This window comes from Vibrio tapetis subsp. quintayensis (genome assembly GCF_030409945.1).
Taxonomy (GTDB): domain Bacteria; phylum Pseudomonadota; class Gammaproteobacteria; order Enterobacterales; family Vibrionaceae; genus Vibrio; species Vibrio quintayensis.
The window spans coordinates 173,014-288,356 of sequence record NZ_JAUFQV010000028.1 but is presented as its reverse complement, the minus strand read 5'-3'; the positions used below and the strand labels follow the sequence as shown (position 1 = coordinate 288,356).

The following is a 115,343-nucleotide window of genomic DNA, read 5'->3' as shown; positions in this document are numbered from 1 at the left end:
GCCAACTAGTTCGCCACTGGTATTGACTAACGCGCCACCGGAATTACCTTGGTTTATGGCCGCATCGGTTTGAATGAACGCTTGACGACCATCGGCACTAATAGAAGATCGGCCTGTCGCGGAAATGATACCAAAAGTGGTGGTTTGGCCTAAATTATAAGGGTTACCAATAGCGAGAACGATGTCGCCGACTTTTGCTTTATAGTCTGAATTTAACGGGATGACCGGGAGGTTATCAATGGCCACTTTTAATATTGCGATGTCCGTTCTACGATCTTTGCCGATCAGTGTCGCGGCAGAATAGCGACCATCTTGTAGGGCCACGATAATTTGATCCGATTGAGCAATAACGTGGTAATTAGTAATAATGTAACCTTTATCGCTGACAATGACTCCTGAGCCTAAGCCTTGAGTTTTAAGTTGCAGCTTATCTTCTTCAACGTATTGTCGGCTATAGATGTTAACTACCGCAGGCCCAGCTCGTCTTACAGCATGGCTAAAGGACAGTTGCAGGTCACCAATGGTCTCTTCGATCAAAGGTTTAGGTAGATTGATAACGGAACTACGAAGTGACGGTACAGCAATCAGTAGTATGATGGCTGTGGCCAAGCCCATTAATACTGAGCGTAGAATTGCTTTTCCCATAGTACCCTCTCATCGATACTGCATAAGAACATCAGTTCGACTCGAATCATTATTAAAAATTGAAGCGATTACAAACATGTAGACTGAGAGGATAGCACTGCTTTTAGATGAAAGAAAAGGGAACTTGCAACCAAGCTCCCTTTATCAAGACGTATTATTGTTTATGTTCGTTGCTTATTTGACAACTAAGTAGAGGGTGCGCTCTCCACGTTGGATATTGAGGGCCAATACGCTTGGTTTGCTTTCTAGTAAGCTCCGCAGTTCCGCTAGGTTTTTCACTCGCGTGCGGTTTACAGCAAGAATTATGTCACCAGCTTGTAATTGGTAGGCTTCCGCTGGAGACCCTTTAGCTACCTGGGTAACTTTAACCCCTTTTTCGGAATCGCTGGCATCCGTGTTAATAAGCTCCGCTCCAGTTAGCCCCTCGTGAAGTTTATCGGCCTTGGTTTTCGCGTCGCTGGCTTCTTGTAACGTCACATCGAATGACTTGGGTTTACCATCTCGAATGACGCCCAATGTCACCGTTTTACCAGCGCCTAGGGAAGCTATTTTGGCTCTTAATTCCCCAAAGGTGGCAATTTTTTTGTCGTTGATGGATACGATGATGTCTCCAGCCTCAATGCCCGCTTTATCTGCCGCACTGTCTTGCAATACTTGGCTGACAAAAGCGCCTTTGCTGGAGTCGTAACCTAACGCCTCGGCGAGCTCTGAGGTGATCTCTCCGCCTTGAACGCCTAGCATGCCACGTTTAACTTGGCCAAACTCCAATACTTGATCAGTGATGTTTTTCATCATATTGGTAGGAATGGCGAACCCAATGCCCACATTGCCCCCATTAGGCCCGAGAATGGCTGTGTTGATGCCGATCAGTTCACCGTTCAGGTTGACCAGGGCACCGCCGGAGTTACCGCTGTTAATAGCGGCATCGGTTTGAATGAAGTTTTCAAAGTTTTCTAAGTTAAGGCCACTGCGGCCAAGGGCGGATACAATACCAGAAGTCACGGTTTGCCCGAGCCCAAATGGGTTGCCAATTGCAACGGTGAAGTCACCGACACGAAGCTTATCTGAGTCGGCCAATTTAATTTGAGTCAGGTTGCTGGCTTTTTCACTGAGCTTTAATAGCGCGATATCTGACATTTCATCGCCACCGATAAGCTCGGCGTCATATTCTCTGCCGTCATTAAGTTTAACGCGTATTTCATCGGCGCCTTTAATCACGTGATAATTCGTGACGATTTGGCCTTGCTTCGCATCAACGATGACACCAGAGCCTAACCCGCGGAAAGGCCGCTCTTGAAGTTGTTCTGTTGGAAATTCGGGGCCAAAGAAAAATTGGAATGCTTCTGGGATGTGCTGGTTAGATACTTGTTTGCCTTCAACGGCAATGCTTACAACCGCCGGGGTAACAAGCTCTAGCATAGGTGCTAGGCTTGGCAGTTGTTCGCCACTGACCACAACGGGTAACGCTGCACTAGCAGGCAGTGGCGTGATGATTGAACTTAAGCTTAAAGTTAAAGCCGATAAAACAAGCATAGGTTTTTTCATCATAAGACTCCTCTCTAATAGGTGAGAATTATGACCTAGCTGGTTAAATAAAGTTCAATCAATGTTGTTTATGCAGACTTTTTCTCTTCAACGGTTGGCGGTGTTTCGATGATTTCTTTCTCATCATCTTTTAACAGCCCTGTTGCGCCATTAGCGTAATCCTTTGGTTGAGAGTTTGAGTCTTCGTGTGCTTCCGTCTCAATTTGTGGCTCTGGGTTCTGTTGAGTTATTTTTTTCACAAACGGATTATCTTGCTCAGGAACATTCGGCAGTAATTCGCTCGATGTCTTTGCCATGTGCTGATATAGCTTAGTGTAATCTTTACCAAGGATATCCAACATTTCAGCGGTTTGAGAGAAATGGTCGGTGAGTTCTTGACGTTGTTGTTCCAACTCAAATTTAGCGCCATCAAGTTCTTTTTGGACCAGTTTTTGTTTATTGTATTCCGGTGTCATAAAGCGAGAAATTGCAAAACCAATGATAAGACCGATAACCAGTCCGATTAAGGCGTACATCCAAGGCATAATTGCTCCTTTGTCGTTGTTGTCACTTTTAGGGTGGGAAGCATGAGTCAATATTTGGTGCGTTAAGCGGTGACACTATTGGTTATTATTTTTGCCAGATACCGACCATGGAATGTTACTACACTGTTACATGTTAGCCCGATCATGGTACTATGAGTCGATACTCTGATAAAGAAAAAAGCACATTAGAATAGTAATAAGATGTGCCAATAAATTTTGACTGACTGAAACTAATTTCTCTGTATTTGACTTCGCGGTGGCTATCTTTACCTAGCAACCAGTGAGTCAAGATAGACGGCCTTAAGGTATAGCTCTCCGCCATGACCCCGAAACAAAAATATATGCAAGATATTGAACTTAATGGATTTAGTGTCGATGCTGCGCAGACGCAAGCGGTTGATTGTTTAGAACAGCTATATCATGATTTTTTAGGGTACCAACAGGCACCCGAGCCTCAGCAAGGCCGTTTAGCCCGCTGGTTGGGTAAGAAGCCTCAAGCAAAAGAACAACCACAAGGTCTGTATTTTTGGGGCGGCGTTGGGCGGGGTAAAACCTACCTGATGGATACCTTTTATGATGCCGTACCAAGTTCAAGAAAAATGAGAGTTCACTTTCATCGCTTTATGTATCGTGTGCACGATGAGCTAAAGGAATTGCAAGATGTAAGTGATCCTTTAGAGAAAGTAGCGGATAGCTTTAAAGCCGAAGCGGATATTATTTGTTTTGATGAATTTTACGTATCAGACATAACTGACGCGATGATTTTAGCCACTCTGCTGCAAGCTTTGTTTGCACGAAATATGGTATTGGTAGCGACGTCTAATATTCCACCTGAAGATCTGTATAAAAATGGCCTGCAAAGAGCTCGTTTTATGCCTGCCATCGAACTTATCCAAAAAAACTGCAAAATACTCAATGTTGATAGCGGCGTTGATTACCGACTGCGAACCCTAGAGCAGGCTGAAATCTACCATTACCCGTTAGATGAAGCGGCCAACCGAAATTTGAACCTCTATTACCAACAACTGGTTGGTAACGGACACAGTTCGGTTACCAATATAGAGGTGAATCATCGCCAGCTGGACGTCATTAATAGCCATGACGATGTTCTATTTGCTAGCTTTGAGCAGCTTTGCGAAACCATGCGCAGTCAAAATGACTATATTGAGCTGTCTCGTGTTTACCACACGGTTTTGCTTGCTGACGTGAAAATAATGCAAAGAGAAAGCGATGATGCAGCTAGGCGTTTTATCGCCTTGGTTGATGAGTTTTATGAACGCAATGTCAAACTGATCATTTCTGCCGAAGTTGCCTTGGAACTACTGTATTCCGGTGGCCACTTAGAGTTTGAATTTAAACGTTGTCAGTCGCGGCTTATTGAAATGCAGAGCCATGAATACTTAGCCAGAGAGCACCTAGCTTAGCGCAAATGTTACCTTTCCTTGATTGCTCACCAAAATACGGATGAAAAAATTGACTTTTTTACTCGAAAAGAGGTGATTTTTTCCTCACTCTTCTCTATAATCCTGCGACCTACCGTTACTGCCGGCCTCTAATTGCGAAATTATTGCGGTTATGCCAAGAGTTTCCAACACTCGAAGGGGTGATAATGGTGCTCTTAGACAGTGGGAACAAATACTTGTTCCTTAAGTGTAAATTTTTTAAATAGGTAATTATTAGCATGAAAACTTTCGTTGCTAAACCAGAAACTGTAAAACGCGACTGGTATGTAGTAGATGCTGAAGGCAAAACTCTTGGCCGTCTAGCAAGTGAAATCGCTTCTCGCCTTCGTGGCAAGCATAAAGCAGAATACACTCCTCACGTAGACACTGGTGATTACATCATCGTTGTAAACGCTGAGAAAGTTGCTGTAACAGGTAACAAGGCGAAGGGTAAGGTTTACTACCGTCACTCTGAATTCCCTGGTGGCCTTAAGACAATCACTTTTGAAAAATTGATTGTTAAGAAGCCAGAGATGGTTCTTGAACTAGCTGTTAAAGGTATGTTACCACGTGGTCCTCTAGGCCGTGCTATGTACCGTAAGCTAAAAGTTTACGCTGGCGCTGAGCACAACCATGTTGCTCAACAACCACAAGTACTAGACATCTAATCGGGGATTATGAAAATGGCAGAGAATCAATACTACGGCACTGGTCGTCGCAAGAGCTCAGCAGCTCGTGTTTTCATCAAACCAGGTAGCGGTGACATCGTAATCAACAAGCGTAGCCTTGATGTTTACTTCGGTCGCGAAACTTCTCGTATGGTTGTTCGTCAACCACTTGAGCTAGTTGAACTAACTGACAAACTTGACCTATACATCACTGTTTCTGGTGGTGGTATTTCTGGTCAAGCTGGCGCAATCCGCCACGGCATCACTCGTGCTCTTATGGAATACGATGAGTCTTTCCGTCCTGCTCTACGTGCAGCTGGCTACGTTACTCGTGACGCTCGTTGCGTTGAGCGTAAGAAAGTTGGTCTACGTAAAGCACGTCGTAAACCACAATTCTCTAAGCGTTAATCTTTTTTCGAAAAGATACACGCTTCAGCTTATGGCTGGAAATGTGGAATCAAAAGCTCGGCTTATGCCGGGCTTTTTTGTTTTTTGATGTTCTAAAACTGTAATTAACTCCTAGACCTACTTCCTTTAGTTTTCCTTTCTCTCCTTTTGTGACGGAACGGGCGATTCGCCTCACAAATGTTACAAAAAAGTAGCTTTATCTTGTCAAAAAGTAGGGTTTTCTTTATCATTTCCCATCAAAATAAATACAAATAATCTGTAGATTTGTTAGCCGTGCTCTTAATAGGAAATTAAAACAAGCCAAAGGGAGCAAATGGGAGAATGTTGGATGAGCAATGCGCCTTTAAATAACGGACGTCGGCGTTTCCTTACCGCGACTACGGCAGTGGTTGGTGGGTTAGGAACAGTCGCTGTGGCCGTGCCTTTTATTAAATCATGGAACCCGAGCGCCAAAGCGAAAGCGGCTGGCGCCCCGGTTGAAGTGGATATCGGAAAAATCGATGAAGGGGGGCTACTCCGTGTTGAGTGGCGTGGTAAACCTGTTTGGATCGTTCGTCGTGGTCAATCTGCGCTAGACGACTTAAAAAAGGTTGAAGACCAACTTCGAGATCCTAGCTCTCAGGAAGAGCAACAACCTGAGTACGCTCAAAACGAATATCGCTCCATAAAGCCTGAATACTTCATTGCCGTTGGTATATGTACTCACTTAGGCTGCTCACCGACACACTTGCCTGATACGTTTGGTGAGCAGGTGAAAGGGGTTAAATCTGGATTCTTCTGTCCGTGTCATGGTTCGAAGTTTGATCTGGCAGGCCGAGTTTTCCAAGGGGTCCCAGCACCACTAAACTTAGTGATCCCACCACACACTTATTTAAGTGACACCAAAGTGATTATTGGTGTTGATGACGGAGGGGATGCCTAATGCAAGCATTATTGGACTGGGTAGAAAAACGCATACCCGCAATGAATGCGTACAAAAAACATCTGTCTGAATACCCAATGCCGAAAACATTTAACTTTTGGTATTTTTTTGGTTCACTAGCCATGTTAGTGCTAGTAAACCAGATCTTGACGGGCATTTGGCTAACCATGAATTACGTACCGACTGGAGAGGGCGCTTTTGCCTCCGTTGAGTACATCATGCGTGATGTTGAGTATGGCTGGCTATTACGATATATGCACTCCACTGGAGCCTCCGCATTCTTCGTCGTGATTTATCTGCATATGTTCCGTGGCCTTATCTACGGTTCTTACCAAAAACCACGTGAGCTTCTGTGGTTATTTGGCATGCTGATTTTCTTAGTCTTGATGGCTGAAGCCTTTATGGGCTACTTGCTACCTTGGGGACAAATGTCTTTCTGGGGCGCGCAGGTAATCATATCCTTGTTTGGGGCCATACCCGTAATTGGTGATGACCTAACACTATGGATACGTGGTGACTACGTTATCTCTGGCGCGACGCTAAACCGTTTCTTTGCTTTACATGTTATAGCGCTGCCCATCGTTCTATTGTTACTCGTTGTTCTTCATATTATCGCTTTGCATGAAGTGGGCTCGAACAACCCTGATGGTATTGAAACCAAATTACCAAAAGGCACAATGGGCGATGACTACCAGTCACAATTTAAATTCCACAAAGATTACACTAAGAAATACGACATCATTGATTCTATTCCATTCCACCCATATGGAACGGTAAAAGACTTTGTTGGTATCGCAGGTTTCTTATTCTTCTTCTGTTATGTGCTGTTCTTTAACCCAGAAATGGGTGGGTTCTTCCTTGAGCCGCCTAACTTTGAAGCCGCTAACCCACTGAAAACTCCAGAGCACATTGCTCCGGTTTGGTACTTCACGCCGTTTTACGCGATTTTACGTGCTGTTCCAGACAAGCTATTGGGTGTTATCGCAATGGGTGCTTCAATTGTCGTGTTGTTCTTACTGCCATGGTTTGACCGATGCAAAGTACGTTCGTACCGTTACCGTAGCAAACTACATTTGGTGAACATCATTCAGTTTACGATTAGCTTCATTGCTCTTGGTATTCTGGGTGCGTTACCTGCTACAGAGCTGTACACCATGTTTGCGCGTATCTTTAGCTTGGGTTACTTCATGTTCTTCGTATTGCTGTTCTTCTACAGTAAAAACGAAGCAACGAAACCATTACCAGAGAGGTTAACATTATAATGAAAAAGTGGATTGTTATACTTTTTGCGTTGTTGCCATCTTTGGCAATGGCGGCAGGAGCCACTGTACCTTTAGATAAGGCAAACAATGATCTAACGGATAAGGCTTCCTTACAAAATGGCGCCAAATTATTCATGAATTACTGTATGGGTTGTCACTCAACGCAATATCAACGATATGAGCGAGTAGCAACGGACATCGGTATTCCACTGGATTTGATGAAAGAGAACTTGATCTTTGATCCTAATGTGAAAATTGGTTCATTGATGCAGAATGCCATCCCTGAGAAACAAGCAGGTCAATGGTTTGGTGCTCCGCCACCAGATTTGACACTGGTATCTCGTGTTCGTGGTGCAGACTGGTTATACACTTATTTGCGTTCTTTCTATGCTGACCCGTCACGCCCATTTGGAGTGAACAACCTTGTTTTCCCAAGTGTTGGTATGCCGCATGTATTAGAAGAACTGCAAGGTATTCCAGAGCCTATATTTGAAACACACATGGTTGATGGCAAAGAAGTGACAGTCGTGGTAGGTACTCAATCGAACGGTCGTGGCGAAATGAGCGCGACTGAATACGATAATGCCATGCGTGACTTAGTTAACTTCCTCGATTATTCCGGTGACCCAGTTAAGCTAGAGCGTCATGCGATAGGTTGGTGGGCAATGGCGTTCTTGGTTATCTTCACGATCATCGTGGTGTTGCTCAAGAAAGAGTATTGGCGTGATGTTCACTAATCGTGCTATAATGCTTCGCTAATTTGTATACAATGGGGGCAGTCGCCTCCATTGTTTTTTTAATTTTAAGTGTGCTGGAGGGCTCAATGGCTGTAGCTGCCAATAAACGTTCTGTGATGACTCTATTCTCAAGTGCCTCTGATATGTACAGCCATCAGGTGCGTATTGTTCTAGCCGAAAAAGGTGTGAGTGTTGAAGTTGAGTTGGTTGAAGAGAACAATCTTCCAAATGAACTTATCGAACTAAACCCTTATAAGACCGTACCTACTTTGATTGATCGTGAGCTTGCTTTGTACAACTCAAAGATCATCATGGAATATCTTGATGAGCGTTTTCCTCATCCACCTCTAATGCCGGTATATCCTGTAGCGCGTGGTAACAGCCGCTTAATGATGTTCCGCATTGAGAATAATTGGTACTCTCTAGCGGAAAAAATCGTTAAAGGCAATGTAGAAGAAGCGGAAGCAGCACGTATTAAACTGCGTACTGATCTACTGACTCTTGGCCCTATCTTTGCTGAATACGAGTACTTCATGAGCGAAGAATTTAGCTTGATCGATTGCTACCTTTCTCCACTACTTTGGCGTTTGCCAGAGCTAGGTATTGAGTTAGTTGGTCCTGGTTCTAAAGAGCTAAAAATCTACATGAACCGCGTATTCGAACGTGATTCTTTCCTAGCTTCTTTAACGGAAGCTGAACGTGAGATGCGTCTGGCTCGTTAATGGATATTGAAAACATGACAGCGCGCCGACCTTACCTGGTCCGCGCGTTTTATGAATGGTTAGCGGATAATGACCTAACACCACATTTAGTTGTTGATGCAACTTTACCGGGTGTTCGTGTTCCTGAAGAGTTTATTCAAGATGGTCAAATTATTTTGAATATTGCTCCTCGTGCTGTTGGTAACTTAGAGTTGGGTAATGAAGCCATTACGTTCAATGCTCGATTCAGCGGTCGCCCTCATTCAGTGATTGTTCCTATTTACGCTGTTCACGCCATTTATGCGCGTGAAAATGGTGCAGGAACAATGTTTGAACCTGAAGAAGCATACGCAGACGACATGACGATCGAAGATGTAGATGTATCATTTGAAGAAGAGAGCAGTCTAGGCGTTGTTGAGGTTGAAGAATCTCTAGCGACAACGACTGAAGAAACTTCTGACGATGAAGCGCCTGTACGTCCTAAAGGCCGTCCAAGTTTACGTGTGGTGAAATAGCAGCCATTGATGCCATAGGCCGATAACCTTGCTGTTATCTACCGTTGTGTTATCAAGCATCAGATAAATAAAAAGCAGCGAATTCGCTGCTTTTTTTGTGCTTGTTAATTTATGTCTAAACGATTTTTCTTCAGTGATAATGTTGATTCAGTCACTTAGGTATCTAGGGCTCTACGGTTTCAACTTGAGCACTGTGGTTAATCTCGAATGCTTTGATGACTTGTTTAACACCAGAGATGTTCCTTGTGATTTCAACCGCCGTGTCTGCCTGATCTGGCGTTACGTAACCTAATAGAAACACTTCGCCATCTTCGGTGATGACTTTTATTTTCACACCGTTAAGGGATGACTCGGTCAATAGTGACGACTTCACCTTGGTGGTCACCCAACTGTCTTGACTAATGGTCGATAGCTCGAGTAAGGGTTTAACGCGAAGTTGGTTTGATACCGATGACACACCTTCGATCTCTTCAACTTTGTTTGAAAATTGTTGGCGGATATCTTCCGTAACCGCTTGGCCGATCAAAATTACCTTGCCGTTAAAGACGGTCGCAGTGGCTTTCAAGTTACCAGGGTAAGGGCTCTTATTGCTGATACCGGCCACTTCAAACTCTAATTGACTGTCTTTCCAAATTTGTTCTGCTGAACGAGTGTCAGTTACGATAGCCGCAGTGGTTGCGGCGCCCGCGACAAATAAACCAGCACATCCAGATAAACTCATCACGCAAGCGGATACTAGTAGCCATCTTTTTAACATCGAATGTCTCTCCTTTGCTTACTTTCGTTACAGATTCTGCAGGCAGGTTTATTCTTCGTGAGAAGGGAAAAGAACCTGATCAATCAAATCACATAAGCAGTGAAGTGTAAGCATATGAACTTCATGAATACGAGCAGTACGTTGCGAAGGAATACGCACTTCAACGTCTGACTCGCCAAGTAACCCAGCCATTTCGCCACCATCTTTACCTGTTAAGGCTATGATGGTCATGTCGCGAGTTACTGCCGCTTCCATCGCTTTGATTACATTTTTGCTGTTACCACTGGTGGATACCGCCAGCAGTATGTCACCGGGTTGGCCGAATGCGCGCACTTGCTTTGAGAAGATCTCTTGATAGTGGTAGTCATTTGCGACGGCTGTTAGCGTTGTGTTGTCTGCCGTTAGCGCCATAGCAGGTAGGCTTGGGCGCTCTGTTTCAAAGTGATTCAGTAAGCAAGATACAAACTGCTGTGCATTCGATGCTGAACCGCCATTACCACAACACAAGATTTTGTTGCCATTAAGCAGGCTGTTTACCATAGCATGGGCTGCTAGGGTGATGTGGTCTGGCAGGGCTTCGGCCGCTGCGATTTGAATCTGAATGCTTTCTGTGAAGCTTTCTCTAATGCTATCGAGCATCGGTTATCCTTGAGTTATTGCGTTTTTTATCCAATTGATGTCCTCACCTTTTTGGTGAATGGCAATGACATCAAAGCGAAATTCAGTATCGTAAGGGGAAAGTTTTTGGTTTCTGAGCCACCATTGCGCGGTTTTGATCAGCTTTTGTTGTTTCCTATAAGTGACCATTTCGGCGGCGTTACCGAAGTTTTTTTGATTTCTATATTTAACTTCGACAAACACAATGGCGTTGCGTTCCCTCATTATAAGGTCAAGTTCACCGCATTTGCAGTTGAAATTGGCTTCAATGAAACTAAGCCCATGGCGAATTAGGTATTGTTTCGCCATGGTCTCATATTGCTGGCCGAGTTTTCGTTTATCTGCGCGTTGGTTGTTTAAACTCATGCTGCACTATAGGTTCTATTTATCATAGTTTACCATGCTCAGACCAGCCGATTTCTCGCTGAACAACGCATTGCTCGTCTATCGACAGAATGCCTGTTTGACCGGTTACCTGATAGCCAGGAACCACTTTCATTTGTGGTAATTCAACAATCAAACGATAAGCATCCATACCAAGCGCGTGTAAACGTTTTTCTGAGTTGCTGCTTTTCGGCCATAGGGTATCAATTTTGTTATTGAGCGAAGAGTTTTGATCCAATAGTAGCGGTATATCGCTGTAAGCAACGCCGGTTAAGTCTTCATATTGACGCTTGCTGCCGTTATTGCTTCGCGAATTGGAGAACAATTTTGGTGGTGTGCTGTCAGGGTTAATAGCAACTTCGATAAACGGTTTAATCAAGGTCAGTTCGTCATTTTTAGCCACAATATAAACAGAGTCGATGTCACGACGGCTACGAGCTTGAGACTCAGTTTCCATGTTAATCAGTTTGTTTAATTGGGCAATACGAGCTTGGCTGCTATTAAGGCCAAAGACGGAATTTATGTTGTTTTGCAATTGTGCTTTGTTGCCGAAGTAACTGACAGCCGCCTCATTCTTGCTGTATTTCTGCCATTCTTTCTCGAATGCTGCTGCAACACGTTCACCAAGGCGACCTTTTGGAGCCAGAATTAGCGGGTATTGGTAGCCATTGCTAAACAAGTGCTTCGCGGCTTGCGCAACTTCTTGTTCAGGCGAAAGCGTTAGGTAGCAAAAGCGATTATCGGCAAGCGGTTGGTCGGGAATGTTGAGTGCAAGCATAGGCAGTTGCGTTGTATTTTGCAGTTGCTCAACTTCGTTTTTCTGCAGTGGCCCAACGATAAAGTCGACATTACGTTCTGCCAATTCTTTTTGTAGTTGCTCCATAGACAGAGCTTCGGAGTCCAATACCGTTAGCGTTGCGTCAGCATCGCGATTGAAGTCATCTAACATGGCATGGATAAAGCCATCACGAACTAATTGCCCCTGTGACGCGTATTTTCCACTCAGAGGTAGCAATAGTGCCGTATTTTGAGGTTTGATGATTTCAAGATCTAGAATTGCTTGAATATCAACCGGTGTATATAAGCTAGCAGGGTGCGAGTTATTTTCGGCTAACCATTTTTCGAGCGTATTTTTAAGTTGGGCTGGGTTGTTAGCCAGAGTTTTCATGTAAATCGCTAGTTGCAACCAGCCATCTAATACGTCTTCGTCTTGCTCTGCGACCTGAGCGGTCAATTCGTATTCAGAGTAAAGGTGTAAGCTTGCCCATACTTTATTAGCAATGGCTTCTTGTTCATCGTCCGTTAGGTAGTTGCTCAATAAGATGTATTCACGGCTTACGTTGAAATGATCTTGCAGCTGCTCAAACAGCTCAGCTCTGCGCTGATGGTAACTGATCCACTGAGAATTACTTAATGGCCACCAAGGCTGAAAGTTAAGTTGTTTTAGCGCTTGTTGTGGAGAGTGTTCATGCGTTAGGATCAGCGCCCGCGCTAACTGCCACTCTGCCATTTGAACAGGGCTGAGGGATTGTTTTGCTAAACGTTTAGACAGAAGATTGGCTTGATTCCATTCTTGGTTTTGGGTCGCGGCCTTAAGCGCCATGATCAGCAAGTCGTTTTGAATGTTGCCTTGTAGGCTATCCGCTTGCATGACGTAAGATTGTGCACTTTGTGTCGGTGCTGCGGTTATATCAACTGCGGTTGGCGCTTGCGGGCTGGAAGAACACGCAGCTAAAGTAATTGCCAATGCAATGGGTGTAAGAAGGCGTGGTACACTGATTCTTTTTTTGTTCTTCATAGCTGTGAGTTCTTGTTTAACAAAATACAAAAGTTATCTCTATATTAATCGTTGAAGTGATGGTAAACAAATGACAGACATAAAAACTTCCCCGTCAGAGATCCCAACTCTCTACATTGTGCCAACCCCTATTGGGAATTTAGGCGACATCACCCAACGATCGCTGGATGTGCTTCATAGCGTTGATTTGATTGCAGCTGAAGACACGCGCCATACAGGCCGTTTATTGTCTCATTTCAGCATCAAAACCAAAACCTTTGCCTTACATGATCACAATGAGCAGCAAAAAGCGCAAGTGTTAGTCGAAAAATTACAGCAAGGACTTTCAATTGCACTGGTTTCTGATGCGGGAACGCCGCTTATCAGTGACCCAGGTTATCATTTGGTGACTCAATGTCGTCAAGCCGGTGTCAGGGTTGTGCCATTACCTGGTGCGTGTGCGGTTATCACAGCACTTAGTGCATCGGGTTTGCCTTCTGACCGTTTCAGCTTTGAAGGCTTCTTACCTGCCAAAAGTAAAGGCCGCAAAGATAAGTTCTTAGAAATCGCCAAAGCAGAGCGTACGTGTATTTTCTATGAATCGCCACACCGTATAATGGATTCATTAGCGGATATGCTTGAAATCTTAGGACCAGATCGCGAAGTTGTGATGGCTCGTGAGTTAACTAAGACTTTTGAAACGATTCAAGGCATGCCTCTGGGGGACTTGATTCCATGGATCGAAGAAGACGATAACCGTAAGCGCGGCGAGATGGTACTGCTGATTCATGGTCACCGTGAAGAAGTCTCAGAAGAGCTACCTGACGAAGCAACACGAACTCTGGCTATTTTGACAAAAGAGTTGCCCCTTAAGAAAGCGGCCGCATTGACGGCTGAAATCTACAATCTTAAGAAAAATGCGCTGTATAAGTGGGGATTGGAGCATTTGAGTGCTAAAGGTTAAGTACTAAAAGCTAAGTACTAAAAGCGAAGTACGAAAGGCTAAGTGCTAAGTGCTAAAAGCGGAGTGTTAGGAGTCAAGGGGTTGGTGGGGTAGGTTAAAGGTGGGCTGCATTTGCTTATAATCTCGCCAGTCGGTTGTGATATTGGCTGAAAGCTTTCTCTTTGCTAGACACGTTACTTCTTTCTCTATACAATCCGCCATCGGAGTTGACTGGGTAATCGCTGCTTCATTGATGTCCTTCGGGAGACTGATGGAGGGGAGGAACGTCCGGGCTCCATAGAGCAGGGTGCCAGGTAACGCCTGGGGAGCGCGAGCTCACGACAAGTGCAGCAGAGAGAAAACCGCCGATGGCTTAATCTTCTTTTATTCTTCGGAGTAGGGAAGTAAGCACAGGTAAGGGTGAAAGGGTGCGGTAAGAGCGCACCGTGCGTCTGGCAACAGTGCGTAGCAAGGTAAACTCCACCCGGAGCAAGATCAAATAGGCCCTCACATTGCGTTGCTCGCGTATGGGGGCGGGTAGATTGCTTGAGCCTGTGAGCGATTGCAGGCCTAGACGAATGGTTACCGCCGCGCAAGCGGAGACAGAACCCGGCGTATGTGTCAACTCCACCTATACGAGACCCATCACCGCTTAACCGCGGTGATGGGTTTTTTGCGTTATATTGACGCAGTTAATTATTAATCCCGTAAACTTGGCACTAAATCACCCGATTCCTTGTTTAGGGAGTGGCGAGACGATCTTAAATCAGTACACTAGAGTTTCGTCTTTTAAAGCTAAGTACATCTAACGAGAACACCATGACCGAATCTTTTAAACACATTTCAGTTTTGCTTAACGAATCTATTGATGGCTTAGCAATTAAACCTGACGGCACTTACATTGACGGTACGTTTGGCCGTGGCGGTCATAGCCGCACGATTCTCTCTAAGTTGGGTGAAAATGGTCGCTTATTCAGTATTGACCGAGATCCAACGGCGATCGCTGAAGCTCAAAAAATTGACGACCCTCGTTTTACCATTGTTCATGGTCCTTTTTCAGGCATGGCTGAATACGCAGAACGTTATGATTTAGTCGGTCAAGTGGACGGTGTATTACTGGATTTAGGTGTTTCTTCTCCACAGCTTGATGACGCTGAACGTGGATTTAGTTTCATGAAAGATGGGCCGCTGGATATGCGTATGGATCCAACGTCAGGTATGCCGGTTTCTCAGTGGCTGCAAGAAGCAGATTTAGATGATATCACTTGGGTTATTCGCGAGTTTGGCGAAGATAAGCACGCAAGACGAATAGCAAAGGCGATTGTCGCGTATCGTGAAAACGAGGAAAACGAACCTCTGACACGTACTGGCCAGTTAGCTAAGCTCATCTCTGAAGCAGCACCAAAAAGTTTCAAAGAGAAAAAACACCCAGCGACACGTAGCTTCCAAGCATTTCGTATTTACATTAACAGTGAGCTAGATGAGATCGATACCGCGCTAAAGGGTGCATTATCTATTTTGGCTCCAGAAGGCCGTTTATCGGTGATCAGCTTCCACTCTCTTGAAGATCGTATGGTTAAGCACTTCATGCGTAAAGAAAGTCGTGGTCCGCAAGTGCCTCATGGCCTGCCATTAACAGAAGCGCAAATTGCTGAGTTAGGCAGCGCGGCAATGAAAACCGTCGGCAAAGCCATCAAGCCAAGTGATGCTGAGGTGGATGAAAATACACGCTCACGCAGCTCAGTACTTCGTATTGGCGAAAAACTATAGTAGCTAAATGTCATGAGTGATAAAACACCAAGTATCAATCTCGCAAAGCACATTGGTCAAGACTTACTAACCGTAGGGCGTTGGCCTTTGCTTATGATGATGTGTGCGTTTGGTTCCGCTATGTGGATCGTTCATACCACTCATGACGCACGACAAGCCATTCATCAGCGAGACAACGCACTAACAGAGCGTGATCGATTAGATAATGAGTGGCGTAACCTCATCCTAGAAGAGAATGCTTTGTCTGAGCACACCAGAGTTCAGCAATTGGCCGCCACTGAACTTGATATGAGGCGACCAGATGCAGACAAAGAAGTGATAGTGTCCTTAAAATGACGACCAAACCTCGCCCGAAGAAAAGTAACAACCAAAGCGCAAAGGAATCGCCAGTGGTCGGCTTGAGCCCTTGGCGTTTTCGTACATTACTGTTTTTTGTTTTTGTAGCACTCGCCGCATTGATTTCCAGACTTGCCTACATTCAAATTATCGAGCCAGACAACCTGATTCGCCAAGGTGACATGCGTTCGGTTCGTGTCAAAGCGCTTCCCTCCGCTCGCGGTATCATCTCTGAAAGAAATAACGAAGCTTTAGCGGTCAGTGTGCCTGTTGATGCAGTATGGGCCGATCCGAAAACCATTTTTAAAGAAGGTGGACTTAACCCCATTGAACCTTGGCATGCATTAGCCGATGTATTGGGTGTCGACCGGGAAAAATTGCTTAATCGAATTAAGAAAAACAGTACTCGTCGCTTTATTTATTTACAGCGACAAGTGAGCCCAGCGATGGCTAACTACATTCGGGAATTAAAACTCGCAGGGGTAGGCCTAAAGCAAGAGTCTCGCCGTTATTACCCGTCGGGTGAGGTCAGCGCACACTTAATAGGTGTGACCGGAATTGATGGCCACGGACTTGAAGGCGTAGAGCGTACTTACGATCAATGGTTAACTGGCGAAGCGGGTAAGAAAACGATACGTAAAGATCGATTTGGTCGCGTGGTTGAAAATATTTCATTAGAAGAGCGTGAACAGGGCGAACCTCTACAGTTGACCGTCGATCAACGAATTCAAGCTATTGCCTACCGTGCGGTCAAACAGGCGGTTGCGGATTATAATGCAACCTCAGCTTCGATCGTCATGCTCGATGTAAAGACAGGCGAAGTGTTGAGTATGGTGAATGCCCCATCATATAACCCAAACAATCGCTCCCAACTACAGAACTATCGAATGCGTAACCGTGCGATTACCGACGCTTTTGAACCTGGCTCCACAGTGAAACCATTTGTCGTGTTAGCCGCGTTAGAAAACGGCACAGCGGATAAAGACACAGTGATAGACACGGGCAATGGCATCATGCAATTGGGGGGCAGCCGAGTCAGGGATGTTTCTAAAGTCGGTAAGGCTGACCTAACCACTATCCTAAAAAAATCCAGCAATATTGGCGTGGCAAAGCTAGCTCTAGATATGCCGCTTGAGGCTTTGTTGGGTATGTACAGTTCGGTTGGATTTGGTGAAACCAGTGGCCTTAATTTGGTGGGAGAAACTTCCGGAATTTTCCCGAGCCGTCGCCGTTGGTCTAAGTTTGAAATCGCCACATTATCATTTGGTTATGGCCTTGCTGTTTCTCCTATTCAGTTAGCGCATGCCTATGCAACTCTCGGCAATTATGGGGTCTATCGTCCGCTTCATATCGTAAAAGACAATGGGCAAGATATATCAACTCCAGTGGTCGACAGAAATAACGCTAAAATGGTGCTCGAAATGATGGAGCAGGTTACCCAAAAAGGCGGCTCTGCAACCCGAGCAGCTGTTCCGGGTTATCGCATTGCGGCGAAAACGGGAACATCACGAAAAGCGACGGCCGGTGGCTACAGCGACGAATATTTTGCTTACACGGCAGGCATTGCGCCAGTAAGTAACCCAAGAGTGGCATTGGTGGTGGTCATCAATGAACCTCAAGGTGACCAGTATTATGGTGGTGCAGTTGCGGCTCCAGTCTTTGCGGAAGTGATGAAAGGAGCGCTACAAATTTTGAATGTCGCGCCAGACGAAAATCAGTTTAATTCTAGCAACAGAGGTTAATTACGTGCATCAGCTTACGTTATTACTAAAACCATGGGTTTCTTTATCCTTAACCGATTCACAAGATGTAATGGTGAATCAACTGCGTCTTGATAGCCGTAAAGTGGAAAGTGGGGATACGTTTGTTGCTATAAAAGGCCATGCTGTTGATGGTCGAAAGTACATTGAAAAAGCTTTAACGTTAGGAGCTAACGCGGTATTGGCACAAGCTTGTGATGAAAAAATACATGGCCTTGTTGAGTCTGTAGGTTCAGTCCCTGTGATTTATATTCAGGATTTAGATGCGGTTTTGTCTGCATTAGCCGTACGTTTTTATGGTCAGTCTGAAATGGGGCTAATTGGTGTTACTGGTACTAATGGCAAAACGACCATTACCCAGCTCATCGCGCAGTGGTTAGACTTGGTCGGTGAAAAGTCAGCAGTAATGGGCACAACCGGAAACGGGTTCCTTTCTGATCTTCAAGCGGCAGCAAACACCACGGGCAATGCCATTGAAATTGCTGATACGCTAGCGAGTTTGGCTCAGCAAGGAGCTAAGTACACAGCATTAGAAGTGTCCTCTCACGGATTGGTTCAAGGCCGAGTCAGAGATTTGTCTTTCAAAGTGGGCATTTTTACTAACCTGAGCCGTGATCATCTTGATTATCATGGCACGATGGAAGAGTACGCCAATGCAAAATTGTCTCTGTTTCGAGACCATCAATGCCAACACGCTGTGCTTAACATAGATGATGAAGTAGGAGCCAGTTGGTTACAAATACTGCCAAACAATGTGGCAGTTTCGCTTAATCACAAGTCTGCCGATTTAGCTCAAGCGCCTAATCAAAGCCTGTTTGCGACGCATGTTGATTATTCGGAAACAGGTATTGATATCAAATTTGATGGCTCTTGGGGCAAAGGTACATTGCAGGCGCCTTTGATTGGTGCTTTTAATGCCAGTAACTTGATGTTGGCCTTGGCCAGTTTGTTAACTCTAGGCGTCGATAAACAACAATTGCTAAATACGGCGCCAAAATTACTGCCAGTCATTGGTCGTATGGAATTGTTTCAAACAGCGGGTAAAGCAAAAGTTGTCGTTGATTACGCGCATACACCCGACGCATTAGAAAAAGCACTGTCAGCATTGCGTGTTCATTGCCAAGGAAAGCTTTGGGCTGTTATCGGTTGCGGTGGTGATCGAGATACAGGTAAAAGACCTATGATGGCCGACATTGCTGAACGTCTTGGTGATCATTGTATTTTGACCGATGATAATCCTCGCGGAGAAGATCCTGCCATTATCGTCAAAGATATGTTGGCTGGAATGGCTGAACCTGACAAAGCAATTGTTGAGCATGACCGTTATCAAGCGTGCTTACATGCACTTAGCCATGCGGATGAAAACGACATTATTTTACTGGCGGGCAAAGGCCATGAAGATTACCAAGTTATGGCTGAATCGACCATCCATTACTCAGATCGTGAAACTGCGATGGAATTACTGGAGCTGACCAAATGATCAACTTTTCATTGCAGCAAATGGCGTCTGAATTACAAGCTAAATTAATTGGCATTGATGCTGATATTTCTGCTGTTTCGACGGACACCAGAACCATAGATAAAGGTTCGTTGTTCATTGCTTTGGTGGGTGAGCGTTTTGATGGCCACCAGTTTTGTGAACAAGCCATGTTAAATGGAGCAAGCGGAATTGTTGTTGAAAGGCCGTTGCCATTAGATATCCCCCAACTTGTTGTGAATAATACCAAACAAGCCTTGGGTGATATTGCGGCTTGGGTTCACCAACAATCGCCATGTAAGACGATGGCCTTAACTGGAAGTTGTGGCAAAACCACCGTAAAAGAAATGCTGGCGGCGATATTACAGCAACGCGGCAGCGTGCTTGCGACGGCGGGTAACTTTAATAATGATATTGGTGTTCCGTTAACTCTGCTCCGTCGTGATGCTAAACAAGATTATGCGGTGATAGAATTAGGTGCCAATCACCTCAATGAAATCGCCTATACCACGCAATTGGCAAAACCAAGCATCGCTCTGGTGAATAACGTTGCTGCGGCTCACCTTGAAGGTTTCGGTACCATCGATGGTGTAAAGCGAGCTAAAGGCGAAATATATCAAGGGCTGAATTCAGGCGATATCGCCGTCGTGAATATGGACAGTAACGGTCTAAAATTTTGGCATGACGTGTTAGCGGATAAAAAAGTGGTTACTTTTTCTCAGCAAAATCGCCAAGCCGATTTTTACGCTTCTGACATTGAATTGGATGAGCAGGGTCTTGCGACGTTTTGCTTACATACTCCATTGGGTGATATCTCGGTAACGCTAACGTTAGTAGGTGCTCACAATGTATCAAATGCGGTAGCAACGGCGGCGATCGCACAGAATGCTGGCGCTAGCTTGACAGAAATCAAACATGGCTTGGCTAACATGACTAATGTATCAGGTCGAGTCGAAGTCATGGAACTGAAGAAAGATGTTCGCTTAATTGATGATAGCTACAACGCCAGCGTGCCAGCGATGAAAGCGGCCGTGGATTTACTGGCAAATTATCAGGGGCAACGCTGGCTTATTTTGGGCTTTATGGCTGAATTAGGGCAGGAAAGTCTTGAACTTCATCGACAAGTCGGACAACATGCTGCCCCATTTGATTTTGAACATGTTCTTACCTTTGGCGAGGACACAAAAGTAATCAGCGACATTTGTCATGGCACGCACTTTGAGAGTCACGAAGCGATGATTACTTATATTGAGCAGCATTTGAATAATAACAGCAACTCAACCCACACTTTATTAGTGAAAGGTGCGAATAGCGCAGGGATGAGCAAGATCGTTGCTGCTTTGAAGGAGATTTTATAATGTTTATCTGGCTTGCAGACTTACTTCAGCCATATTTTTCTTTTTTCCGTTTGATTGACTACTTGTCGTTTCGAGCGATTTTAAGTGTATTAACAGCATTAGGCCTGTCTTTGTGGATGGGACCACGCTTAATTGAGCGTTTGCAAATGCTGCAAATCGGCCAAGTTGTGCGTAATGACGGCCCTGAGTCTCACTTTAGTAAGCGCGGTACGCCTACTATGGGTGGCTTGATGATTTTAGCTGCAATTGCGATCACAGTATTTTTGTGGGCTGACCTATCTAATCCGTACATTTGGGCGGTAATGTTTGTCACGCTTGGTTATGGTGTGGTCGGGTTTGTGGATGATTATCGTAAAGTCGTACGTAAGAACACCGATGGTCTTATTGCTCGTTGGAAGTATTTCTGGCAGTCAGCCATCGCCTTTGTGGTTGCGTTTGCGTTATATGCTTACGGTAAAGACACCGCAGCAACGCAACTCGTTGTGCCATTTTTCAAAGACATCATGCCGCAGTTGGGTATTCTCTACATATTACTGACGTACTTTGTCATTGTAGGAACCAGTAATGCCGTTAACTTAACTGATGGCTTAGACGGTTTAGCAATTATGCCGACTGTTTTGGTTGCTGCAGGCTTTGCCGTGATTGCATGGGCAACGGGTAACGTTAACTATGCGAGCTACTTGCACATTCCATATCTTCCTCACGCTGGTGAGTTAGTGGTAATCTGTACGGCAATTGTTGGTGCTGGTCTTGGCTTCCTTTGGTTTAACACCTACCCAGCACAAGTGTTCATGGGCGATGTTGGTTCATTAGCATTAGGTGGCGCATTAGGTACGATTGCTGTTTTGGTCCGTCAGGAATTGTTGTTGGTGATCATGGGCGGCGTATTTGTAATGGAAACGGTATCTGTTATTTTGCAGGTAGGTTCATACAAATTGCGCGGGCAACGTATTTTCCGTATGGCCCCTATACATCACCATTACGAGCTAAAAGGTTGGCCTGAGCCTCGCGTTATTGTTCGTTTTTGGATCGTCTCAATTGTTTTGGTATTAATAGGCTTAGCGACACTGAAAGTGCGTTAATCTTATGTAAGCAGCCTATTGGCGCAAGGAAGAATGAATGAACTCTTGGCAAGAGATCAATAAGGTTGTGGTTGTAGGGCTCGGTATTACCGGGCTCTCTGTCGTTAATCATATCGTGAAAGCACAACCTAATGTCGATGTAAAAGTCATAGACACACGTGCTGAGCCACCGGCTAAAGATAAACTGCCTGCCGACATTAAACTCCACTCTGGTAGCTGGAATATGGCGTGGTTACTTGATGCTGATCTGGTTGTGGCAAACCCGGGTATTGCGCTGCGTACACCTGAAATTCAACAAGCCTTGAAGGCGAACATTCCTGTTGTGGGTGATATTGAATTGTTTGCGTGGGCCGTGAACAAGCCCGTAGTGGCGATTACCGGATCAAACGGTAAAAGCACCGTGACTGACTTAACAGGTGTTATGGCTAAATCCATCGGGCTAAACGTTGGTGTTGGTGGCAACATTGGTGTACCTGCTTTGGATTTATTAGAGCAAGATGCCGATTTGTACGTCCTAGAACTTTCGAGCTTCCAGCTAGAAACCACATCAAACTTACATCTTGCTGCTGCGGCGTATTTGAACTTGTCTGAAGACCATATGGATCGCTATGACGGCATGAAAGGTTATGGACAAGCAAAGCAACGTATTTTTGCTCATAGCCAAGTAGCCGTAGTAAATCGAGCAGATAAAGCAACGTGGCCTAACCCTAACTTTACTGGCGATGTCGTGACCTTTGGTGACGACGATGATGCAAATGCTTTCGGTCTTTCAATTATCGATGGCGTTACTTATTTATCTGAGCATCACCAACCTATTATGCCAGCCAATCAAATGAGCTTAGTCGGCAAGCACAACAGTACCAATGCGCTGGTGGCGATGGCATTACTAAAAGCGGCTGGGATTGATTACAAAAAAACACTGGATTCACTTAAATCTTACCAAGGCCTGACGCATCGGTGCCAAGTCGTTGCGTATGCTAATGGGGTCAAGTGGGTTAACGATTCAAAAGCGACCAATGTCGCCAGTACGTTAGCGGCATTATCTGGATTGGAATGCCGAGGACAACTGCATTTACTTGTCGGTGGTGATGGTAAAGGAGCAGACTTTTCTATCTTGGCTCCAGTGCTGAATAAGCTTCCTGTTCAATTGCACTGTTTTGGACATGACGGTATACAGTTTATGCCACTACATTCATCGGCGAAGCGCTGGGATACGATGGATCAAGCAATGGAATATATTGCCTCTGAAGTCGCAGACGAAGACATTGTTATGTTGTCTCCTGCGTGTGCCAGTTTTGATCAATACCCGAATTTTATGGCTCGTGGTGATGCGTTTACAGCATTGGCGCAGCAATACGCGAATCTAGAAGTTTAACGGTTGAATGGACGCTTAAGTGGGTAAGCTTAAAGAAAACATATCTGACTTGTACGCTTGGTTATTCAGGCCGTCTCCAGAGGCGTTCTATGATCGGCAATTGGTTTGGATCGCGATCGGACTCATGTTGATCGGGCTTGTAATGGTAACGTCGGCATCGTTTCCGATTAGTACTCGGTTGACCGACGGCCCGTTTCACTTTATGTATCGTCACTGTGCCTTTCTATTTTTGTCTCTTTGTACGGCGACAGTGGTCGTGCAAATACCGCTAGAGAAATGGTTTCGTTACAGTCATTATTTACTGACTCTCTCTTTTGTATTGCTCATTGTCGTACTGGTTGCGGGTAAATCGGTTAATGGTGCATCTCGCTGGATTCCCCTTGGGCTATTTAACTTACAACCAGCAGAAATTGCTAAGTTATCTTTGTTCATGTTCATGTCTGGTTATTTAGTCCGTAAACAAGAAGAAGTTCGAAGTACCTTCTTTGGCGGTTTTTTTAAGCCGATCATGGTGTTTGGTCTGTTGGCTTTTTTATTGCTGGGCCAACCTGATCTGGGTACGGTCGTTGTAATGCTGGTGACCATGTTTGGTATGTTATTTATTGCTGGGGCTAAGTTGTGGCAATTTTTGGCTCTGGTGATCGTTGGCGTAGCTGGGGTTGTCGTCCTGATTTTGGTCGAGCCTTATCGCGTTCGGCGAGTGACGTCCTTTTGGGACCCATGGAGTGACCCATTTGGCAGTGGTTATCAGCTGACCCAATCACTAATGGCATTTGGCCGAGGAAATTGGTTTGGCCAAGGGTTAGGTAATTCAATCCAGAAATTAGAGTACCTACCAGAAGCGCATACCGACTTCGTTTTTGCTGTGATGGCAGAAGAGCTAGGCTTCATTGGCGTGAGTTTGGTGTTGATACTGATCTTTGCGCTAGTAATTAAAGCTATTTTTATCGGAAAGAGAGCGTTTGAGGCAAACAAAGTCTTCGGCGGCTATCTTGGGTTTGGTATTGGTATTTGGTTTGCTTTTCAAACTCTGGTTAATGTCGGTGCGGCGGCTGGAATGGTACCAACGAAAGGGTTGACCTTACCATTGATAAGTTATGGTGGTTCGAGCCTCATTATAATGAGTGTGGCGGTGGCCATTTTATTAAGAATTGATCATGAAAGCCGCATTGCTGGCCCGTCAGATCAAGCAGAGATTAAAAAGACAGATAATGAACAAAAATAAGCGTTTATTGGTCATGGCTGGTGGCACCGGTGGTCACGTTTTTCCTGGGCTTGCGGTTGCTAAGAAATTGCAGCAACAAGGATGGGAGATTCGTTGGCTAGGTACTGAAGATAGAATGGAAGCCGATTTGGTTCCAAAGCATGGCATCGAGATTGATTTCATTAAAGTGAAGGGCTTACGAGGCCAAGGTTTATTGAAGCTAATTAAGGCGCCGTGGCAGATTTTCCAAGCCATCATACAGGCCCGTAAACACATTCAACGTTGGCAGCCTGATGCGGTACTTGGTATGGGTGGCTACGTGAGTGGCCCCGGCGGTATCGCTGCTTGGTTAAGTGGTATCCCTGTTGTGCTGCACGAACAAAATGCAGTGGCAGGTTTAACTAACCAATGGTTGTCAAAAATTGCTAAACGCGTATTTCAAGCATTCTCGGGCGCTTTTCCTGATGCCCCTGTTGTCGGTAACCCAGTACGAGAAGACGTTGTGGCTATCGCTGCACCAGAACAACGACTTGCAAGCCGCGAGGGCGCGATAAGAATATTGGTTATGGGTGGTAGTCAAGGCGCTCGCATTTTGAATACAACGTTACCAACGGCCCTAGCAGAACTTGGTTCTGATTATACCGTTTGGCATCAAGCGGGAAAAAACAATCAAGTAAGCGTTGAACAAGACTATCAAAGTCATGGCGTGATTGGTGCTAAAGTCACCGAATTTATCGATGATGTCACCTGCGCGTATGAGTGGGCAGATATTGTGGTATGCCGCTCCGGAGCACTGACCGTTTCTGAATTATCAGCTGCTGGAGTAGCGGCGATATTTGTCCCATTTATGCATAAAGATCGCCAGCAGGCATTAAACGCTGACCATTTGGTGAACGCTGGTGCAGCTAAGATGATAGAGCAACCGGATTTAACCGCGATGGGTCTTGCTCAACAAATTAAAGAATTAGACAGAGTGGCTTTGCTTGAAATGTCAAAGCAAGCTCGCTCTGAAGCAAAATTAGACGCTGACAAAGTAGTGGCGGATGCCATTAGTCAACTAACAAGATAATGAGTACCAAGTGATGACGATTGAACATAACCAAGATATTTCTAAAATCCGTGCGTTGATCCCTGAAATGCGACGTGTAAAAACGATTCATTTTGTGGGGATTGGTGGAGCAGGTATGAGCGGTATCGCCGAAGTCCTGCTTAATGAAGGCTATCACATCACAGGTTCAGATCTCGCGGCAAATCCAGTAACGGAACGCTTGACGAGTAAAGGTGCTCATGTATTTTTTGGTCACAGTGCTGAGCACGTCGAAAAGGCGAGCGTTGTCGTTGTTTCAACCGCGATTAATGAAAAAAATCCGGAGCTTGTCGCGGCTAAAGAACGAAGAATTCCCGTCGTACGTCGTGCAGAAATGCTCGCTGAACTGATGCGCTTTAGGCATGGTATCGCTGTCGCAGGTACTCATGGTAAAACAACGACCACCGCTTTGGTCACCCAAATTTATTCTGAGGCTGGCCTTGATCCAACATTCGTAAACGGTGGATTAGTCAAAAGTGTTGGTACAAACGCAAGGTTAGGCTCGAGTCGTATTCTTATCGCAGAGGCAGATGAGAGCGATGCGTCTTTCTTACATTTACAGCCAATGGTGAGTATTGTTACCAATATCGAAGCCGATCATATGGACACCTATGGCGGCGATTTCGAAGTACTTAAGCAAACCTTTATCGACTTCCTACACAACTTACCGTTTTATGGTCAAGCGATCATGTGTATAGACGATCCGGTAGTACGTGAATTAATTCCACGTGTTAGTCGCCAGGTGATCACTTATGGTTTCTCTGAAGATGCAGACGTAAGGCTTGAGAACTACCGCCAACAAGGGCAGCAAGGTAAATTTACCGTTGTTCGTCAAGGCAAAGCGAATTTAGATATTACTCTAAATATTCCGGGCAAACATAATGCCTTAAACGCATCGGCTGCGATTGCCGTCGCGACTGAAGATGACGTAAGTGACGAAGCGATCCTCAAAGCGATGGCGGGCACACAGGGAACTGGCCGTCGATTTGATCATTTAGGTGAATTCGAAACGGGTAATGGCGCCGCAATGTTGGTGGATGATTATGGTCATCACCCAAGTGAAGTTGACGTGACAATTCAAGCCGCTCGCGCCGGTTGGGAAGATAAGCGTTTGGTCATGATATTCCAACCACACCGCTACAGTCGTACCCGCGATTTGTACGATGACTTTGCGAACGTATTAGAAAAGGTTGATGTGCTTATCATGTTGGATGTGTATTCTGCGGGCGAAGCGCCGATTGCGGGTGCCGATGGCCGCGCACTTTGTCGTACCATTCGTAGCCGAGGAAAAATTGACCCGATTTTTGTTCCTGAATCAGGTCAACTGCCTAATGTACTGGCTAACGTCTTGCAAGATGGTGACTTAGTGCTTACGCAAGGTGCGGGTGACGTGGGCAAGGTAGCCAAACAGTTAGAAGTATTAGAATTAGACATCGAAAAGTTAAAACAAGCGTAGAGATGTGAAATGTGCTAGGTTTTTAACCCATAAGTCAGAATTGGTCATATTTATTGCCATCGCGGATAGACACTAGGCTATTGGCCAGTATAATCGGTAGGTTAAGTGGAATTATAAATGTATTTGGAAGCTTGGATACCAAAAAACGAGAGCTTAGTCGTTAATCTCTATGAAATTTAGCTCACGACACTTGGTATGATACTGGATGACTAACACGACAGCGGCAGAACGAATGTCCTTAGGGACGTTGGCAAGAAAACAGATCGTTGGTCTGGTTTTTTTGTTAGTAGTGACGTTTGGTATCGCAAGCATGCTGATATCCACCTTTAATTGGATGTTAGATGACCAACGACTACCATTATCGGAACTCGTGGTCGAAGGCCAATTACATTATGTGCATATTGAAGATGTGCAGACGGCGCTAAGTTCAATTGAACACATTGGCACATTTATGTCGCAAGATGTTGATGAGTTGCAGCAAGCATTAAATGAGCTACCTTGGGTGGCTTATGCTTCAATTCGTAAACAGTGGCCTGAAACTGTAAAGGTCTATCTTGTTGAGCACCAAGCACTAGCCATATGGAATGGTATGGATTTACTGAATCAGCAAGGGGATATTTTCTTTGCTGATATTGCCTCTTTAGATGCAGAAAAAGTAAAACTATATGGCCCTGAAGGCAGTAACCATCAAGTGGTGGAAGCTTGGGCTAAAATAGATGGCCTACTTGAACCACTTGGCTTACATGTGTCATCGCTTGTGTTAAACGATAGGCGCGCATGGCAAGTGATTCTATCAAGTGGAATTCGCCTAGAGCTAGGTAAAGAAGCGCTTGAAGAAAGAGTTAGACGATTTACTTTGCTTTATAAGAAGTTGGGAAATAAAGCTGAGAAAATCAGCCATATAGATCTCAGGTATGATACGGGGGCTGCCGTTGGGTGGTTTCCGGAACAAGATTTGATACAAGAGAGAGTAAATGACTAAGACCGCAGATGACAACATAATCGTTGGTCTTGATATTGGTACCGCGACCGTTTCAGCATTGGTTGGCGAATGTTTACCAGATGGTCAGATTAACATTATTGGTGCAGGTTCAAGCCCTTCCAGAGGTATGGATAAGGGTGGTGTAAACGATCTAGAGTCAGTGGTCAAGTCAGTGCAACGCGCTGTTGATCAAGCTGAATTGATGGCTGAGTGCCGAATCAGCAGTGTGTTTATTTCTTTGTCGGGAAGCCACATCGGTAGCCGCATCGAAAAGGGCATGGGTACCATCTCTGACGAAGAAGTTTCACAAGATGATATGGATCGCGCGATTCATACGGCCAAATCGATAAAAATTGGCGATGAACAGAGAATCCTGCATGTAATTCCTCAAGAGTTCACCATTGATTACCAAGAAGGGATAAAGAACCCTCTTGGACTTTCAGGGGTTCGAATGGAGGTTAGCGTTCATTTAATCTCTTGCCATAACGATATGGCACGCAATATTATAAAGGCCGTTGAACGATGTGGCCTTAAAGTTGAACAATTAGTTTTCTCTGGGCTAGCATCAAGTAATGCTGTGCTTACTGAAGACGAGCGCGAACTAGGTGTATGTGTCGTCGATATTGGTGCTGGCACCATGGATGTTTCCATCTGGACAGGTGGTGCACTCAGACACACAGAAGTCTTTTCTTATGCGGGAAATGCAGTAACAAGTGACATTGCTTTTGCTTTTGGAACGCCAGTGAGCGACGCCGAAGAAATAAAAGTAAAGTATGGCTGTGCATTGAGCGAATTGGTCAGCAAAGATGATACCGTTAATGTCCCGAGTGTAGGCGGACGCCCTTCGCGTAGCTTACAGAGACAGACGTTATCTGAAGTAATAGAACCAAGATACACTGAGCTCATGGGCTTGGTAAATCAAACTATTGATACTGTTCAAGAAAAATTGCGCAATGATGGCATTAAGCATCACTTGGCAGCAGGTGTGGTCTTAACTGGCGGCGCTGCGCAAATAGAAGGGATAGTTGAGTGTGCGGAGCGTGTATTCCGCAATCAAGTACGCGTTGGTAAGCCACTAGAAGTAAGTGGGTTAACTGATTATGTTAAGGCGCCGTATCATTCTACGGCGGTTGGATTACTCCATTACGCAAAAGACAGCCAGTTCAATGAGGACGGCGACTACAATGAACCAAAGCGTGGCGGTAACGTCACTGGTTTGTTGGCAAAAATGCGTAATTGGATTCAGAAAGAGTTTTAACCTGACAGCAGGGAAAACGGAGATAACAAATGTTTGAACCGATGATGGAAATGTCTGACGATGCGGTAATCAAAGTCGTTGGAGTTGGTGGTGGCGGTGGTAACGCCGTTGAGCACATGGTGCGTGAGTCTATTGAAGGCGTGGAATTCATCAGCGTTAACACGGATGCACAAGCGCTACGCAAAACGACCGTAAACAGTGTGATTCAAATTGGTGGCGATATCACGAAAGGCTTGGGTGCGGGTGCAAACCCACAAGTTGGTCGTGAAGCGGCACTAGAAGATCGAGATCAGCTTAAAGAAATTTTAACTGGTGCCGATATGGTATTTATAGCTGCTGGAATGGGTGGTGGTACAGGTACCGGTGCTGCACCAGTCATTGCTGAAGTTGCGAAAGAGCTCGGTATTCTTACTGTTGCTGTCGTAACTAAGCCATTTGGCTTTGAAGGCAAAAAACGTTTGGCATTTGCAGAGCAAGGTATCGAAGAGCTTTCTAAGCACGTCGATTCTTTGATTACTATTCCAAATGAAAAGCTGCTGAAAGTACTTGGCCGTGGTGTAACACTACTGGAAGCCTTCGCAAGTGCGAATGACGTACTTAAAAATGCGGTTCAAGGTATTGCTGAGTTGATCACTCGCCCTGGCATGATCAACGTCGATTTCGCGGATGTTCGCACTGTTATGTCTGAAATGGGACATGCAATGATGGGCAGCGGCATCTCTCGCGGTGAAGACCGTGCAGAAGAAGCGGCAGAAACGGCAATTTCTAGCCCACTGTTGGAAGATATCGATCTAGCAGGTGCTCGTGGCGTTCTTGTGAACATCACAGCAGGTTTGGATATGCGCCTAGACGAATTCGAAACTGTAGGTAATACTGTAAAAGCCTTTGCATCAGATAACGCAACGGTTGTTATCGGTACATCCCTAGACCCAGACATGACGGACGAAATCCGAGTGACTGTAGTCGCTACGGGTATCGGTACTGAGAAAAAGCCTGAAATCACGTTAGTGACAGGTAATACTCAAAAAGCTCAGTCGCCTCAGCCTGTAACACCAACAGTGCAACCAGCAACAGTAGCGAAAAAAGAAGAAAAACCGGCACAAACTTTGCAAACAAATAATTTGCATAAAGAGAACGAAGTGAAGCCTCAGACGGCTCCAAGTACACCAGCATCTCCTGCTGTAGGTGGCGCTAGCGCAGCACCTAAGCAAGAAAAAGAGAGCGGATATTTGGATATTCCGGCGTTTTTACGTCGCCAAGCTGACTGATAATTGACCTTAGTTCGATTGATATTTGTCAAAAACGTGTTAGGATGTTCGGCCGTAATAGATAGGCCGTACATTTAATACTAGTAGTAGGCGAGGTAATGATGATCAGGCAACGTACTCTTAAAGAGATGGTGAAAACAACTGGAGTGGGATTACACTCTGGTCGTAAAGTCACGCTTACGATGCGCCCTGCACCTGCAAATACCGGTGTTATATATCGACGCACAGACATTGAACCCCCTGTCGACTTTCCGTCAGACCCGGCTTCTGTCCGTGATACGATGTTATGTACAGCATTGGTTAATGACCAAGGTATCCGTATTTCAACTGTTGAGCACTTAAGTGCTGCTCTGGCTGGTATGGGTATTGATAACGTCATTATTGAGGTCGATGCACCTGAAATTCCGATTATGGATGGCAGTGCAAGCCCGTTTGTTTACCTATTACAATCGGCTGGTATCGAAACGTTAAATGCACCAAAACGATTTGTACGAATCAAGAAAAAAGTACGCATCGAAGATGGTGATAAGTGGGCTGAATTAGTCCCACACGACGGTTTTCGCATGGACTTTGCTATTGAGTTTGATCATCCGGCTATTGAATCGGAAGAACAACACCTTCTTTTTGACTTTTCAACTCAAGCATTCGTTAAAGATATTTCTCGCGCCCGTACATTTGGCTTTATGCGTGACATCGAATACCTCCAGTCTCAAAACTTATGCCTAGGCGGCAGTTTTGATTGCGCTATCGTATTGGATGAATACCGTATTTTGAACGAAGAAGGCCTGCGATTTGATAACGAGTTTGTGACTCATAAAGTCTTAGATGCAATTGGTGACCTTTATATGTGTGGCCATAGTATTGTTGGCGAATTACGTGCTTACAAATCTGGTCATGCATTGAATAATCAATTGTTGCGTGCGGTACTTGCTGATCAAGAAGCATGGGAATGGGCTACTTTTGAAGAAGAGGCTGGCTCTCCGGTTGCGTTTGCTGAACCAAATATGGTTTTAGCGTAAACAAGATGAAATAGATTCCCTTGAAAACCAGACTTCGGTCTGGTTTTTTTATGCCTTGAATTCGTTGGTCGCGTTGCTATGTGGCGCATTCTGGCGAACAATAGTGGCAATGGCGACGAGTTATTTTTAGCTATGATGAAGAACTAAGCGATTAAACGTTAATTTTATGTACTTAACTCAAACAAATGGTAATAGCCATGGTCGTTAGCGAGATAATCACTTAATATACTTTGCAAAATTGAAATATGTGATTGACGCTTGAAATTCGCTCACTACGCCACAATATCGACTAGATATGATTTAACTCAGTATTCTTTGTATTGAACTGGTAGAGACTGAACACAATTAGGATGGATCGAGCGCGATCTGAACAGAGAGATTCATAAACAATGATAACTAAGCTACTGACAAAAGTGATTGGCAGCCGTAACGACAGAACGTTGCGCCGTTTACGAAAAATAGTAAAAGAAATTAATAATTACGAGCCAACGTTTGAAGCGTTATCTGATGATGAGCTAAAAGCTAAGACGCTTGAATTTCGTGAGCGCCTAGAAAACGGTGCAGAGCTTGATAGCCTACTTCCAGAAGCTTTTGCGACCGTTCGCGAAGCTTCTAAGCGTGTTTACGGTATGCGCCACTTTGATGTGCAGCTTATCGGTGGCATGGTACTCAATAGTAGCCAAATCGCAGAAATGCGTACAGGTGAAGGTAAAACACTAACTGCAACACTGCCAGCGTATCTAAACGCACTGACGGGTAAAGGCGTTCACATTGTCACCGTGAATGACTACCTAGCAACGCGTGATGCCGAAACGAACCGCCCGCTATTTGAATTCTTAGGTATGACCGTGGGCATTAACGTGCCAAACATGCCACCACAAGAGAAAAAACAAGCGTACTTAGCGGATATTCTTTACGGAACAAACAACGAATTTGGTTTTGATTACCTACGTGACAACATGGCATTCCGCAGTGAAGACCGTGTTCAACGCGAGCGTTTCTTTGCTGTTGTCGATGAAGTGGATTCCATCTTAATTGATGAAGCTCGTACTCCATTGATTATATCGGGCCCTGCGGAAGACAGCTCTGAGCTATACACTCAAATTAATACGCTGATCCCAAGCCTTGAACGTCAAGCAGAAGAAGACACTGAAGATTACCGCGGTGACGGCCACTACACATTAGATGAAAAATCTAAGCAAGTTCACCTGACAGAAACAGGTCAAGAATTTGTTGAAGAGCTAATGGTTAAAAATGGACTGATGGAAGAGGGAGATACACTTTACTCTCCAACTAACATTAGCTTACTCCATCACGTGAATGCGGCATTACGTGCTCATGTGTTATTTGAAAGAGACGTGGATTACATTGTTTCACCTGAAGGTGAAGTGGTTATCGTTGATGAGCATACTGGCCGTACTATGCCAGGACGTCGTTGGTCTGAAGGCTTGCACCAAGCGGTGGAAGCAAAAGAAGGCGTTAAGATTCAAAACGAAAACCAAACGTTGGCCTCTATCACATTCCAGAACTACTTCCGTCTTTACGATAAGCTTTCTGGCATGACAGGTACGGCTGATACTGAAGCATTTGAATTCCAGTCCATTTACGGTCTTGAAACCGTGGTTATTCCAACTAACCAACCTATGGTTCGTGATGATATGCCTGATGTGGTTTATCGTTCAGAGACTGAAAAATTTAATGCCATTATTGAAGACATTAAATTACGCGTTGAGAAAGGTCAGCCGACATTGGTCGGTACCGTTTCGATTGAAAAATCAGAGCTACTTTCAAATGCACTCAAAACGGCAAAAATTAAGCATAACGTTTTGAATGCCAAGTTCCACGAAATGGAAGCCGACATCGTTGCACAAGCGGGTACGCCAAGTGCAGTTACTATTGCAACTAACATGGCTGGTCGTGGTACGGATATCGTACTAGGTGGTAGCTGGCAGAGCCAAGTTGCTAAGCTAGACAATCCGACTGACGCTCAAATTGCTAAAATCAAAGAAGATTGGAAAGAAGTCCACGATGCAGTATTGGCTGCGGGCGGCTTGCACATCATTGGTACAGAGCGCCATGAATCTCGTCGTATTGATAACCAGCTACGTGGTCGTTCTGGTCGTCAAGGTGATGCTGGTTCTTCACGTTTCTACTTGTCGATGGAAGATTCACTGCTGCGTATCTTTACTTCAGAGCGTATGGCAGGGCTTATTCAAAGCGGCATGGATGAGGGCGAAGCGATTGAAAGTCGCATGCTATCTCGTTCAATTGAAAAGGCACAACGTAAAGTTGAAGGCCGTAACTTTGATATACGTAAGCAGCTACTTGAATTTGATGACGTAGCAAATGACCAACGTAAAGTGGTATACGAACTACGCGATGAGCTAATGAGTGCTGATGATATCAGCGACATGATTGCTCACAACCGTGAAGACGTATTTGAAACATTACTGAACGAGTTTATCCCACCGCAGTCTCTTGAAGACATGTGGGACATTAAAGGACTTGAAGAGCGTCTGAAAGCTGAGTTTGACTTAGACTTGACCATTCAAACTTGGTTGGACGAAGACGACAAGTTGTATGAAGAAGCACTGCGTGAGCGCATTCTTGCTACCGCGGTTGAAGTTTACAAGCAAAAAGAAGAAGTGGTTGGCGAGAACGTTTTACGTAACTTTGAAAAATCAGTGATGTTGCAAACATTGGATACGCTGTGGAAAGAACACTTGGCAGCGATGGATCATCTTCGTCAAGGCATTCACTTGCGTGGTTATGCGCAGAAGAACCCGAAACAAGAGTACAAGCGTGAATCGTTTGAACTGTTTGAAGAGCTGCTTGATGCATTGAAATTAGATGTGGTGACGGTTCTGAGTAAAGTTCGCGTACAACAACAAGAAGAAGTGGAACGTATGGAAGAAAATCGTCGAGCGCAGGCTGAAGAAGCGGCTCGTCGTCAACAATTCCAGCACCAGTCTGCTGAAAACCAACTGGCCGATGGTGAAGAAGAGCCGGCAGGGCAACAACCTATGCAGCGTGAAGATCGCAAAGTAGGTCGAAATGAGCCTTGCCCATGTGGTTCAGGTAAGAAATATAAGCAGTGTCACGGCAAAATCTAATCGATTAAAGCCTGTGCATTGAAATCAGAGTCGCCTTAGGCGGCTCTTTTTTTGACTGTAAGTTCATTGATCCCGATCCTTTTGACTACAAGAGAATTAACATGAAACGAATCCATATTGCAGCTGGCGTCATATTTAACTTAGAGAAAACCCAAGTATACATCACAAAACGCCCTGAGAAGGCTCACAAAGGTGGCTTATGGGAGTTTCCCGGGGGAAAGGTGGAAGATGGGGAGAATGCCTCAGATGCGGCTGTACGAGAACTATTTGAAGAAATTGGTATTGAAGTGACTCAACTCGCGTTGTTTCAGCACTTACAGCACGACTATTCGGACAAAAGCTTAGAGTTTGATTTTTTCGTAGTGACTGAGTTTAAACATCAGCCATATGGAAAAGAAGGCCAATTAGGCCAATGGGTTGATATTCATCAGCTTACGGATTTTGAATTTCCGGAAGCTAATATTCCCGTGCTTAATAAAGTGCTTGAAGAGTATGGTGGGAAGGCATAAGGCGCTAGGCATAAGGAAAAGAAGGGCTTGTGTTGGGCATATTATTAGAAATAAACACCTTGCGTAGCCCGTAGCCCGTAGCCCGTAGCCCGTAGCCCGTAGCCCGTAGCCCGTAGCCCGTAGCCCGTAGCCTATAGTTCTTTATCCAAATACCCATCTTCTGACCAGCCATCTGAATCTGACATATCGGGTGCGCCTGGAATGGCCTTTTCTTCATCGGCCCACTCGCCAAAATCGATTAACTGGCACTGCTTGCTGCAAAAAGGGCGATAGGTTGCTTGCTCATTCCATTCAACGTCGGTTTGACAGGTTGGGCATTTAACGATGGTTACTTTAGTCATGTTGGCTCTATTTATAAGGGTGATACTAGCTGCAAATGGCAAGATCAAATTCAACGTCATTTGGGTAGGCTTGGCCAGTTTCAAATGAGATAAACTTGATAGCAAAACGGTTTTTATGGCCCGATATCATTGGATAAGTGCCATATTGTAATGGGATGGATAAGCGTAATATATTGGCTTCTTCAGCATCACTTTGGAAAAAGCCAGCTCGTGCAATTTGTGGTTTTTCGTAGCCGGTTTCTCGCGATAACTTTAGCCATAAATGTAGGGCTTCAGTCAATGGTTTCAAGCTGCTCTGCCAGCGAGCAATATCACGCAGCCTGTTGCTTTCCGGCTGATGTAGCCAAAAGTGTAGTGCTGGCAGATCAAAGCAACAAGAACCGCCGGGTAGATTAAATCGTTGGCGAATGGCACTTAGAAAACGGTCTTCTTTTAAAGATTGACCGAATCGTTGAGCAGACATCAGATCCCGGTGGATGACATCGATCTGCTCTAAAATGGTCAGCAGTGTGTTTTGGTCGACGCCTTCAACGTTTAGCCAGCTTTTATAGTTGAGTCTTTGTTTTTCAAGATCTTTAGCGAGCTCAGTTTTCAGCTGAATTTGTTCGAATATATCCAGCATATCAAACATTGGACGAAAGAATAATTGGTAATGAAAGCCATCTACATGTTGAGCAGCATGATTCATTTGGCGCAATAGTGACTCCACTCGCAAGTAGATACGTGTTTTCTCGTTAAGCGGGTGTTCAAATTTATGCGTGGTCATGAAGTTGCCTTTCTCGTCCTCTACCTGCTATTTCACCGAATTTAATCGCACATTGCCAGATATTTCTTGTGCAATTTAGTGATCTGAGGGAAAAGTTCGTCATTTGAGTAACTATTATCAATAACATCATCAGCATGGCTAAGTCTTTCTTCTCGACTGATCTGTGAAGCTAAGATCGATCTAACTTGTTGCTCACTGACATGATCTCGCTGCATGGTACGTTGAATCTGTGTTTGGGTTTTAACATCGATAACCAAAATACGGTCGACCATCGATTGTAGTTGCTTTTCAATCAATAAGGGTACCACCAATAATGCATATGGCGATCGTACTTGTTTGATCTCTTGCTGCATCTGCTGACGGATCAACGGGTGAAGCAAACTATTAAGCCATTGTTTCTCTCGTTCAGAAGAAAAAATGGACTCTCTGAGTTTTGCTCTGTTGAGTGTACCGTCGTTTGCAATAACGCTAGAACCAAAATGTTGTTCTATGGCTGCAAGCCCTGCACTTTGAGGTTCAACGACCTGTCTGGCTATGATATCAGCATCCACAAGGTCTATGTCAAAATGCTGTTGAAATAGATCCGCGACGGTTGTTTTACCACTGGCAATGCCGCCGGTTAAGCCAATAATCAGTGCCATAACTGCCTCGTTTATATACCTAGAATATTGGTGAAGTACCAATTTGCGATTTCGCTACCAAATAGCAGTGTTAACCAACCGGCAATGGCAAGGTAAGGGCCAAAAGGAAAAACTTGCTCAATGCCTTTTCGTTGTAAACGCAGTTGAATCAACCCAAAGACTAACCCCACCAATGATGACATCAGCACGATCATAGGTAGGCTTTGCCATCCAAGCCAAGCTCCTAGTGCCGCGAGTAACTTAAAGTCTCCATAACCCATGCCATCTTTGCCCGTTAATAGCTTGAATACTTTATAAACAGACCACAAACACAAATACCCAGCCATCGCTCCGATAACAGAATCTTGTAAACTGAGCGGGCTCTCACCAACGAGGGCGAGGGCGATACCTGACCACATTAATGGCAAGGTGAGTTGGTCTGGTAACAGGAGGGTATCCAGATCGATGAAAGTTGCGGCGATGAGTGTAAAGGTGAAAAATAAAAGAGCGACACTGTATAAGCTGAGTGGGAAGCTCAGGGCGATAACTAATGATAATGCGGCCGTCAGTATTTCTACTGCTGGGTAGCGTGCACTGATGTTAGTCTCGCAGTAACGGCATTTTCCTTTCAAAAAAAGCCAGCTAATGACCGGTATGTTGTCTGCGATACTTAATTGATGTTGGCATTTAGGACAGGTGGATCTTGGCGTACTTAGGCTTAAAGGTGTTTTATCGAGTTTTGCATCAGGGCAAAGTTCAGGAAAAGACTCGGTGAACTCTTGTTTCCATTCACGTTCCATCATAAGAGGCGTTCGATAGATCACAACATTAAGGAAACTGCCGATCATTAGGCCGAATATTGTGGCAAATACGGGATATAACCAAGGGTAGTAGTAAAACGCGTCCATAACACTCTCGTCGTCACTAGTAAAAATAATGAATCTGTCAAAGCCAAATAACTCGGAGTAATGCGGCGTTGTCTTTGTATCTTATCCTATCACGCTCATTAAGTTAAAGATCGGAAGGTACATTGCGATGACCAATCCGCCAATTAGTCCACCTAATACCAAAATTATGATGGGTTCTAACAGTTTACCTAAGTTATCGACGGTATCGTCTACCTTATTTTCGTATATATCAGCAACTTTGTTGAGCATGCTGTCTAAGCGACCTGATTCCTCTCCAATCATGACCATTTGTAACATCATCTCAGGAAAGGCGTTGCTGCTTCTCATGGCGAGATAAATAGGCATTCCCGCAGCGGTATCTTTAAGAACCTGACTGATCGCTTTTTGGAAATATAAATTATTGGCGGTTTTGGCACTGGTTTCAAGTCCAGACAACACCGGAATGCCCGAGCTAAAGCTGATGGCTAAGGTTCGGCTGAATTTTGCCAGAGAGGCTTTAGTCAGAACACCTCCGATAATCGGTAGCGCCAGAGCATAGCGGGCGATTAGTAATCTAAATGCATAGGAACGTTTTTTTGCAGCCCGCACAATAATAGCCAGTGCAACCAGCGAACAAAAAAGCTTCCCCCCTTGGGCTTGAACCCCATGAGAAAGAGTTAAAACTTGCTGGGTAAACCAAGGTAAGTTGGCGCCTAAGCCAGAAAACATGGTTTCAAATTCGGGTATTACAAACGTCAGCATTAAATAGGAAACCAATAGAGCTGTAAAACTTACCATTGCTGGGTAAATCATGGCTTTTTTGACTTTTGATTTCAGTAATTCACTCTTTTCTTGATAAGTTGCAAGACGCGTAAATATTTGAGATAGATGGCCTGTTTGTTCACCGGTTGCGATAAGATCTACATAGAAATTATCAAAATGGACAGAGGTGGTCGACAAGGCTCGAGAAAGTGGCGTGCCTGCTTCAACCGCGCTGGATAACTGGCGTAAAATCGACTTCATTTCTGCTTTATGTTGGTTATCCATCAACATTTTTAGCGCTTGTATCATGGGAACGCCAGCATCTAGCATGGTTGCCATCTGACGGCTGAAAACTAAAATGTCTTTTGGGGTAACTTTATTAGATATCCTTTCAAAAAAAGAAACACTGCGACGTTTGATTTTCTGGATGTGTATTTTTTGAGTCGAAAGCCGCTCTCTCACTTCACACTCTGTGTAAGCTAGGATCTGCCCTGATACTTTTTTACCTGAGCTGTTGTGACCTCGCCAGCGGAAATTTTGCAATTTTAGGCGATAAAACGAAGTGGAGTCCATCGGGGCCCTTATAAAAATAGTACGCGTTGAAGTTCTTGGTAGCTGGTGATCCCCAGTTTGAGTTTTTCTATGCCCGCTTGCTTTAGCGTCACCATGCCGTGATGAACTGCGATGGCTTCTAGTTCTGGTATGCTTAACTGCTTAGTGATCGCCTCGACTAGATCATCATTGATTTGCAGCATTTCGTAGATACCAATACGTCCGCTATAGCCAGCGTTGCAATCGTTACAGCCTTCTTTGTTTGCTTGATAAATACGGCTATCTTGGTCGACACTCAAAGCTTGCCGAATCATTTGCGGCATTGGATGCTCGGTTTTACATTTAGGGCATAGGCGTCTTGCGAGTCGCTGTGCTACGACCAAGCTTAGTGATGAAGCTAAGTTATATGCTTCGATCCCCATGTTTTGTAAGCGAATGACAGTTTCAGATGCTGAGTTAGTATGCAGCGTCGAAAGGACTAGATGCCCGGTTTGAGCCGCTTTTATCGCTATTTGTGCGGTCTCTAGATCTCGAATTTCACCTAACATCACCACGTCAGGGTCTTGACGCAAAAATGCACGTAGGGCTTTAGCAAAAGTAAAACCGACTTTGGGCTGTATCTGAACTTGGTTGATCCCGGGAAAATTGATTTCAACAGGATCTTCTGCGGTCGAGATATTACGCTCTATTTTATTGAGTTTACGGAGTCCGGTATAGAGTGAAATAGTCTTGCCACTGCCTGTCGGGCCTGTCATCAAGATCATGCCTTGCGGCTTAGACAGAGCTTCGAGATAGATCTGTTTTTGTTGTTCACTGTAACCAAGAGCGTTAATGTCTAATTTGGCTTTGTTACTGTCGAGGAGCCGCAAGACAACCTTTTCTCCCCATAGGGTTGGTAAGGTCGAGACGCGTAGATCAATTGCTGTGTTGGAGTTCAAATGAAGCTTAATTCGGCCGTCTTGAGGTAATCGCCTTTCTGCTATATCTAGGTTGGCAAGGATTTTCAAGCGAGCCGCTAAGCGCCTATTTAATTGTGATGGCGGTGAATTTGTTTGAAGTAACATGCCATCACAGCGCATCCGAATGCGATAATTGTCTTCGTATGGTTCAAAGTGGATGTCTGATGCGCTCTTTCGTATCGCATCTAATAGGACTTGATGGATGAAACGGCTTACGGGAGAGTCATCTTTGCTTAAATCTTCACTTTGCTGGTGTTCGTTATCCGTGACCTTTACGAGATTTGCCAAATCTTGCTCGTTAATGTCTCGGCTAGCATCGTCGTCATTGTCAATTGAGCTGCCGTATAATCGTTTAATGCAGGCTTGTAATTGTTTTTCTTCACACAGAACTAGCTCTATCGATAGGTTGGTTGCAAAACCAAACTCTTCTTCAACCCTTATTTGGCTCGGGTCACTAACTGCTACATGTAATGTGTGATTGGTCTGGTATAAAGGAAGTGCTTGAAGGCGAGATACTAACTCCCTAATCCCCAATTGCTGGCATAATGAAGAGTAGTCATATTCAATAGGTACAATGATGTCTAATCCGAATAACTCGCTAAGCTTTAGGGTAATATGATCGTTAGAATGGTAGCCAAGGGTGGTCACAGCATCAAGCACCGAAGTGTTTGATGCTTGCATATGAGACCTAACTTGTTGTTCTTGCTCTAGGCTTAATAAACCAGCGTGGCGCAAGATAGATGTTAGATTCGTTAGCATTATTCACCAGAATTTATGTTTGCTGCGGTCTCGTTTGTGCATCCTCTAGGTAAAATTGCAGCTGAAGACGCTGTAGACTTACATTCCCAGTTTCCTGTGTCTGAACGATGCATTGCTATGAGGGTACTTGCAGGTAAAGCCGTTGAAGACAATTGCAATATAATGTTACCCGCTGCTGATGCTGAGGTATTGCCTGTGGATATAATTGTACCAATGGCGCTAGATGGTGCACCTAATTCGCTTATTGTTGCTGCTGCATTTTTGGTAGGAAACACTGAGTTAGTTGCAATGTAATCTTCTACGTTAACTTTTAAAGCTGCTACGGTAGCTAGTGCCGCTCCTAATTCTGACTTTTTCACATAATTTTGGTATTGAGGAACTGCAATTGCAGACAGCACTCCAATAACTGCCACCACAATCATCAACTCAATCAGCGTAAAACCTTGTTGTTGATTCTTCATTTTTTTCTCCATAAATTTAAATACCACACTAGAATAGAAACTGATGATGATCTTTTAAATCAAAGAGATATGGTTGCTCGATGTGGTTAATGAAAATTATGGATACTGAGCATTGTTGTTGCAGTGGGCTGCGAATAGGGTTGAGAAATCTCAGCCTTTTTTGCTACTTGGTTAATGTGGAAATCCAGGTGTAAAAAAAGGAGGCGAAGCCTCCTTAGTATATTGGGTATGCGCTGAGCGAGTATTACTTAAAGCGCATTGAAAGGTCTAACGCTTGCAAATGCTTAGTTAATGCACCAACGGAAATATAATCAACACCGGTTTGGGCAAACTCACGGATAGTCTCCAGTGTAACGTTGCCAGAGTTTTCTAGTGCAGCGCGGCCAGCATTGATTTTCACCGCTTCACGCATCATATCTGTAGTGAAATTATCTAGCATGATAATGTCAGCACCCGCGTCGATCGCCAATTGTAATTCTGCAAGGCTTTCAGTTTCGATTTCAACCGGCTTTCCTGGGTTTAGCTCTTTAGCTATGCTTACTGCTTTGGTAATACCACCACAGGCAATAATGTGATTCTCTTTGATAAGATAAGCATCAAACACACCAATGCGGTGATTAAAGCCGCCACCGCACGCTACCGCATATTTAAGAGCGCTACGCAGGCCAGGAATGGTTTTACGGGTATCGAGTAGGCGACAGTCAGTGCCTTCTAACTCTTTGGCATAACGTGAGGTCTCTGTGGCACAACCTGATAGCGTTTGAATGAAGTTCATTGCGTTACGCTCACCAGTTAGTAGTGCACGAGCAGGGCCAGTCAATGTACACAATGTCTGATTGGGTTCAACTTGGTCACCATCTTGAACGTGCCATTCAATTGATACTTCACCACCGATTTGAGCAAAGACTTCGTCAGCCCAAGCTTGGCCGCAAAATACGCCGTGTTCACGAGTAATGATCGTTGCAACATTTTGCGCATCTGCTGGGATCAGCTGAGCGGTGATATCAGCGGAAACGTCGAGTGTACCGCCTAAATCTTCTTTTAATGTGTCGGCGACAGCGCGACGTATTTCACGAGGAAGTTGTTGCTTAAGATAATCAAGGCGCGCTTGGCTATTGTGAGTATTTTTCATGGCTATCTACGTTGGTGTTGAGTAATGCGGGCATAATACTCTTGCTAGGATAGAAATTCAGCACCAATTATCGCAATTTTTCAGCGGATGAAGAGTTTCAATTGAAATTTGTTGCCAAAAAGTAGATAACAAACTCAGTTGTTTGCTATTTGATGAGCTGAAATTAATATGAAGATAGATGAAAGTCACTGGTTGAGTGGGGCGAAACACGTTCCTTCACCGCATTTTGATTCTCGCCCTGATGATGCGGTTATCTCATTACTTGTACTTCACCATATCAGTTTACCTCCGCAACAGTACGGTGGTCCTTACATAGAACAGTTCTTCCAAGGAAAGCTTGACGCTACTCAACATCCGTTTTTTAAAGTCATTGAAAAAATGAAAGTCTCGGCACATTGCTTGATAAAGCGAGATGGAGAGATTGTACAGTTCGTTCCCTTTAATGGCCGAGCTTGGCACGCAGGAAAGTCATGTTTTGCAGGTAAAGAACGATGCAATGATTACTCGATAGGGCTGGAGCTTGAGGGCAGCGAGTTTGATATTTACACTCGAGAGCAATACCAGTCATTAGCCTTACTAAGCAAGCTGGTTATGCAGCGCTATCCGGCTATCTCTCCTCGTCGAATTACGGGTCATCAATATATCTCCCCATTGCGTAAAAGTGACCCTGGCTTGTGTTTTGATTGGAAAAGGTACCGTGAATCACTTAAATAGCTGTAATTAAGGCACATTCCCCTCGTGCTTTAATTTTACATTTCTTAACAAAGTTATTTATTTCCATCATAAAAATAAATAACTTCTTCAATCGTAATTCAATGGTAAGACCAATCTTATTGCTGTTTTAATGCTCAGATGTTAACAACTGTTTACAGGTCGATGGTTTCTATGATTTAAATCAAATTTCACCTAGACAGGTATGTTTTAATTGTGTTACTTTTTCGTCCATCCTGAAATTGGTAATACCAATTGACTACAAAATAAAAATAACAGGCAAAAGACAGTAATTATGGCTTATCAAAGGATCCGTCAGCCTAAGCTTTCCGATGTAATTGAGCAGGAGCTTGAAAGGCTAATTGTTGAAGGAACACTTGCTCCGGGGCAACAGCTGCCACCAGAGCGAGAGTTGGCGAAACAGTTTGATGTATCGAGACCTTCGGTGCGTGAAGCCATCCAACGTCTGGAAGCAAAAAAACTGTTAACTCGTAAACAGGGTGGTGGAACGTTTGTTAGTGAAACTTTATGGAAGAGTTTTTCTGATCCTCTGCTAGATTTATTGTCAGCGCATCCAGAAACGCAATTGGATTTATTGGAAGCGCGCCACGCGATGGAAGGGCTCTGCGCTTATTTTGCAGCACTACGCGGGACAGATGACGACTTTGCGAGAATCCAGCACTGTTTAGAGGATATCGCGAAAGCGCAAGAAAGTAAGGATGTTTCAGTAGAAGCATCGGCAGTAATGGCTTTTTTAATCGCCTTAACGGAAGCGGCTCATAATGTGGTGTTACTGCATATTGTTCGTAGCTTGTCGCCGTTACTGGAACAAAACGTATTTGAGAATTTAGAATTACTGCATCGACGAACTGATGTGGTAGAGCGGGTCAGTGTACATCGTGGCAATATTGTTGATGCGATTGTTGCTGGCCAGCCAGAAAAGGCCCGAGAGATGTCTCATTCTCATTTGGCTTATATAGAAGAAGTATTGCTTGATTTGACGCGTGAAGAGAGTCGCCGAGAGCGCTCCTTGCGTCGCATCCAACAAGGTAAAAAGAACTAGTTCTTATACCTGTAATCTAGATCCAACAAAATAAAAGGATAGATCGCATGTCTGAAGTCATGACAAATGACGTTGATGCACTGGAAACTCAAGAGTGGTTAGCTGCCCTTGAATCAGTCGTACGTGAAGAAGGTGTAGAACGCGCTCAATATTTACTAGAACAAGTTCTAGATAAAGCTCGTTTAGATGGCGTAGATATGGCTACCGGTATCAACACCAACTACATCAATACCATCCCAGCAGCACAAGAACCTGCTTACCCAGGTGACACAACATTAGAGCGTCGCATTCGTTCTATTATCCGCTGGAACGCAATCATGATCGTATTGCGTGCATCAAAAAAAGACTTGGACTTAGGCGGCCACATGGCTTCTTACCAGTCCGCAGCTGCGTTCTATGAAGTGTGTTTCAACCACTTCTTCCGTGCTCCAAACGAAACTGATGGCGGCGATTTGGTTTATTACCAAGGTCATATCTCTCCGGGTATCTACTCTCGTGCTTTCGTTGAAGGTCGTTTGACTGAAGAGCAACTAGATAACTTCCGTCAAGAAGTTGATGGTAAAGGCATTCCATCTTACCCACACCCGAAACTGATGCCTGAATTCTGGCAATTCCCAACGGTATCTATGGGCCTTGGTCCTATTTCTGCTATCTATCAAGCGCGCTTCTTGAAGTACCTTGACGGTCGTGGCATGAAAGAAACATCAGCGCAGCGCGTATACGCGTTCCTAGGTGACGGTGAGATGGATGAGCCAGAATCACGTGGCGCTATCTCTTTCGCTGCGCGTGAGAAGCTAGACAACCTATGTTTCCTAATCAACTGTAACCTACAGCGTCTAGATGGCCCTGTAATGGGTAATGGCAGCATCATTCAAGAACTTGAAGGCCTATTTAAAGGCGCGGGTTGGAACGTTGTTAAAGTTATCTGGGGTAGCAACTGGGATTCTCTACTAGCTAAAGACACCACTGGTAAGCTTCTTCAACTAATGAACGAAACTATCGATGGCGACTACCAAACATTCAAATCTAAAGATGGTGCATACGTACGTGAGCACTTCTTTGGTAAATACCCAGAAACAGCAGCGCTAGTTGCTGATATGACTGATGACGAAATCTTCGCTCTTAAGCGTGGTGGTCATGATTCATCTAAGCTGTTTGCAGCATTCAACAATGCTAAAGAAACAAACGGTAAGCCAACGGTTATCCTAGCTAAAACTGTTAAAGGTTACGGCATGGGCGACGCCGCTGAAGGCAAAAACATTGCGCACGGTGTGAAGAAAATGGATATGACGCATATCCAACACCTACGTGATCGTCTTGGTTTGGAAGATATCCTTTCGGACGAGAAACTGTCAGAACTGCCTTACCTGAAATTGGAAGAAGGTTCTCCAGAATACGAATACATGCATGCTCGTCGTAATGCACTACACGGCTACACTCCTAAGCGTCTGCCTAAATTCACTCAAGAATTTAAAGTGCCAGAGTTAGAAGCGTTTGCTCCTCTTCTTGGTGAGCAAAAGCGTGACATCTCTACCACAATGGCTTACGTACGTACGCTAAATATCCTGCTTAAAGATAAGAACATCGGTAAAAACATCGTTCCTATCATCTGTGATGAAGCGCGTACCTTTGGTATGGAAGGTCTGTTCCGTCAGGTTGGTATCTACAACCCACACGGCCAAGACTACACTCCGGAAGATAAAGGCATTGTTTCTTACTACAAAGAAGCGACCTCTGGTCAAGTTCTTCAAGAAGGTATCAACGAACTAGGTTCAATGGCGTCTTGGGTTGCAGCAGCGACTTCATACAGCACCAATGATTTACCGATGATTCCGTTCTACATCTACTACTCTATGTTCGGTTTCCAACGTATTGGTGACATGGCGTGGTTAGCAGGTGACCAACAAGCTCGTGGCTTCCTACTAGGTGCTACTGCTGGTCGTACAACGCTAAACGGTGAAGGTCTTCAACACGAAGATGGTCACTCACACATCATGGCGAACACGGTACCTAACTGTATCTCTTACGACCCAACGTTTGCTTACGAGCTAGCGGTAATCATGCAAGACGGTATTCGTCGCATGTACGGTCCTGAGCAAGAAAACGTTTACTACTACCTAACAGTAATGAACGAAAACTACGCAATGCCAGCAATGCCAGAAGGCGCTGAAGAAGGTATTCGTAAAGGTATCTACAAGCTTGAATCTCATGCTGGTACTAAAGGTAAAGTTCAATTAATGAGCTCTGGTACTATCATGAATGAAGCGCGTAAAGCGGCTCAAATTTTGAGTGACGACTACGGCGTAGCATCTGATATATTTGCTGTGACTTCATTTAATGAATTGACTCGTGATGGTCAAGCGGTTGAGCGTGACAACATGCTTCACCCTGAAGCAGAAGCGAAAGTACCTTACATCACTCAAGTTCTTGGTTCTGAACCTGCAATCGCAGTAACGGATTACATGAAGAACTACGCTGAGCAAGTACGTGCATTCGTTCCAGCTGAATCTTACAAAGTTCTGGGTACTGATGGCTTCGGTCGTTCAGATAGCCGCGAAAACCTACGTCGTCACTTTGAAGTGAACGCAGGTTACGTAGTGGTTGCAGCGCTAACTGAACTTGTAAAACGTGGTGATATTGAGAAATCTGTAGTTGCAGAAGCAATTAAGAAATTCGATATCGACACTGAAAAAACTAACCCGCAATACGCATAAGGTAGAGATACAATGACAATCGAAATTAATGTACCTGATATTGGTGCAGATGAGGTTGAAGTAACTGAGATTCTGGTAAACGTTGGCGACAAGGTTGAAGAAGAGCAGTCACTGATCACTGTTGAAGGCGATAAAGCTTCTATGGAAGTTCCTGCGTCTCAGGCGGGTGTGGTTAAAGAAATCAAGATAGCTGAAGGTGATTCAGTGTCTACTGGTACTTTGATTATGATCTTCGAAGCGGAAGGTGCTGCAGCAGCGCCGGCTGCGCCAGCAGTTGAAGCGGCGGCACCTGTTGCAGCAGCTCCTGCGGCGAGCGAGCTAAAAGAAGTTCACGTACCAGACATCGGTGGCGATGAAGTCGAAGTGACTGAAATCATGGTTGCGGTTGGCGATGCAGTCGATGAAGAGCAGTCTCTTCTTACTGTTGAAGGTGATAAAGCTTCTATGGAAGTTCCAGCACCATTTGCTGGCATCGTTAAAGAAATCAAAATCGCTTCTGGTGATTCAGTCTCGACTGGTTCTTTAGTGATGGTATTTGAAGTGGCAGGTTCTGGCGCGGCAGTTGCTCCAGCAGCAGCTCCGGCACCAGTAGCCGCGGCTCCAGCGGTTTCTGCTGAAAAAGAAATCAATGTACCAGACATCGGTGGTGATGAAGTCGAAGTGACTGAAATCATGGTAGCAGTTGGCGATACAGTTGAAGAAGAGCAATCTCTAATTACTGTTGAAGGCGACAAAGCTTCTATGGAAGTTCCGGCTCCATTTGCAGGTGTTGTAAAAGAAATTAAGATCGACGCAGGCGACAAAGTGTCGACTGGTTCTCTTATTATGACGTTTGTTGTTGAAGGCGCCGCACCTGTTGCAGCTCAACCAGCAGCGGCACCGGTAGCACACGCAGCTCCAGCTCCAGCTGCATCGGCTCAAGCACAAGCGGCTCCAGCAGCTGCAGGCGAATTTGAAGCAAACAACGATTACGCACATGCGTCTCCTGTTGTTCGTCGTCTTGCTCGTGAGTTTGGTGTTAACCTTGCTAAAGTAAAAGGTACTGGCCGTAAGAGCCGCATCTTGAAAGAAGATGTTCAGTCATTCGTTAAAGATGCACTGAAACGCCTAGAATCTGGCGCAGCAGCGGCAGGTAAAGGCGGCGACGGTAGCGCTCTTGGTCTACTACCATGGCCAAAAGTTGACTTCAGCAAGTTCGGTGAAACTGAAATTCAGAAGCTTTCTAAGATTAAGAAAATTTCTGGCGCAAACCTGCACCGTAACTGGGTTATGATCCCGCACGTTACTCAGTGGGATAACGCAGACATCACTGCACTCGAAGCATTCCGTAAAGAACAGAATGCTATCGAAGCGAAGAAAGACACGGGCATGAAGATCACACCACTTGTGTTCATCATGAAAGCTGTTGCGAAAGCTCTAGAAGCATTCCCGGCGTTTAACTCTTCTCTTTCTGATGATGGCGAAAGCATCATTCTTAAGAAGTACGTAAATGTGGGTATCGCAGTTGATACACCAAATGGCCTTGTTGTTCCAGTATTCAAAGACGTGAATAAAAAAGGCATTTACGAGCTATCTGAAGAGCTAATGGCTGTTTCTAAGAAAGCACGTACTGGTAAGCTAACAGCGGCAGACATGCAAGGTGGTTGTTTTACTATCTCTAGTCTTGGCGGTATTGGCGGTACAGCATTTACTCCTATCGTAAATGCGCCAGAAGTTGGTATCTTAGGTGTGTCTAAGTCTGAAATGAAGCCGGTATGGAATGGCAAAGAATTCGAACCTCGTCTTCAATTGCCAATGTCTCTGTCTTACGATCACCGAGTGATCGATGGTGCAGAAGGCGCACGCTTTATTACTTACTTGAACGGCTGTTTGTCTGACATTCGTCGCTTAGTACTTTAGAAAGTGATAATTAAGGTGGCTTTCGAGTCACCTTAATTTTTATTAAAACTCAAATTATTAGACGGCAGTTCGCCTATAAAGCCCTAACAAATTTAAGGCTGCTAGCGATGAATTGCTGTCTAGCTCACAGGCTAACCGAATCTTGCTTTCACACTGTTAACATCTCTGTAAAATATGAGCTGTTTGAAAGTGAGATAAATTAAGTGCTACCCACTTAGCCTGTTAGGGATAATGACTACAAGAGGTCACAATGAGCAAAGAAATCAAAGCCCAAGTTGTTGTACTTGGTTCAGGTCCTGCTGGATACTCAGCTGCATTCCGTTGTGCAGACCTAGGTTTAGAAACTGTATTAGTTGAACGCTACAGCACCCTAGGTGGTGTATGTTTGAATGTTGGTTGTATCCCATCAAAAGCTTTGCTGCACGTAGCTAAAGTGATTGAAGAAGCAAAAGCAATGGCTGAGCACGGCGTTGTATTTGGTGAACCTCAAACTGACATCAACAAAGTTCGTATTTGGAAAGATAAAGTTGTTAATCAACTGACTGGCGGTCTTGGCGGTATGGCTAAGATGCGTAACGTGACTGTAGTTAATGGCTTCGGTAAGTTTACTGGCCCTAACACGTTACTTGTTGAAGGTGAAGGCGAAGCAACAACCGTTAATTTCGATAACGCGATTATTGCGGCGGGTTCACGCCCAATCAAACTGCCATTTATCCCACATGAAGATCCTCGTATTTGGGATTCAACAGACGCGCTTGAACTAAAAGAAGTACCAGAAAAACTGCTTATCATGGGCGGCGGTATTATCGGCCTAGAAATGGGTACTGTGTACCACTCTCTAGGTTCTAAAGTTGAAGTTGTTGAGATGTTCGATCAAGTTATCCCTGCAGCGGATAAAGACATCGTTAAAGTTTACACTAAGCGCATCAAAGACAAGTTTAAGCTAATGTTGCAAACTAAAGTAACAGCAGTTGAAGCGAAAGAAGATGGTATCTACGTTTCAATGGAAGGCAAAAAAGCACCAGCAGAAGCTGAGCGTTATGACGCCGTTCTTGTTGCTATCGGCCGTGTACCAAACGGTGCACTTATCGACGCTGAAAAAGCGGGTATCGAAGTTGATGAGCGTGGTTTCATCAATGTAGATAAGCAAATGCGTACGAACGTTCCTCACATTCACGCAATCGGTGATGTTGTCGGTCAACCTATGCTTGCTCACAAAGGTGTGCATGAAGGTCACGTTGCTGCGGAAGTTATTTCTGGTAAGAAGCACTACTTCGATCCTAAAGTAATTCCATCAATCGCGTACACGGAACCTGAAGTTGCGTGGGTTGGTAAAACAGAAAAAGAAGCGAAAGACGAAGGCATTAAGTACGAAGTAGCAACATTCCCATGGGCTGCATCTGGCCGTGCTATCGCATCAGACTGTGCAGACGGTATGACTAAGCTTATCTTCGATAAAGAAACTCATCGCGTTATCGGTGGTGCTATTGTTGGTACTAACGGTGGTGAACTACTGGGCGAAATCGGCCTAGCTATCGAAATGGGTTGTGATGCTGAAGACATCGCTCTGACTATCCATGCTCACCCAACGTTGCATGAGTCAGTAGGCCTTGCTGCTGAAGTATTTGAAGGCTCTATCACTGACCTTCCCAATAAAAAAGCGGTAAAAAGAAAGTAAGTTAGTCGCTTACGCTAGATAATAAAAAAGGCATCTTTGGATGCCTTTTTTGATCTTAGTACTTTTGAATACGATGCTCTGAACTTGTTAGTAGCACGACAAGCCTATGTGGCGTTATGCGGCCATCATTTGTGTTGCCATGTCTGCTCCGTTGCCACGAACCTTATCAATAGACTCTCGAACGGCGGAAGAGATGATCAACGCTCTAGAGTCTTGATGGGTGGCAATAAAGGTGGCTTTTGCTTTATCGTCTTCTTGCTCGTCCCAATTCGCGTGGATGTCCCGCGCAAAGTGAAGTACTACTGCCAGTTGAGGCTTCTCGGTTGTTTGCGGAGCGTCTGGGTAATGCTTAATCGCACCGACCATGTGATCAGGAAATTTCCATGTTTTTGCAAGCAATGCTCCTAACTCCGGCGCTGTAGTACCCAGAACCTGCTGTTGGGCCGATAGTTCGTCTTGCCCATCTTCAACCAGTTTAGCGACACTGAGGGCGTCTTCTGGTGCTAGCGTGTGAATCATTAACTCGCCAATGTTGTGCAAAATGGCTGCAGTGAACGCTTCATTAGCATCTATGCCATTTTCTACACCACTAGCGATGGCTATTCTGCTAGCAAGAGTGGCGACTTCAAATGTGTTGGTCCAATACTCAGTCATGTCTAAGCTAGGTACTTTAGGAAAAGCACTGGAAAGTACTGAGGCAACAACGAGAGTTTTTACTGGGCCACTGCCTACTCTTATTAATGCATCATTGACTGATGATATGGTCTTATTACCACCAAAATGAGCGGAGTTTGCCATACGAAGCAGACGTGCACTTAATATTTGTTCCATTCCTATTTTGTTGGCCAGCTCGCCGAAGTCGACATCGTCTTGATTGACCATATCTAACAATTCTTGCAGGATTTTTTGTAAGCGGGGTAATTCGTTTAGTCTTGAAATAAGGGCCGTCTGACTCATATGCACTCCTGTTATTTTCGTTATCCCTTTCAATATAGGCTACATTTTTGATAAGTGATAAATACAAAAAGTCGCGCTCGAGGCACGACTTTTAAAAGTGACTATTTTTTAGTGGCTTATAAATTTACTAGTATGAAAATACTATTATTGCTTATAAATACACAGCATCGAAAGGAAACTTTCTTTTACCGTGGCCAAATATTGAGCGTCTGGATTGCGATTTGCCTGCACATACAGTGAATAGCAGATGCCGTGGAACAAGTTCGCTAAATCGGCACTATTGTGGCGGTCACAAATCTCACCGCGTTCCATTGCGTTATCAAACATCAGCTCCATTTTCTTTTGATTGGTTTCGTTGCAAGTCAAAAATAGTGGCCAAACTTCATCTCGTGTCGATGTGCTCCACTCAAACCATACTTTCATCCAATTTTCACCAATAATAGCCGAGTTAATGATGTTGTTGGTCAGTGTATTGAGATTGTGCTCTGCGCTCGCATCTGTATCGATGCTTTTATTGATGAACTCAGAGTAGTGCTTCTCAACTTGGTTTAAGACTTCATCGACGAGATCTTCGCGAGTCTGAAAATAATTGAAAACGGTAGCCACAGAGACTTGCGCTATTTCTGCAATATCTGCGTGCCCACCTCGACCAATACCTCTTCGAGCGAACACTTCAATAGCAATATCATGAAGTTGTTCTTTTCGTTTTTGAGGAGAAAGCCGTGTCCTTGGTCTTTTGGTTACCATATCCATTTTGTATTCCTTGCTTTGCCGACGTTGTTTTTTATTTAATGATTATTTTATAAGTAAGTGTATCACATATGAGTGTAATGGTGCATATGGTCATGTCAATCTTAGAAAAGTACTAAGTGGCAAAAAATATGACGTGGTTAAAAATTTAACCTGAGGCGTTTGCAGTGCTAAAATAGATAAATCAGAGCGACACTAATTACCTTTTTATTAGGGTAGTATTAATTTTGTAGCAAAATCAGCTACTAACAAATAATGAGAGCGGTATGAAACATACAGTAGAAGTGATGATTTCTGAAAAAGAAGTTCAGAATCGTGTTGAAGAGTTAGGAAAGCAAATTACAGAGCATTACCATAATTCTGAAAACTTAGTTTTAGTCGGGTTATTACGTGGTTCGTTTGTCTTTATGGCGGACTTAACTCGCGCGATTAAAATCAATCATCAAATCGATTTTATGACTGCTTCTAGTTACGGGAATGCGATGGAAAGCTCCCGTGATGTACGCATCCTTAAAGACCTTGATGATGATATCAAGGGCAAAGATGTGTTGTTAGTTGAAGATATCATTGATACAGGCAACACTCTGAGCAAGGTCTGTGAAATTCTGGAAATTCGTGAGCCTAACTCAATTCAGATTTGTACGTTGCTGGATAAACCGTCTCGTCGTGAAGTCGAAGTGGATGCTAAATTCATCGGTTTTGAAATTCCTGACGAGTTTGTTGTTGGTGTCGGAATCGACTATGCACAAAACTACCGCCACTTACCTTACGTTGGTAAAGTTGTCCCGCAAGAGTAATTGATGTCGTTCTGGTTCTAGAATGATTACCACGTATACAAAAACGCCCACAATAGTATGTGGGCGTTTTTATATTTAATCGTTGGTATCTGCTACGGTGAGTATCTTAGCCATTGCGGCTTGATAAGACACTTCAAGGGACTCCCTGCTATGGCAGCGAACACCTAGCTCATTGAGTACGCCATCTTCCATACCGTAGACCCAACCGTGGATTTGCACGTCTTGGTTTTTCTCCCAAGCGTTTTGCATCACGGTGGAGTTCCCTAGGTTATATACCTGTTCAGCGACGTTAATTTCACACAACTTATCACCCCATTGTTCGCGAGGCAAAGAGCCAAACAAACTGCGGTGCTTAAGGTATAAATCGCGAATGTGCAGTAACCAGTTGTTAATTAGGCCCAATTGCGGGTTATCTATCGCAGCATTTACGCCACCACAGCCATAATGACCACAGACAATGATATGTTTTACTTTGAGTACTTCAACGGCGTATTGAACAACCGAAAGGCAGTTTAAATCCGTATGAATTACTTGGTTTGCTACGTTTCTGTGAACAAACAGTTCACCGGATACTAAGCCAGTAAGTCGCTCTGCGGGGACTCGGCTATCAGAACAACCGATCCATAAGTATTCTGGTTGTTGTCCCTCAGCTAACTTTGTGAAAAATTCTGGTTTTTCTGCTTTGATTGTTTGCGCCCAAGCGGTGTTATTGGCAAATAACTGTTTTATATCTGGCATCAAGGTATCCTCTTTATCTCAATCACTATACACAAGCTACTGAGTGAACTCTTTAAATAAATGCCGTTTTATCATTCGTTTGTCACTGGTCTGAGTAGTATTTACGATCCAATTGAAACTTTTTATTACTTTTTTTTATCAATCAAGCTCTGCTTATATCACAAGGCCTTAGCTGGTATTTGTGAGGTGAATGGATGCTTATATTAAAAATTGATATGTGGATCACTGTTTTTTAGGTGATAGAATCATGCGGGATTAGTCATAGTATTGTGGAGCTGGAAATGAAAGGGCGTTATAAGGACTTAACTCTCAAGGGCGATCTGTTTGGTGGTGTAACGACTGCGATCATTTCATTACCATTGGCGTTAGCATTTGGTGTTGCGTCTGGTGCGGGAGCCGAGGCTGGCTTGTGGGGCGCTATAATGGTTGGCCTGTTTGCCGCATTGTTTGGTGGGTCTACCAGTCTTATCTCAGAGCCTACCGGCCCGATGACGGTTATTTTAACGGCCGTACTGACTACCATGACCGCTAAATACCCCGAGTCAGGCTTAGCGATGACATTTACCGTCGTCATGATGGCTGGTGCTTTTCAATTTATACTGGGGACGCTCAAGCTAGGCAAATACATTACCTTAATGCCCTATAGTGTGATTTCTGGCTTTATGTCGGGTATTGGCGTTATCCTGATTATCCTTCAACTAGCGCCACTGCTCGGTCAAGCTTCCCCGTCTGGTGGTGTGATCGGGACGATTAATCATCTTCCCGAATTATTTTCTGCCATCAGTTTTTCGGAGCTTTTGCTGGGTGCTACGACACTCGCGATCTTGTTTTTTCTTCCTCAACGCTACCGAAAATACGTTCCAGCACAGTTAGTTGCGCTAGTGGCCGTAACACTATTGTCGATTCTTCTCTTTGATACTGACAGCATTCGCCGAATCGGAGAGATCCCTGCAGGGTTACCAAGCTTAGTCTGGCCTACGTTTAGTGCCGACTTGGTAACCACAATGCTTATAGATGCTCTTGTATTAGGCACTTTGGGGTGCATTGATACTTTGTTAACCGCAGTTATTGCGGACTCATTGACGCGTAAAGAGCATGACTCAGATAAAGAGTTAAGAGGGCAAGGTATTGCAAACATGCTGTGTGGACTGTTTGGCGCGCTTCCTGGTGCGGGTGCAACCATGGGCACGGTGACGAACATACAAGTAGGGGCTCGTTCACCATTATCTGGCGTGATCCGAGCGTTGGTTTTAGCGCTGGTTGTTTTGGTCGCCAGTGATTTAACGGCACCAATTCCTATGGCTGTGTTAGCCGGTATTGCTGTTTATGTTGGCTTTAACATTCTTGATTGGAGTTTTATTTCGCGGGCGCACAAAGTCAGCTGGCAGGGTACGTTTATCATGTACGGCGTCATGTTTTTGACCGTATTTGTAGATCTGATTGTTGCAGTTGGCTTGGGTGTCTTTATTTCCAACATTCTGGTTATTGAGCGTTTGAGTCGTGAGCAAGCAAGACAGGTTAAAGCCATCAGTGATGCTGATGAAGATGACGTGCCGCTTACTGATACCGAGCGTGCTTTGCTAGAGCGAGCTAACGGACAGGTATTATTCTTTTATTTGTCAGGCCCAATGATTTTCAGTGTATCAAAAGCGATATCTCGTCAGCATTCCAGTATTGGCGATTATCAAGTGATGATTCTTGATTTGAGCGACGTGCCGATGATAGACGTTACCGTGGGCTTAGCATTAGAAAACGCAATTAAAGATGCACTAGAAGCTGACTGCCAAGTCCTTTTGTTGTGTCCAAATGAGCAAACAACGGCTCAACTCGAAAAGCTCAACGTGTCGGCGCTAGTTCCTGAGCAGCAGTGGTTTAATAGTCGTTATGAAGCCTTGACGGCGTCTGTGCATTGGGTAAATAGAACAGAGACTTAACTTTCTGCACCTGTTCTTTTCATGAATAGGTGTATTAGGAATAAATAAAATAGCCGAATAGCTTGAAAAACAAGCTCGTCGCCTACATTGTTCAAGCGTTAAATAATAAAAATAACGGTTATATTATGTACGCACTAGAAATTGAGCAGCTGCGAAAAACGTATCATGGTGGCTTTGAAGCCTTAAAAGGCGTGAGCTTACAGGTAGAAAAAGGCGATTTTTACGCGCTTTTAGGTCCTAATGGCGCAGGTAAGTCGACCACGATTGGTATTATCTCATCGTTAGTTAATAAGACGTCCGGTAACGTTAAGGTATTCGGCTTCGATATTGACTCAGACTTGGAGTTGGCGAAGCAAAATTTAGGTTTGGTCCCCCAAGAATTCAACTTCAATCAATTTGAAACCGTTGAGCAAATTGTCATACAGCAAGCTGGTTATTACGGCGTTAACCGTGAACTTGCGAAGCAACGGGCTGAAAAGTACTTAACGCAACTCGATTTGTGGGAAAAACGTAAAGAACCTGCCCGTAACTTATCTGGAGGTATGAAGCGACGTTTGATGATCGCTCGTGCTCTGATGCATGAACCTAAAATTCTTATTTTGGATGAACCAACCGCTGGGGTGGATATTGAACTTCGCCGCTCGATGTGGGAGTTCCTACAAACCATCAATCAGCAAGGCATTACCATTATTTTGACCACTCACTACCTAGAAGAAGCTGAAATGCTGTGTCGTAACATCGGCATTATTAGTAAGGGTGAGTTGATCGAAAATACATCGATGAAAGCATTGTTGAACAAACTGCATGTTGAAACGTTTATTTTTGATTTAGAGAATGTCACGCAAGCCCCTGAGCTGATTAATGCAAATATCGTCGGGTTTAAAAACGGTTCTTTGGAAGTCGAAATTAACAAAAACCAAGGCCTCAATGAAGTGTTTGAACAACTGTCGGGTAAAGGCATTAAAGTGCTATCGATGAGAAATAAAGCCAACCGTCTTGAAGAGCTGTTCGTAAGCATTGTTAAAGATCAGAAAGAGGGATAGATATGTATCAAGTTTACTGGGTTGCCTTTTGTAGTTTGATACAAAAAGAAATCAATCGATTCACCCGCATTTGGGTTCAGACTTTGGTCCCACCGGCCATTACAATGACCTTGTATTTCATCATTTTTGGCAATCTTATTGGATCAAGAATTGGCGAAATGAGTGGCTTTAGTTACATGGAATACATCGTGCCAGGTCTTATCATGATGTCGGTTATCACTAACTCATATTCTAACGTTGCGTCCTCTTTCTTTAGTTCGAAATTTCAGCGCAATATAGAAGAACTTCTAGTGGCGCCAGTGCCGAATTACATCATCATTTGGGGCTTTGTGATGGGTGGTGTCGCTCGTGGCCTTGCTGTTGGAGCCATTGTTACCACAGTGTCATTGTTTTTTGTTGACCTGCAGGTTGAGCACTGGGGAATCATTATTGCTACGGTTTTTCTAACGTCGGTGGTGTTCTCGCTTGGTGGATTAATCAATGCGGTGTTTGCTAAAACTTTCGATGATATTTCTATCATTCCGACGTTTATTTTGACTCCTTTGACTTACCTTGGTGGTGTGTTTTATTCGATTAGTTTGTTACCGGAGTTTTGGCAAGGCATCTCGAAGATCAACCCAATTGTCTACATGGTCAATGCATTTCGCTATGGTTTCCTGGGCGTTTCCGATGTTGGTATCGTAACCTCGTTTGGTGTACTAGGCGCGTTTATTCTTATTCTATACGCCATTGCTCACTACTTAGTAGAGAAAGGCATTGGCTTGAGAAGCTAGTCTGTAAGGCGTAAGGCGTAAGGCGTAAGGCGTAAGGCATGCGCATGGCTATATGCGACACGCATTAAAAAGGGCTACAGAGAATATCTGTAGCCCTTTTGCTATTCGTTGGTCGTGAGAAAGAGCTATTCGCTCTTTTCTTCTTCCGTGCTTTCTTTGTTCTCGATGACCAGATCAAATACCTGATTATCAATCAAGCGAACTTGGCCTAAGAATACTGACACTAGAATCACAGCTTGCGCAGACTCAGCGGAAATTGGCAGTAAGCTTTTTGCGTCACGAATGAAAATCTCATCCGGTTGCAGATCTGCAGCTCGAAGTTGGTCTGTAGCATCTTCGATGATGGAGTTGTAATCATCACGACCCCCGCGAATTTGGCTGCTAATCCAACGCATTGTACGAGCCACGACAGGTGCTCGTTGGCGCTCATCCATGGTCAAAAGACCATTACGAGAGCTCATGGCTAAACCATCCATTTCACGAACTGTTGGCACGCCAACAATTTCGATATCCATCGCTAAGTCGATCACCATTTGACGGATCACAGCAAGTTGCTGGAAATCTTTATCGCCAAAGCAGGCTACATCAGGTTGAACGATGTTAAATAGCTTAGTGACAATTGTCGCTACACCACGAAAATGACCCGGACGAGAAGCGCCTTCGAGCATGTGAGATAAGCCAGGAACTTCAACGTAGCATTGTTTATCTAAGCCCTCTGGGTACATAATTTCCGGTGTTGGAGTGAACACAAAATCCACCGCCTCGCCATTGAGTTTGCTGAGGTCGTCCTCAAGTGTTCTCGGGTAGTTATTAAGGTCATCCGCACGTTCAAACTGCATCGGATTAACAAAAATACTCACCACGACAAAATCGGCTTGTTCACGGGCTTTACGCACTAAGGTTAAGTGGCCTTCATGCAGATTGCCCATGGTTGGCACAAAGGCAATACGGCGACCGTCGCGTTTGCACTGTTTGATCTGCTCTCGAAGAGAAGCAATATCAGTAAATGTTTGCATCGGGGTTCCTTAGTTAAAAGTGTGCTCAGGGCCTGGGAAAGTTTGGCTCTGAACATCTTCCTTGTATTTCGTGATCGCGGTACGAATGTCCCCAGTTTCTGCTAAGAAGTTCTTAGAGAACTTAGGCATGTAATTGGCTGCAATGCCAAACATATCATGCATCACCAAGATCTGGCCGTCAGTATCATTACCTGCGCCAATGCCAATGACGGGTATCGCGAGCGCTTCAGTAATGCGTTTTGCCAAAGAAGCAGGAACGCATTCCAGTACCAATAGTTGAGCACCTGAATTTTGTAGCGCAATCGCATCTTGAACCATTTGGTCAGCTCGTTCTTCGTCACGGCCTTGCACTTTAAAGCCGCCGAAGATGTTCACTGATTGAGGTGTTAAACCTAAGTGGGCACATACAGGCACAGCACGTTCAGTTAGCATACGAACGGTATCGCAAAGCCATTGACCACCTTCAAGCTTGACCATATTGGCACCGGCTTGCATCAATTTACCCGCGTTTTCACACGCTTGTTCAGGTGTTGCGTAGGTCATGAAAGGCATGTCTGCCAATAATAGGCAATTAGGGCTGCCAGCACGAACACAGCGAGTGTGATAAGCAACATCATCGATAGACACTGGCAAGGTAGAGCTCTCACCTTGCAGTACCATACCAAGAGAATCACCAACAAGAAGGGCTGGCATTTCTGCTTCTTCAAATAACTGCGCAAAACTTGCATCGTATGCGGTGGATGTTGCGAACTTACGACCTTCTTGTTTCCAAGCCATTAGCGTGTTTATTGATACGTTTTTCATTTTTATTCCTTACTAGGATTTGGCTCATGATGCCAAATACTAAGCCCATTGCGATCGACTTGTTCAAGCAGGTTCGCTAGCTTAGCCCCGTCAGGGAGTTGTAAATTTGGCTCGATTTCCGAAAGAGGGTAAAGAACAAATTCTCGTACCTTCATCCCGTAATGAGGAATGTTTAATCTTTCGGTATCGATCACCTCATCGCCGTAAAGTAAAATATCAAGATCTAGGGTTCTTGGGCCCCAGCGCTCGTCTTTACGGACACGCCCATGTTCCAGTTCGATCGCTTGCGTGCAATCAAGCAGTTCCATCGGTGTTAATTCTGTCGTGATTTCAGCAACAGCATTGATGTAATCCGGCTGATCTTGCGGGCCCATTGGCGTGCTGCTGTAGAGTGAAGAAGCCTTAACAAAGACAGATTTAGGCACCGTTTTGAGTGCTTCAATCGCATGTTTAGCTTGTTCTACAGGATCGGCAAGATTACTACCAATAGCAATGTATGCTTTGATCATGACTGTGGTTTTCTCTTTTTGTTACGGTAATTGCGTTTACGACGGTGCCCTGTGTTGGGTTCACCCAGATCGGTCACCATAGCTTGACGCATATTACGGCCCGCTTCTTGGTAAGTTGCCCACCAATTAGCAAGCTCTAGGGTATCACCTTGCTCAATCTCACCACGCATTTCTAAGAAATCAAAACCAGCTCTAAACTTGTTAAGCTCTAGTAATCGAGATGCTCGTTTTCCGCTACGGCGAGGTAGACGGAGCTGCAGCTGCCAAATTTCTCGAACGGTTGCAGTATGGCGGCGAGGGATAGCGATAGACTTCACTTGTGTATCGAGAACGATATTACTCGCTTCCATAATGGCGTCGTAATGGTTGAAGTTACGCTCTTCCATTAATTGTTGCGCGACACGGTTAAGCGGATACCACAAGAATGCAGCAAACATGAAAGCAGGATTAATACGCTTGCCTTCTTTAATGCGTTTATCTGTCGAGGCCAGTGCAAGCTCAATCATGCGTTCTGCATGAGAGTCTTGTGCTTGGGTGAAATCTTGTTCAAGTTGCGGGAAAAGCTGTTGAAACAAGTTCAATTCACGCATCAAGTAATAAGTATTAAGCCCATGGCCTGATTGAAGTAGTTTTAACGACTCTTCAAATAATCGAGCAGAAGGGATATCACGTAAAAGAGGTGATAGCTCTACAATCGGTGCAGCTGTTTTTTCACAAATTTCCATATCAAGCTTGGCGGCGAATCTCGCAGCTCGTAGCATTCGTACAGGATCTTCGCGATAGCGGGTTTCTGGATCTCCGATCAAGCGAATAACGCGATCGTTGAGGTCTTTAACACCACCGGCGTAATCGTGGATACTGTAATCCGCGATGTTGTAATACATGGCATTGATGGTGAAATCACGGCGTTCGGCGTCTTCATCGACGCTGCCGTAGACGTTGTCTCGCAACAACATGCCTTCTTTAGACTGAGCAGAAACGTGTTTTGCCGGCTCTTGATGGTGGCCACGGAACGTCGCAACTTCAATAATATCACGACCAAACATGATATGAGCCAAACGGAAACGACGACCAATCAGACGGCAATTACGGAAAAGTTGTTTTACTTCTTCCGGTGTGGCATTGGTGGCAATATCGAAATCTTTTGGCTGTTCACCAAGTAATAGATCGCGTACACCACCACCTACTAGGAACGCATCGAACCCAGCATTATGCAGTCTATAGAGCACTTTTAGTGCGTTGTCGCTAATTTGTCTGCGAGAAATATCATGTTCTTCTCGGGTAAAAATTTTCAGAGTAATTTCTCCGTTTGAGCGACCATCTTGTTGGCTTTTCTTCGTTAATAACTGACGACAAAAGCGAGTAACTTGACCTAAAATAGCCCACCTCGATTACGTTTGTGCTCAAAAATAGCGGCTTATAATAGCCTAGCTCGTCGGTTTTGAGAATGGTGACGTGATATTGATCTCATCGGGCAATTGAGTTAAGTGCCAATGAGCTACGCCCCATGAAACCATTTGTTCTACGGTTAAATCAGCAAAATCTATAGGTAAATCAAAGCGTAAAAACTGCATCGCTGAGATTAATTCGGCTTTAGGAGATGTGATATTTATCCCTTGAGCGTGATTTTGCTTCGATAGTTTATTCCCGTTAGCATCCATTGCAAGCGGTAAATGTAAGTACTTTACTGGTGGTAATTTAAGCGTTTTGTACAAACTAACCTGGCGGCCGGTCGGCTCGATCAAGTCGGCACCGCGAACTATTTGAGTGATACCCTGGTCAATATCATCAATGACCACTGCCAAATTGTATGCATACAAACCATCGCGTCGTTTTATGATGAAGTCTTCTTCTGCGAGAGCGTGAGGAATCGTGGTCTCACCATGCTTTTCATCAAAAAATTGAGTCACTGGGTGATCCATACGAAGCCGAACGGAGTGTGGTTCACTGTTATTCAGTTTTTTGCCACGGCACATACCATCATAAAACCCACCCGAGGCTTTTATTTGCTTGCGAGTGCATTGGCAAAAATACGCTTGGCCGGTTGCTATCCAGAGCTCGATTTGTTCTTGATAGCGCTGGTGGCGAGTGCTTTGATAAACAACTTGGCCGTCCCAATGTAACTGATAAGCTTCAAGAGTGCGCAAGATCAGATCTGCGGCACCGGCCATTTCTCTTGGTGGGTCGAGATCTTCCATGCGGACTAACCAATGGCCATCATGTGCTCGGGCATCAAAATAGCTGCCTAACGCCGCTATGAGAGAACCAAAATGAAGAGGGCCGGATGGCGATGGGGCGAAACGCCCAACATAAGAAGTGCTTATCATAAATTACCAAAAAAAAGGGAGCTTTCGCTCCCTTTACTTTATTAATTAACGCAGGGCGGGTTAGCCTTGCATTTGTTTTTCTTTCATTTCAGCAAGTGTTTTACAGTCGATACATAGATCAGCTGTTGGGCGAGCCTCTAATCGACGAATACCGATTTCAACACCACAAGAATCACAGAAACCGAAGTCATCTTCTTCAATCTTGTTTAATGTTTTTTCGATCTTTTTGATCAAACGACGTTCGCGGTCACGGTTGCGCAGCTCTAGGCTGAATTCTTCTTCTTGAGAAGCACGGTCAACTGGATCAGGGAAATTCGCTGCTTCATCTTGCATGTGATGAACTGTGCGATCAACTTCTTCCCTAAGCTGGTTACGCCAAGCTTCTAAGATTTTAGTAAAGTGAGCCGTTTGCTCTGGTGACATGTACTCTTCACCAGCTTTTTCTTGGTACGGTTCAACACCTGCAATGGCTAGGATGCCTAGCGTTTTTCTTTTGTTGCTCTCTGGCATACAGCATCTCCTACTTACACCTTCAAACTGCTTGGCAGTTAAATAAGGCGGGTATCTATAGCAGAAAGAAAAGCCGGTGGCAAATTCTCATCTCTCAATGAGGTCGCCATTGTGAAGAATGCATCATTTTTCATAGCGCATCGATGAATTTAACATCATGCTTCAGATACATTTCACTATTGGATATATGTGCTTTGTAGCACAATACCTCAACACCATTTTCTCTTGCTTCAGTTAATAATCGTGAATAGTTGGCATCTATATAGTGTGCACTGGAGACTTTTTCAATCCCTGAGTGCAATACTGCAAAAAAAAGTACCGCTCTTTGACCATTTCTGGCCATTTCCGTGAGCTCACGCAGATGTTTTTGTCCGCGAGTCGTCACGCTGTCCGGAAAGTAACCATGTGCGTCATTTTTCAATAAAGTGACGCTTTTTACTTCTACATAGCACTTTGGTTTGTTTTCAGACTCGAGTAAAAAATCAATTCGGCTATTTTCGCTGCCATATTTCACTTCAGCTCTGAGTGAATCATAGCCAACGAGCTCTTTGATACCATGTTGCTCAATGGCTTCCGCAACCAGCGCGTTGGCTTTTGCGGTGTTGACGCATATAAAATCACCTTGGTTGGTTTGGGTTAACTCCCAACTGTTGGGATACTTGCGCTTCAAATTGTCTGATGTTGAGTACCAAATGGTGTTACCTGGCTCAGCACAGCCTGTCATTGCCCCTGTGTTCGCGCAGTGAATCGTTCTGATGCTGCCGTCTTCAAGTTCAACATCGGCTAAGAATCGTTTGTAGCGCTTTATGAGCGTGGCAGATTTTAAAGTCGGTTCAAAGTGCATATTATTACTGTTTTTATGTACAATGTGGGCTGATGTTACTCATTTAATCACAAGGGTTAGTCGTTGTCACAATTGCCGATTGAAGCTGTGTTGCCAGAACTGTTTTCGAAGCTGGATTCATATCAACAAATTATCTTGAAAGCCGCCCCTGGTGCGGGCAAGTCAACTTTCTTGCCATTAATGCTTATTAAGCAAGGCCTGGTTGATGGCAAGATCATCATGTTGGAACCCAGGCGATTGGCCGCAAGAAATATTGCCAATTATCTTGCTAAGCAGCTTGGAGAGCAAGTAGGGGATCGTGTTGGCTTTCGAGTTCGAGGTGAATCCAAAGTCAGCGCCAATACCCAGTTAGAAATTGTGACGGAAGGGATCATGACGCGTATGATCCAGCAAGACCCAGAGTTGACAGGCGTTTCATTACTCATTTTTGATGAGTTTCATGAGCGTAGCATTCATGCTGATACTGCGCTTGCGTTCAGCTTGGAAATACAAACGGCACTCAGAGATGATCTGACTTTGTTGGTCATGTCGGCGACGTTAGATGAGCAAGCATTGTCAGGCTTGCTACCTGAAGCGGCGTATGTGGAGTCTCGCGGTCGAGCTTTTCCTGTTGAAACGCGTTATGCACCGATGAAAATAAATGATCGCTTGGTGCCAAGCATGGCCAAGCAAATCTCTAGTTTGATGTCATCGGAACAAGGCTCTCTACTGGCATTCTTGCCCGGTGTCGCGAGCATTAAACAGGTAGAACAAGATTTATTAGGGCAGTGGCCAGATGTTGATGTTTGCCCTTTGTACGGACAGCTTAGTCCCGTGCAACAACAGCAGGCAATTCAACCAGCTAGCCGTGGCCGCAGAAAAGTTGTATTGGCAACTAATATTGCCGAAACCAGTTTAACCATTGAGGGCATTACCTTAGTGGTGGATTCTGGTCTTGAACGCGTGGCCAAGTTTAATTTGAAAACTGGCGTGACTAAATTAGAACAAGTCAGCATTGCGCAATCGTCAGCGGAGCAGCGTTCGGGGCGAGCAGGGCGTTTAGAAGCAGGCATCTGCGTACGCCTTTACAGTGAAGAGCATTTAAACCAGCAGCCAGCGGTACCTGAACCTGAAATTCTACACAGTGATTTGGCGCCGCTTGCGTTAGAGCTATTGCAGTGGGGGGCCAATGACGTATCAGAGTTGAATTGGCTTGACACACCACCCGCGAATGCGATGTCGAGCGCGTTTGCGTTACTGAATAGCATTGGCTTAACCACTTCTAAAAGGGCATTAACTTCTTTAGGTAATCAAGCTCAACATCTGGGTATCGAACCGAGACATTCGGCAATGCTGTTGAAAGCAAAAAAAACAAACGTCGACATGCTCAATTGTTCGCTCGTGGCGATTGCATTAATTGAGGAGCCGGAGCGTTCACAAATCGATTTAAAAGCCAGTATGCAACGTTTGATTGATGGGCGACATCATCACCAAAAACGCATCGAGCAGCGAATACGAACCTTAGCTCAAAAGTGCTCGGTGTCGGTTGCGCTTAACAAGCTGGATGAATCATTACTTGGGCCTTGTTTGAGTTGGGCTTACCCTGACCGTATTGCTCAGTCGCGTGATGTTGGCAGCCAAGGTAATCAAAGTGGCCAATATTTACTGGCAAATGGCCACGGGGCTCAAATTGATGACAGTCAAAGACTGGCCGCCAGTGATTATCTCGTGGTGATTGATCTGATGCGCCATCATCATGATGCGAGTCAAATATTTCTGGCGTGCGAGTTAACGCTGTCAGACTTACCAGAAGAACTGCAAAGTAGTATCGACTACGTTGACTGGGATGATAAAAAGGGCCGTTTAATTTCCGAGCAACGCACAATGCTTGGTGGTTTAATTTTGAGCCGAATAGAGCTTGCCAAGCCAGACAGCACACAAACGACCCAGGCCCTGACTCAATACGTAAAACGAAAAGGTTTATCGGTATTGCCCTGGAATGAGGCCAGTACTGCATTATTGGAACGGCTGCGATGTGCGGTCAGGTGGTTACCTGAACAAGATTGGCCTGATGTCTCTAAACAAGGCCTACTGGAGCAAACGGATTGCTGGCTAACACCTTATATGACGGGCATCAAAAACGCGGCGGGGCTGAAAAAAATTGATCTGGTGCAAGCGTTGAACGCTTACTTGGGCTGGCCGCTCAATCAAGACATTGATAAATGGCTGCCTACCCATTACACCATGCCAACAGGAAGCCGAAAAAGAATTCGCTACCAAGCTGAGCATGAGCCTGTTTTATCGGTGAGAATGCAAGAAGTGTTTGGTGAGCAAGACTCACCACTTATCGCATTGGGTCGAAAAAAAGTGGTACTAGAATTACTTTCGCCTGCGCAGAGGCCGTTGCAAATTACTCAAGATTTAGCCGGTTTTTGGCAAGGTGCGTACAACGAAGTAAAAAAAGAGATGAAAGGCCGTTACCCTAAGCACGTATGGCCAGATGATCCTGCTAATCACCTAGCAACAACTAAAACTAAACGACAGTTGAATTCATGAACATTAATCAAAACAGTCGCCAACAATCGAGCCATGTAATGCCCTCTATGAATGATTTGGTACTCCAAAAATCGGTAGTGAAAAAGTTGGTGCCAAAAAAGCCTGCGGCAAAAAAAACAACAACTAAAAAACCAGTGGCAAAGAAGAGTCCCACCAAAACGGCTGCAAAAAAGCCCCGTAAGCGAGCTCCAAAGAAAAAGGCCAATCGTTCTTGGTTGAAGACAATTTGGGGGCTAGCGTGGAAAAGCAGCCTAGCCTTACTGGCCGTATTGATCTTTGTCGGGATCTATCTAGACAGTTACGTAAAGCAGCGCTTTGAAGGTCAGTTGTTTGAGTTGCCTACCGTTGTTTATGGGCGGGTATTGACGCTTGAACCTGGGAGCCCGGTTACTTTAAACCAACTAACCGATGAATTGGATGTGCTTAATTATCGAAAAGTGCGTTCGCCCAGACACCCTGGAGAGTACTCATCGTCGTCAACCAAAGTAGAAATGATTCGCCGAGAGTTTGAATTTGAAGATGGGCCGGAAGCCTATCGTCACGTCATGCTGCATTTTAGTAAACTCGGCATTGAGCGTATTGAATCATTAGAAACTGAGCGCGATATGGGGTATTTGCGAATTGACCCTAAAATGCTCGGTATGCTTGAAAAGAACAATGATGAGCAGCGTTTATTCATCAAGCGTGAACAATTCCCTGAAGTACTGGTAGATGCCTTACTGGTTACTGAAGACCGTGATTTTTATCAACATGAAGGGGTGTCGCCTGTTGCTATTTTGCGCGCATTGGCTGCCAATGTGAAAGCGGGACGCACCGTACAAGGCGGCAGCACCTTAACGCAGCAGTTGGCAAAAAATCTATTCTTGTCTCGTGAGCGTACTTTGTGGCGAAAGGTTCGAGAGGCCTATATCGCACTGATTTTGGATCACCGCTACAGCAAAGACCGAATTTTAGAAGCTTACCTAAATGAGGTGTATTTAGGGCAAAGTCGAGGAGAAGCGATTCACGGGTTTGGCTTGGCGTCTCGCTTGTATTTTGGCCAGCCGATTCAAGAGTTGCGTATCGATCAAATTGCCTTATTAGTGGGGATGGTCAAAGGACCATCGTATTACAATCCAGTTCGTCATCCTGAACGTGCGAAAGTGCGACGTGACCTGGTTTTGCGTTTAATGATGCAGCAAGATATTTTGACTTCAAATGAGTATGAATTGGCGGTCACGCGCCCGCTGGATATTCAAGATACGCCTCAAATTGCGAGCAGGCAGCCTGCCTATTTCCAGCAGTTGAATCGTGAATTACAGCAAAAAGTGGGTGATGCATTCCGCACTCAAGCGGGCTTAAAAGTGTATACGTCACTTGACCCGGTGTCTCAGTTTGAATTGGAAAAAGCGGTCAAACGCAAAATCCCTCAGTTAGAGTTGAAAACCAGCAAAGGACTAGAGGCCGCTGCCATTGCTGTTGATCGCCGCAGTGGTGAGATTAGAGCGATGGTTGGCGGAAAAAGAACCGGATACGATGGCTTTAACCGAGCGCTGAATGCAAGTCGACCAATCGGTTCATTGGCAAAGCCTGCGGTGTACCTAACAGCGCTCAGTCAGCCTAAAAAGTACACCTTGGCCAGTACGCTAGAAGATAAGCCGCTCACCATGAAAGGCAGTAAGGGCAGTGTTTGGGCGCCGAAAAACTACGATAGGAAATTCAGAGGTGATGTACCTTTGTATTTAGCGTTTGCTCGTTCACTTAATGTGCCAACCGTCAGGTTAGGCTTAGAGCTTGGCATAAAACCAGTCATGGATACCTTTGAACAGCTAGGCGTTGATAGGCAAGAGATCCGCCCTGTACCATCTATGTTTTTGGGTGCGTTCTCGTTAACGCCCTATCAAGTGGCTCAAATGTATCAAACGCTCACTAACTCTGGTAAGAAAGCGCCTCTGAGCGCATTGCGTAGTGTTAAAGACAGCGATGGAGAGGTGATCTACCGCTCTATTCCTCGCGTATCTCAAACGGTTTCACAACAAGCGGCTTGGCTCACGACGTATGCGATGAAAACTGCAGTTGCTCAAGGAACTGGGCGATATTTACAGCAGAAATTCTCCTGGGCTGCGTTGGCGGGTAAAACAGGAACCAGTAATGATACTCGTGATAGCTGGTTTGTCGGTGTCGATGGTCGTGAAGTGGTGACGGTTTGGGTGGGGCGAGATGATAACAAACCCACTCAACTGACTGGAGCGAGCGGTGCTTTGCGTGTTTATCACCAATATTTAACCAACCGAGCGCCAGAGAAATTGATATTGCCATGGCCACAGCAAGTCACCACATTGGGCTTTAAAGCTCAGCCATCGGGTGGCCTTAAAGTAGATTGCGGAAACGATTTACGCTTGCCTGTGTGGGACATCGAAGGGAACATTAAACAAGCTTGTGATAATAAACCCTTGCAATGGCTAAATAAATTGCTGGAATGGTAAGCCGTTTCATCTTATTTTGTCTTTATAATAGTGATAATAAATGGAGTCTCATGTCGTGAAATGGATAGCAAAAGTTGGCGTTGTCATGATGGGAGCTCTATTTTCATTGAGTGCTTTTTCTGAGTCGACCCAGACTGAAAAGCAAGCGGTGAACAACGCCAGCACAACGTTAAAAAACAGCCTCTCACCAAAGCGTACTTCACAAGACAGGCCGACTATTGCATTAGTTTTGGCCGGTGGTGGCGCTAAAGGGGCAGCACATATTGGTGTGTTAAAAGCTTTAGAAGAGCTCCATATCCCTGTCGACATTGTCACGGGTACGAGTATGGGGGCTTTTGTTGGTGGGTTGTATGCTACAGGTATGTCGGCGGACGAAATTGAAAGCTTGATCGATACGGTTGATTGGAGCAGTGGCTACCGAGACCGAGTAGAAAGAAGTGATAAGAACGTTCGAGATAAAGACTTGAACGATCGCTACCAAATTAATACCGATCTTGGCATTCGTGGGCTTGAATTTACTGCGCCTAAAGGGGTGGTACAAGGCCAGAATATGTTGGGGTTGCTGCGCGAATCTGCGGGTAATTTACCTCCTATGAGCAGCTTTGATGAGCTCGCGGTTCGTTATCGAGCGGTTGCCACTGATATCGTTAAACTCGAGCCAGTGGTGCTGGAAAAAGGCTATTTGATTGATGCCATGATGGCCAGTATGTCGGTTCCTGGCGCATTGCCTCCCTACAAAGTCGGAGACCGATTATTGGTTGATGGTGGCGTCACCAATAATATGCCTGTCGAGTTAGCGCGAGACATGGGCGCAGACCTCATTATCGCCGTAGACATCAGTACTGATTATAAAAAAGAAGAAGAGCTCAAGTCGTTTTTAACTGTGGGAGATCAACTCTCTAATTATATGGTGCGTCGCAGTACGGAAAAACAAGCCGATCTGTTAACGGATAACGATGTGCTATTGACCCCTCTTGTGGGTGACATGGAAACCACTGAATTTGATCGTATGATTGAAGCTTACGAAGTGGGTTACCTCTCCGTTATGCAGTCAAAAAAACAACTGGAAGAGTTTGTTGTTACCAGTTCCCAGTTCCAGCGTTATATCGATCGTAAACAACAAGCTCGGGTTAAATTAGAATACGGCGATGAGCTAGTCGTCGATGATATTCAGATTAACAATCGATCTCGCTACGAGGATTCTTTGATCAAGAGTTATCTGGCGCTCGAAACCGGAGAGCGCTTGAGCATGGAAGAGATCGAGAACCGTATTGACGCTTTGTATGCGTTGGACCGCTTTGAAACCATTTCGTATCGTTATGAGCAACAACAAGATCAAACAACGCTGATCATTGATGTAAATGAAAAGGAGTGGGGCCCGAACTTCATTGATTTCCGCTTCTTTTTAGAAGACGATTTTCAAACCAGAAGCCAATATGGGTTTGGTGTGAGCACCAATTTTACGGCGTTAAATAGCCGAGGTGGTGAGTTTTTACTTAACTTAGAGATGGGTTCTGATAAGTTAATTGAGGGCGAGTTTTATACTCCTTTGTTGATCGATCGCGAGCTATTCTCTTCAACTATTGCATCTTACAGTAATTCGGTACGTAACTTCCCTTGGGGTGCGTCCAGTACTGAAAATGGTTGGTCAGGTTCCATTGATGACAGCCAGAACTACGTACCTATGTCTTACCGTCAGGCCAAGCTAGAAAGCAGCGTGGGTGTGAACTTATCTATTGAGCAAGAGTTTCGTGTTGGCGCGCGTTACATTGACGGCAGTCTTGAGATCACATCCGTACCAGCTGCAGGCTCTGGCGATTTTAAACGATTAGGTGCATTCGCAAGGTATCGTTACGATTCGTTAGACGATCTCAACTTCCCAACTCAGGGGAGTTATATCAATCTGGAGTACTTTAATAGCAAAGACACGATTGATGAAGGAGAGGTGGTGGTTAATAGTGAGGACATTGTGCACGAGGTAGTGTCTAAACTTGTCTCTGCTGGTAGCTATGAGCGCCACTCTTTAGTGGGTCAAATCGAATACGAGATTGTCCATAGCAAGTCCTCATCGTTACCCATAGAACCGAGAAACTTGGGCGGATTTTTGAATCTATCGGGTATCCCACGTAATAGCTTAATCGGTCAAAACAAACTCTTTAGTAGTATGGTTTACCGTTATCGCTGGTTTGATAACGATTTTGGGTTGTTTAAATCGCCACTCTATCTGGGAGCTTCCATTGAATATGGTGGTGTTTGGTCGGGTAAAGATGTTCACCTAGAAGACGCGCCTTTGTACCTTGCCGGCTCTGTCTTTGCCGGGGTAGCATCACCTGTCGGCCCGATTGTTTTAGCTTGGGGCCACGCCGAGCATGGTTATGATTCCGTCTATTTGATTGTTGGAAGTTCATTTTAGTCGTAATGGCAACCCAAGTGGTTGTTCATAGCGGTAAGTTTATAAATCATTAAAGAATAATGGCCAATAAAATGAATTTCGGTTGGTGCTATCTCGCTGATTAAATTGGTAAGAGTGGTACCAATGATGAAATTTTATTCAACTTTAGTCGTAAATTGCTATGTTGGTCAAAATGGAGAGATTTTAATTTTAAGTTAAATTTGCTATCCTCCACCCCACAGTTTGGCCCTCTGCCGCTGTCGATGATGTTGGTTCAACTCGATTCAAATCATCTTTAGACCGGCAAGGTAGCCAAGTTTTCCAAGGATGTTTATGCCCATTACACTGGGGTAAACCGCAATGAGAGGAATGAGTTGTGCTTGAAGCCTACCGTAAACACGTCGCAGAGCGTGCCGCAGAAGGAGTTGTCCCTAAACCCCTAGATGCAGAACAAGTCGCAGGACTTGTTGAATTACTGAAAAATCCACCTCAAGGTGAGGGCGAGGTACTACTCGACCTACTTGAGAACCGCATTCCCCCTGGTGTTGATGAAGCTGCGTATGTAAAAGCAGGTTTCCTTACAGCAATTACTACTGGTGACGTTACTTCACCACTAGTTAGTCGTGAAAAAGCGGCCGAATTGCTTGGTACGATGCAAGGCGGCTATAACATTGAGTCTTTAATTAGCCTACTTGATGATGCTCAGCTTGCTCCAATCGCAGTCAAAGCCCTTTCTCATACTTTGCTGATGTTCGATTCTTTCTACGATGTAGAAGAAAAAGCGAAAGCAGGTAACGACTCAGCTAAACAAGTACTTCAATCTTGGGCTGACGCAGAATGGTTCCTATCAAAGCCAGAGCTACAAGAAAAGATCACTCTTACGGTCTTTAAAGTGACAGGCGAAACAAATACTGATGATCTGTCACCTGCACCTGATGCTTGGTCTCGTCCAGACATTCCAGTTCACGCACTTGCTATGCTTAAAAATGAGCGTGAAGGTATCGAACCTGAACAACATGGCGCTATTGGCCCATTAAAACAAATCGATAGCCTGAAAGAAAAAGGTCATCAATTAGTCTATGTTGGTGATGTTGTTGGTACTGGCTCATCTCGTAAATCGGCAACTAACTCAGTGTTGTGGTTTATGGGGGATGATATTCCATTCGTACCAAATAAACGTGCTGGTGGTTATGTTCTTGGCGGCAAAATTGCACCAATCTTCTTCAACACAATGGAAGATGCTGGCGCATTGCCAATTGAAGTTGACGTAACGAAACTGAACATGGGTGACGTGATTGACGTTTATCCATTTGAAGGCAAAGTGTGTGACCACGAAACAGGCGCAACCTTAGCTGAGTTCGGTTTGAAAACCGATGTATTAATCGATGAAGTACGTGCTGGTGGTCGTATTCCACTGATCATTGGTCGTGGCCTTACTGACCGTGCTCGTCAATCTCTAAGTCTAGAGCCGTCTGAAGTTTTCCGTCGTCCTGTTGAGGTTGAAGATACGGGTAAAGGTTACACGCTTGCTCAGAAGATGGTAGGTAAAGCATGTGGTGTTGAAGGTATTCGTCCTGGCACTTACTGTGAACCAAAAATGACGACAGTTGGCTCTCAAGATACGACTGGGCCAATGACGCGTGATGAACTTAAAGATCTTGCGTGTTTAGGTTTCTCTGCTGATTTGGTTATGCAGTCTTTCTGTCATACCTCGGCATACCCTAAACCTGTTGATGTAAACACACACCACACATTGCCTGACTTCATTATGAATCGTGCGGGTGTTTCACTTCGTCCTGGTGATGGCGTTATCCACTCATGGCTAAACCGTATGTTGCTTCCTGATACCGTGGGTACAGGTGGTGATTCACATACTCGTTTCCCTCTGGGTATTTCTTTCCCTGCGGGTTCTGGTTTAGTCGCGTTTGCTGCGGCGACAGGGGTTATGCCTCTAGATATGCCTGAATCTATTCTTGTTCGCTTTAAAGGCGAAATGAAAGAAGGCATTACATTGCGTGATTTGGTTCATGCGATTCCATATTACGGCATTAAGCAAGGCTTACTGACAGTAGAGAAAGCGGGTAAAATCAACGAATTCTCTGGTCGAGTACTAGAAATTGAAGGCGTTGAGCACTTAAGTGTTGAGCAAGCTTTTGAGTTGTCTGATGCTTCAGCCGAGCGTAGTGCAGCGGGTTGTACCGTTAAACTGTCTCAAGAGTCTATTGAAGAGTACCTAAATTCTAACATCACCATGTTGAAGTGGATGATTTCAGAAGGTTATGGGGATCGTCGTACTCTAGAGCGTCGTGTTACTGGTATGGAAGAGTGGTTAGCTAAACCTGATCTCATGCAAGCTGATGGTGATGCAGAATACGCGCACGTTATTGAAATCGATTTGGCTGACATTGACCAACCAATTCTTTGTGCACCAAATGATCCAGACGATGCTCGTTTGCTTTCTGATGTTCAAGGCACAGAAATTAACGAAGTATTCATCGGTTCTTGTATGACCAACATTGGCCACTTCCGTGCTGCAGGTAAACTGCTTGAGAAGTTTAATGGTCAGTTGAATACACGTTTGTGGATCGCTCCACCAACTAAGATGGATAAAGATCAACTAACGGAAGAAGGCTACTACGGTATCTTCGGCCGTGCTGGTGTTCGTATTGAAACTCCTGGCTGTTCATTATGTATGGGTAACCAAGCTCGTGTAGCTGATGCGGCGACAGTGATGTCAACGTCGACTCGTAACTTCCCGAACCGTTTAGGTACAGGGGCGAATGTTTACTTGTCTTCCGCTGAATTAGCGGCCGTTGGTGCGATTCTAGGTCGAATTCCGACAAAAGAAGAGTACCTTGAGTACGCAAGGCAGATTGATGCAACCGCTGCGGATACGTATCGCTACCTAAATTTCCATCAAATGGGCGAATACACAGAAAAAGCTGATACGGTTATTTTTCAAGAGCCAGCATAATATCGCTAAAGGCTAAAGGCTAAAGGCTAAAGGCTAAAGGCTAAAGGCTAAAGCAAAAAACAAAAGCGCTTCGTAATTGAAGCGCTTTTTTGGTTTTGATGGTTGCATTTTTTAGGTGGATCGCGACAATGTGTGCCCACTTAATAGGTGACAGGCTGTTCTGCCACCGAGAAACAAACGTTATAGAGGTCGCTATGGATTACGATTTTAAGAAAAACACGTTAGATGGTAGCTATCATGTTCGTTTCTCTATGGGGCACGAAGTTTTAGGCCGCTGGTTTATTGAAGAGTTGGGTAAAGACAAGTCGAAAATGGAACTGATTTTGGCAAAGCTCGTTAGCCACAAAGATAACGCTCAAGAGTGGCGCTTAGTTGGCGAGGAGCTGACCTTGGTATTACAAGAGAATGAAGCACTTGTTCAGGCCAATTTTTTATTTGCGACAGACGACAGTGAGCTAGAAGATGCTATGAGCTTCTATGATGAAGAGAGCATCTCTGTTTGCGGGTTTGAGGACCTGATTCAAGCGATTACTGCATGGCGCACCTTTATAGAGCGTTATTAACTTATTTAACATTCTTGCCACAAATTAGTGAGGGGGCCGCACCATATTGGTGCGGCCCTTTTTGGTTTTAGCGCCTCATTTTTAACTAAACTTATTTAAAACAATGGGTTAAATAGTTGGCATGCAATTTGGATTACTAAAGTAAAGGAAAAGGAAATTCAAATTAAGTGAGGATGCTATGAAACTGATAAACGCAATTATAAAGCCGTTCAGACTGGATGACGTAAGAGAAGCTCTTGCAGATGTAGGTATAGAGGGTATGACGGTAAGTGAAGTTAAAGGCTTTGGACGTCAGAAAGGCCACACTGAATTATACCGTGGAGCGGAATACCAAGTGGATTTTCTGCCAAAAGTAAAATTAGAAATTGCAACGCAAGCAGATAATGTTGATCGCATAGTGGAAGCCATTTCGAAAGCGGCACATACCGGCAAGATTGGCGACGGAAAGATTTTCGTTTATGACCTAAGCCACGCCATTCGTATTCGTACGGGTGAAATGGATTGTGAAGCATTATAAGGATTAGAGGACAAGAATATGGAACTTTCGCTTACTGTTACTGAACTTCGTTACGCACTAGACACTTTTTTCTTTCTGATTTCCGGTGCGTTGGTTATGTGGATGGCGGCGGGCTTTGCCATGCTTGAAGCTGGTTTGGTTCGTTCAAAAAATACAACAGAAATACTCACCAAAAACCTTTGTTTATACGCCATTGCTTGTACTACGTATTTAGTTGTGGGTTATAACATCATGTATGTTGATAATGGAGAAGGCGGTTGGTTACCGTCGATTGGTGCCTTGATTGGTACTCAAGCTGAAGGCGCGGATCACTCGTTAGAGTCGGATTTCTTTTTCCAAGTAGTCTTTGTTGCAACGGCAATGTCAGTGGTATCTGGTGCGGTTGCGGAGCGTATGAAACTCTGGTCATTCCTTATTTTCTCTGTGATTTTAACCGCGTTTATCTATCCAATGGAAGGTTACTGGACTTGGGGTGGTGGTTTCTTATCTGAAGCAGGATTTAGCGACTTTGCAGGCTCTGGTATCGTACATATGGCGGGCGCTGCTGCAGCATTAGCCGGTGTATTACTGTTAGGTGCACGTAAAGGAAAATACGGCAAAAATGGTGAGATTTACCCAATTCAGGGTTCTAATATGCCACTTGCTACTTTAGGTACATTCATCCTTTGGTTCGGTTGGTTTGGTTTTAACGGTGGCTCACAATTGATGCTATCGGATTTTGAAAACGCAACCGCTGTTGGTCAAATTTTCCTTAACACGAACGCAGCAGCAGCAGCAGGTGCAATCGCAGCGCTACTTGTGTGTAAAACAACGTGGGGTAAAGCTGACTTAACAATGGTACTGAACGGTGCGTTGGCTGGCCTTGTTGCGATTACTGCGGACCCACTGTCTCCATCTCCACTGGTTGCGGTTAGCATTGGTGTAGCGGCAGGTGCCTTGGTTGTCTTCTCTATTGTTGCTCTGGATAAAATTAAAATTGATGATCCAGTGGGTGCTATCTCTGTACACGGCGTGTGTGGTTTCTTCGGCCTGATGGTTGTGCCATTCAGCAATGCTGATGCGACATTTGGTGCTCAACTACTTGGTGCGGCAGTTATCTTTGCTTGGGTGTTTGGTGCAAGCCTAGCAGTATGGACTGTTTTGAAAGCAACAATGGGTATTCGAGTAACAGAAGAAGAAGAGCTAGAAGGTATGGATGTGCACGACTGTGGTGTTGGTGCTTACCCTGAGTTCGTCAGTGTAAAGTAATATTTAGTTACGTTTAAATGTGATAAACCTGTTCAATAGAGCAGGTTTTTTTGCTTTTTAAGCCAATGAATTATTGCATGGCTACTAAAATTCAATATAATTAAAACAAATGATAAGCCTTATCATTACCATTTTTATAAAGGATTGAACTAATGAAAAAAATGCTAACCTTAGCCGCTGTTGCATGTGGTGTTCTAGCTCCTCAAGCTATGGCTGCAGACGAAGTCAATGTTTACTCTTACCGTCAACCTTTCCTTGTTGAGCCTATGTTCAACGAGTTTACAAAAGAAACGGGCATTAAAGTAAACGTGAAGTTCGCCAAAAAAGGTTTAGCAGAAAAGTTAGCTCAAGAAGGCGAATACAGCCCAGCTGACGTTATCTTAACGGTTGATATCAGCCGTCTTGCAGAACTTTCAAATAAAGATCTAGTTCAACCTGTAAACAGTAAAATCATTGAAGCGAATATTCCTGCTCAGTACCAAGATGTAGACAATCAGTGGTTTGGCATTACTACTCGTGCTCGTGCCGTTTACTCATCTCGTGATCGTGTTGGTAAGTTGGGTGATGATTTCACTTACGCTGATTTAGCAACTCCAGAGTTCAAAGGTAAAATTTGTACTCGTAGTGGTAAGCACCCATACAATGTATCTCTAGTTTCTGCGATGATTGCTCACAAAGGTGAAGCAGAAACAAAAGCTTGGTTGGAAGGCGTAAAAGCTAATCTAGCTCGTAAACCTCAAGGCAACGACCGCGGTCAAGTTAAAGCTATCAAAGAAGGTCTATGTGACGTTTCTTTAGGTAACAGCTACTACCTTGGTAAAATGGTTAACGATAAAGAGCAAAAAGCTTGGGCTGATGCGGTATACATTAACTTCCCGAACCAAAACGCGGAAGGTACTCACGTAAACATCAGTGGCATGGCAATGGCTAAATACTCGCCAAACAAAGATAATGCTCAAAAACTGATGGAATTTCTAACGGAATCAACAGCACAGAGCATGTATGCTGAAGTGAACTTTGAGAGCCCAGTTAAAGCCGGCGTAGCACCATCTGAGCTTGTTGCTTCATGGGGCGAGTTCCGTGCAGATGATTTATCTCTAGATAAAATTGCTGAGTATCACAGCGCGGCAATTAAACTTCTTGATGAAGTGAAATTTGACCTTTAATGCACCATTAAGGGATATACTTGTTATATCCCTTAGTTTTCTAAAAACATGAAAGTTGATTTCATGTTTTTTGTAGTTTGTAGGCAATGAAAGAAAAACATAATCTTTGGAAAACCAGCAGTGGGAGCTTTGCTCTACTGCTGGTTTTGCCGATCTTAGCGATCTTCTATAAATCCATGGGGGACGCAGACGATCTGTTCCACCATTTACTCAACACGGTCATGCCAACCTATGCCTACAATACGGTAGTGTTAGTTGTGGGTGTTATGTTGCTCTCATTGCTGATGGGGGTGCCTAGTGCATGGCTCATGGCAATGTGTAAATTGCCGAGTGAAAAAATACTGCAATGGGCTTTGGTTTTGCCGTTGGCGATGCCCGGTTATATTGTGGGGTATATCTTTACCGATTGGTTTGATTTTGCTGGCCCTGTTCAGGTGATGCTCCGAAATCTTACGGGATGGGGGCCTGGTGAATACTGGTTCCCTGATTTAAGGACGCTTCCTGGCGCCATTTTTGTTCTGTCTCTTGTGCTCTACCCCTATGTATATCTGTTAGCTCGAGCGGCATTCATGGAACAAAACGTTTCTTTGCTGCAATCCGCTCGATTATTAAAGTGTTCTCCGTGGGAGACCTTTAAGCGCATTTCTTTACCATTAGCTAGGCCATCAATTGCTGTGGGTTTGTCTCTAGTTGCCATGGAAACCATCGGTGACTTTGGAACCGTGAGTTATTTTGCGGTCAATACGTTAACAACCGCGGTATATGATACTTGGCTTGGTTATTCTAACCTCACTGCAGCCGCTAAAATATCGGCATTGATGCTGGTGGTTGTCATTGTTTTCCTTTCTAGTGAGCGCTATAGCCGAAGAAAGCAAAAGCTATTCCAAAGCCAATACAGTAGCCATGAAGATATACGAACCACATTAACGGGGACGAAAAAATGGCTCGCATTACTGTGGTGCTGGGGGCTTGTTTCCGTTGCCTTTACTTTTCCGTTAATGCAACTGTGCATTTATGCTTTTAAGTACTTTGACCAAAGCTGGACTGCTGAATTTCGTCAATATGCGCTAAATAGTCTTTATGTGTCGATAACGGCAGCGGTGATTGCTGTGTTTATTGCTTTGGTAGTGAACTTTAATCAACGCATAAACCAGTCAAAAGGCAGCGTGCTTGCCATGCGTTTATCTTCTATGGGGTATGCGGTTCCTGGCACGGTGTTGGCTATCGGAGTAATGGCACCTGTCATTTCAATGGACCATATGGTTAACGATATTGCTAAGTATATGGAGTGGGGCAGGCCTGGGTTGATATTCTCAGGCTCTATGTTCGCATTAATTTTTGCTATGGTTGTCCGCTTCTCTGCGGTGGCCATTGGTAGTATTGAAAGTAATCTAAATAAAGTCTCCCCATCTTTAGATATGGCGACACGTACGATGGGCTGCAATGCCAATCAAATGTTAAAGCGTGTCCATTTGCCACTAGTCAGACGAGGTGCTTTAATCGCGGGGCTATTGGTATTTATTGAATCAATGAAAGAGCTTAATGCAGCGTTACTGCTTCGACCGTTTAACTTTGAAACCCTTGCGACCTATGTTTTTAATTTTGCTTCCGATGAGCACCTTGAATTAGCAGCGCTTCCTGCAGTTTTACTCGTGCTTGTAGGGCTGATACCACTGATCGTCGTCAACCGTTCTTTAGAGAGAGACCACTAATGAGTACTGCTTTGGCTGTTCAAAATCTTACCTGCCAATACCAAGAATTAACGGTGCTTGAATCCTTATCTTTGAAGGTTGAGCAAGGCGAGATAGTGTGCTTATTAGGCGCCAGTGGTTGTGGTAAAACGACTTTGCTGAAAGCCATCGCTGGCTTGCTTCCTCTTAGTTCAGGAAAACTGACCTTGGGGGGCCTAACTCTTGATGATGGAAAGCGTTGGCTTGCACCGGAAAAACGCAACATCGGTATGATTTTTCAGGATTATGCGCTATTTCCACATCTCACTGTCGCTGACAATGTTGGCTTTGGTTTACGCCAACTCTCTAGTACTGAGCGTAATCAGAAAGTAAATGACATGCTCGATTTGGTGAAGCTAACAGGGCTTGGCGAGCGTTACCCTCATCAACTGTCTGGTGGTCAGCAACAACGAGTCGCTATCGCACGCTCATTGGCATATAAGCCGGATTTACTATTGCTAGATGAACCGTTTTCTAATATTGATACCCAGGTACGTCATACGTTGATCGGTGAGATCCGTAAAATATTTAAGCAGCAAGGTGTGACGGCTATATTTGTTACTCATAGCCGAGAAGAAGCGTTCGCATTTTCAGATAAAATGGCGGTAATGAATAACGGTGTCATCGAACAATTTGGTACTGCTGCTGAGTTGTACTTTCAACCATCAAGTAAATTTGTGGCAGATTTCTTAGGTGGTGGTAGCTATTTACCTGCTAAAGCGTTGGGCAATAAGCGTTTCTTAACGGTTTTTGGGGAGTTGGAGAGCGATGCAGGAAATACGTTAGTCGAAGAGCAAAACTGCGAGCTATTATTACGACCACAACATGTGAATATCAGTGCGTCTTCCGATAGTGGCATCGAAATATTAGAGCAACAGTTTATGGGCGACCATTGTCGTTACGTGATTGAGGCTCATGGTATTCGGTTACTCGCCAGCTCATGCGAAGCGTTATGCGTTGGACAGAGTGTTAACGTGAAAATAGAGACTCAAGGCGCGCTGATTTTTTCCTAAGAAAAAGCCCAACAAAATTGCTGGGCTCAATGGACCTATAGGGAGTGCTTTTAGTGACCAGCTAAAAACGATGTCCAAAGGGTGAGAGGGCGACATCGATACAGCGCGATGTTACCGTCACCACTATAATGAAAGGAACGCTTTCACTTGATTTACCACCTTCTCAGCGGTGGTTTGATCGGCCATTTCGGCGAATATTCGTAGTAATGGCTCTGTACCTGAGAAGCGGGCAATAACCCAGCCGCCATTTTTGAAGTAGACTTTCGCCCCGTCTTCATAGCTAACACGCTCAATTTCATATTCAAATTCAGGTAGTTGTTTTTCAACATAAATACGAGCATACAGCGCGTCTTTTTCTGAAGCTTTGAAAGTGCAATCGCCTTCTGCTGTGTAGGCATAACCATATTTTGCGTAAATCTCATCAAGCATTTCCGACAATTTCTTGCCAGTAACACTGATCATTTCGACTAAAAGACTAGAAGCAAAAACGCCATCTTTACCTTTGATATGGCCTCGAATGGTTAAACCACCAGAACTTTCACCGCCAATTAGCGAATCATCGGCTTCCATTTGGGAGCTAATATGCTTAAAGCCTACTGGAACCTCAAAGCTCTTTTCACCATGGGCATGGGCGATTTTGTCTAATAGGTGAGTGGTGGCGATATTGCGCACAACCGAGCCTTTCCAGCCTTTGTACTCAAGCAAGTAGTAATACAACAAAATTAGCACTTCGTTAGGGTGAATGAAGTTACCTTTTTCATCGATAATACCTAAGCGGTCAGCGTCGCCATCGGTACCGATGCCAATGTCGTATTTTTCTGCCGCAACAAGGTGCTTTAGTAAATACAAAGTAGCGGCATTCGGTGAGGGCATTAGGCCACCAAAGTCAGGGTTTTTGCCATCGTTGATCACGTCGACATCACAACGACCGTTGATTAATACCGTTTGCAGAGCATTCTTTGCTACGCCGAACATAGGGTCAATCAGCACGCGCAAATTGGCTTTTTTGATGGCTTCAATATCAATGAAGTCGATGATTGAATCGACAAATTCGTTCATTGGGTTGATAACCAGTATCGAACCGTTGCCAACGGCGGCTTCAAAGTCTATCGATTTCACATCTTTCTGTGTGAGATGTGCAACTTGGCTTTCAATTTTTTCAGTGATGATTTCGTCAGCATCACGGCCGCCACGAATAAACACCTTAATGCCATTATAGTCGGCAGGGTTATGAGATGCGGTGATACAAGCCGAGTAGGCACACCCCATTTCCTTCGCTTTGAACATGACGATTGGAGTTGGAACAAATTTGTCTATGAAACTGGTTTGAATGCCATTTGCAGCTAGAACTTGCGCGAACCACCGCCCAGCTTTATCAGACAAGAAACGTCGGTCGAATCCGACAACAAAACCTTCATCTGATACTGCTTCATCGATCATAATGTTGGCGACGGCTTGAGCCACAAGGCAGACATTGTCCTTGGTAAACTCTTCACCGATAAAGGCGCGCCAGCCACCGGTACCGAACTTGATCATAATAAAATCCTATTTCTCTCGCGTTGCTATTTGTGCCAATTTTTTATCGGCACTAGAGGAGGGGAGAAGTGCTCCCCTCAAAGTAATTAACCTAAAATAACCGTTACGTCATTCACGCTACCAGCAGGTTGTACTGGAATCGCGCCTTCAATGGCTTGGCCATTTAGTAGTAACGTTTTTACGCCCTTACTTACCGAGTCAGGGTTTTCAACCTTGATGTTATAGACCGCATCACGCCATTCACGACGAACTTCAAAGCCAGGCCAGTCTGTTGGGATACATGGGTCTACAATCAGACCGTCAAATCCTAGACGTACGCCTAAAATGAAGTTGGTTACGGCGAAGTAAGCCCAACCTGACGTACCTGTTAGCCATGGGTGATTGGCACGGCCATGATCTTGATGATCTCGTCCCATGATGAACTGCACGTATGAGTAAGGTTCTGCATAGCGAGTTTCAATCATGTCGTTTTGGTTGTATGGGTTAAGCGCATCGTAGAATTTCATCGCTTGATCGCCACGGCCCAGTTTTGCTTCTGCGACCCAAGCCCATGGATTAGGGTGCGAGAAGATAGCACCATTCTCTTTCACGCCTTGGTAAACGCGAGTAACGAAGCCGATGTCATCATTAGGTGTCGAGAACGATGGTGAGTTTAGGTGTAAGCCGTAATCGGAATATAGGTGCTCATCGACCGAGTCCATGGCAATCTCGCCACGCTCTTGAGATACCGCACCAGAGAGCACGGCTAGTGTATTTGACTCAAGGTGAATACGACCTTCAGTTTGTTGAGCGGTACCAATTTTATCGCCATCTTTCGTTAGGCCACGGATGTACCAGCCGCCCTCTTCATCCCATAAGTGAGTTTCACAGGCTTGGCGAACGCCTTCTGCCATTGTGGTGTAAGTATCGACATCATCATGGCGACCTAAATGTTTTGCTAGATCGACAAACTCTTGCAATGCCCAGTAGTGCAGGAAAGACACCATTGATGATTCGCCACCACCTAGGTTCAAACAGTCATTCCAGTCAGCACGTAAACCTTTACAAATACCGGTGTTGCCAACGTATTCAGCAGAGAAGTTTAGCGCCGCTTTCATGTGGTCATAAACCGTAGCGATACCGCCATCAGCGTATGGAATTTCTTCGTTGAAGAAGCTCTCTTCACCGGTTTCCATTACGTATTTACAGATGGTCGGGACGATCCACAGGTGATCATCAGAACAAGTGTCTTCGATACCGTGGATCTTATCTTCATCACTTGGTGTTGGAACAACGGTCGGTGATTTGGATGGCACAACGTCTGCTTTTTCAGGATCGAACCAGTCTGGATCAAACAGGTGTAAGCCGTAGCCCGCTTTTACTTGCCCACGGAGTAGGTCTACTAAGCGTTTACGTGTCATTTCTGGATTTGAATGCGGTACAGAAATGGCGTCTTGAGCCGTATCACGATAGCCAAGGCCAGTACGACCGCCAACTTCAATGAAAGAAGCAAAACGAGACCAAACCACACAAGTTTCGGCTTGGTAAAGCGTCCACGTGTTGATCATGGTATCCAAGCCTTCGTTTGGCGACGTGACTTGGAATTTATTGCAGCGCTCGTCCCAGTGTTGTTTGATGCCTGCGAAATCTTCGTCAAGTTTGGTTAAGTCTTGGTATTTAGCGCGTAGTTTAGCGCCATTACCTTTACCAATACCGAGCACGTAAGCAAAACGAATTTCTTCACCAGGTTGGATAACAAATTGCTTATGCAGTGAACCACAGTGGTTGTAACACGTTTGTGCACTATTGCTGCAACGACCTTGTTCCACCGCAATTGGATTGGACTCATCACGGTACATGCCAAGGAAGTTATCACGTTGGCCGTCGTAGCTGTCTGGGTCAAAGGTTGAGGCTAGGTAATAAAAGCCTTCAAAGTCATCGGTGTTGTAGTACAAGTCGTATTCAATAACGCCATCTTTGTATTCTGTTCCCGCTGAGTACAACGACATTTGGTGGTTCTGATTATCCGATGCGATGTGGCTAAATGAAAACTCTACAAAAGAAAATGCACTGATAGTACGTGGTTTATCACCGGTATTTTTTAATACAACATCCCAAACTTCGGCGTCTTCGCCCTTTGGAACAAATAGAGTTTTAGTAGCGGTAATATCTTTGTATTCGCATTTGAATTTGGAATAAGACAAGCCGTGACGAACTTCATAACTTGCTTCGTCTAGGCTTTTTGCCACTGGTTGCCATGAAATAGACCAGTAATCACCGGTTTCGTCATCACGCAAATAAACGTAGTGCCCTGGGCGATCAAATGAAGCGTTTGGACGAAACTTAGTAACACGATTATGCTCGGGTGAGTTATAGAATGAATACCCACCTGCGTTGTGCGAAATTACGGTACAGAATTTTTCCGTACCTAGGTAGTTAGTCCAAGGTGCAGGTACATCTGGACGTGTAATGACATATTCGCGGTTGTCGTTGTCGAAATAGCCGTATTTCATTGCTTCATTTCCTTTTAAGTTGGGCGGTAATGCATTGGCCGCTACGCCCTAAAATACTAATTCTGTAAGTGTGTAATTACTGTTGCCAAGGGTTTCTGTAGTTAACACCTTGACGATCTAAATGGCTTAAATGGCCTTGTAGTCTGGCTAGATAATCCAGCCAGTCGCGCCGAGATTGATCACTCCAGTTCACTTCTGCCATTGCTGTGACTCTAGGGAATACCATGTATTCAAGCTGAGAACGGTTTTCGATGATTTCACACCAAAGCGCACATTGAACTCCCCATACGCGGTTTCGAATTGGATCGTTTTCTGCTAGTGAATTAAGAGGTTCATATCGATAGGCTTTTTCCAATGGGATTGGGTTGGCCCAGTCAACGCCGTGCTCTTCGGGTGCAAAGTCTTGAGTCATGTCTAGGTAAGTGGTTTGTCCGGGTTGCAGGACGACATCGAAGCCTTTTTGGGCGCATGTCAGCGCGGCTTCTTCACTCAGCCACGAAAAGATAACTGTGTCTTTACTGACTTTATCGCCGTGTTGAGCTTCCTCCCAACCTAGCATTCGCTTACCTAAAGATTTCAATTTTTGTTCTGCATAACGCAACAAGTGACCTTGCAGTTCACTAGGGTCTTCATAGCCTTGCTGCTCCATTAAGGCTTGGCAACTAGGGCTTTGAGTCCATACGCCTTTCGGTACTTCATCGGCACCAATATGGACATAAGGAGCGGGGAACAGTGCTGCGATTTCTTCTAATACTGCGTCAACGAATTGATATGTGCCTGACAATGCAGGGGACAATACGTTGTCGTTGTAATACTGAATACTGCGATATTGTGATTTATCTTCTGGATCAACAAGTAAATCGGGCAGTGACTTGATGGCTGCACGGCAATGACCTGGTATGTCGATCTCTGGGATCACGGTAACCCCACGCTCTAAGGCGTATTGAACAACATCGGAAATATCTTCCTGGGTATAAAACCCACCGTAAGTTGAATTAATATGGCTGTATTGCGGCTCGATAGGGGTATCAATGCCACGCCACGCTCCAATTTTGGTTAATTCAGGGAAAGCTTTTATTTCGATTCGCCAGCCTTCATCATCGGTTAAGTGCCAATGAAAATGGTTGAACTTGTAACTGGCCAAATGATTGATGAGCGACTTTACTTGTTCAACACTATGGAAGTGTCGCGCGCAGTCTAGCATCATGCCGCGGTATCGATAGCGCGGCTTATCCTTGATGCTCAAGCAGGGCAAAACTAGGTTAATTTGTTGACCTGAGATGATTTGTAGCAAGGTTGCGCTGGCATGAACAAACCCGTTTGAAGAGCCCGATTCAACCAAGATTTGGTTGGTTAATATGGTTAGGTTATAGCAGCCTTCATCGAGAGTAGGATTCGAACGATAAGTGATTTTCCCCGTTTCAGATTCACATAAGCTTATATCAGCGTTCTTTTCAATTTCGCCGATCAGCCAGTTTACGCCCACATTAGCTAATTCAGACTGGCGATTAATCCCTACGTCAGGAGTGAGAATAAAACGGCCTTCTGATCTTTCCAAAAATAAAGGTTGAGGGATCAGTGATAACTCAGCTGAAGACACTGTTGGAACGTGTGTCCTTTCTTTGTATGGGCTTGCTAATGTAATTGGTGTGATATCAACATTGATTCTTTTAGAGTTTGAAGACGTGTTGACTTCAATGAACGCATCGTTAATGCCATCTGTTAGAAACCTAAATGGAACGGTATTAATGTCAAATTCAACGTAATAGTGGTTGTTCGCCTCTAGTGCCTGTTGATTATCAGGGTTTAGCTGGCAGTAGCCGCCTATCTGTTTGATGCTGCCTTGAGTGAGTGTTTCCGGCAGTATGTATCTGTCTACGGCAAAGTGCAGAGTCCAGTCTGTTAAAGCTTGGTCACTTAAGTTGTGCAAGGTCATACCGAAGCGAGACACTTTGTTTTCATCAGAGAGAACCGCTAAATCGACGCGATAGTTCATAGGGTTACCTCCGGCACGTCAAGTGGGAATAAATTATGTTCCGAGCTACCTGCCATCATGATGCCACCTTCTATCGCATCAGAACTTGGTTGAACTAACCATTGCTGTGCTAAAGGTGAAAGCCATTTGGAAATGCGTTCGCCTATGCTTCCCATAAGTGCGATTCTGTTCGCACCACGCTGGTTTAGTGCAACGAGATACATCTCGATATCAGCGGCCGTTTGTGTCATTAATTCAACGGCTAAGGTGTCACCCTCAAGAGCGTATTCAAACACCTGTGGACAAAAATGCCCGTAATCACGTGGCTTGGCTGTTTTAGACCAAGCAACAATTTCATCCACATCATTTGAAAAATGTGCCATGACGAATTGCGCTAATTTAGTGTTAGGTTTAATGCCATCTTGAGCGAGCAAAACTTGTTGGATTAAATGAAGTCCCATGATGGCACCGCCACCTTGATCAGAGATTGGGAACTCTCGACCGCCAACAACATGTTGCTCGCCATTGAGCAATAAAATGCCACAAGATCCAGTGCCAGCAATCATTATTGCACCATCTTCACCATCATGTGCGCCTAGACAAGCGCCGTAAGCGTCAGTGTTGAGTGTCATGCTGGCAAATGGGTGCTCTAGTGCCATGAATGCATGCCAAGCCGATTTTTGTTCTGCGCCAGCCAGTGCGAGTCCAAGGTGCATGTATTGAAAGTCATTTTCGCCTAATCCGCCTTGTTTGGCAGCTTGAGTGATGGCAGAAACGATGGATTGCATTGCTACGGATACACCCAATAGAATGTTTGCGCTGCCACTTTTAGCTTCACCGATGATGTTGCCTTGAGTATCTTTAATTCGTGCGCGACACGATGTGCCTCCGCCATCAATACCAACGAAATACTTAACCATTACAATTTTCCTTTGTGGTCTCGTTAGAATGAAATTGAGTCATCACAGCGAGCAATAACCAAGCACCGTGTGGGATCCATTGCTCCCCCCAACGCCAGTTTTGCAACATGTCGTCTTTTTGTTTTGGTGGGTTAAAAGCAATGTCATTTTCGTCGTCAAATCCGCCAGTTATGCCATTACAGACGCCACCTTTGGCATTGAAGAAGCCAAGCTGAGGCAAGTAATCTGGGTTGTTATGCCCATGACCATCGAGCATGCACATGTCGTAAGGGTTTAGCCCAACAATCCAGTTTAAACACTGTTGAGCGTATTCATTTACTGCGGAATGCTTAGAGTTATCAAGGTATGGGAGAGCGCTAAACGCCATGCTCGCAAGAGAGCCTAGGCGTGCGTTTTCACCTTGCCACCAGTAGCCGGATTCATTTTCGTGTGCGACAAAAAAGGCATCACGTTTTTGACCTGTCACGGATTTCACGTATTGGCGTGGGTAGCCAAAGGGGTTCGGTACGGTTGAGCTAATGTTTAATTCAAACTCAATGGCATTGGATACAACGGTTTGAATACGTGTAAAGTTCTGAGCATTGGACTCGATTGATAGGTATTCACACAAGGCGATTACTGGAAGCCCAGCTTCAGCTGCGTGGAAATAGGGTCTGCTGCCATCTTGGTTTGCCGACCAGTAGTGATTGAAAGCGTCGTCACAATGTTGACGAGAGGCAAGTTTGTCTGCCCAAAAGCGGCTTTCAGTTAAGTAACGGCTGTCTTTGGTTGTGCGGTAAAGCTCTACAGCCGCCAGCAGTGCACAATAGTCATCAATGATGTTTTCGATACCATCATCGAGATATTGAGTGTTGTTTTCTTTTAGGTGCCAATAACCACGTGTCGCGGCCTCAAGGTATTGCTGTTGGTCATATTCGCCATGGGTATCAAGGCGAGCAGCGGCAGCTAATGCTGCGATACTTACTCCTCCACCTTGGCGGAATCCAGCCTGATAATCGGCTGTTTTGTGACCATCTTGAGTTTCGTAGGCACATATCTCCCGTTGTTTTACGTCCTTGCTCCATTTGTCAAAGACCGTTAAATAAAAGTAACCCTCCGAGTGTTGCATACGGACGAGGAAGTCAGCACCAAATAGGGCTTCTTCACTCAATCTTACTCGTGAAAATGCTGAAAAGTCAGAGCAATCCTCCAAAACCGCTAAGCCTTTTAACATGTTCCATACGACCATAGGGGTCTGTTGAGGGTTTAAAAAGTTGCTATAAGAGAGGTGACTCAAATATTTACTGACATCACCAGAGGCGTCATACCAACCCCCCCCAACATCCGCGGTTTGGTCGGTGCCGAGCAGTGGAATAGCCCCGTCCTGTTGGTCGAAAATGCCGCCGCATCGTTGTGATTTAAAGTAGTGCAACAAATCAGAAAAGGTTCGTTGCATTAGTATTCCGTCACCAATTTCGAATGAATGAGAGCAAGTCTCTCCCACGCGAATGAAGTAGCGTCCGGCTTGCTCTACTTGAGAAAAGTCGATAACGCTAAACAGACCCTGATGCCAGTTAGATACTTTACTTGGCTGTTGAACATGAAGTTCTTGCACCGCTTTCAAAGTATCTGAACACACTAGTTCGGCCGTTAAGGCTGAAGCTATATCGCTGTCGAGTAATAATACGGCTTGTTTTGAGCCTATTACTTCATAACCAATTTGGTTCGTAAACAGTTGCATCAAGGTCTCCAGGTATTACAAGTAAAGAGGGAAGTTACGCCCTCTGATAATGTGTTGAACGTGGGTAATTAGCTTTTGTGAGCATTCACGTTAAGGTGATTAGCTCTCGTACAGATAACAACGAACAAAGTGGTTATCTGAAAGCTTAGTGACACCAGGTAGTTGTTCTGAACACTTAGCGGTTGCGTGTGTGCATCGACCGCTAAATGGACAGCCTACGGACACTGGTGTCCATAGTGGAATTTCACCTTTATTACCCTCAAGCTTGGTATGAATAGATTTACTAGGATCTGGAACGGCTGAAACCAATAAGCGTGTATATGGGTGCTGAGGATTAGCAATAACTTCATCGGTATCGCCCCACTCAACCATATGACCTACATACATCACTGAGATATCTTCAGCAATGTAACGAGCAGTGGCGATGTCATGGGTGATATAAAGCAGAGACATTTCTTTCTCAAACTTCATTTCTTCCATTAGGTTAAGTACGCCAGCACGTATAGACACATCCAACATGGACGTTGGTTCATCTGCCAATACGACTTCAGCACCTACAGCGATATTACGTGCCAAATTGACTCGTTGACGTTGACCACCTGAAAGTTGATGCGGGAATTTATCCGCCGTTTCCTTTGCTGGAATTAGACCAACTTGTTCCAATAAGTGATGAACACGATCTTCTAGTTCTTTTTTATTACCCGGCGTTACTTTCTTGTGGATCAGTAACGGACGAGCAATATGGTGGAAAATATTATGGGTTGGGTTTAGTGAACCAAACGGGTCCTGCCATACCATTTGCACGCCTTCACGGTAGTGCATCACATCTTTACGGCTTGAGATATCTTGGATATCACGGCCTTTGTATTCGATGATGCCATCGGTTGGTGCGTACATCTTTGCGATCATCTTAGCGGTAGTAGATTTGCCTGAACCAGACTCACCAACCACGGCTAGGCCGCGACTTTTATACATTTTGAATGACACGTCGTTGATAGCACGCATCATTGGTTGCTGTAGCGCATTACTGCTGATAGGGAAATCTTTAACCAGATTTTTGCCTTCTACTAGTAACTTACCGTATTCATTGCTCATAGTTGACTCCAGAAACTCTTTACTTCTTACACCAATGGACGATTAAGATTCCGTCTGAGCGAGTTGCTCACCATATAGATGGCAGTTGGAGAAACGGTTATGCTCAATTTGACGCAACACCGTAGGAACTTTCGTACACGCTTCATGAGCACGTTCACAACGAGCTTGGAAACGACACCCTTGTGGGATATCTAGCAAATTTAGTGGGTTGCCAGGTATGCCCGTTAGCTTGGTTTTCGGACCAATCAGTGGCGGGAAAGAACTTCCCAGCCCTTTGGTGTACGGGTGGTATGGGCTCGTTAAAATTTCTTTAGACGGAGCAACTTCGATTAATTCACCTGAGTACATGATGCCGATTCGGTCAGAAAACTCGACCATCAAAGACAAGTCATGGGTGATGAACAATATTGCGAAACCAAACTCTTCTTTGAGGGCGTAAATTTTTTGTAAAATCTCTCGCTGTACTACTACGTCTAGCGCTGTTGTCGGCTCATCCATAATGATCATTTTTGGATTAAGCGCGAGCGCAATAGCGATAACTAAACGTTGACGCATACCACCAGAAAACTGGTGAGGATAATCTTGCAAACGTCCTGGGTGGATATCTACAATCTCCAGAAGCCCCTCAGCACGGCGAACCGCTTGTTCACGAGTCATATTTGTGTGATGCATAATCACATCACAAAATTGGTCTTCCATAGTGAGAACAGGGTTAAGCGCATTCATCGCACTTTGGAATACCATGGACATTTGGCTCCAACGGAACGATTGCATACGTTCGTCGCTGTAATCCAAGATATTTTCACCGTTGAAAATAACCTCTCCACCTGTGATAAAAGCAGGCGGCTTGTGCAGACGCATAAGAGAGAATGCGACGGTTGATTTACCGCAGCCAGATTCACCAGCTAGGCCAAGTACTTCTCCTGGAGCGATGTCAAAGCTCACGTTATTACAAGCGCGAACATCGCCAGCGTCTGTTATGTAGTCAACGCAAAGGTTGCGGACAGAAATTAGTGGTTCAGTCATAATTATTTATCTCCGCTCCAAAGTGCATTTTGTGGTGGTAACTCTGGTGTACGCTCTGATTTTTCTTGAGCAGCCAATTTTTTCCAGCGTTTCATGCCTTTGTGAGAACGTAATTGTGGGTTAGCAATCTCATCGACAGCAAAGTTCAATAATGCCAAACCTGTTACAAGGAAAGTCAAAGCTAAACAAGGACCAATGAGCTCCCACCAAGCGCCAATCAGCATTGAAGATGACGTTTGAACGTTGTAGAGCATGATGCCCCAACTGATGGTGCTTGGGTCACCAAGGCCTAAGAACGAGATCGTTGCTTCCATCATGATGGCGTACATTACAGAGCCAATGAAGCTCGCGCCGACAATAGGGATTAGGTTAGGAAGAATCTCTACAAAGATGATGCGCCATGCGGACTCACCAAGAACTTCAGCCGCTTTAACAAACTCTTTTTCACGTAAAGATAAGGTTTGTGAACGTATTACCCTGGCTCCCCAAGCCCAGGACGTACACCCTATGATGATGGCAATGGTTAACGGGCCTGCCTCTCCGATAAATGCGGCGAGTACAAACAGTAATGGATACTGTGGAATAACCAGCATGATGTTCATCATTGCGGTTAATACATCATCGACACGTCCACCAAAGTAACCAGCTGAAATACCAATGACTGTAGCTAAGAAACACACGGTAATACCGGCACCAAAACCAACGGCTAGAGATACTCGTGCACCGTATGCCAGTTGAGACCAAACATCACGGCCCATACGAGTAGTACCCATTACGTGGTCGGCTTTTTTCGACATAAGTAATGTGCGGCGATCTGTTGCTAGGTTTTCTGCAATCCAGCCATCTGGCGTGTTTTGAGCAGCCGTTACAACAAACGATGGGTATTCATGTGGCTTACCTGTACGTTTATCTGGAGCATGTTTTGTGATTAGTGGTGCTGCAATGGCGACAAATAAGAAAGTAGAGAGTATGACGAGTCCGATAAGTGCAACTCGGTTACCTTGAATGAGTTTAAAGATATCTTTCATGATTATTTGCCTCCCTTACGTAGGCGAGGGTCAAGCACGACATACAACATGTCTGCCATTAAGTTAAAGAACAGCATGAATAGCGTCATGATAAGTAGCTGACCTTGCAATACTTGGTAATCACGAGCATGAATAGCGTTAAGCAGTACAGAACCTAGGCCAGGGTAGTTAAAGATGATTTCAACGATAAGTTGACCACCGATTGCCATACCAAGAGACATCGACAATGCGGTTACACTAGGTAGCAGGGCATTTCGAGCTGCGTAGTTAAAAACAATGCGGTTTTCGTTAAGGCCTTTGCCTTTCGCCATGGTGATGTAATCTTCTGCTAACAAGTTGATCATGTTGTTACGCATGTTTACTAGGAAGCCACCGATTTGAACGACCGATGCACAAAACAGCGGTAGTATGGCGTGATAAGCGACATTCTGATAGAAAGCTAAGCTAGTCCAGTCTGGTGTCACACCTGCGGTGTAGGCATAACCGGTTGGGAACCACTGTAAACCAATAGCAAAAATGAACATGGCCAGCATGGCGATAACCACTTGCGGAACCGCTTGAACAATCAGCATGCCCGGAGTGATAAACGTATCGAACTTACTACCTCGTTTCCACGCAGCAAAAATGCCAAGAATAGAACCAATAGAGAACGAAAGAATAACGGCTGTGCCCGCTAAGAAAAGAGACCAACCGAATGCGCCACCTAAAAGGTCATTTACACTCAGAGGGTAAAATTTAATAGACGTACCTAATTCCCAGCTAGCGATGCTTTTGAGGTAAGTCAGGTATTGCATCCAAAGTGGACCGTCAACGAAACCAAGTAGTTGTTTCATTGCTGCGATTCGTTCAGGAGTAACCTGTGCGGTCGCATTGGCGAACATCATGGTAACTGGGTCACCTGGCATTGCTCGCGGAATAATGAAGTTAATCGTTGCTGCAACCAGCAACGCAATCAAGTAGAACGACAAACGTCTTAAAAAATATCCCATAACTTTTACCTTACTCTCCCAGATTTTTTCCCTGATCCTGGAGTCAGGACGTTCTTTTAGAACGAGTAACCCCCTGACGACGAGCGCCATATCGTGACAAGCGATAGGAGGTTTTGAAAGGCAGCGCGCAGAACCGCGCGCTGCAAAGGGTTGTGCTACTTATTTAACTGGTTTTAGGTCCAGTACGTGAAGTAGACGCTCAGGGATACCAGCCCAGATGTTTGGACGGCCCTTAGGATTCTTCTCATTCCACCAACCAGAGAAACGCGCTTCGTTGTATTGGTACATGTAAGCACCAGATAGAACAGGAACCGTTACTTGGTTAGAAGCGATGATTTGTTGAATGCCATGAGCGATTTCTAGCTGCTCGTTCTTATCTGCTGTTTTGTAGAAGCTATCTAGTAGGCTATCTAGTTTTTCATCAGTAAAGAAGTGCATTGCGAAACGAGGCATGCCCGCGCCGCCTTGTAGTGCTGAGTTATACGCACTGTTCCAGTAAAGGTGTGGATCCGCACCGTGGAAGTAGTTTGTATAAGCAACGTCGTAGTTACCTTCTAGCATCGCTTGGTTGTATACCGCGAACTCAGGTGTACGAGCTTTTGCTTTGATACCCGCTTCGTCAAGTTGCTCAATCGCAAGTTGTACTGTGTTGTTCCAGTCAGTCCAACCATTTACAGATTGAATTGATAGTTCAAACGATTTGCCAGATGGAGTGTCAACATAGCCGTCACCGTTTACATCAACAAAGCCAGCTTTCTTAAGCAATGCTTTTGCGCCGTCTAGGTTATACGTGTTGAATTTCTGGTATTTCTTGTGAGTCTTCTCATCAGACCATGCTTCAAATGCGTAGCCTAGGCCAGATGCGAAGTCATTCACTGTACCGCCACCGTAGAAAGCGATGTCGATGATAGTTTGACGGTCAAGAGCCATAGAGAAAGCACGACGGAAATCAACGTTTGTTAGTGCTTCACTTTTCGCTGCATCTGTATTTTTGAAGTTCATTACAAATGCGTTAGTGCCTGATGGCGGGTACCAGTACTGATGGTTAGGACTTGCTGCAGCGTATGTGCGGTCAATGTCTGGAATGAACGATGAAGTCCAATCCAATTCAGAGTTAACCACTTTACCCAGTAATTGGTCGTTGTTTGCAATTTGTGGTACACGAAGACAGTCTACATCTAGGTTGTCGTTGTCCCAGTAGTTAGGGTTACGACATTGGATGTATAGCTGAGGTGTGAAGGTATCAATCTCAGTAAATGGACCAGTACCTACCGGGTTTTCATTGGTAAATGATGTCGGGTTTTCAACGTCTTTCCATACGTGCTCAGCAACGATTGGAACCAAAGAAATTTCGTATGGTACGTTTGAGTTTGCTTCAGTAAGACGGAAGCGTACTTGGTACTCACTTAGACGTTCAACACTTGAAACCCACTTATTGATGCCACGTTGGTCAAGCTCTGTTTTATCTTTAAGCAGTTGGTATGAGAAAACAACATCGTCCGCTGTGAATTTTTCACCATCAGACCACTTTACGCCTTTGCGAATGTCGAAGGTCACGCTCATCAGATCATCTGACATGCGGAAATCTTCGGCTAGACGCATAACTGGCGTATTACCGTGCATTTCATTAAAGATGACAAGTGGCTCGTAAACGAAATCCGTTGTTGTACGTAGGTTTGTCGCTAGGTATGGGTTGAAGTTGCGAACCATTGTAGGGTAGAAGTCAGGTACAATTGTTAGTTCACTACGTTCTGCTGCAGATGCCACAGGTGCTACGGTAGTAGCTGCTGCGATTACTGCTGCTGCAAGTGCTGTCTTTTTAATATTGGCAAGCATAGCTGTTCCTTACTCATTGCTTTTTGTTTCACTAAGTTGGGAATGTTTTCAATTGGAAACACTCGCCGATGACTATCCCAAAATCCTCCAACTTCGACTGAATATTGATGAAAGTTGGGTGGCCTATAGCCCTCGGTCACCTATAAGAAAACACCTTGTTGGTATTACGGTCAATTGGAGTGTCCGTTAAAAACGTTAAAATACCCTTTCACTCCGTAACAAACGTCAATTTACAGTTGTTCTGGTTGTTTGTTATACAAATATTTAAAGTGATTCAGGTCAAGTTTTATTTCATGTAATGGCATTTTTGTTAGTGAGTACTAACCCTTGAACGCTTCCCTGTAAGGGGTGATTGTCGTTGTTTTTATATAGGTGATCCAGTTCAAAGTCGTTATTTTTCGTCAATTTCACATGGCAAATTAATACTGACAAATTGTTGTGACTCGGTTCTCAATCCGATGAACTTAATCCACTTTTGGTGAAATATTGCATCAACCTTGACTGTTTTTATTTGAACTTACTGCCAGATTGATAGCTTAATTAATCCAAATAAATAACGTTTAACCGCTGCTTTCTTACTCATACGAACGCAGGTTATATCGGTTGGAATCTTTCCTTCGTCAGTATGATAATAAGCGGATACGCAGTGACGAACGGGAGTTGCTTACGATGTGAAGCTTTCATTCAGGGTAACTATTTCAATGGCGGAAAAATGGCCCATCAGAGGTCTGATGGGCCATTGTTTTCAGTTCAATGCGGCGTAGTGCTGATAGGGGACGATGAGTAATCAGCACATCTAACTGGTCAGTAACTTCTGTATTTTGTTTCTTAGTATCTCTAAATGAGCCCGCTGTTGAGTCGCACTGCTGCAATGCTCAAGGATGTAATCCATAGAATTAAGCACGGTACGCCAACGAGGCGTCTTAGGTAGTGTTTCTTTACGTAAATACTTATCTAATGTGCGAGTTTGCAGTGTACTGCGGTCTAGGTACACGCGCCACAAGCCACTTTGTTCAGCAAAGGCAAACTTACTTTGACCACTGTCTGTTTCCCAATAGTCGATAGCGGTTGTCATGGCATCAACCAGTATCTCGCGCATCAATTCTTGTTTATCGCCACCTTGACCTGAGACCTTATCAGCGATGCGGGTAAACTCTCCCCCCAACTCCTTAAGTTGCTGCAGTTTTGCTTTGTCACCTTCGAAGGCATAACTCGAAAGTGCTTCGACTGCCGTTTCCAAGTTGTTGACGCGGACTGTATTAGCGCCACCGCCTACATTGAATATGTACATTGAACGCAGGCCGGAACCCTCAGGAAGTAGCAATATGTCGCTGGAGATGTGCTCTCGTTTGTCGCCAACGTAAATATCAATGTCGCCACAATAGTGAACGTCATTCAAGTTTAGGTATTTTGGCGCAATGATTTCTTCAGCCTGACTGCGTTTTAGTTGCTCAGCAGAGCGCTTAAAGAGCTTGGCAGCAGAATCGTTCGCAAAACGAATACGACCGTCATCATTAATGCAAATTATCGCTTCAGGTGCAGATTCTAGTTGTTCTAAGAGGCGGCCTTGTGTTTCTAGCAAGTTCGCTTCGATGACTTCTCTTTGCTTAAGCTCTTGTTGCAGAAGTTGATTTTCTAGTCGCCTCTGCTCGGCCTTGCTGGCCGCGAGGTGAGCTTTTATTCGAGATGCCAGCTCCAGCTTATTAAATGGTTTCGTTAGATAGTCGTTAGCCCCTGAATCAAAGCCTTTGACTCGATCGTTTGTTTGGCTTAGTGCTGTCAGCATAATAACGGGTAGCTCAGCATGATCGTAGCTTTGTCTTATTTGTTCACAGACCTGATAGCCACTCATTCCTGGCATCATAACATCGAGTAAGAGCAGCTCAGGTTTCTCTGACATTACCAACTCAAGTGCTTCAGGGCCGTCTTGGGCTGTTTTAACTCGATAGCCTTCCATTCGTAAGAAGCTATCCAGAATTTGAAGATTTACGGGTTCGTCATCGGCAACGATTAATAGTGGACCATCCGGATTGTCTGGCAGCGCGTTATTGTCGCCAAGGTTAGAGTCATTTTGCTCCGGGGCTTGAAAGTGGCTCGCGGTGTTTAGTACCTGTGAAGTTGCAATCTCTTCATCGTTTGCTAGTGGTAAAGAGAAACTGAATGTTGTGCCGACCAGTGGTTGGCTACTTACATACAAAGTGCCGCCCATCAACTCAACCAATTGGCGGCTGATGGATAACCCTAAACCAGAGCCCTGACGATAGCGATTAGAGTCCTGACCAGCTTGGATTAGAGGTTCGAAAATATGATCCAGTTGCTCGGCTGGTATACCTTGCCCAGTATCAACTACTTGAATTCGAACTGCATCATCTAAAATGGTAGCGGAAATAACGATTTTGCCTTCACTTGTGTACTTTATAGCATTGCCAATGAGGTTATAGAGAACCTGCTCCAAACGTTGAGGGTCAGCACTCACTAACGGTAAATCAACGGGCACCTGATTAATGATGCGTAAAGGCTTGTTGCCGAGTAGATGTTGCGACAGCTCTAAAACTAATCGCGTAGCACCCGAAAGGTTGACGGCATTGGTTTGAATATCCAGGCTGCCGTAGCGCATCTTGTGATAGTCGAGCAAGTCATCCACCAAGGTGGCTAAGCGCTGGCCGCTGTTTATGATGATCTCTAATTGGTGGCGTTGGTTTGCTGGAATCGACCCATTTGCGCCCGATATGAGAGCTTCAGCGATGCCAATCATGCCATGTAGCGGGGTTCGCAGTTCATGCGAAGTCGTGGCAAGAAATTCATCTTTGAGTTTGTTGGCTAAGTGCAACTCGTCATTTTGTTGAGAGATAATGGTGAGGTTTTGTTCTAACTCTTGGTTTTGTTTACCAATGGTTTGAATTTTTTCACGGATAGAGCGCTGCATACGCTCAAAGCTCACAGCCAAACGGCCGATTTCATCTTTCCTGCTAGTGGTGAACATATCTTCATCAAGATCTCCTGCTGATACTCGTTCAGCAGACCAAGTAAGCTTAAGTAGCGGTGAGGTGATGAAGTTGGAAAGATAATGTGAGCAAATAAAAACCAATATAATGGCAATAAGCATGGCCACGACAAACAGTTTTTCTAGCTGATGGATTCGAGCGTAAGCCAGTTTTTCTGGTAGCTCTGTAATCAACGCCCAACGAAGATCTCGAATTTGCACGGAGGTATAGGCTGCGATCACCCGTTCACCATTGGCATTATCAAAACTTTTAACGGAAGTTTGGCCTTTTAAAGCAATATCAATGATTTTTTGGCTGGCAATGACATCGTCTTGAGACAGATTTAATAGTCGAGGCTGATTATCATCTCCAACTAATAGACTTTTGATGGAGTTAGATTCAGTGTTGTCTTTAAATAGTTTCAATAGCTTGGTGCTTGGCAGCCTTAAGATGGCGTAGCTATGTAAGTAGCCTTGCTGCAAGATTGGCGCGGCGATCCAGGCAACGTGTTCGTTCCCTTCTAAAGTGAAGTCAGAGTATGCGGTAGGAATTTCATCGGTCTCTGGATCCAATTGTTCCATTAGGTTTTGGATACTGGCGAATGTTTTTCCTAGGTTAGTGTGCTTATAGCGCCCAGTGAGTAGGTTAGTACCAAAGTTGTCGTATTTATTAACGGAGTAGGTCACGTTCCCTTTAAGATCAACCAGAAGAATGTCATCAAAATCGGAACGTTTGAGCAGTTCTAAATAGCCCCAATGATATCGCTTATGTAAAAGACGGTAGCGTTCACTTCCTGCAAAATCACTGGATTCGCGTAAAACTGAGGTCTTTATTTTGCTACCAGAACCTTTGATATAGCGTTGTTGGGCATGTTGACGTGCTTTTTCAACATCTTCACCTAGGTCTCTAAATGCACTGACTAACCCGTAAAATCGACCACCACTTGCGTAGGCAAGCTCAGAGCGTACAAATCCCATGGCTTCCGATTCTTTTGCTTGAAAGTAATCCAGAAGCTGTTGTTTTTTTGAATCCCTCACCGAAATCAAATGCGAGGTACTTTGTTCTTGTAAGTCTTGGCTATGAGACTGGAGAAAAAAGAGTGCGATAACGGTTAATGGAATAATGCTGAGCGCCAAGAATGCGACCATTAAGGTGTGTTGTAGGCGTTTGAATTTTTGCTTTCGATGAAATCGTATCATAGATAACTGCGTTAAATTGGCCGTAGTTCTAGCCTGTCTCGTTAATTTCGATGGCTAAGGAAAATGATTATATTGACGTTTTTAACGTTTATACGATGTTTTTTTTCTTTATCAAGTAAGTGGAGGGGATTTCGCGGGTAGTAACGCAAAAATAGTACGTTTGAGCTGATTTTAGAGCCCATTAGTACTGGGCTCTGATGGTTTTCACGATCTTATTTTGAAGCGTGGTAAATCGCAAATTTAGTCGTTTTAGCGCTAATATTACAGTGGCCGAATGCTTGTTCAATGATCGGTGGGTAGCGTAAAAAACTATTAGCAACAATGACTAATTCACCTTTACGATTGAGTTTACCCGGGGCTTTGGCTAACAGCGTTTCAGTGGCATTGTAGCTGGTGTCTAACCCTGAGTGAAACGGGGGATTACTGATAATAAATTGATAGTCACTTTGTGTATCTGAATACACATCACTAGCAAAAACCTGGCCAGTTAGGGCATTTGCTTTCAACGTTTCTTGACTCGAAGCAACCGCTAACGCACTGATATCACACATATCTATGCTAATTTCAGGATTTTTCAGCAGCATGATGGTACCAAGGACACCCGCACCGCAGCCAAAATCGAGCACTTTGCCTTTGAGCTTTGGTAAGTTGTCGATAAGTAATTGGCTACCTGCATCAAATTCACCGTGGCTGAATACACCGGGTAAGCTCTTAATGGTTACGGTTGTTTTCTCGACGTCTAAAGAATAGGTTTTGAACCAATCTTGCAAAACAAAAGGAGCCACTTGTTCTGTGCATTGGCCCCAATAAAAAGAGCAACGTCGTGCAGAGTCGTATTTCTTGATCAGGCCAAATGGCTTGAACATCTTCTCAACACTTTTAACGCCTGAGCGGTTCTCACCAATCACACAAATTTCGGTATCTGGCCCAAGTTTGCTCATCAGCATGGTCAGCAAGTACTCAGCTTCGGCTTTCGCTTTTGGCCAATAAAGTAGCACCATGTCTGCTTGGGTTTCTGAAGTGAACTCAGCACCAAAATGAGTCGTCACTGTGTCATTATCTTTAAGCTGTCGGTAATAGCCGTAATGAGTCGTAAATACGTCGACGGATAGACAGTGCTTAGCCAGTTCAATTGGGAATAGGTCTTCAGCCTCTCCAGCGACAAGAACATGTTTATCGGCAAAGTAGGCGAGTTGTCGTTGGGCAATTTGGCTTGGCGCGGTATAAGAAGACATAGTGAGCTCGTAAAAATAACAATGGGCGGATTTTCGCATAATCCGCTCATTGCTTGAAGTTTTTATCTCGTTATAACGAAGATCAGTTGTTATCTTGCTTGCTCAAGAAGCTGTTAAATTCTTCCTCGTAGATATTAAACAACACCATAGTAATCGCAAAGATCAGCGGGCCGTAAATTAGGCCAATCAAGCCGAACAGTTGAATACCACCCAACAATGAGAAGAATATCATCAAGGTATTCATGCCAGCACTGCCTTGCATCAGAAGCGGTCTTAATACGTTGTCAATTGAACCAACGATCGCAACACTCCAAATCAGCAAGAATATGCCCCACGAGGTTTCTCCGCTAATAAACAAGAAAGCCGTCGCAGGAATCCAAATGAGTGCAGTGCCGACCACGGGAATGAATGATGCGAAGCCCATCATTGTGCCCCAGAATAACCCAGGGAAACCCGCGAGCCACATTCCAAAACCACCTGCAAGCCCTTGCGCTATAGCGGTAAGGAAGGACCCTAGAACCGCGGATTTAGAAACTTGCTCTACTTCGGCAAGTAGGCGATCTTCTTGGCTACGTGATAATGGCAATATATGACGGATTGCTAGAATGATTTTGTCGTGATCTCGAAGTAAGAAAAACAACACGAACAGCATTAAGAAGAAATCGACGATAAACCCGGTGGCATCTCCTAGGATTTTGGCGCTGATAGCGACCAGCTGGGTGCCAAAGCCAGAAATAAGTCCTGCCACTTTTTGTGCTATTTCTTGTGGCTGTATCGCGTCAAAAGGAAGGTATTTGTTTATTAAGTCAAATACTTGCAATATTAATGGGTGATTGAGTGCTTCTTGCATTCCTCCTGTTGTGCCCCATTGGTAGACATTTTGGGAAAACAAAGACGCTTGCTGCACGATTGCTGCAAATACTGCGAGTAATGGCAGCACAATGATAACCACAAGGAATAAACAAGACACTACCGACGCGGTATTTCGGTAGTTTGGCAGTTTGTTTTCAACCCATTCGTGAACCGGAAACATCAATAGTGAAATGATGAAAGCCAAAATGATTGAGTTTACATAAGGTTCAACCAGCAAAAAACACGCATAGGCTGCTGCAAGTAACGCAATCACAAGTACCCAATGGCTGGAGGCTAACTTTAATTTTTCTGGCACGGTAGTGTTCTCTGCATAATAAGTTACTGGATATAATGGACATAAAACAGACGCTTATCAAATAATTAACCGTTATACTTGAGAGTGAATCTTATTTACCGTACGTATTGGCTATAAAAATAGGGATGATACGTAAGGTTTTGGCGCAATAGTTTGGAGTTGATGATGGCATGTTGTGGTGAGAAGTCGTGTTCAAAAACCAAAAAACGCATCAAGTTACCTTGGTTTAGCTTGATTATGGTCAGTTTATTCGTTTTGGTCGTTTTTTATTGGCAATAGGCAATAGCGATAGCAGGATTTCAGGTGAACTGTTTTTCTGAGGATTAGATATGAAAAGAGCCAGTAAAAACTGGCTCCTTGTGTTTAGACGCTATGGGGCACTTATTGCTATTCGCTGTCTTGTGCCAACATTGCAAAGCAACGGTCAGCGGCTTCTAGAGTCGCATCAATTTCTTTTGAACCGTGTGCTAATGAAGTAAAGCTAGCTTCAAACGCTGATGGTGCTAGGTAAACACCGTGCTTAAGCATGTAGTGGAAGAATTTTTTGAATTTCTCTACGTCGCATTTTGCTACGTCTTCATAGCAAGTTACGGTTTCTTGGTCCGTAAAGAAGAAGCCAAACATACCGCCAACTTGGTGCACAAGTAGTGGAATACCGTGCTTATCTGCAAGTTCTTTGAAACCGTTAGCAAGCTGTTTGGTTTTAGAGTTCAAGCGTTTTTCATTGCCTTCTTCTTTCAGCAGTTGCAAACAAGCATAACCTGCAGCCATTGCAACAGGGTTACCTGAAAGCGTACCTGCTTGGTAAACCGGCCCTGTAGGTGCAATGTATTGCATTACGTCTTTACGACCACCAAAAGCACCGACAGGCATGCCGCCGCCGATAACCTTACCTAATGTTGTTAGATCCGGCTTGATGTTGTAATGCGCTTGAGCGCCTCCTAGTGCAACGCGGAAGCCTGTCATTACTTCATCAAAAATCAGCAGTGCGCCTTCTTGGTCACAGATCTCACGTAGGCCTTCATGGAAACCTTCCACTGGAGGAATGCAGTTCATGTTGCCCGCAACAGGTTCAACGATGATACAAGCAATTTCGCCCTTGTTAGCTGCAAACAGTTCACGGACGGATTCAAGATTATTGAACGTGGCCGTTAATGTATGCTTAGCAAAATCTGCAGGAACACCAGGAGAGCTTGGTTGCCCAAGTGTCAATGCGCCAGAGCCTGCTTTTACCAGTAAGCTGTCAGCATGGCCATGATAGCAACCTTCGAACTTAAGAATTTTGTCACGGCCAGTAAAGCCGCGTGCAAGACGTATTGCACTCATGGTCGCTTCTGTACCAGAGCTCACCATGCGAAGTTGTTCCATTGATGGTACTAGCTCAGACACCAGCTGAGCCATTTCGATTTCCATCTCTGTTGGTGCGCCAAAACTTAAACCACGTTGAGCAGCGTCGATTACCGCTTCACGGATAACCGCGTGGTTGTGGCCCAAAATCATAGGGCCCCATGAACCAACATAGTCGATGTATGCTTTACCATCAGCATCAAAAATCAGCGGGCCATCAGCTCGCTCTACGAATAGCGGAGAACCGCCAACACCATTAAATGCACGTACTGGTGAGTTAACACCGCCCGGAATAGTTTGCTGGGCTTTTTGATACAGCTCGGCAGATTTGGTCATGGATGTATCCTTTATGATTTTTTAGTCCGCTCGCATTGTAGCGCTCCGAAACTATTTTGCACCCATTGAAAAGAAATATTGTGCTAAATGTGAAGTATTAGAAGTGAAGTACTAAAAGCGAAGTGCTAAAAGCTAAGTGAGAGGCTCTAAGCTCTTACTTCGCTTTTAGCACTTAGTACTTCGAACTTAATACTTCCCACTTTATTTCAGTGAATACTTGAACGTTTCACTCAGGTACTAGATAATCTCGAGTAATTAGACAAATAAAATCACCAAAGATTGATCCTAAATGTTTGGGAATGAGTATAAATAGAGAGGTCGTTGTGAGCGAAGTAAATATCCCATTGTCATTTTCAGATACGGCAGCGGCGCGTGTTAAGATTTTGATTGAAGAAGAAGAGAATCCAAACCTTAAATTACGTGTGTACATCACGGGTGGCGGTTGCAGCGGTTTTCAGTACGGTTTTACCTTCGACGAGAGTGTCAATGAAGGCGACATGACCATAGTGAAAGATGAAGTGACTTTAGTCGTTGATCCAATGAGCTTGCAGTATTTAGTTGGCGGCATTGTTGATTATACTGAAGGCCTTGAAGGTTCACGCTTTTTTGTCAATAACCCAAATGCGACAACAACTTGTGGCTGTGGCGCGTCATTTAGCGTCTAGTCTCAAATATTAGATCTATCTATAGATGTTGAAAGCTCTGCTAACCTAGAGCTTTCAACTTGCCTTACCATAATGCTTATTTGTAAGTGTCGGCTTACAAAAATAAGCACTTTCGAACAGATATTCAGCAAAAGATATAATTACAATAAGGCTAGAATTGTCCCGGTATTAGGATGTTTCCGAGGACGTTAAATTTTGGGGAATCCCATAACCACAAGGACTTACTATGCCGTTATTCCGCGTAAGTGGCTTTTTTTCGCAACGACCTTGGCTTGTTTCTTTAATACTTGTTTTACTCTTAAGCCTCTGGCTTGGGCAAGGCATGTTACAAGCTGAAGAAAGCACAACCTCTCCTTCTAAATCGCAACAAACTCAAGATGTGCCACTGGCTAAAGTGGTGATTCAAACGTTCAGTTCTCAAGCAACAGCTAAAAATCTCGATTTATACGGCCGAACAGCACCAAACCGTGACGCAACGTTAGGTGCCGAAATCGCGGGACGAATTGACAGTTTATTGGTTCAAAAGGGCAATAAAGTCAATAAAGGCCAGCCAATAGCCCAGATCGACAAAGGCGATTTACTCATTCGTCTTGAAAAAGCCAAAGCATTACTTAATGTTAAAGAGAAAGAATACACGGCGGCTAAATCCTTGAAAAAAAGAGGCTTGCAAGGTGAGGTGGCCTTTAGTTCTGCCCAAGCAGCTCTGACCGATGCGAAAGCAAATGTAGAAAACGCAAAATTGATGTTGTCTCATACCCTTATCAAAGCGCCATTTTCTGGCTTTATTGATGACTTAGTGGTTGAAGTCGGCGATTTTGTCGGTGTCGGGGACCCAGTTGCAACGCTAATTGACCTGGAAACTCTCGTCATCGAAGCGGATGTGAGTGAGAGGCATGTTAGTCAGCTTGAATTGAATCAAGTGGCGAATATACGCCTTGTGACGGGGCAGCTTATTAATGGCACGCTGCGCTATGTTTCTCGTGTTTCTTCTCCATCGACCAATACTTTTAAAGTTGAAATTGAAATACCCAATCAAGGCCAAAGAATTTCGGCGGGTATTAGCGCCGAAGTCACATTGAAGCTAGATACCCAATTGGCGGTTAAAGTTACTCCAGCCATGCTTGCTCTTGATGAAGAGGGCAACCTGGGGGTGAAAACCGTGGTTGATAGCAAAGTGACGTTTGTGGCAATCCAATTGGTTAAAGCGGAACAAGACGGGGTTTGGTTAACGGGTTTGGGCGATAAGGTCGACATTATCACAATAGGGCAAGGTTTTGTCCGTGGTGGTGATATGGTCAACGCCGTTTATCAGCCATAGGGAGTTGACGCTATGTACAGCATAATTGATGCGGCATTGACCCGCTCTCGTACCATGATGTCTTTACTTATTCTCATATTGGTCGCAGGAGCGATGACCTATGTGGCGATACCGAAAGAGTCCAGTCCAGACATTACCATTCCTATTATTTATGTTTCAGTCGGTCATCAGGGTATCTCCCCTGATGATGCGGAGCGTTTGTTAGTTAGACCAATAGAACAAGAGTTGCGTTCTATTGAAGGCGTTAAAGAAATGAGTGCCACGGCGTCTGAGGGCCATGCTTCGGTGGTACTTGAATTTAATGTGGGCGTCGATCTTAATAAAGCCATGTCTGATGTTCGAGATGCGGTTGATCTCGCTAAACCAAAACTGCCAGCGGATAGCGACGAGCCGACAGTCAATGAAGTCACGTTAGCTTCCGAGCAGCCCGTACTTTCGGTTGTGCTATACGGCACAGTGCCAGAGCGCACGATCGTACAAATTGGCCGTATCATTAGAGATAAACTAGAGAGTTATCGCCAAGTTCTTGAGGTCGACATTGCTGGCGATCGAGATGATGTGGTCGAAATCATCGTTGATCCTTTGCTAATGGAAAGCTACGGCTTAGATCAGGGGGATATCTATAACCTGATCGCGTTAAATAATAAGGTGGTCGCCGCTGGGTATGTGGATACTGGCTATGGGCGCTTTTCTGTCAAAGTGCCATCCGTTTTTGATTCCCTTAAAGATGTGTTAGAGCTACCCGTTAAAGTTGAAGGCAAACAAGTTATTACCTTTGCTGATATTGCAACCGTGAGGCGTGCTTTTAGAGATCCAGAAAGCTTTGCCCGTTTGGATGGTGAGTCTGCTGTCATCTTGGACATCAAAAAGCGTGCTGGTGAAAACATCATTGAAACCGTTGATCTGGTGAAAGAGGTGATGGCACAAGCTCAACTGCGTGATGATTGGCCTGCTAACCTGCGGGTCAAGTACACCAAAGATGAGTCAAAAGACGTTAAGATCATGCTTAACGATCTGCAAAACAATATCTTGTCCGCCATCATTCTGGTGGTCATCGTAATCATCGCCATTCTTGGCACTCGTACCGCTTTCTTGGTAGGTATTTCTATCCCCGGTTCTTTTTTGACGGGTTTACTTGTGTTGTCCATCTTTGGGATGACGGTCAATATTGTTGTGTTATTTTCATTAATCATGGCGGTCGGCATGTTAGTAGATGGCGCGATAGTGGTGACCGAGTTTGCAGATCGCCGCATGCAAGAGGGAATCGACAAGAAACAAGCCTATCGCGATGCCGCGAAACGTATGGCGTGGCCTATTACCGCGTCTACTGCCACAACGTTAGCTGCATTTGCACCGTTGTTATTTTGGCCTGATGTGACCGGTGAGTTCATGAAATTCTTGCCACTCACATTGATTGCAACCTTAACGGCATCATTAGTGATGGCACTGCTTTTTGTGCCGGTACTCGGTGGTTTAATTGGTAAGCCGCAAAATGTGTCCAAAGAAAACCAAGCTAAAATGGTCGACTTACATAACGGTGTGTTTGAGCAAGCGACGGGTTTAACTCGCCTGTATTACCAAACGTTAGCCATCGCAATTCACCACCCGATAAAGATCCTGTTCAGTGCCATTGCACTTGCGGTTGCGGTTGGTGTGGGGTATGGCAAAGCCGGGTTGGGCGCAGAATTTTTCCCCGAAGTGGATCCGCCATTTTTTACGGTTAAAGTACGATCTTACGGTGATCACTCTATCCAAGAAAAAGACGCCATCATGCGAGATATCGAACAAGTGGTGTTAGGGCATGATGAGTTCGATAGTGTCTACACCCGAACAGGCGGCGAAGATGTTATAGGGCAAATTCAGATCACGCCTGTGGATTGGCAGTATCGCCGTAAAGTAAAAGACATCATAGAAGAACTGCGTGAACAGACGGACAAGTTTGCAGGCGTTGAGATTGAATATAAATTCCCAGATGCAGGCCCACCGGTTGAAAATGATTTGGTTATCGAGATGTCTTCACGAGTGCCGATAGAACTAGATGAAGCCACCAAAATTGTCCGACATTGGGCGGATAATAACCCGGCGCTTATTAATGTCAGTGACACTTCGAGTAAAGAGGGTATAGATTGGCAAATTGATATACGCCGTGATGATGCCTCTCGCTTTGCAGCGGATGCGACTCTAGTGGGTAATACTGTTCAGTTTGTAACTAACGGTTTGAAGATAGGCGATTACCTGCCTGATGATGCGAATGAAGAAGTGGATATCTTAGTTCGGTACCCTGAAGAAAAACGTGATATTGGCAGGTTTGAACAGCTTAGAATCAAAACGCCAATGGGTTTAGTTCCGATCACTAACTTTGCCGAAATTAAACCTACACCGAAGCAAGATGCTATTGAACGTATTGATGGCCATCGAGTATTGAATATTACTGCTGACATGAGAGAGGGCTATAACTTAGCACTAGAGCTACCAAATATTGAACAAGCTTTGGCTGATATGGATTTCCCATCTTCGGTAGAATTTAAGATCAGAGGTCAAAATGAAGAGCAGGCCAATTCATCGGCTTTCCTGCAGAATGCCTTTGTGGTCGCGCTTGCGGTCATGGCATTGATATTGGTGACTCAGTTTAATAGCTTCTATCAAGCCTTTTTGATCTTGAGTGCGGTTTTGTTTTCGACTGTGGGTGTGTTTGCTGGGTTACTGATTTTCCAAAGGCCTTTCGGTATCGTGATGTCAGGTATTGGTGTCATCGCTTTAGCCGGAATAGTGGTGAATAATAATATCGTCTTGATTGACACGTATAACCAACTGCGTAAACGAGGGTTAGCTAAGCAAGACGCAATACTCCGTACCGGGGTTCAGCGTTTAAGGCCCGTTATGCTAACGACCATCACGACCATTCTTGGATTGATGCCAATGGTGTTGGAAATGAACATTGATTTGATCAATCAAAAAATTGAGTTTGGTGCGCCAAGTACACAATGGTGGTCTCAATTAGCAACGGCAATCGCAGGTGGCTTGGCATTTGCCACGGTGCTGACATTGGTTCTTACGCCATGTTTGTTGATGCTTGGCCGAGATCCAAAGGATAAAACCAGTACATCAAATACGGATACGCATGAGTCACCAGAGCCTCAAATCGCTTTAGAGGTAGATAAGCCCCGCTCCTAATCGAACTTGAACGGTAAGGTATGCTAGAATCGAACGCTTGCTAAAGAATCAATAGATGGATTCTTAGTAAGCGTTTTTTTATAACTAAGAATGATACGGAACTATGACTTTACGGAATGCCCTGCGCCAGTTTGACAGTTACCGCCGAGACCAAATGGGCGGCTTGGAAACCTTACTCTATAAGCTCTTAAACAATAAGCGCAGTTTAACTTCATCCGCGCTACCTAAAGATGAGATTAAACATATATTGGTGATCCGTAATAATAAGCGTATCGGCAACATGTATTTTATGCTGCCATTTTTGCGCGAAGTGCGAAAACAATATCCCGAAGCACGAATAGATCTGCTACTCAATGAACCTTGGCAAGGCAGCGTATTTTCTAATATGGGCTTTGAGGCGATGGATTATTCGTTTTTCTCTTTTAAAGGGTTGTCTCGCTGGATTTCATGTATGAAAAAGCTGCGCAGCAACCAATATGACTTGGTCTTACTGCCTTATGCGTCGGTTGGCGACAGTATGATGTCAGCATTGATGAATGCTAAAAACAAAGTCGCTGAATTTAATCCACGCCGTAATGTAGCATCACCTCATTCTAATCAACCAGTCAATCGCCATGCCCACGCGGCCTTGGAGAGTTTGGATGTATTAACGGGAATGGGATTGGATGTTCAGTTACCTGCGGATCATACCATGGAATTTAACGAGGATGAGCACTCCCAAGGCATGAAGGTTACCTCTCAGCTGCGAGGTGATCACCAAGGCATCACCATGGCGTACTTTCGAGGTGCTAGGGGTGATAAACAGTTAGATGAAACCACTTGGCAGGGCATTGTTGATAAGTTTGATGACGCTTCGAGCCAGTCGATTCAGTGGGTTGAAATTTTAAGTCCAGATGTCACGCAGCCATTGCAGCCAAACATTAAAACATTTCAGTCAAAAGACATGCGACACCTTGCCGCAGTACTTAAAGAGCTGGATGGCTTTATCTGTTGCGATACAGGGCCGTTGCACTTAGCCGATGCCGCTGGGGCTAAATGCGTTGGTTTGTACACCCACACCAATATAGAGCGTTACGGTTTGCTGGGAGAACACTGTGTTGATGTGGATGGATTAGATAATCTAGACGCAGAGAAAGTACTCAAAGCCCTACAAGATCCTAGTTAGCTCTATGAAACAATTAAAAAAGCCAGATCGAAGGTAACCTCGCTCTGGCTTTTTTGTCTTTAGTCTTAGCTTTTAGAACTTAGCTTTTAGAACTTAGCTTTTAGAACTTGAATCCATCGGCTCTAGGAGTTGCTTGTATCTTTCTAGCTGCTCTAACCTGATTATTGAATTCGCTATAAAGGTTTGTTTCGTTTTGCCCTTCAGCGATTTAGATTGTGGCAGTTTAACGGTGCGTGGGTTCTTGTGCACACCGTTAACTAAGAATTCGTAGTGAAGGTGCGGCCCCGTTACTCGGCCTGTGCCACCTAATGTACCCACCGTTTGACCTTGTTTTACTCGCTGGCCTGTTTTGACGTAGCGCTTGGTCATGTGCAGATACTTAGTAATGTAGGTGTTGCTATGGCGAATAAATACGTAGTTGCCGTTAAAACGATTATAGCCAGACTTTTCAACCGTACCATCACCTGCGGCCCAAATCGGCGTTCCTACTGGTGCGACATAGTCGGTTCCTCGGTGCGCTTTCACTTGCCCGGTGACAGGGTGAAGCCTGCGAGGGTTAAAATTAGAGCTGACGTAACGGAAGTTGATCGGCGAGCGTAAAAACGCTTTTTTCATTGCTCTGCCGTCTTGGTCAAAATAGTTACCCGTTTTCTTATCTCGGATGGCTTTAAATGTATCACCTTGGTTGGTGAATATGGCCGCAATGATGTTGCCACGACCGACTTTCTCACCCTCTACTACCTTTTCTTCATAGAGAACCTGGAAGGCATCACCAGCTCGAATGTCCAAGGCAAAATCAATATCCCAGCCAAAGATGCCTGCTAATTCCATAATTTGGTTTGGCGTTAATCCCGCGACGACACTGGCGTTCCAGAAGTTTGATGTGATTTCAGCTTCAGCGTAATTGAGTTGAATATTGACTTCTTTTTTAGCTACTTGGGAAGAAAAGCCAGAGTCTGTTTTGGTGATTTGAAAGGTCTCGAACTCGCTGATGACGCGGTTTAGCTGAACCAGCTCATTTTGTTCGTTAAAGCCAAATTTAAGAATATTGCCAGGTCGTAAACGTGACAATTGCTTGTTGATTTCTTTTTCACTGGTTATCAAATTGTGCAATAGACGAGCGGATAAACCAATTCGGTTAAATAATAGCGCGGCACTCTCACCTGATTGTACTTTGTGGGATTCCCAGCGAATGAGAGAGACGGGAGCGATATTACCTGCAGGGTTCAGTGCTTCTGCATTAATCGTCAAGGGGTAAAGCTTACCTACTTCTAAGCCAGACTGCTCTGGTCTTAAGTCTTTCGCATCAGGAAGGAAAAAGACAGCGATGACAATTACAGCAGTAAAGAAGCCAATCAGAATGCGGTGTAACAGAGAAAGACGGGCAAATTTCGACATTTGGATCTATTCGCTCAATTAATACGATAAAAATAACAGTTACTGAGTCTAACTGGTTTCAAAACTGAGTGCTATTCAAGTACACTGTCTCGAAGTCATATTTTTGCCAAATCTGTGGGAGTGAACAAGAATGGCGAGTATTGAAGCAGCACTGGCTGAAATTAAGCGCGGTGTAGAAGAGCTTATCCCTGAAGACGAGCTGATCGCGAAATTAAAAGAAGGTCGTCCGTTACGTATTAAATTGGGTGCTGATCCAACTGCGCCTGATATTCACCTTGGTCACACGGTGATTTTTAATAAACTTCGTCAGTTCCAAGATTTGGGCCACGAAGTGACGTTCTTGATCGGTGATTTTACCGCTATGGTTGGTGATCCGTCTGGTAAGAACACCACGCGTCCACCTCTAAGCCGTGAAGACGTACTTAGAAATGCAGAAACCTATAAAGAGCAGGTGTTTAAAATTTTAGACCCAGCAAAAACAGAGATTCGTTTTAACTCTGAATGGTTATCTGAATTAGGCGCTGAAGGTATGATTCGCCTAGCATCCAATCAAACGGTTGCTCGTATGCTTGAGCGTGATGACTTCAAAAAGCGTTATGCTGGTGGACAACCTATTGCCATCCACGAATTTATGTACCCGTTACTTCAAGGTCATGACTCTGTTGCGTTAAAGAGTGATGTAGAACTCGGTGGTACGGATCAGAAATTCAACTTACTGATGGGCCGTGAGCTACAAAAATCAGCAGGCCAAAAGCCACAATCTGTATTGATGATGCCACTACTGGTTGGTTTAGACGGCGTTAAGAAAATGTCTAAATCTGCTCATAACTATATTGGTATCAGTGATGCGCCAAGCGAAATGTTTGGTAAAATCATGTCGATTTCTGATGACCTAATGTGGAGCTACTACGAACTGTTGTCTTTCCGCCCATTGGCAGAAGTTGCGCAGTTTAAAGCCGACATTGAAGCAGGTAAAAACCCACGTGATGTGAAGATTTTGCTCGCAAAAGAAATCATTGCGCGCTTCCATACTGAAGCCGATGCTGATGCTGCAGAACAAGAGTTTATTAACCGCTTCCAAAAAGGCGCAATGCCAGACGAAATGCCAGAATTCGAATTCGAAGCCGGTTTGCCAATTGGTAACGTACTGAAAGAGGCGGCTTTGGTCAGCTCAACTTCAGATGCGATGCGCATGATCCGTCAAGGCGCTGCGAAAATCGATGGCGCGAAGATCGAAGATACTAAACTTGTACCGGAAGCAGGCACCGCTGTTTACCAAGTTGGTAAGCGCAAGTTTGCACGTATTACGATTAAATAAGACAAGTCTATTTTTCTTATGAATGAATAAATAGCTCCGCATGGCGGAGCTATTTTTTTGCCCATTTTCTTGGCTTATGGTCATTGGTTTTAAATCAAAATTCGGCTATAATTCGCCCGCTGCATTTTAGCAGTACATCTCATTTGGAGCGTTAAATGAACAATACCGACCATCCCCCAAGTAGGAGGGGAGAGAAATAACCGCTTCGGTATTGGCGCTTTTGCCCCTGCCTTAGTGGTAGGGATGCTATTTTATTATCCCCTTCGTATTTTTCTCCATACTTCTACTTACTTATAGATCTGTGTACTTTGCTGTGCTTAGCACTTAGCACTTAGCACTTCAGATCCTATATTGGTCGTCACCATTGCTAATCGGGAGATTCGCCATGACGGTAATGAATACCACTGCATACACTGCAGAGGAAATAGGAGCAGCGCACGGCGCGTTTGCACAATACGAACAAGAAACTCAACTTCATCTATTAACCGTGATGCCCATTGAAGAGGCTGTTGCCATTCTTCATTCGTGCACGATCGCCGAAGTTCAATGGTTTTTAACTAAGTTAGACCAAAGTGGCTTCACGAAACGCGCAAGGCATTACGCAATGCAACTGGGTTTTATTCACTCAGAAGCCGAAACCAGCCGTGGTTACTTATCGACTAGTGTTTTTGAGCACTTTCGGCAGCGTGTTGGCTGGATTGTCGCCTTAGCATTATTGGGCATAGTATCAGGTCTTATTATTGCTCAATATGAAGACACGTTAAGTCAACTAATGCTGTTAGCTATTTACATGCCAGTGATTGCAGCTGCAGGTGGTAATACTGGCTCTCAGGCGGCAACATTAGTGATACGAGCACTTGCGACTGGAGAGCTAAAAAAACGGCAATGGTTGGATGTGCTTTGGAAAGAAAGCCGTATCGCCGTATGCTTGGCGTTGGTCATCGCGATTGTTATGACTGGGCGAATTATGTTGTTTAGCGGGAACACGTCAACAGGTGGTTTTGACTTGGAAGTTATCGCAATAGCGATTGCGGTCGCACTGTTTATCCAAGTGACCATATCGACGACGCTCGGCGGTTTGCTACCTATTTTAGCCAGAGCCTGCAAGTTGGACCCTGCCGTGTTGGTGAGCCCAGTACTTGCGTCGGTTGTCGATATCTCAGGAATTTGGATCTACTTTAGTGTGGTGAACCATTTTCTTGGCCTAGCTTAATCGCGTCGGCATAAAACTGTTGTTCAAATTGATAGATAGGGGCGAGCACATTTGGTGACTCGCCTTTTTTATCGCTGTCTTTTTTTACAGGGTGATAGTCACCCACAAATTGAACAAACAGGGCTGTGGGTTGCTTTTGCTTATCCAGAATGTATCCGGCCATGTTATAGCTGCCGTATACCGAGCCGCTTTTTGCTTGAATTTGTCCTTTAATCGGTGCGTTGCGCATACTTTTTCGATATTTCAGAGTGCCACTTTCACCAGAAACAGGCAGTGAAGCGATTAAATTCAGCTCTTTATCATGCTGCCAAATATAACTGAGAACTTGCTGCATATCATCGGCGGTCATTCTGTTATTGCGAGATAGACCTGAACCATCCGCAAGCTTTGCGTGTTCTAAATTAATGCCAGTATTGGCGAAAATGATTTGCTTGATCGCTTCAGTACCATTAGCAAAGCTGCCGGCTTGAAAGAAAAACTCCCGGCCGAGGGTTTTTGTCAGGTTGTCGGCAATCAAGTTATCTGAACGTTTAAGCATGGTATCGAGCAGCTGATTAAGTGGTTCCGACTGATGACTAGCTATAACCACACCCTGATTGGGTACCGACTTAGTGAGTATCTTGCCTGTAAATTCGATTCGATTCTCTTTTAGTAAGCGGGTTAACACGTGCTGGGTGTAATCAACAGTGTCTTGCACTGCAAATTTGAGTGGCAAAGGCTTATTCCGGTGGCTCATACAGCCAGACAAGTGATATTGATTGCCACTTTTTGTGGTCAATTCTAAATCACATTGTTGCGATTTTTTATCTATAGTGGACAAACTCTTAGCATCACTGGTGACGGTAATCGGTTGGTGCGCAGGCACAAAGGTCTGGGTTTTATTAGACAAAGTGGAAGAAATAGACGCCTGAACGCAATTGCGATCGAGCGTAATGGCACTGGCTGGCGCACTGTAGCAAACCCCTAAAATATCCCATGGCCAACCAACGGCACGCTCATAGCCGCTAAAGACACTGTTATCTAAATAAATATTCGATACTTTATTAATCCCTTTTTGCTTGATGGTTTTTAGCAAGGCATTCAAATGGGCGTTGGTTAAGGTTGGGTCGCCGGAAAAACGAACCACTAACTCTGAGCCAATGCGCTCTATTTGAGTTTCAAAGCGATAATCATCACCAAGTTCAAGTTTAGCCGCTAGTGCAGTGACGACTTTTAGAGTGCTTGCTGGTGCAAAAAATTGTTTGCTGTCTTGCTCTACGAAAATTTGGCTCTCATTTGCGACGATTAAACTGGCCCGGGCGCCATAGGGCAATAAATCGCTAGATGAATTGGCAAAGCTTGCGAAATGTACAGTTGATAAGCTAACAAGAGTGACAAGTGATAGGAATAATCGCATTGCTAAATAGGAAGTTGATTGGGGTTAGGGTTCAGTATAGCAATTGCGTAGCATTTTGTTTAGGCATAAAAAAACGCTCGCAGATGCGAGCGTTTAGAGATTCTTTATTAGCTAAAAGCCAAATTAGAAGTCGTAACGTAGGCCAAGTACAGCTTGGTCTTGTGCTTCGATCTTAGTAATGTTCGCTTTGCTGTCATCAAGCAAGTTGAAGTTGTAAGATACGTAAGTACGGAAGTTAGCGTTGAAGAAGTAAGAAGCGTCGATAGCTACGCTGTCTTTATCAATTTCTTTCGCATTGTTTGCTTCAGTAGAGTCAAAACGGTTGTAGGTAGTTGTGAATTTAGCTTGGCCTAGAGTGTAAGCTGCAGCTAGTTCGTAACCGTTACCTTTTGTTTCAACGTTAGCATCATTTGACGTTACGTTAGTGTAAAGACCAGCAAAGTAGAAGTCGCTGATTGCGTAAGATGCACCAAGCATAAACTCGTTAGCATCTTTAGTTGCGCCATCTTCTTGAGAAGCGTAAGCACCTGTTACACGAGCGCCAGTGTCGCCGATGTTGTAGATAGCAGAAGCTGCGTAGCCGCTGTTCTTATCGCTGTCTACTTTATCTTCAGAGCTTGCGAATGTGTAGTTAGCACGTAGCTCAACACCAGAGAACTCACCAGCGTATGCGATAGATTGGTCTGGACGATCAGCCGTTCCTAGTTTAGGCGCTGCACTGTTACCGTGGTATGCCATGATATCAGTGAAATCAGTTACAGCTTGTAGAGAACCTTTAACAGTACCCACTGTTACTTCACCAAATGCACCACCGATACCAGTGTACATGTAACGGTGTTCAACAGTGTCGTTGTTGAAGCCGTTAGCATCAGATTTTTTAGCAGTTGCTTTGAACTCACCTTCGTAGAAACCAAGACCGTATAGACCGTCAGTGATTTGAGTTTTGCCTAGAAAGTTTAG

At 44.6% G+C, this 115,343-nt stretch carries 91 protein-coding genes, 1 other RNA gene and 2 pseudogenes (2 of these 94 only partly in view); 52 read left to right on the top strand and 42 right to left on the bottom strand.

Annotated features, from left to right (window positions below; translation table 11 throughout):
• From degS to zapG, 3 genes are all read right to left on the bottom strand, one after another.
• Positions 1 to 645: the 5' portion of an outer membrane-stress sensor serine endopeptidase DegS gene (degS, locus tag QWZ04_RS14690; protein ID WP_290329016.1), read on the bottom strand. Its footprint begins 420 nt before the window's first position; only the first 645 of its 1,065 coding nucleotides appear in the window; its start codon is at positions 643 to 645; its stop codon lies beyond the left edge, outside the window.
• Between the two features lie 174 nt (positions 646 to 819).
• Positions 820 to 2,190, bottom strand: coding sequence for a Do family serine endopeptidase (locus QWZ04_RS14685; RefSeq protein WP_290329184.1), 1,371 nt, complete (start codon positions 2,188 to 2,190; stop codon positions 820 to 822).
• Between the two features lie 68 nt (positions 2,191 to 2,258).
• The gene (gene zapG / locus QWZ04_RS14680; RefSeq protein ID WP_290329015.1) at positions 2,259 to 2,714 is read right to left on the bottom strand and encodes a Z-ring associated protein ZapG; all 456 of its coding nucleotides are present in this window, start codon (positions 2,712 to 2,714) and stop codon (positions 2,259 to 2,261) included.
• Positions 2,715 to 3,034: 320 nt separating this feature from the next.
• Here zapG and zapE point away from each other — a divergent pair, with 320 nt between their 5' ends.
• The 8 genes from zapE (at position 3,035) to sspB (ending at position 9,369) form a co-directional block, all read left to right on the top strand.
• On the top strand, positions 3,035 to 4,138 hold the full coding sequence (gene zapE, locus QWZ04_RS14675) for a cell division protein ZapE (RefSeq protein ID WP_290329014.1): 1,104 nt from the start codon (positions 3,035 to 3,037) through the stop codon (positions 4,136 to 4,138).
• 257 nt (positions 4,139 to 4,395) lie between these two features.
• Entirely contained in the window at positions 4,396 to 4,824 is a 429-nt protein-coding gene (gene rplM / locus QWZ04_RS14670) for a 50S ribosomal protein L13 (RefSeq protein WP_102521109.1), read from the top strand.
• A gap of 15 nt (positions 4,825 to 4,839) precedes the next feature.
• Positions 4,840 to 5,232: a 30S ribosomal protein S9 gene (gene rpsI, locus QWZ04_RS14665; protein WP_102521110.1), complete on the top strand. Its 393-nt coding sequence runs from the start codon at positions 4,840 to 4,842 to the stop codon at positions 5,230 to 5,232.
• Positions 5,233 to 5,560: 328 nt separating this feature from the next.
• Entirely contained in the window at positions 5,561 to 6,154 is a 594-nt protein-coding gene (petA, locus tag QWZ04_RS14660) for a ubiquinol-cytochrome c reductase iron-sulfur subunit (RefSeq protein ID WP_290329013.1), read from the top strand.
• Positions 6,154 to 7,416, top strand: coding sequence for a cytochrome b (locus tag QWZ04_RS14655; RefSeq protein WP_290329012.1), 1,263 nt, complete (start codon positions 6,154 to 6,156; stop codon positions 7,414 to 7,416). Before petA ends, QWZ04_RS14655 begins: the two co-directional genes overlap by 1 nt.
• Positions 7,416 to 8,153 (top strand): cytochrome c1, encoded by a 738-nt coding sequence (locus tag QWZ04_RS14650; protein WP_290329011.1) that lies wholly within the window; start codon positions 7,416 to 7,418, stop codon positions 8,151 to 8,153. The genes QWZ04_RS14655 and QWZ04_RS14650 overlap by 1 nt, the downstream gene beginning before the upstream one ends.
• A gap of 86 nt (positions 8,154 to 8,239) precedes the next feature.
• The gene (sspA, locus tag QWZ04_RS14645; protein WP_102521114.1) at positions 8,240 to 8,875 is read left to right on the top strand and encodes a stringent starvation protein SspA; all 636 of its coding nucleotides are present in this window, start codon (positions 8,240 to 8,242) and stop codon (positions 8,873 to 8,875) included.
• Positions 8,875 to 9,369: a ClpXP protease specificity-enhancing factor gene (sspB, locus tag QWZ04_RS14640; protein WP_290329010.1), complete on the top strand. Its 495-nt coding sequence runs from the start codon at positions 8,875 to 8,877 to the stop codon at positions 9,367 to 9,369. Before sspA ends, sspB begins: the two co-directional genes overlap by 1 nt.
• 163 nt (positions 9,370 to 9,532) lie before the next feature.
• Here sspB and QWZ04_RS14635 read toward each other — a convergent pair whose 3' ends face one another.
• Genes QWZ04_RS14635 through QWZ04_RS14620 form a run of 4 tightly spaced genes read right to left on the bottom strand, consistent with a single transcriptional unit; the run spans position 9,533 to position 12,965 of the window.
• A complete protein-coding gene (locus tag QWZ04_RS14635) occupies positions 9,533 to 10,126 on the bottom strand; it encodes a BON domain-containing protein (protein WP_290329009.1) in 594 nt (197 codons plus the stop codon).
• 48 nt (positions 10,127 to 10,174) lie between these two features.
• Positions 10,175 to 10,765 (bottom strand): phosphoheptose isomerase, encoded by a 591-nt coding sequence (locus tag QWZ04_RS14630; RefSeq protein WP_290329008.1) that lies wholly within the window; start codon positions 10,763 to 10,765, stop codon positions 10,175 to 10,177.
• Positions 10,766 to 10,768: 3 nt separating this feature from the next.
• A complete protein-coding gene (locus tag QWZ04_RS14625) occupies positions 10,769 to 11,149 on the bottom strand; it encodes a YraN family protein (protein WP_290329007.1) in 381 nt (126 codons plus the stop codon).
• A gap of 22 nt (positions 11,150 to 11,171) precedes the next feature.
• Positions 11,172 to 12,965 carry a penicillin-binding protein activator gene (locus tag QWZ04_RS14620; RefSeq protein WP_290329006.1) on the bottom strand — a complete coding sequence of 598 codons (1,794 nt, stop codon included), beginning with the start codon at positions 12,963 to 12,965 and terminating at the stop codon, positions 11,172 to 11,174.
• Between the two features lie 70 nt (positions 12,966 to 13,035).
• Here QWZ04_RS14620 and rsmI point away from each other — a divergent pair, with 70 nt between their 5' ends.
• From rsmI to mutT, 18 genes are all read left to right on the top strand, one after another.
• Positions 13,036 to 13,908, top strand: a complete 873-nt coding sequence (gene rsmI, locus QWZ04_RS14615; protein ID WP_290329005.1) for a 16S rRNA (cytidine(1402)-2'-O)-methyltransferase — start codon at positions 13,036 to 13,038, stop codon at positions 13,906 to 13,908.
• 202 nt (positions 13,909 to 14,110) lie between these two features.
• Positions 14,111 to 14,520: RNase P RNA component class A (gene rnpB / locus QWZ04_RS14610), an RNA gene on the top strand.
• 186 nt (positions 14,521 to 14,706) lie between these two features.
• Complete coding sequence (gene rsmH / locus QWZ04_RS14605; protein ID WP_290329004.1) at positions 14,707 to 15,657, top strand: 16S rRNA (cytosine(1402)-N(4))-methyltransferase RsmH; 951 nt, start codon at positions 14,707 to 14,709, stop codon at positions 15,655 to 15,657.
• Positions 15,658 to 15,669: 12 nt separating this feature from the next.
• Positions 15,670 to 15,993: a cell division protein FtsL gene (ftsL, locus tag QWZ04_RS14600; RefSeq protein ID WP_290329003.1), complete on the top strand. Its 324-nt coding sequence runs from the start codon at positions 15,670 to 15,672 to the stop codon at positions 15,991 to 15,993.
• Entirely contained in the window at positions 15,990 to 17,735 is a 1,746-nt protein-coding gene (locus QWZ04_RS14595) for a penicillin-binding transpeptidase domain-containing protein (protein ID WP_290329002.1), read from the top strand. The genes ftsL and QWZ04_RS14595 overlap by 4 nt, the downstream gene beginning before the upstream one ends.
• Complete coding sequence (gene murE / locus QWZ04_RS14590) at positions 17,689 to 19,233, top strand: UDP-N-acetylmuramoyl-L-alanyl-D-glutamate--2,6-diaminopimelate ligase (protein WP_290329001.1); 1,545 nt, start codon at positions 17,689 to 17,691, stop codon at positions 19,231 to 19,233. The genes QWZ04_RS14595 and murE overlap by 47 nt, the downstream gene beginning before the upstream one ends.
• A complete protein-coding gene (locus QWZ04_RS14585; protein WP_290329000.1) occupies positions 19,230 to 20,588 on the top strand; it encodes a UDP-N-acetylmuramoyl-tripeptide--D-alanyl-D-alanine ligase in 1,359 nt (452 codons plus the stop codon). The genes murE and QWZ04_RS14585 overlap by 4 nt, the downstream gene beginning before the upstream one ends.
• Positions 20,588 to 21,670 carry a phospho-N-acetylmuramoyl-pentapeptide-transferase gene (mraY, locus tag QWZ04_RS14580; RefSeq protein ID WP_290328999.1) on the top strand — a complete coding sequence of 361 codons (1,083 nt, stop codon included), beginning with the start codon at positions 20,588 to 20,590 and terminating at the stop codon, positions 21,668 to 21,670. Before QWZ04_RS14585 ends, mraY begins: the two co-directional genes overlap by 1 nt.
• A gap of 37 nt (positions 21,671 to 21,707) precedes the next feature.
• Positions 21,708 to 23,045 carry a UDP-N-acetylmuramoyl-L-alanine--D-glutamate ligase gene (gene murD / locus QWZ04_RS14575; RefSeq protein WP_290328998.1) on the top strand — a complete coding sequence of 446 codons (1,338 nt, stop codon included), beginning with the start codon at positions 21,708 to 21,710 and terminating at the stop codon, positions 23,043 to 23,045.
• A 19-nt stretch (positions 23,046 to 23,064) separates the two neighbouring features.
• Positions 23,065 to 24,270: a cell division protein FtsW gene (ftsW, locus tag QWZ04_RS14570; RefSeq protein WP_290328997.1), complete on the top strand. Its 1,206-nt coding sequence runs from the start codon at positions 23,065 to 23,067 to the stop codon at positions 24,268 to 24,270.
• Entirely contained in the window at positions 24,257 to 25,318 is a 1,062-nt protein-coding gene (murG, locus tag QWZ04_RS14565; protein ID WP_290328996.1) for an undecaprenyldiphospho-muramoylpentapeptide beta-N-acetylglucosaminyltransferase, read from the top strand. Before ftsW ends, murG begins: the two co-directional genes overlap by 14 nt.
• Positions 25,319 to 25,331: 13 nt before the next feature.
• Positions 25,332 to 26,792 (top strand): UDP-N-acetylmuramate--L-alanine ligase, encoded by a 1,461-nt coding sequence (murC, locus tag QWZ04_RS14560; protein ID WP_290329183.1) that lies wholly within the window; start codon positions 25,332 to 25,334, stop codon positions 26,790 to 26,792.
• Positions 26,793 to 26,997: 205 nt separating this feature from the next.
• Complete coding sequence (locus tag QWZ04_RS14555) at positions 26,998 to 27,774, top strand: cell division protein FtsQ/DivIB (protein WP_290328995.1); 777 nt, start codon at positions 26,998 to 27,000, stop codon at positions 27,772 to 27,774.
• Complete coding sequence (ftsA, locus tag QWZ04_RS14550) at positions 27,767 to 29,032, top strand: cell division protein FtsA (protein ID WP_290328994.1); 1,266 nt, start codon at positions 27,767 to 27,769, stop codon at positions 29,030 to 29,032. Before QWZ04_RS14555 ends, ftsA begins: the two co-directional genes overlap by 8 nt.
• 29 nt (positions 29,033 to 29,061) lie before the next feature.
• Positions 29,062 to 30,300 carry a cell division protein FtsZ gene (ftsZ, locus tag QWZ04_RS14545; RefSeq protein WP_290328993.1) on the top strand — a complete coding sequence of 413 codons (1,239 nt, stop codon included), beginning with the start codon at positions 29,062 to 29,064 and terminating at the stop codon, positions 30,298 to 30,300.
• Positions 30,301 to 30,401: 101 nt separating this feature from the next.
• The gene (gene lpxC / locus QWZ04_RS14540; RefSeq protein WP_290329182.1) at positions 30,402 to 31,319 is read left to right on the top strand and encodes a UDP-3-O-acyl-N-acetylglucosamine deacetylase; all 918 of its coding nucleotides are present in this window, start codon (positions 30,402 to 30,404) and stop codon (positions 31,317 to 31,319) included.
• A gap of 389 nt (positions 31,320 to 31,708) precedes the next feature.
• Positions 31,709 to 34,432 carry a preprotein translocase subunit SecA gene (gene secA / locus QWZ04_RS14535; protein WP_290328992.1) on the top strand — a complete coding sequence of 908 codons (2,724 nt, stop codon included), beginning with the start codon at positions 31,709 to 31,711 and terminating at the stop codon, positions 34,430 to 34,432.
• Between the two features lie 101 nt (positions 34,433 to 34,533).
• Positions 34,534 to 34,941, top strand: coding sequence for an 8-oxo-dGTP diphosphatase MutT (gene mutT / locus QWZ04_RS14530; RefSeq protein ID WP_290328991.1), 408 nt, complete (start codon positions 34,534 to 34,536; stop codon positions 34,939 to 34,941).
• 131 nt (positions 34,942 to 35,072) lie between these two features.
• Here mutT and yacG read toward each other — a convergent pair whose 3' ends face one another.
• The 8 genes from yacG to nadC all read right to left on the bottom strand — a co-directional run bounded on the left by yacG (position 35,073) and on the right by nadC (position 42,180).
• Complete coding sequence (gene yacG, locus QWZ04_RS14525; RefSeq protein WP_290328990.1) at positions 35,073 to 35,282, bottom strand: DNA gyrase inhibitor YacG; 210 nt, start codon at positions 35,280 to 35,282, stop codon at positions 35,073 to 35,075.
• A gap of 25 nt (positions 35,283 to 35,307) precedes the next feature.
• Complete coding sequence (gene zapD, locus QWZ04_RS14520; protein WP_290328989.1) at positions 35,308 to 36,048, bottom strand: cell division protein ZapD; 741 nt, start codon at positions 36,046 to 36,048, stop codon at positions 35,308 to 35,310.
• A 41-nt stretch (positions 36,049 to 36,089) separates the two neighbouring features.
• Entirely contained in the window at positions 36,090 to 36,689 is a 600-nt protein-coding gene (gene coaE, locus QWZ04_RS14515; protein WP_290328988.1) for a dephospho-CoA kinase, read from the bottom strand.
• Positions 36,690 to 36,700: 11 nt separating this feature from the next.
• On the bottom strand, positions 36,701 to 37,576 hold the full coding sequence (locus QWZ04_RS14510) for a prepilin peptidase (protein ID WP_290328987.1): 876 nt from the start codon (positions 37,574 to 37,576) through the stop codon (positions 36,701 to 36,703).
• Positions 37,577 to 37,657: 81 nt separating this feature from the next.
• The gene (locus QWZ04_RS14505) at positions 37,658 to 38,890 is read right to left on the bottom strand and encodes a type II secretion system F family protein (protein ID WP_290328986.1); all 1,233 of its coding nucleotides are present in this window, start codon (positions 38,888 to 38,890) and stop codon (positions 37,658 to 37,660) included.
• An 8-nt stretch (positions 38,891 to 38,898) separates the two neighbouring features.
• Positions 38,899 to 40,587 carry a type IV-A pilus assembly ATPase PilB gene (pilB, locus tag QWZ04_RS14500; protein ID WP_290328985.1) on the bottom strand — a complete coding sequence of 563 codons (1,689 nt, stop codon included), beginning with the start codon at positions 40,585 to 40,587 and terminating at the stop codon, positions 38,899 to 38,901.
• Positions 40,587 to 41,048 (bottom strand): pilin, encoded by a 462-nt coding sequence (locus tag QWZ04_RS14495; protein ID WP_290328984.1) that lies wholly within the window; start codon positions 41,046 to 41,048, stop codon positions 40,587 to 40,589. Before QWZ04_RS14495 ends, pilB begins: the two co-directional genes overlap by 1 nt.
• 244 nt (positions 41,049 to 41,292) lie before the next feature.
• Complete coding sequence (gene nadC, locus QWZ04_RS14490) at positions 41,293 to 42,180, bottom strand: carboxylating nicotinate-nucleotide diphosphorylase (RefSeq protein WP_290328983.1); 888 nt, start codon at positions 42,178 to 42,180, stop codon at positions 41,293 to 41,295.
• A gap of 168 nt (positions 42,181 to 42,348) precedes the next feature.
• Between nadC and ampD the strand changes: the two genes are divergently transcribed.
• The 5 genes from ampD (at position 42,349) to lpdA (ending at position 50,245) form a co-directional block, all read left to right on the top strand.
• Positions 42,349 to 42,894, top strand: a complete 546-nt coding sequence (gene ampD / locus QWZ04_RS14485) for a 1,6-anhydro-N-acetylmuramyl-L-alanine amidase AmpD (RefSeq protein ID WP_290328982.1) — start codon at positions 42,349 to 42,351, stop codon at positions 42,892 to 42,894.
• 292 nt (positions 42,895 to 43,186) lie between these two features.
• Positions 43,187 to 43,954: a pyruvate dehydrogenase complex transcriptional repressor PdhR gene (pdhR, locus tag QWZ04_RS14480; RefSeq protein WP_290328981.1), complete on the top strand. Its 768-nt coding sequence runs from the start codon at positions 43,187 to 43,189 to the stop codon at positions 43,952 to 43,954.
• A gap of 47 nt (positions 43,955 to 44,001) precedes the next feature.
• Positions 44,002 to 46,668: a pyruvate dehydrogenase (acetyl-transferring), homodimeric type gene (gene aceE, locus QWZ04_RS14475; RefSeq protein WP_290328980.1), complete on the top strand. Its 2,667-nt coding sequence runs from the start codon at positions 44,002 to 44,004 to the stop codon at positions 46,666 to 46,668.
• A gap of 12 nt (positions 46,669 to 46,680) precedes the next feature.
• Positions 46,681 to 48,567, top strand: a complete 1,887-nt coding sequence (gene aceF, locus QWZ04_RS14470; protein ID WP_290328979.1) for a pyruvate dehydrogenase complex dihydrolipoyllysine-residue acetyltransferase — start codon at positions 46,681 to 46,683, stop codon at positions 48,565 to 48,567.
• A gap of 250 nt (positions 48,568 to 48,817) precedes the next feature.
• Positions 48,818 to 50,245 (top strand): dihydrolipoyl dehydrogenase, encoded by a 1,428-nt coding sequence (lpdA, locus tag QWZ04_RS14465; protein WP_290328978.1) that lies wholly within the window; start codon positions 48,818 to 48,820, stop codon positions 50,243 to 50,245.
• A gap of 114 nt (positions 50,246 to 50,359) precedes the next feature.
• On the opposite strand, the gene QWZ04_RS14460 is transcribed toward lpdA, so the two are convergent.
• Both QWZ04_RS14460 and QWZ04_RS14455 read right to left on the bottom strand, forming a co-directional pair.
• Complete coding sequence (locus QWZ04_RS14460) at positions 50,360 to 51,202, bottom strand: HDOD domain-containing protein (RefSeq protein ID WP_290328977.1); 843 nt, start codon at positions 51,200 to 51,202, stop codon at positions 50,360 to 50,362.
• A gap of 144 nt (positions 51,203 to 51,346) precedes the next feature.
• A complete protein-coding gene (locus QWZ04_RS14455; RefSeq protein ID WP_290328976.1) occupies positions 51,347 to 51,955 on the bottom strand; it encodes a TetR/AcrR family transcriptional regulator in 609 nt (202 codons plus the stop codon).
• Between the two features lie 263 nt (positions 51,956 to 52,218).
• On the opposite strand from QWZ04_RS14455, the gene hpt reads away from it, so the two are divergent.
• Positions 52,219 to 52,749 (top strand): hypoxanthine phosphoribosyltransferase, encoded by a 531-nt coding sequence (gene hpt, locus QWZ04_RS14450; RefSeq protein ID WP_290328975.1) that lies wholly within the window; start codon positions 52,219 to 52,221, stop codon positions 52,747 to 52,749.
• A gap of 75 nt (positions 52,750 to 52,824) precedes the next feature.
• Here the strand turns inward: hpt and can are convergent, their stop codons facing one another.
• A complete protein-coding gene (can, locus tag QWZ04_RS14445; protein WP_290328974.1) occupies positions 52,825 to 53,487 on the bottom strand; it encodes a carbonate dehydratase in 663 nt (220 codons plus the stop codon).
• 281 nt (positions 53,488 to 53,768) lie between these two features.
• Between can and QWZ04_RS14440 the strand changes: the two genes are divergently transcribed.
• The 3 genes from QWZ04_RS14440 (at position 53,769) to QWZ04_RS14430 (ending at position 57,237) form a co-directional block, all read left to right on the top strand.
• Positions 53,769 to 55,421 carry a SulP family inorganic anion transporter gene (locus QWZ04_RS14440; protein ID WP_290328973.1) on the top strand — a complete coding sequence of 551 codons (1,653 nt, stop codon included), beginning with the start codon at positions 53,769 to 53,771 and terminating at the stop codon, positions 55,419 to 55,421.
• Positions 55,422 to 55,546: 125 nt separating this feature from the next.
• A complete protein-coding gene (locus QWZ04_RS14435; RefSeq protein ID WP_290329181.1) occupies positions 55,547 to 56,464 on the top strand; it encodes an ABC transporter ATP-binding protein in 918 nt (305 codons plus the stop codon).
• Between the two features lie 2 nt (positions 56,465 to 56,466).
• Positions 56,467 to 57,237: an ABC transporter permease gene (locus tag QWZ04_RS14430; RefSeq protein ID WP_290328972.1), complete on the top strand. Its 771-nt coding sequence runs from the start codon at positions 56,467 to 56,469 to the stop codon at positions 57,235 to 57,237.
• 125 nt (positions 57,238 to 57,362) lie between these two features.
• Here the strand turns inward: QWZ04_RS14430 and panC are convergent, their stop codons facing one another.
• From panC to sfsA, 7 genes are all read right to left on the bottom strand, one after another.
• Positions 57,363 to 58,253 (bottom strand): pantoate--beta-alanine ligase, encoded by an 891-nt coding sequence (gene panC, locus QWZ04_RS14425; protein WP_290328971.1) that lies wholly within the window; start codon positions 58,251 to 58,253, stop codon positions 57,363 to 57,365.
• A 9-nt stretch (positions 58,254 to 58,262) separates the two neighbouring features.
• Positions 58,263 to 59,057 carry a 3-methyl-2-oxobutanoate hydroxymethyltransferase gene (gene panB / locus QWZ04_RS14420; protein ID WP_290328970.1) on the bottom strand — a complete coding sequence of 265 codons (795 nt, stop codon included), beginning with the start codon at positions 59,055 to 59,057 and terminating at the stop codon, positions 58,263 to 58,265.
• 2 nt (positions 59,058 to 59,059) lie between these two features.
• Positions 59,060 to 59,566 carry a 2-amino-4-hydroxy-6-hydroxymethyldihydropteridine diphosphokinase gene (folK, locus tag QWZ04_RS14415; protein ID WP_290328969.1) on the bottom strand — a complete coding sequence of 169 codons (507 nt, stop codon included), beginning with the start codon at positions 59,564 to 59,566 and terminating at the stop codon, positions 59,060 to 59,062.
• Positions 59,563 to 60,867, bottom strand: coding sequence for a polynucleotide adenylyltransferase PcnB (gene pcnB, locus QWZ04_RS14410; protein WP_290329180.1), 1,305 nt, complete (start codon positions 60,865 to 60,867; stop codon positions 59,563 to 59,565). The genes folK and pcnB overlap by 4 nt, the downstream gene beginning before the upstream one ends.
• Before the next feature lie 126 nt (positions 60,868 to 60,993).
• Positions 60,994 to 61,893 carry a tRNA glutamyl-Q(34) synthetase GluQRS gene (gene gluQRS, locus QWZ04_RS14405; protein ID WP_290328968.1) on the bottom strand — a complete coding sequence of 300 codons (900 nt, stop codon included), beginning with the start codon at positions 61,891 to 61,893 and terminating at the stop codon, positions 60,994 to 60,996.
• 60 nt (positions 61,894 to 61,953) lie between these two features.
• Positions 61,954 to 62,403, bottom strand: a complete 450-nt coding sequence (dksA, locus tag QWZ04_RS14400) for an RNA polymerase-binding protein DksA (RefSeq protein ID WP_102521158.1) — start codon at positions 62,401 to 62,403, stop codon at positions 61,954 to 61,956.
• Positions 62,404 to 62,533: 130 nt separating this feature from the next.
• Positions 62,534 to 63,247 carry a DNA/RNA nuclease SfsA gene (gene sfsA, locus QWZ04_RS14395; protein ID WP_290328967.1) on the bottom strand — a complete coding sequence of 238 codons (714 nt, stop codon included), beginning with the start codon at positions 63,245 to 63,247 and terminating at the stop codon, positions 62,534 to 62,536.
• Positions 63,248 to 63,310: 63 nt separating this feature from the next.
• Between sfsA and hrpB the strand changes: the two genes are divergently transcribed.
• The 11 genes and pseudogenes from hrpB to QWZ04_RS23565 form a co-directional block, all read left to right on the top strand.
• Positions 63,311 to 65,782, top strand: coding sequence for an ATP-dependent helicase HrpB (gene hrpB, locus QWZ04_RS14390; RefSeq protein ID WP_290328966.1), 2,472 nt, complete (start codon positions 63,311 to 63,313; stop codon positions 65,780 to 65,782).
• Positions 65,783 to 65,829: 47 nt separating this feature from the next.
• Entirely contained in the window at positions 65,830 to 68,247 is a 2,418-nt protein-coding gene (gene mrcB, locus QWZ04_RS14385) for a penicillin-binding protein 1B (protein ID WP_290329179.1), read from the top strand.
• 40 nt (positions 68,248 to 68,287) lie between these two features.
• Complete coding sequence (locus QWZ04_RS14380; RefSeq protein WP_290328965.1) at positions 68,288 to 70,660, top strand: patatin-like phospholipase family protein; 2,373 nt, start codon at positions 68,288 to 68,290, stop codon at positions 70,658 to 70,660.
• Between the two features lie 355 nt (positions 70,661 to 71,015).
• A complete protein-coding gene (acnB, locus tag QWZ04_RS14375; protein WP_290328964.1) occupies positions 71,016 to 73,613 on the top strand; it encodes a bifunctional aconitate hydratase 2/2-methylisocitrate dehydratase in 2,598 nt (865 codons plus the stop codon).
• Positions 73,614 to 73,807: 194 nt separating this feature from the next.
• Entirely contained in the window at positions 73,808 to 74,176 is a 369-nt protein-coding gene (locus QWZ04_RS14370; protein ID WP_290328963.1) for a YacL family protein, read from the top strand.
• Between the two features lie 178 nt (positions 74,177 to 74,354).
• Positions 74,355 to 74,693, top strand: a complete 339-nt coding sequence (locus QWZ04_RS14365; RefSeq protein ID WP_290328962.1) for a P-II family nitrogen regulator — start codon at positions 74,355 to 74,357, stop codon at positions 74,691 to 74,693.
• An 18-nt stretch (positions 74,694 to 74,711) separates the two neighbouring features.
• Entirely contained in the window at positions 74,712 to 75,941 is a 1,230-nt protein-coding gene (locus tag QWZ04_RS14360; RefSeq protein ID WP_290328961.1) for an ammonium transporter, read from the top strand.
• A 152-nt stretch (positions 75,942 to 76,093) separates the two neighbouring features.
• Positions 76,094 to 77,107: a Fe(3+) ABC transporter substrate-binding protein gene (locus tag QWZ04_RS14355; protein WP_290328960.1), complete on the top strand. Its 1,014-nt coding sequence runs from the start codon at positions 76,094 to 76,096 to the stop codon at positions 77,105 to 77,107.
• 86 nt (positions 77,108 to 77,193) lie between these two features.
• Complete coding sequence (locus tag QWZ04_RS14350) at positions 77,194 to 78,819, top strand: ABC transporter permease (protein WP_290328959.1); 1,626 nt, start codon at positions 77,194 to 77,196, stop codon at positions 78,817 to 78,819.
• A pseudogene (locus QWZ04_RS14345) lies at positions 78,819 to 79,557 on the top strand (ABC transporter ATP-binding protein); the annotation flags it as partial. The gene QWZ04_RS14350 and the pseudogene QWZ04_RS14345, both read left to right, overlap by 1 nt.
• 77 nt (positions 79,558 to 79,634) lie before the next feature.
• Positions 79,635 to 79,850: pseudogene (locus tag QWZ04_RS23565) on the top strand (TOBE domain-containing protein); the annotation flags it as partial.
• A gap of 123 nt (positions 79,851 to 79,973) precedes the next feature.
• On the opposite strand, the gene QWZ04_RS14340 reads toward QWZ04_RS23565, so the two are convergent.
• From QWZ04_RS14340 to hemL, 14 genes are all read right to left on the bottom strand, one after another.
• Positions 79,974 to 81,386 carry a phosphoglucomutase/phosphomannomutase family protein gene (locus QWZ04_RS14340; protein ID WP_290328957.1) on the bottom strand — a complete coding sequence of 471 codons (1,413 nt, stop codon included), beginning with the start codon at positions 81,384 to 81,386 and terminating at the stop codon, positions 79,974 to 79,976.
• A gap of 86 nt (positions 81,387 to 81,472) precedes the next feature.
• Positions 81,473 to 83,878, bottom strand: a complete 2,406-nt coding sequence (locus QWZ04_RS14335) for a glycoside hydrolase family 94 protein (protein ID WP_290328956.1) — start codon at positions 83,876 to 83,878, stop codon at positions 81,473 to 81,475.
• A gap of 76 nt (positions 83,879 to 83,954) precedes the next feature.
• Positions 83,955 to 85,874: a beta-N-acetylhexosaminidase gene (locus QWZ04_RS14330; RefSeq protein ID WP_290328955.1), complete on the bottom strand. Its 1,920-nt coding sequence runs from the start codon at positions 85,872 to 85,874 to the stop codon at positions 83,955 to 83,957.
• Positions 85,871 to 86,773 (bottom strand): glucosamine kinase nucleotide-binding domain-containing protein, encoded by a 903-nt coding sequence (locus QWZ04_RS14325; RefSeq protein ID WP_290328954.1) that lies wholly within the window; start codon positions 86,771 to 86,773, stop codon positions 85,871 to 85,873. The genes QWZ04_RS14330 and QWZ04_RS14325 overlap by 4 nt, the downstream gene beginning before the upstream one ends.
• Positions 86,766 to 88,493 carry a glycoside hydrolase family 9 protein gene (locus tag QWZ04_RS14320; protein WP_290328953.1) on the bottom strand — a complete coding sequence of 576 codons (1,728 nt, stop codon included), beginning with the start codon at positions 88,491 to 88,493 and terminating at the stop codon, positions 86,766 to 86,768. Before QWZ04_RS14320 ends, QWZ04_RS14325 begins: the two co-directional genes overlap by 8 nt.
• A gap of 99 nt (positions 88,494 to 88,592) precedes the next feature.
• On the bottom strand, positions 88,593 to 89,588 hold the full coding sequence (locus QWZ04_RS14315) for an ABC transporter ATP-binding protein (RefSeq protein ID WP_290328952.1): 996 nt from the start codon (positions 89,586 to 89,588) through the stop codon (positions 88,593 to 88,595).
• A gap of 42 nt (positions 89,589 to 89,630) precedes the next feature.
• Complete coding sequence (locus QWZ04_RS14310) at positions 89,631 to 90,614, bottom strand: ABC transporter ATP-binding protein (protein ID WP_290328951.1); 984 nt, start codon at positions 90,612 to 90,614, stop codon at positions 89,631 to 89,633.
• A 2-nt stretch (positions 90,615 to 90,616) separates the two neighbouring features.
• Complete coding sequence (locus tag QWZ04_RS14305) at positions 90,617 to 91,642, bottom strand: ABC transporter permease (RefSeq protein ID WP_290328950.1); 1,026 nt, start codon at positions 91,640 to 91,642, stop codon at positions 90,617 to 90,619.
• A 2-nt stretch (positions 91,643 to 91,644) separates the two neighbouring features.
• Positions 91,645 to 92,631, bottom strand: a complete 987-nt coding sequence (locus tag QWZ04_RS14300; protein ID WP_290328949.1) for an ABC transporter permease — start codon at positions 92,629 to 92,631, stop codon at positions 91,645 to 91,647.
• A 159-nt stretch (positions 92,632 to 92,790) separates the two neighbouring features.
• Positions 92,791 to 94,467 (bottom strand): ABC transporter substrate-binding protein, encoded by a 1,677-nt coding sequence (locus QWZ04_RS14295; protein WP_290328948.1) that lies wholly within the window; start codon positions 94,465 to 94,467, stop codon positions 92,791 to 92,793.
• Between the two features lie 796 nt (positions 94,468 to 95,263).
• Positions 95,264 to 98,650 (bottom strand): response regulator, encoded by a 3,387-nt coding sequence (locus QWZ04_RS14290; protein WP_290328947.1) that lies wholly within the window; start codon positions 98,648 to 98,650, stop codon positions 95,264 to 95,266.
• 212 nt (positions 98,651 to 98,862) lie between these two features.
• A complete protein-coding gene (gene rsmC, locus QWZ04_RS14285) occupies positions 98,863 to 99,885 on the bottom strand; it encodes a 16S rRNA (guanine(1207)-N(2))-methyltransferase RsmC (RefSeq protein WP_290328945.1) in 1,023 nt (340 codons plus the stop codon).
• An 82-nt stretch (positions 99,886 to 99,967) separates the two neighbouring features.
• The gene (locus QWZ04_RS14280) at positions 99,968 to 101,053 is read right to left on the bottom strand and encodes an AI-2E family transporter (RefSeq protein ID WP_290328944.1); all 1,086 of its coding nucleotides are present in this window, start codon (positions 101,051 to 101,053) and stop codon (positions 99,968 to 99,970) included.
• Between the two features lie 387 nt (positions 101,054 to 101,440).
• Entirely contained in the window at positions 101,441 to 102,736 is a 1,296-nt protein-coding gene (hemL, locus tag QWZ04_RS14275; protein WP_290328943.1) for a glutamate-1-semialdehyde 2,1-aminomutase, read from the bottom strand.
• A gap of 323 nt (positions 102,737 to 103,059) precedes the next feature.
• Between hemL and erpA the strand changes: the two genes are divergently transcribed.
• From erpA to QWZ04_RS14255, 4 genes are all read left to right on the top strand, one after another.
• Complete coding sequence (gene erpA, locus QWZ04_RS14270; RefSeq protein ID WP_102522224.1) at positions 103,060 to 103,401, top strand: iron-sulfur cluster insertion protein ErpA; 342 nt, start codon at positions 103,060 to 103,062, stop codon at positions 103,399 to 103,401.
• Between the two features lie 226 nt (positions 103,402 to 103,627).
• Positions 103,628 to 104,719: an efflux RND transporter periplasmic adaptor subunit gene (locus tag QWZ04_RS14265; protein WP_290328942.1), complete on the top strand. Its 1,092-nt coding sequence runs from the start codon at positions 103,628 to 103,630 to the stop codon at positions 104,717 to 104,719.
• Positions 104,720 to 104,731: 12 nt separating this feature from the next.
• A complete protein-coding gene (locus QWZ04_RS14260; protein WP_290328941.1) occupies positions 104,732 to 107,893 on the top strand; it encodes an efflux RND transporter permease subunit in 3,162 nt (1,053 codons plus the stop codon).
• Between the two features lie 103 nt (positions 107,894 to 107,996).
• Positions 107,997 to 109,058 carry a glycosyltransferase family 9 protein gene (locus tag QWZ04_RS14255; RefSeq protein WP_290328940.1) on the top strand — a complete coding sequence of 354 codons (1,062 nt, stop codon included), beginning with the start codon at positions 107,997 to 107,999 and terminating at the stop codon, positions 109,056 to 109,058.
• 93 nt (positions 109,059 to 109,151) lie between these two features.
• Here QWZ04_RS14255 and shyC read toward each other — a convergent pair whose 3' ends face one another.
• Positions 109,152 to 110,456 carry a peptidoglycan DD-endopeptidase ShyC gene (gene shyC, locus QWZ04_RS14250; RefSeq protein WP_290328939.1) on the bottom strand — a complete coding sequence of 435 codons (1,305 nt, stop codon included), beginning with the start codon at positions 110,454 to 110,456 and terminating at the stop codon, positions 109,152 to 109,154.
• Between the two features lie 130 nt (positions 110,457 to 110,586).
• Between shyC and tyrS the strand changes: the two genes are divergently transcribed.
• Together tyrS and QWZ04_RS14240 are read left to right on the top strand one after the other, a co-directional pair.
• Positions 110,587 to 111,774, top strand: a complete 1,188-nt coding sequence (gene tyrS, locus QWZ04_RS14245) for a tyrosine--tRNA ligase (protein ID WP_290328938.1) — start codon at positions 110,587 to 110,589, stop codon at positions 111,772 to 111,774.
• Between the two features lie 385 nt (positions 111,775 to 112,159).
• Positions 112,160 to 112,987, top strand: coding sequence for a magnesium transporter (locus QWZ04_RS14240; protein WP_290328937.1), 828 nt, complete (start codon positions 112,160 to 112,162; stop codon positions 112,985 to 112,987).
• Here the strand turns inward: QWZ04_RS14240 and dacB are convergent.
• Both dacB and QWZ04_RS14230 read right to left on the bottom strand, forming a co-directional pair.
• The gene (gene dacB, locus QWZ04_RS14235) at positions 112,953 to 114,383 is read right to left on the bottom strand and encodes a serine-type D-Ala-D-Ala carboxypeptidase (RefSeq protein WP_290328936.1); all 1,431 of its coding nucleotides are present in this window, start codon (positions 114,381 to 114,383) and stop codon (positions 112,953 to 112,955) included. The two genes, QWZ04_RS14240 and dacB, sit on opposite strands and share 35 nt — an antisense overlap.
• A gap of 123 nt (positions 114,384 to 114,506) precedes the next feature.
• Positions 114,507 to 115,343, bottom strand: the 3' portion of a protein-coding gene (locus QWZ04_RS14230; RefSeq protein ID WP_290328935.1) for a porin. 168 nt of this gene lie beyond the right edge of the window; 837 of the gene's 1,005 nt are visible here — the last part of the coding sequence; the start codon falls outside the window, past its right edge; it ends in the stop codon at positions 114,507 to 114,509.

Coding starts and splice junctions, on each gene's coding strand:
- QWZ04_RS14685 (WP_290329184.1), bottom strand. CDS start 2,190: ATGAAAAAACCTATGCTTGTTTTATCGGCTTTAACTTTAAGCTTAAGT.
- zapG (WP_290329015.1), bottom strand. CDS start 2,714: ATGCCTTGGATGTACGCCTTAATCGGACTGGTTATCGGTCTTATCATT.
- zapE (WP_290329014.1), top strand. CDS start 3,035: ATGACCCCGAAACAAAAATATATGCAAGATATTGAACTTAATGGATTT.
- rplM (WP_102521109.1), top strand. CDS start 4,396: ATGAAAACTTTCGTTGCTAAACCAGAAACTGTAAAACGCGACTGGTAT.
- rpsI (WP_102521110.1), top strand. CDS start 4,840: ATGGCAGAGAATCAATACTACGGCACTGGTCGTCGCAAGAGCTCAGCA.
- petA (WP_290329013.1), top strand. CDS start 5,561: ATGAGCAATGCGCCTTTAAATAACGGACGTCGGCGTTTCCTTACCGCG.
- QWZ04_RS14655 (WP_290329012.1), top strand. CDS start 6,154: ATGCAAGCATTATTGGACTGGGTAGAAAAACGCATACCCGCAATGAAT.
- QWZ04_RS14650 (WP_290329011.1), top strand. CDS start 7,416: ATGAAAAAGTGGATTGTTATACTTTTTGCGTTGTTGCCATCTTTGGCA.
- sspA (WP_102521114.1), top strand. CDS start 8,240: ATGGCTGTAGCTGCCAATAAACGTTCTGTGATGACTCTATTCTCAAGT.
- sspB (WP_290329010.1), top strand. CDS start 8,875: ATGGATATTGAAAACATGACAGCGCGCCGACCTTACCTGGTCCGCGCG.
- QWZ04_RS14635 (WP_290329009.1), bottom strand. CDS start 10,126: ATGTTAAAAAGATGGCTACTAGTATCCGCTTGCGTGATGAGTTTATCT.
- QWZ04_RS14630 (WP_290329008.1), bottom strand. CDS start 10,765: ATGCTCGATAGCATTAGAGAAAGCTTCACAGAAAGCATTCAGATTCAA.
- QWZ04_RS14625 (WP_290329007.1), bottom strand. CDS start 11,149: ATGAGTTTAAACAACCAACGCGCAGATAAACGAAAACTCGGCCAGCAA.
- QWZ04_RS14620 (WP_290329006.1), bottom strand. CDS start 12,965: ATGAAGAACAAAAAAAGAATCAGTGTACCACGCCTTCTTACACCCATT.
- rsmI (WP_290329005.1), top strand. CDS start 13,036: ATGACAGACATAAAAACTTCCCCGTCAGAGATCCCAACTCTCTACATT.
- rsmH (WP_290329004.1), top strand. CDS start 14,707: ATGACCGAATCTTTTAAACACATTTCAGTTTTGCTTAACGAATCTATT.
- ftsL (WP_290329003.1), top strand. CDS start 15,670: ATGAGTGATAAAACACCAAGTATCAATCTCGCAAAGCACATTGGTCAA.
- QWZ04_RS14595 (WP_290329002.1), top strand. CDS start 15,990: ATGACGACCAAACCTCGCCCGAAGAAAAGTAACAACCAAAGCGCAAAG.
- murE (WP_290329001.1), top strand. CDS start 17,689: ATGTCGCGCCAGACGAAAATCAGTTTAATTCTAGCAACAGAGGTTAAT.
- QWZ04_RS14585 (WP_290329000.1), top strand. CDS start 19,230: ATGATCAACTTTTCATTGCAGCAAATGGCGTCTGAATTACAAGCTAAA.
- mraY (WP_290328999.1), top strand. CDS start 20,588: ATGTTTATCTGGCTTGCAGACTTACTTCAGCCATATTTTTCTTTTTTC.
- murD (WP_290328998.1), top strand. CDS start 21,708: ATGAACTCTTGGCAAGAGATCAATAAGGTTGTGGTTGTAGGGCTCGGT.
- murG (WP_290328996.1), top strand. CDS start 24,257: ATGAACAAAAATAAGCGTTTATTGGTCATGGCTGGTGGCACCGGTGGT.
- murC (WP_290329183.1), top strand. CDS start 25,332: ATGACGATTGAACATAACCAAGATATTTCTAAAATCCGTGCGTTGATC.
- QWZ04_RS14555 (WP_290328995.1), top strand. CDS start 26,998: ATGACTAACACGACAGCGGCAGAACGAATGTCCTTAGGGACGTTGGCA.
- ftsA (WP_290328994.1), top strand. CDS start 27,767: ATGACTAAGACCGCAGATGACAACATAATCGTTGGTCTTGATATTGGT.
- ftsZ (WP_290328993.1), top strand. CDS start 29,062: ATGTTTGAACCGATGATGGAAATGTCTGACGATGCGGTAATCAAAGTC.
- lpxC (WP_290329182.1), top strand. CDS start 30,402: ATGATCAGGCAACGTACTCTTAAAGAGATGGTGAAAACAACTGGAGTG.
- secA (WP_290328992.1), top strand. CDS start 31,709: ATGATAACTAAGCTACTGACAAAAGTGATTGGCAGCCGTAACGACAGA.
- mutT (WP_290328991.1), top strand. CDS start 34,534: ATGAAACGAATCCATATTGCAGCTGGCGTCATATTTAACTTAGAGAAA.
- yacG (WP_290328990.1), bottom strand. CDS start 35,282: ATGACTAAAGTAACCATCGTTAAATGCCCAACCTGTCAAACCGACGTT.
- zapD (WP_290328989.1), bottom strand. CDS start 36,048: ATGACCACGCATAAATTTGAACACCCGCTTAACGAGAAAACACGTATC.
- coaE (WP_290328988.1), bottom strand. CDS start 36,689: ATGGCACTGATTATTGGCTTAACCGGCGGCATTGCCAGTGGTAAAACA.
- QWZ04_RS14510 (WP_290328987.1), bottom strand. CDS start 37,576: ATGGACGCGTTTTACTACTACCCTTGGTTATATCCCGTATTTGCCACA.
- QWZ04_RS14505 (WP_290328986.1), bottom strand. CDS start 38,890: ATGGACTCCACTTCGTTTTATCGCCTAAAATTGCAAAATTTCCGCTGG.
- pilB (WP_290328985.1), bottom strand. CDS start 40,587: ATGCTAACGAATCTAACATCTATCTTGCGCCACGCTGGTTTATTAAGC.
- QWZ04_RS14495 (WP_290328984.1), bottom strand. CDS start 41,048: ATGAAGAATCAACAACAAGGTTTTACGCTGATTGAGTTGATGATTGTG.
- nadC (WP_290328983.1), bottom strand. CDS start 42,180: ATGAAAAATACTCACAATAGCCAAGCGCGCCTTGATTATCTTAAGCAA.
- ampD (WP_290328982.1), top strand. CDS start 42,349: ATGAAGATAGATGAAAGTCACTGGTTGAGTGGGGCGAAACACGTTCCT.
- pdhR (WP_290328981.1), top strand. CDS start 43,187: ATGGCTTATCAAAGGATCCGTCAGCCTAAGCTTTCCGATGTAATTGAG.
- aceE (WP_290328980.1), top strand. CDS start 44,002: ATGTCTGAAGTCATGACAAATGACGTTGATGCACTGGAAACTCAAGAG.
- aceF (WP_290328979.1), top strand. CDS start 46,681: ATGACAATCGAAATTAATGTACCTGATATTGGTGCAGATGAGGTTGAA.
- lpdA (WP_290328978.1), top strand. CDS start 48,818: ATGAGCAAAGAAATCAAAGCCCAAGTTGTTGTACTTGGTTCAGGTCCT.
- QWZ04_RS14460 (WP_290328977.1), bottom strand. CDS start 51,202: ATGAGTCAGACGGCCCTTATTTCAAGACTAAACGAATTACCCCGCTTA.
- QWZ04_RS14455 (WP_290328976.1), bottom strand. CDS start 51,955: ATGGATATGGTAACCAAAAGACCAAGGACACGGCTTTCTCCTCAAAAA.
- hpt (WP_290328975.1), top strand. CDS start 52,219: ATGAAACATACAGTAGAAGTGATGATTTCTGAAAAAGAAGTTCAGAAT.
- can (WP_290328974.1), bottom strand. CDS start 53,487: ATGCCAGATATAAAACAGTTATTTGCCAATAACACCGCTTGGGCGCAA.
- QWZ04_RS14440 (WP_290328973.1), top strand. CDS start 53,769: ATGAAAGGGCGTTATAAGGACTTAACTCTCAAGGGCGATCTGTTTGGT.
- QWZ04_RS14435 (WP_290329181.1), top strand. CDS start 55,547: ATGTACGCACTAGAAATTGAGCAGCTGCGAAAAACGTATCATGGTGGC.
- QWZ04_RS14430 (WP_290328972.1), top strand. CDS start 56,467: ATGTATCAAGTTTACTGGGTTGCCTTTTGTAGTTTGATACAAAAAGAA.
- panC (WP_290328971.1), bottom strand. CDS start 58,253: ATGCAAACATTTACTGATATTGCTTCTCTTCGAGAGCAGATCAAACAG.
- panB (WP_290328970.1), bottom strand. CDS start 59,057: ATGAAAAACGTATCAATAAACACGCTAATGGCTTGGAAACAAGAAGGT.
- folK (WP_290328969.1), bottom strand. CDS start 59,566: ATGATCAAAGCATACATTGCTATTGGTAGTAATCTTGCCGATCCTGTA.
- gluQRS (WP_290328968.1), bottom strand. CDS start 61,893: ATGATAAGCACTTCTTATGTTGGGCGTTTCGCCCCATCGCCATCCGGC.
- dksA (WP_102521158.1), bottom strand. CDS start 62,403: ATGCCAGAGAGCAACAAAAGAAAAACGCTAGGCATCCTAGCCATTGCA.
- sfsA (WP_290328967.1), bottom strand. CDS start 63,247: ATGCACTTTGAACCGACTTTAAAATCTGCCACGCTCATAAAGCGCTAC.
- mrcB (WP_290329179.1), top strand. CDS start 65,830: ATGAATGATTTGGTACTCCAAAAATCGGTAGTGAAAAAGTTGGTGCCA.
- QWZ04_RS14380 (WP_290328965.1), top strand. CDS start 68,288: ATGGAGTCTCATGTCGTGAAATGGATAGCAAAAGTTGGCGTTGTCATG.
- QWZ04_RS14370 (WP_290328963.1), top strand. CDS start 73,808: ATGGATTACGATTTTAAGAAAAACACGTTAGATGGTAGCTATCATGTT.
- QWZ04_RS14365 (WP_290328962.1), top strand. CDS start 74,355: ATGAAACTGATAAACGCAATTATAAAGCCGTTCAGACTGGATGACGTA.
- QWZ04_RS14360 (WP_290328961.1), top strand. CDS start 74,712: ATGGAACTTTCGCTTACTGTTACTGAACTTCGTTACGCACTAGACACT.
- QWZ04_RS14355 (WP_290328960.1), top strand. CDS start 76,094: ATGAAAAAAATGCTAACCTTAGCCGCTGTTGCATGTGGTGTTCTAGCT.
- QWZ04_RS14350 (WP_290328959.1), top strand. CDS start 77,194: ATGAAAGAAAAACATAATCTTTGGAAAACCAGCAGTGGGAGCTTTGCT.
- QWZ04_RS14340 (WP_290328957.1), bottom strand. CDS start 81,386: ATGATCAAGTTCGGTACCGGTGGCTGGCGCGCCTTTATCGGTGAAGAG.
- QWZ04_RS14335 (WP_290328956.1), bottom strand. CDS start 83,878: ATGAAATACGGCTATTTCGACAACGACAACCGCGAATATGTCATTACA.
- QWZ04_RS14330 (WP_290328955.1), bottom strand. CDS start 85,874: ATGAACTATCGCGTCGATTTAGCGGTTCTCTCTGATGAAAACAAAGTG.
- QWZ04_RS14325 (WP_290328954.1), bottom strand. CDS start 86,773: ATGGTTAAGTATTTCGTTGGTATTGATGGCGGAGGCACATCGTGTCGC.
- QWZ04_RS14320 (WP_290328953.1), bottom strand. CDS start 88,493: ATGCAACTGTTTACGAACCAAATTGGTTATGAAGTAATAGGCTCAAAA.
- QWZ04_RS14315 (WP_290328952.1), bottom strand. CDS start 89,588: ATGAGCAATGAATACGGTAAGTTACTAGTAGAAGGCAAAAATCTGGTT.
- QWZ04_RS14310 (WP_290328951.1), bottom strand. CDS start 90,614: ATGACTGAACCACTAATTTCTGTCCGCAACCTTTGCGTTGACTACATA.
- QWZ04_RS14305 (WP_290328950.1), bottom strand. CDS start 91,642: ATGAAAGATATCTTTAAACTCATTCAAGGTAACCGAGTTGCACTTATC.
- QWZ04_RS14300 (WP_290328949.1), bottom strand. CDS start 92,631: ATGGGATATTTTTTAAGACGTTTGTCGTTCTACTTGATTGCGTTGCTG.
- QWZ04_RS14295 (WP_290328948.1), bottom strand. CDS start 94,467: ATGCTTGCCAATATTAAAAAGACAGCACTTGCAGCAGCAGTAATCGCA.
- QWZ04_RS14290 (WP_290328947.1), bottom strand. CDS start 98,650: ATGATACGATTTCATCGAAAGCAAAAATTCAAACGCCTACAACACACC.
- rsmC (WP_290328945.1), bottom strand. CDS start 99,885: ATGTCTTCTTATACCGCGCCAAGCCAAATTGCCCAACGACAACTCGCC.
- hemL (WP_290328943.1), bottom strand. CDS start 102,736: ATGACCAAATCTGCCGAGCTGTATCAAAAAGCCCAGCAAACTATTCCG.
- QWZ04_RS14265 (WP_290328942.1), top strand. CDS start 103,628: ATGCCGTTATTCCGCGTAAGTGGCTTTTTTTCGCAACGACCTTGGCTT.
- QWZ04_RS14260 (WP_290328941.1), top strand. CDS start 104,732: ATGTACAGCATAATTGATGCGGCATTGACCCGCTCTCGTACCATGATG.
- QWZ04_RS14255 (WP_290328940.1), top strand. CDS start 107,997: ATGACTTTACGGAATGCCCTGCGCCAGTTTGACAGTTACCGCCGAGAC.
- shyC (WP_290328939.1), bottom strand. CDS start 110,456: ATGTCGAAATTTGCCCGTCTTTCTCTGTTACACCGCATTCTGATTGGC.
- tyrS (WP_290328938.1), top strand. CDS start 110,587: ATGGCGAGTATTGAAGCAGCACTGGCTGAAATTAAGCGCGGTGTAGAA.
- QWZ04_RS14240 (WP_290328937.1), top strand. CDS start 112,160: ATGACGGTAATGAATACCACTGCATACACTGCAGAGGAAATAGGAGCA.
- dacB (WP_290328936.1), bottom strand. CDS start 114,383: ATGCGATTATTCCTATCACTTGTCACTCTTGTTAGCTTATCAACTGTA.